Source organism: Romboutsia sp. 1001713B170207_170306_H8, assembly GCF_015550495.1.
GTDB lineage: Bacteria > Bacillota > Clostridia > Peptostreptococcales > Peptostreptococcaceae > Romboutsia_E.
Genome location: NZ_JADNAX010000002.1, coordinates 173,015 through 288,357, shown reverse-complemented (window position 1 = coordinate 288,357; position 115,343 = coordinate 173,015). Strand labels below are relative to the sequence as shown.

At 27.0% G+C, this 115,343-nt stretch carries 97 protein-coding genes, 2 pseudogenes and 3 riboswitches (2 of these 102 running past the window's edge); of the genes and pseudogenes, 92 read left to right on the top strand and 7 right to left on the bottom strand.

The window, feature by feature from the left end; all coding sequences use genetic code 11:
- The 9 genes from I2A66_RS05985 to I2A66_RS05945 form a co-directional block, all read left to right on the top strand.
- Positions 1-953: the 3' portion of a diol dehydratase reactivase subunit alpha gene (locus I2A66_RS05985; RefSeq protein WP_195251207.1), read on the top strand. 865 nt of this gene lie to the left of the window's left edge; only the last 953 of its 1,818 coding nucleotides appear in the window; its start codon lies off the left edge, out of view; the stop codon is at positions 951-953.
- Between the two features lie 10 nt (positions 954-963).
- Positions 964-1,326 carry a glycerol dehydratase reactivase beta/small subunit family protein gene (locus I2A66_RS05980; RefSeq protein ID WP_122639076.1) on the top strand — a complete coding sequence of 121 codons (363 nt, stop codon included), beginning with the start codon at positions 964-966 and terminating at the stop codon, positions 1,324-1,326.
- Between the two features lie 3 nt (positions 1,327-1,329).
- Positions 1,330-1,755, top strand: coding sequence for a GlcG/HbpS family heme-binding protein (locus tag I2A66_RS05975; RefSeq protein ID WP_122639077.1), 426 nt, complete (start codon positions 1,330-1,332; stop codon positions 1,753-1,755).
- A 41-nt stretch (positions 1,756-1,796) separates the two neighbouring features.
- Positions 1,797-2,957, top strand: a complete 1,161-nt coding sequence (locus I2A66_RS05970) for an iron-containing alcohol dehydrogenase (RefSeq protein ID WP_122639078.1) — start codon at positions 1,797-1,799, stop codon at positions 2,955-2,957.
- Positions 2,958-3,196: 239 nt separating this feature from the next.
- Entirely contained in the window at positions 3,197-4,606 is a 1,410-nt protein-coding gene (locus I2A66_RS05965) for a [FeFe] hydrogenase, group A (RefSeq protein WP_122639079.1), read from the top strand.
- A gap of 190 nt (positions 4,607-4,796) precedes the next feature.
- The gene (gene hydE / locus I2A66_RS05960; protein WP_330615450.1) at positions 4,797-5,843 is read left to right on the top strand and encodes a [FeFe] hydrogenase H-cluster radical SAM maturase HydE; all 1,047 of its coding nucleotides are present in this window, start codon (positions 4,797-4,799) and stop codon (positions 5,841-5,843) included.
- Between the two features lie 51 nt (positions 5,844-5,894).
- Positions 5,895-7,271: a [FeFe] hydrogenase H-cluster radical SAM maturase HydG gene (gene hydG / locus I2A66_RS05955; protein ID WP_147516206.1), complete on the top strand. Its 1,377-nt coding sequence runs from the start codon at positions 5,895-5,897 to the stop codon at positions 7,269-7,271.
- An 18-nt stretch (positions 7,272-7,289) separates the two neighbouring features.
- On the top strand, positions 7,290-8,477 hold the full coding sequence (hydF, locus tag I2A66_RS05950) for a [FeFe] hydrogenase H-cluster maturation GTPase HydF (protein WP_122639081.1): 1,188 nt from the start codon (positions 7,290-7,292) through the stop codon (positions 8,475-8,477).
- 125 nt (positions 8,478-8,602) lie between these two features.
- Positions 8,603-9,307, top strand: a complete 705-nt coding sequence (locus I2A66_RS05945; RefSeq protein WP_122639082.1) for a hypothetical protein — start codon at positions 8,603-8,605, stop codon at positions 9,305-9,307.
- 527 nt (positions 9,308-9,834) lie between these two features.
- Here the strand turns inward: I2A66_RS05945 and I2A66_RS05940 are convergent.
- Complete coding sequence (locus tag I2A66_RS05940; RefSeq protein WP_122639083.1) at positions 9,835-10,233, bottom strand: DUF2871 domain-containing protein; 399 nt, start codon at positions 10,231-10,233, stop codon at positions 9,835-9,837.
- Positions 10,234-10,368: 135 nt separating this feature from the next.
- Positions 10,369-10,453: riboswitch (cyclic di-GMP riboswitch) on the top strand.
- 180 nt (positions 10,454-10,633) lie between these two features.
- Between I2A66_RS05940 and I2A66_RS05935 the strand changes: the two genes are divergently transcribed.
- The 25 genes and pseudogenes from I2A66_RS05935 (at position 10,634) to I2A66_RS05825 (ending at position 49,224) form a co-directional block, all read left to right on the top strand.
- Positions 10,634-17,032 carry an NPCBM/NEW2 domain-containing protein gene (locus I2A66_RS05935; protein WP_195251205.1) on the top strand — a complete coding sequence of 2,133 codons (6,399 nt, stop codon included), beginning with the start codon at positions 10,634-10,636 and terminating at the stop codon, positions 17,030-17,032.
- 350 nt (positions 17,033-17,382) lie between these two features.
- Positions 17,383-18,552 carry a PucR family transcriptional regulator gene (locus I2A66_RS05930; protein ID WP_147516208.1) on the top strand — a complete coding sequence of 390 codons (1,170 nt, stop codon included), beginning with the start codon at positions 17,383-17,385 and terminating at the stop codon, positions 18,550-18,552.
- 143 nt (positions 18,553-18,695) lie between these two features.
- Positions 18,696-19,970, top strand: a complete 1,275-nt coding sequence (locus I2A66_RS05925; RefSeq protein ID WP_122639086.1) for a conjugated bile salt MFS transporter — start codon at positions 18,696-18,698, stop codon at positions 19,968-19,970.
- 404 nt (positions 19,971-20,374) lie between these two features.
- On the top strand, positions 20,375-24,193 hold the full coding sequence (locus I2A66_RS05920; RefSeq protein ID WP_195251203.1) for a polysaccharide lyase family 8 super-sandwich domain-containing protein: 3,819 nt from the start codon (positions 20,375-20,377) through the stop codon (positions 24,191-24,193).
- Positions 24,194-24,466: 273 nt separating this feature from the next.
- Positions 24,467-25,297 (top strand): 5-dehydro-4-deoxy-D-glucuronate isomerase, encoded by an 831-nt coding sequence (gene kduI / locus I2A66_RS05915; protein WP_122639088.1) that lies wholly within the window; start codon positions 24,467-24,469, stop codon positions 25,295-25,297.
- Between the two features lie 18 nt (positions 25,298-25,315).
- Positions 25,316-26,539 carry a glycoside hydrolase family 88 protein gene (locus I2A66_RS05910; protein ID WP_147516210.1) on the top strand — a complete coding sequence of 408 codons (1,224 nt, stop codon included), beginning with the start codon at positions 25,316-25,318 and terminating at the stop codon, positions 26,537-26,539.
- A 23-nt stretch (positions 26,540-26,562) separates the two neighbouring features.
- A complete protein-coding gene (locus tag I2A66_RS05905) occupies positions 26,563-27,054 on the top strand; it encodes a PTS sugar transporter subunit IIB (RefSeq protein ID WP_122639090.1) in 492 nt (163 codons plus the stop codon).
- Between the two features lie 26 nt (positions 27,055-27,080).
- Complete coding sequence (locus tag I2A66_RS05900) at positions 27,081-27,869, top strand: PTS mannose/fructose/sorbose/N-acetylgalactosamine transporter subunit IIC (RefSeq protein ID WP_122639091.1); 789 nt, start codon at positions 27,081-27,083, stop codon at positions 27,867-27,869.
- Positions 27,859-28,695: a PTS system mannose/fructose/sorbose family transporter subunit IID gene (locus I2A66_RS05895; RefSeq protein ID WP_243113326.1), complete on the top strand. Its 837-nt coding sequence runs from the start codon at positions 27,859-27,861 to the stop codon at positions 28,693-28,695. Before I2A66_RS05900 ends, I2A66_RS05895 begins: the two co-directional genes overlap by 11 nt.
- Positions 28,696-28,787: 92 nt before the next feature.
- Positions 28,788-29,210 carry a PTS sugar transporter subunit IIA gene (locus tag I2A66_RS05890; RefSeq protein WP_122639092.1) on the top strand — a complete coding sequence of 141 codons (423 nt, stop codon included), beginning with the start codon at positions 28,788-28,790 and terminating at the stop codon, positions 29,208-29,210.
- A 22-nt stretch (positions 29,211-29,232) separates the two neighbouring features.
- Positions 29,233-30,006 carry a 2-dehydro-3-deoxy-D-gluconate 5-dehydrogenase KduD gene (gene kduD, locus I2A66_RS05885; protein ID WP_147516211.1) on the top strand — a complete coding sequence of 258 codons (774 nt, stop codon included), beginning with the start codon at positions 29,233-29,235 and terminating at the stop codon, positions 30,004-30,006.
- Positions 29,991-30,638: a bifunctional 2-keto-4-hydroxyglutarate aldolase/2-keto-3-deoxy-6-phosphogluconate aldolase gene (locus I2A66_RS05880; RefSeq protein WP_207734736.1), complete on the top strand. Its 648-nt coding sequence runs from the start codon at positions 29,991-29,993 to the stop codon at positions 30,636-30,638. The genes kduD and I2A66_RS05880 overlap by 16 nt, the downstream gene beginning before the upstream one ends.
- A 21-nt stretch (positions 30,639-30,659) precedes the next feature.
- Positions 30,660-31,673, top strand: a complete 1,014-nt coding sequence (locus I2A66_RS05875) for a sugar kinase (RefSeq protein ID WP_147516212.1) — start codon at positions 30,660-30,662, stop codon at positions 31,671-31,673.
- 67 nt (positions 31,674-31,740) lie between these two features.
- A complete protein-coding gene (locus I2A66_RS05870) occupies positions 31,741-33,714 on the top strand; it encodes an alginate lyase family protein (RefSeq protein ID WP_195251202.1) in 1,974 nt (657 codons plus the stop codon).
- An 88-nt stretch (positions 33,715-33,802) separates the two neighbouring features.
- Positions 33,803-34,816, top strand: coding sequence for a LacI family DNA-binding transcriptional regulator (locus I2A66_RS05865; protein ID WP_122639097.1), 1,014 nt, complete (start codon positions 33,803-33,805; stop codon positions 34,814-34,816).
- A 191-nt stretch (positions 34,817-35,007) separates the two neighbouring features.
- The gene (locus I2A66_RS05860) at positions 35,008-35,208 is read left to right on the top strand and encodes a helix-turn-helix domain-containing protein (protein ID WP_122639098.1); all 201 of its coding nucleotides are present in this window, start codon (positions 35,008-35,010) and stop codon (positions 35,206-35,208) included.
- 20 nt (positions 35,209-35,228) lie between these two features.
- On the top strand, positions 35,229-35,450 hold the full coding sequence (locus tag I2A66_RS05855; RefSeq protein ID WP_122639099.1) for a hypothetical protein: 222 nt from the start codon (positions 35,229-35,231) through the stop codon (positions 35,448-35,450).
- A 358-nt stretch (positions 35,451-35,808) separates the two neighbouring features.
- Positions 35,809-36,012 carry a hypothetical protein gene (locus I2A66_RS05850; RefSeq protein WP_147516214.1) on the top strand — a complete coding sequence of 68 codons (204 nt, stop codon included), beginning with the start codon at positions 35,809-35,811 and terminating at the stop codon, positions 36,010-36,012.
- Complete coding sequence (locus I2A66_RS05845) at positions 36,012-36,680, top strand: VapE domain-containing protein (protein WP_195251314.1); 669 nt, start codon at positions 36,012-36,014, stop codon at positions 36,678-36,680. Before I2A66_RS05850 ends, I2A66_RS05845 begins: the two co-directional genes overlap by 1 nt.
- 359 nt (positions 36,681-37,039) lie before the next feature.
- Positions 37,040-37,125: riboswitch (cyclic di-GMP riboswitch) on the top strand.
- 129 nt (positions 37,126-37,254) lie between these two features.
- Positions 37,255-41,679 (top strand): NPCBM/NEW2 domain-containing protein, encoded by a 4,425-nt coding sequence (locus I2A66_RS05840; RefSeq protein WP_195251200.1) that lies wholly within the window; start codon positions 37,255-37,257, stop codon positions 41,677-41,679.
- Between the two features lie 93 nt (positions 41,680-41,772).
- A riboswitch (cyclic di-GMP riboswitch) is annotated at positions 41,773-41,857 on the top strand.
- A 130-nt stretch (positions 41,858-41,987) separates the two neighbouring features.
- Complete coding sequence (locus I2A66_RS17140; protein ID WP_243238669.1) at positions 41,988-42,860, top strand: discoidin domain-containing protein; 873 nt, start codon at positions 41,988-41,990, stop codon at positions 42,858-42,860.
- Positions 42,861-42,953: 93 nt separating this feature from the next.
- Positions 42,954-46,304: pseudogene (locus I2A66_RS17135) on the top strand (discoidin domain-containing protein); the annotation flags it as partial.
- A gap of 317 nt (positions 46,305-46,621) precedes the next feature.
- Positions 46,622-48,466: an NPCBM/NEW2 domain-containing protein gene (locus I2A66_RS17835; protein ID WP_442970877.1), complete on the top strand. Its 1,845-nt coding sequence runs from the start codon at positions 46,622-46,624 to the stop codon at positions 48,464-48,466.
- Between the two features lie 231 nt (positions 48,467-48,697).
- Positions 48,698-48,877, top strand: coding sequence for a hypothetical protein (locus I2A66_RS05830; protein ID WP_147516220.1), 180 nt, complete (start codon positions 48,698-48,700; stop codon positions 48,875-48,877).
- Positions 48,820-49,224: a DUF4300 family protein gene (locus I2A66_RS05825; RefSeq protein ID WP_147516221.1), complete on the top strand. Its 405-nt coding sequence runs from the start codon at positions 48,820-48,822 to the stop codon at positions 49,222-49,224. The genes I2A66_RS05830 and I2A66_RS05825 overlap by 58 nt, the downstream gene beginning before the upstream one ends.
- 55 nt (positions 49,225-49,279) lie before the next feature.
- Here I2A66_RS05825 and I2A66_RS05820 read toward each other — a convergent pair whose 3' ends face one another.
- The gene (locus I2A66_RS05820) at positions 49,280-49,909 is read right to left on the bottom strand and encodes a GNAT family N-acetyltransferase (RefSeq protein WP_147516222.1); all 630 of its coding nucleotides are present in this window, start codon (positions 49,907-49,909) and stop codon (positions 49,280-49,282) included.
- A 123-nt stretch (positions 49,910-50,032) separates the two neighbouring features.
- Between I2A66_RS05820 and I2A66_RS05815 the strand changes: the two genes are divergently transcribed.
- From I2A66_RS05815 to I2A66_RS05690, 25 genes and pseudogenes are all read left to right on the top strand, one after another.
- The gene (locus I2A66_RS05815; RefSeq protein ID WP_147516223.1) at positions 50,033-50,857 is read left to right on the top strand and encodes a MerR family transcriptional regulator; all 825 of its coding nucleotides are present in this window, start codon (positions 50,033-50,035) and stop codon (positions 50,855-50,857) included.
- Between the two features lie 195 nt (positions 50,858-51,052).
- Complete coding sequence (locus I2A66_RS05810; protein WP_195251198.1) at positions 51,053-51,517, top strand: gamma-glutamylcyclotransferase family protein; 465 nt, start codon at positions 51,053-51,055, stop codon at positions 51,515-51,517.
- 21 nt (positions 51,518-51,538) lie between these two features.
- Positions 51,539-51,967, top strand: a complete 429-nt coding sequence (locus I2A66_RS05805) for a gamma-glutamylcyclotransferase family protein (RefSeq protein WP_147516225.1) — start codon at positions 51,539-51,541, stop codon at positions 51,965-51,967.
- Between the two features lie 260 nt (positions 51,968-52,227).
- On the top strand, positions 52,228-52,638 hold the full coding sequence (locus tag I2A66_RS05800; protein ID WP_147516226.1) for a hypothetical protein: 411 nt from the start codon (positions 52,228-52,230) through the stop codon (positions 52,636-52,638).
- Between the two features lie 202 nt (positions 52,639-52,840).
- On the top strand, positions 52,841-53,083 hold the full coding sequence (locus I2A66_RS05795; protein ID WP_147516227.1) for a hypothetical protein: 243 nt from the start codon (positions 52,841-52,843) through the stop codon (positions 53,081-53,083).
- Positions 53,084-53,327: 244 nt separating this feature from the next.
- Positions 53,328-54,167 (top strand): annotated as a pseudogene (locus tag I2A66_RS05790) (sensor histidine kinase).
- A gap of 432 nt (positions 54,168-54,599) precedes the next feature.
- Positions 54,600-56,843, top strand: coding sequence for a BspA family leucine-rich repeat surface protein (locus I2A66_RS05780; RefSeq protein WP_147516228.1), 2,244 nt, complete (start codon positions 54,600-54,602; stop codon positions 56,841-56,843).
- A gap of 264 nt (positions 56,844-57,107) precedes the next feature.
- Positions 57,108-57,407, top strand: a complete 300-nt coding sequence (locus tag I2A66_RS05775) for a hypothetical protein (RefSeq protein WP_122639115.1) — start codon at positions 57,108-57,110, stop codon at positions 57,405-57,407.
- Complete coding sequence (locus I2A66_RS17765; RefSeq protein ID WP_195251312.1) at positions 57,401-57,568, top strand: winged helix-turn-helix transcriptional regulator; 168 nt, start codon at positions 57,401-57,403, stop codon at positions 57,566-57,568. Before I2A66_RS05775 ends, I2A66_RS17765 begins: the two co-directional genes overlap by 7 nt.
- 113 nt (positions 57,569-57,681) lie before the next feature.
- The gene (locus I2A66_RS05765; RefSeq protein ID WP_122639116.1) at positions 57,682-58,725 is read left to right on the top strand and encodes a PTS sugar transporter subunit IIC; all 1,044 of its coding nucleotides are present in this window, start codon (positions 57,682-57,684) and stop codon (positions 58,723-58,725) included.
- A 264-nt stretch (positions 58,726-58,989) separates the two neighbouring features.
- Positions 58,990-59,616, top strand: coding sequence for a hypothetical protein (locus I2A66_RS05760; protein WP_195251196.1), 627 nt, complete (start codon positions 58,990-58,992; stop codon positions 59,614-59,616).
- Positions 59,609-60,373, top strand: coding sequence for an ABC transporter permease (locus tag I2A66_RS05755; protein WP_147516230.1), 765 nt, complete (start codon positions 59,609-59,611; stop codon positions 60,371-60,373). Before I2A66_RS05760 ends, I2A66_RS05755 begins: the two co-directional genes overlap by 8 nt.
- Positions 60,360-61,073: an ABC transporter ATP-binding protein gene (locus I2A66_RS05750; RefSeq protein WP_147516231.1), complete on the top strand. Its 714-nt coding sequence runs from the start codon at positions 60,360-60,362 to the stop codon at positions 61,071-61,073. Before I2A66_RS05755 ends, I2A66_RS05750 begins: the two co-directional genes overlap by 14 nt.
- Positions 61,074-61,105: 32 nt before the next feature.
- Complete coding sequence (locus I2A66_RS05745) at positions 61,106-62,074, top strand: ABC transporter substrate-binding protein (protein ID WP_122639120.1); 969 nt, start codon at positions 61,106-61,108, stop codon at positions 62,072-62,074.
- Positions 62,075-62,087: 13 nt separating this feature from the next.
- Positions 62,088-62,630, top strand: coding sequence for a hypothetical protein (locus I2A66_RS05740; RefSeq protein ID WP_147516232.1), 543 nt, complete (start codon positions 62,088-62,090; stop codon positions 62,628-62,630).
- Between the two features lie 334 nt (positions 62,631-62,964).
- A complete protein-coding gene (locus I2A66_RS05735; RefSeq protein ID WP_195251194.1) occupies positions 62,965-64,083 on the top strand; it encodes a sensor histidine kinase in 1,119 nt (372 codons plus the stop codon).
- A gap of 146 nt (positions 64,084-64,229) precedes the next feature.
- The gene (locus I2A66_RS05730; protein WP_164489045.1) at positions 64,230-64,946 is read left to right on the top strand and encodes a LytR/AlgR family response regulator transcription factor; all 717 of its coding nucleotides are present in this window, start codon (positions 64,230-64,232) and stop codon (positions 64,944-64,946) included.
- A gap of 218 nt (positions 64,947-65,164) precedes the next feature.
- Entirely contained in the window at positions 65,165-65,542 is a 378-nt protein-coding gene (locus tag I2A66_RS05725) for a hypothetical protein (protein WP_195251192.1), read from the top strand.
- A complete protein-coding gene (locus tag I2A66_RS05720) occupies positions 65,526-66,407 on the top strand; it encodes an EAL domain-containing protein (protein WP_195251190.1) in 882 nt (293 codons plus the stop codon). Before I2A66_RS05725 ends, I2A66_RS05720 begins: the two co-directional genes overlap by 17 nt.
- A gap of 180 nt (positions 66,408-66,587) precedes the next feature.
- Complete coding sequence (locus I2A66_RS05715; protein ID WP_195251189.1) at positions 66,588-67,295, top strand: LytR/AlgR family response regulator transcription factor; 708 nt, start codon at positions 66,588-66,590, stop codon at positions 67,293-67,295.
- Positions 67,296-67,858: 563 nt separating this feature from the next.
- Positions 67,859-68,632, top strand: coding sequence for a sensor histidine kinase (locus I2A66_RS05710; RefSeq protein WP_195251188.1), 774 nt, complete (start codon positions 67,859-67,861; stop codon positions 68,630-68,632).
- Between the two features lie 272 nt (positions 68,633-68,904).
- Positions 68,905-70,188 (top strand): sensor histidine kinase, encoded by a 1,284-nt coding sequence (locus tag I2A66_RS05705; protein WP_195251187.1) that lies wholly within the window; start codon positions 68,905-68,907, stop codon positions 70,186-70,188.
- 240 nt (positions 70,189-70,428) lie between these two features.
- A complete protein-coding gene (locus I2A66_RS05700) occupies positions 70,429-73,692 on the top strand; it encodes a sensor histidine kinase (RefSeq protein WP_195251186.1) in 3,264 nt (1,087 codons plus the stop codon).
- 158 nt (positions 73,693-73,850) lie between these two features.
- Complete coding sequence (locus tag I2A66_RS05695; protein ID WP_164489043.1) at positions 73,851-73,991, top strand: hypothetical protein; 141 nt, start codon at positions 73,851-73,853, stop codon at positions 73,989-73,991.
- Between the two features lie 293 nt (positions 73,992-74,284).
- Positions 74,285-75,457, top strand: coding sequence for an amidohydrolase (locus I2A66_RS05690; protein ID WP_122640172.1), 1,173 nt, complete (start codon positions 74,285-74,287; stop codon positions 75,455-75,457).
- 595 nt (positions 75,458-76,052) lie between these two features.
- Here I2A66_RS05690 and I2A66_RS05685 read toward each other — a convergent pair.
- A complete protein-coding gene (locus I2A66_RS05685; protein WP_195251185.1) occupies positions 76,053-76,250 on the bottom strand; it encodes a hypothetical protein in 198 nt (65 codons plus the stop codon).
- A gap of 184 nt (positions 76,251-76,434) precedes the next feature.
- Between I2A66_RS05685 and I2A66_RS05680 the strand changes: the two genes are divergently transcribed.
- Positions 76,435-78,843 (top strand): PAS domain-containing sensor histidine kinase, encoded by a 2,409-nt coding sequence (locus tag I2A66_RS05680; RefSeq protein ID WP_195251184.1) that lies wholly within the window; start codon positions 76,435-76,437, stop codon positions 78,841-78,843.
- A gap of 47 nt (positions 78,844-78,890) precedes the next feature.
- Here the strand turns inward: I2A66_RS05680 and I2A66_RS05675 are convergent, their stop codons facing one another.
- Positions 78,891-79,340: a staygreen family protein gene (locus tag I2A66_RS05675; RefSeq protein ID WP_147516241.1), complete on the bottom strand. Its 450-nt coding sequence runs from the start codon at positions 79,338-79,340 to the stop codon at positions 78,891-78,893.
- A 232-nt stretch (positions 79,341-79,572) separates the two neighbouring features.
- Between I2A66_RS05675 and I2A66_RS05670 the strand changes: the two genes are divergently transcribed.
- The 13 genes from I2A66_RS05670 to I2A66_RS05610 all read left to right on the top strand — a co-directional run bounded on the left by I2A66_RS05670 (position 79,573) and on the right by I2A66_RS05610 (position 92,926).
- Entirely contained in the window at positions 79,573-81,006 is a 1,434-nt protein-coding gene (locus I2A66_RS05670; RefSeq protein ID WP_195251183.1) for a purple acid phosphatase family protein, read from the top strand.
- Between the two features lie 206 nt (positions 81,007-81,212).
- Positions 81,213-81,593, top strand: coding sequence for a hypothetical protein (locus I2A66_RS05665; RefSeq protein WP_122640165.1), 381 nt, complete (start codon positions 81,213-81,215; stop codon positions 81,591-81,593).
- A gap of 157 nt (positions 81,594-81,750) precedes the next feature.
- Positions 81,751-82,737: an asparaginase gene (locus I2A66_RS05660; protein WP_195251182.1), complete on the top strand. Its 987-nt coding sequence runs from the start codon at positions 81,751-81,753 to the stop codon at positions 82,735-82,737.
- 134 nt (positions 82,738-82,871) lie between these two features.
- A complete protein-coding gene (locus I2A66_RS05655) occupies positions 82,872-83,072 on the top strand; it encodes a cold-shock protein (RefSeq protein ID WP_122640164.1) in 201 nt (66 codons plus the stop codon).
- A 78-nt stretch (positions 83,073-83,150) separates the two neighbouring features.
- The gene (locus I2A66_RS05650) at positions 83,151-83,648 is read left to right on the top strand and encodes a CarD family transcriptional regulator (protein WP_122640163.1); all 498 of its coding nucleotides are present in this window, start codon (positions 83,151-83,153) and stop codon (positions 83,646-83,648) included.
- Between the two features lie 122 nt (positions 83,649-83,770).
- Positions 83,771-84,526: a type I 3-dehydroquinate dehydratase gene (aroD, locus tag I2A66_RS05645; protein ID WP_147516244.1), complete on the top strand. Its 756-nt coding sequence runs from the start codon at positions 83,771-83,773 to the stop codon at positions 84,524-84,526.
- A 117-nt stretch (positions 84,527-84,643) separates the two neighbouring features.
- Complete coding sequence (locus I2A66_RS05640; protein WP_195251180.1) at positions 84,644-86,626, top strand: sensor histidine kinase; 1,983 nt, start codon at positions 84,644-84,646, stop codon at positions 86,624-86,626.
- Between the two features lie 241 nt (positions 86,627-86,867).
- Complete coding sequence (locus I2A66_RS05635; RefSeq protein ID WP_195251178.1) at positions 86,868-87,824, top strand: M14 family metallopeptidase; 957 nt, start codon at positions 86,868-86,870, stop codon at positions 87,822-87,824.
- Positions 87,825-87,841: 17 nt separating this feature from the next.
- Complete coding sequence (gene nikB / locus I2A66_RS17585) at positions 87,842-88,780, top strand: nickel ABC transporter permease (RefSeq protein ID WP_330615449.1); 939 nt, start codon at positions 87,842-87,844, stop codon at positions 88,778-88,780.
- Between the two features lie 6 nt (positions 88,781-88,786).
- Positions 88,787-89,644: a nickel transporter permease gene (nikC, locus tag I2A66_RS05625; protein WP_122640159.1), complete on the top strand. Its 858-nt coding sequence runs from the start codon at positions 88,787-88,789 to the stop codon at positions 89,642-89,644.
- Positions 89,645-89,695: 51 nt separating this feature from the next.
- Entirely contained in the window at positions 89,696-91,195 is a 1,500-nt protein-coding gene (locus I2A66_RS05620) for an ABC transporter substrate-binding protein (RefSeq protein WP_122640158.1), read from the top strand.
- A gap of 8 nt (positions 91,196-91,203) precedes the next feature.
- Positions 91,204-92,172 carry an ABC transporter ATP-binding protein gene (locus I2A66_RS05615; protein ID WP_147516249.1) on the top strand — a complete coding sequence of 323 codons (969 nt, stop codon included), beginning with the start codon at positions 91,204-91,206 and terminating at the stop codon, positions 92,170-92,172.
- Positions 92,165-92,926, top strand: a complete 762-nt coding sequence (locus I2A66_RS05610) for an ABC transporter ATP-binding protein (RefSeq protein ID WP_195251177.1) — start codon at positions 92,165-92,167, stop codon at positions 92,924-92,926. Before I2A66_RS05615 ends, I2A66_RS05610 begins: the two co-directional genes overlap by 8 nt.
- 54 nt (positions 92,927-92,980) lie before the next feature.
- Here the strand turns inward: I2A66_RS05610 and I2A66_RS05605 are convergent, their stop codons facing one another.
- Both I2A66_RS05605 and hdhA read right to left on the bottom strand, forming a co-directional pair.
- Positions 92,981-93,364 (bottom strand): Fur family transcriptional regulator, encoded by a 384-nt coding sequence (locus I2A66_RS05605; RefSeq protein WP_122640155.1) that lies wholly within the window; start codon positions 93,362-93,364, stop codon positions 92,981-92,983.
- Between the two features lie 108 nt (positions 93,365-93,472).
- Positions 93,473-94,279 (bottom strand): 7alpha-hydroxysteroid dehydrogenase, encoded by an 807-nt coding sequence (gene hdhA / locus I2A66_RS05600; protein ID WP_122640154.1) that lies wholly within the window; start codon positions 94,277-94,279, stop codon positions 93,473-93,475.
- 258 nt (positions 94,280-94,537) lie between these two features.
- Here hdhA and trxB point away from each other — a divergent pair, with 258 nt between their 5' ends.
- The 13 genes from trxB to I2A66_RS05535 all read left to right on the top strand — a co-directional run bounded on the left by trxB (position 94,538) and on the right by I2A66_RS05535 (position 108,728).
- Positions 94,538-96,217, top strand: coding sequence for a thioredoxin-disulfide reductase (gene trxB / locus I2A66_RS05595; RefSeq protein WP_195251176.1), 1,680 nt, complete (start codon positions 94,538-94,540; stop codon positions 96,215-96,217).
- Between the two features lie 133 nt (positions 96,218-96,350).
- Entirely contained in the window at positions 96,351-96,914 is a 564-nt protein-coding gene (gene ahpC / locus I2A66_RS05590) for an alkyl hydroperoxide reductase subunit C (RefSeq protein ID WP_122640152.1), read from the top strand.
- A gap of 225 nt (positions 96,915-97,139) precedes the next feature.
- The gene (locus tag I2A66_RS05585) at positions 97,140-97,928 is read left to right on the top strand and encodes an EcsC family protein (RefSeq protein WP_195251175.1); all 789 of its coding nucleotides are present in this window, start codon (positions 97,140-97,142) and stop codon (positions 97,926-97,928) included.
- Between the two features lie 46 nt (positions 97,929-97,974).
- Positions 97,975-99,018, top strand: a complete 1,044-nt coding sequence (locus I2A66_RS05580) for a lysylphosphatidylglycerol synthase transmembrane domain-containing protein (protein ID WP_122640150.1) — start codon at positions 97,975-97,977, stop codon at positions 99,016-99,018.
- Between the two features lie 244 nt (positions 99,019-99,262).
- Positions 99,263-100,078, top strand: a complete 816-nt coding sequence (locus tag I2A66_RS05575) for a hypothetical protein (protein WP_122640149.1) — start codon at positions 99,263-99,265, stop codon at positions 100,076-100,078.
- A 13-nt stretch (positions 100,079-100,091) separates the two neighbouring features.
- The gene (locus tag I2A66_RS05570) at positions 100,092-101,195 is read left to right on the top strand and encodes an ATP-binding protein (protein ID WP_195251174.1); all 1,104 of its coding nucleotides are present in this window, start codon (positions 100,092-100,094) and stop codon (positions 101,193-101,195) included.
- A gap of 7 nt (positions 101,196-101,202) precedes the next feature.
- The gene (locus I2A66_RS05565; RefSeq protein WP_122640147.1) at positions 101,203-102,612 is read left to right on the top strand and encodes a vWA domain-containing protein; all 1,410 of its coding nucleotides are present in this window, start codon (positions 101,203-101,205) and stop codon (positions 102,610-102,612) included.
- A 241-nt stretch (positions 102,613-102,853) separates the two neighbouring features.
- The gene (locus I2A66_RS05560) at positions 102,854-103,909 is read left to right on the top strand and encodes a sulfurtransferase (protein ID WP_122640146.1); all 1,056 of its coding nucleotides are present in this window, start codon (positions 102,854-102,856) and stop codon (positions 103,907-103,909) included.
- Between the two features lie 2 nt (positions 103,910-103,911).
- Positions 103,912-104,358 carry a hypothetical protein gene (locus I2A66_RS05555; RefSeq protein WP_122640145.1) on the top strand — a complete coding sequence of 149 codons (447 nt, stop codon included), beginning with the start codon at positions 103,912-103,914 and terminating at the stop codon, positions 104,356-104,358.
- Between the two features lie 174 nt (positions 104,359-104,532).
- Positions 104,533-106,113, top strand: a complete 1,581-nt coding sequence (locus tag I2A66_RS05550) for an alpha-glucoside-specific PTS transporter subunit IIBC (RefSeq protein WP_122640144.1) — start codon at positions 104,533-104,535, stop codon at positions 106,111-106,113.
- A 28-nt stretch (positions 106,114-106,141) separates the two neighbouring features.
- Positions 106,142-106,648, top strand: a complete 507-nt coding sequence (locus tag I2A66_RS05545; RefSeq protein ID WP_122640143.1) for a hypothetical protein — start codon at positions 106,142-106,144, stop codon at positions 106,646-106,648.
- A 216-nt stretch (positions 106,649-106,864) separates the two neighbouring features.
- Positions 106,865-108,241 carry a 6-phospho-alpha-glucosidase gene (locus I2A66_RS05540; protein ID WP_122640142.1) on the top strand — a complete coding sequence of 459 codons (1,377 nt, stop codon included), beginning with the start codon at positions 106,865-106,867 and terminating at the stop codon, positions 108,239-108,241.
- A complete protein-coding gene (locus tag I2A66_RS05535; protein WP_195251173.1) occupies positions 108,234-108,728 on the top strand; it encodes a PTS sugar transporter subunit IIA in 495 nt (164 codons plus the stop codon). The genes I2A66_RS05540 and I2A66_RS05535 overlap by 8 nt, the downstream gene beginning before the upstream one ends.
- Positions 108,729-108,778: 50 nt before the next feature.
- On the opposite strand, the gene I2A66_RS05530 is transcribed toward I2A66_RS05535, so the two are convergent.
- Positions 108,779-110,086: a conjugated bile salt MFS transporter gene (locus tag I2A66_RS05530; protein ID WP_147516254.1), complete on the bottom strand. Its 1,308-nt coding sequence runs from the start codon at positions 110,084-110,086 to the stop codon at positions 108,779-108,781.
- Between the two features lie 253 nt (positions 110,087-110,339).
- Between I2A66_RS05530 and I2A66_RS05525 the strand changes: the two genes are divergently transcribed.
- The 6 genes from I2A66_RS05525 to I2A66_RS05500 all read left to right on the top strand — a co-directional run.
- Positions 110,340-111,119 (top strand): MurR/RpiR family transcriptional regulator, encoded by a 780-nt coding sequence (locus I2A66_RS05525; protein ID WP_243113383.1) that lies wholly within the window; start codon positions 110,340-110,342, stop codon positions 111,117-111,119.
- 3 nt (positions 111,120-111,122) lie between these two features.
- Positions 111,123-111,884: a MurR/RpiR family transcriptional regulator gene (locus tag I2A66_RS05520; protein ID WP_207734735.1), complete on the top strand. Its 762-nt coding sequence runs from the start codon at positions 111,123-111,125 to the stop codon at positions 111,882-111,884.
- Between the two features lie 163 nt (positions 111,885-112,047).
- On the top strand, positions 112,048-112,479 hold the full coding sequence (locus I2A66_RS05515; protein ID WP_122640139.1) for a MarR family winged helix-turn-helix transcriptional regulator: 432 nt from the start codon (positions 112,048-112,050) through the stop codon (positions 112,477-112,479).
- Positions 112,480-112,576: 97 nt separating this feature from the next.
- A complete protein-coding gene (locus tag I2A66_RS05510) occupies positions 112,577-113,056 on the top strand; it encodes a glutathione peroxidase (RefSeq protein ID WP_122640138.1) in 480 nt (159 codons plus the stop codon).
- 365 nt (positions 113,057-113,421) lie between these two features.
- Entirely contained in the window at positions 113,422-114,261 is an 840-nt protein-coding gene (gene licT / locus I2A66_RS05505; RefSeq protein WP_195251172.1) for a BglG family transcription antiterminator LicT, read from the top strand.
- Positions 114,262-114,356: 95 nt separating this feature from the next.
- On the top strand, positions 114,357-115,343 hold the 5' portion of the coding sequence (locus tag I2A66_RS05500; protein WP_195251171.1) for a beta-glucoside-specific PTS transporter subunit IIABC. 930 nt of this gene lie beyond the right edge of the window; the window shows 987 of its 1,917 coding nt (coding positions 1-987); its start codon is at positions 114,357-114,359; its stop codon lies off the right edge, out of view.

Below are 115,343 nucleotides of genomic sequence, written 5' to 3'. Positions count from 1 at the left end.
CCATAAACTTAAGCCTACCGATTACAGATATAAAGGGCGAATCGGGGACTAATGTAGGTGGAATGATTGAAAGGGTAAGGCAAGTAATGAGTGGACTTACTAATCAAAAAATATCAGACATAAAAATTCAGGACTTATTAGCAGTTGACACTTTTACTCCACAAAAAGTAAAGGGTGGATTAGCAAAAGAATTTTCTATGGAAAATGCTGTTGGAATAGCTGTAATGGTCAAAGCAGATAAGCTTCAAATGCAAATGATAGCGGAAGAATTAGAAAACATATTAGGTATAAAAGTAGAAGTTGGAGGAGTAGAAGCTGATGTTGCAATAAAAGGAGCATTAACAACTCCAGGAACCAGTGCTCCACTTGCAATACTTGATATGGGAGCAGGATCTACAGATGCGTCTATAATAAATAAGCAAGGTGAAGTTAAATCTATACACCTAGCTGGTGCAGGAAATATGGTGACTATGCTTATAAAATCTGAGCTTGGAATTGAAGATTTTTATCTTGCAGAAGATATAAAAAAATATTCTATTGCTAAGGTAGAATCATTGTTTAACATAAGATATGAAGATGGCACTGTAGAATTTTTTGAAAAGCCCCTAGACCCATCTATATTTGCAAAAGTTGTAATTATAAAAAATGGTGAATTAATACCTATAGATGGACAAAACTCAGTAGAAAAAATAAAGAGTGTAAGAAGAAAAGCAAAAGAAAAAGTATTTGTTACTAACTGTTTAAGAGCCTTAAGTATAGTTTCCCCTACAGGTAACATAAGGGATATAGAGTTTGTTGTTTTAGTTGGTGGATCATCTTTAGATTTTGAAATTCCACAATTTATAACAGATTCGCTATCTCATTATGGAATTGTTGCTGGTAAAGGGAACATAAGAGGTACAGAAGGACCTAGAAATGCAGTAGCAACAGGACTTATATTAGCTTCTAAATAAGGAGTTTACTATGATTATAAAAAGTTATGATTTAGATACACCAAGTATTTATGTAATTCATTGTAACGATATAGGACTAGAAAATTTTAAGGAAATTTTATGGGGAATAGAAGAAGAATGCATTCCATATAAAGTGGAAAATAGTGAAATTGAAATATCTGAATGTCTAAGTCATGAGGCATCTTTAAAGTCTAAATTAGGAATAGGCATAGGAATAAGTAGTGAAAAAATAACTTTAACGACTAGTAAATTAGATGAGAATAGTCCATTAATAACTATAGATATTAATGATGATTATGATGAGTTAAGATGTTTAGGTTCTAATGGTGCTAGATTGGTGAAGGGTATAGAACTAAAAAATTTAGGGGGATAAAAAATGAAAAAACTAAATGAATTTAAAGAATTAAGTTTAGATGTAGTTAAAGTAATGGCTAAAGCTGCTGAAGAAAAAGCATTAGAAATAAATGTTCCTGTAGTAATTGCAGCCGTTGATAAAGGTGCAAATCTTATGCTAATGCATAGAATGGAAGATGCATTCGTGACAAGTATAGATATAGCAATAAACAAAGCATTTACATCAGCTTGTTTGAGGCAAGGTTCACATGAGATAACAGATGCTATTCAACCGGGAGCATCTTTATATGGACTTCAACTTACAAATAACGCAAGAATCGTTCCATTTGGTGGAGGTTTACCAGTAGTAGTAGATGGTGTAGTTGTTGGTGCGATAGGCGTAAGTGGAGGAACAGTAAATGAAGATATGTTAATAGCTCAAGCTGCTGTTGATGCTTTTTATAAATAAAAAATATAAAACAATAATATAACAATTTGGAGGAGTATAAAATGAGTAGAATGTATGATTATTTAGTACCTAGTGTAAACTTTATGGGGCCAGGATGTTTAAAAGTTATTGGTGAAAGGGCTAAGATGTTAGGTGGAAAGAAGGTTTTAATAGTTACAGATAAATTCTTAAGAAACCAAGAAGGTGGAGCTGTTGAACAAACAATAAAATATTTAACAGAAGCAGGAATTGAAGTAGCTATATATGATGGAACAGAACCAAATCCAAAAGATACTAATGTAGCTGATGGTTTAAAAATATTCAAAGAAGAAAAATGCGATATGATAATTACAGTAGGTGGAGGTTCTCCGCATGATTGTGGTAAGGGGATAGGTATAGCTGCAACTCACAAAGGAGATTTATATGACTACGCAGGTATAGAAACTCTAACAAATGCATTACCACCAATAATAGCAGTAAACACGACAGCAGGAACTGCAAGTGAAGTAACTAGACACTGTGTTATAACTAATACAAAAACAAAAGTTAAATATGTTATAGTTAGTTGGAGAAACTTACCATTAGTATCTTTTAATGACCCAGAGCTAATGGTTGGAAAACCGGCAGGACTTACTGCAGCTACAGGAATGGATGCATTAACTCATGCAGTAGAAGCTTACGTTTCTAAAGATGCAAACCCTGTAACAGATGCATCTGCAATACAATCTATAAAATTAATAGCTAACAATTTAAGACAAGCTGTTGCTATGGGAGATAATATAGAAGCTAGAACAAATATGGCATATGCTTCATTATTAGCTGGTATGGCATTTAATAATGGTAACTTAGGTTATGTTCATGCTATGGCTCACCAATTAGGTGGATTATACGATATGCCACATGGTGTTGCGAATGCAATGTTATTACCTCATGTTTGTAAATACAATGTAATATCTAACCCACAAAAATTTGCTGATATAGCTGAGTTTATGGGCGAAAATATAGATGGATTATCAGTTCATGAGGCAGCAGAAAAGGCTATAGATGCAATGTTTAGATTATCTAATGATATAGGTATACCAACATCATTAAAAGAAATGGGTATAAAAGAAGAAGATTTTGAATATATGGCTGAAATGGCACTTAAGGATGGAAATGCTTTCAGTAATCCAAGAAAAGGTAATGAAGAAGATATAATAAATATCTTTAAAGCAGCATATTAATATACTCATTAAGAAATGACAGGGGAATTTTATGTAAAATTACAAATATAAAGATTATAGAAGCAAAGTAAAAAATGAACTCCTATGGAGTTCATTTTTATTTGGAAAAATTAAGTGAATATAAAATACGTTTTTGTATTTCAAAAGTATAATTTATGACAATATGTTTGAAAAACTTTCATTTTGGTATGACTATATTGTAAAAATTTTATAATATAATTTATAAGGAGTACTAAAAGATGAAACATTTATTTACAGAAAAAGTTGTACCTATAGAGTCTGACAACAAAGCTATAAAAATAGACTACGATAAGTGTATAAAATGTGGTCTATGTAAGCGCGTATGTGAAAGAGAAATAGGTGTTGCCAATTTCTTTGATTTAGAGAAAACTAATGATATAGCAATATGTATAAACTGTGCACAATGTGCTCAAGCTTGTCCAGTTGGAGCTATAACTCAAGTTGAAGATATACATAGAGTTAAAGAGGCAGTAGAAGATAAAGATAAGATAGTAATATTTAACACAGCACCAGCAGTTCGTGTTGCATTAGGTGAAGAATTTAAGATGGAAGCTGGAAGTTATGTTGAAGACAAGATGGTTCAAGCCCTTAGAGAACTAGGTGGAGACTATGTATTTGACGTTACATTTGGAGCTGACATGACTATTATGGAAGAAGCAAACGAGCTTGTAAAAAGAATAGTTGAAAAAAATGAAAATATACCACAATTCACAAGTTGCTGTCCAGGATGGGTTACATTTGTAGAAACTTTCTATCCTGAGTTATTAGACAACTTATCTACTGCTAAGAGCCCAATTTCTATGCAGGGAGCAACTATAAAAACATATTTTGCTAAAAAAGCAAACATTAATCCAAGTAAAATTGTAAATGTTACAATTACGCCATGTACAGCTAAAAAGTTTGAAATAGATAGACCAGAGATGAATGACTCAGCTAAATTTAACAATATAGAAGGTCTAAGAGACAATGATATTATAATAACTACTAAAGAACTAGCTAAATGGATTAAAGAAGAAGGAATTGACTTTGAAAATCTAGAAGGATCTAAGTTTGATAGTATGTTAGGTTTAGGTAGTGGTGCTGGAGTTATATTTGGTAATAGTGGTGGTGTTACAGAAGCTGCTGTTAGAACTGCATATCATTCAATAACAGGTGAAGATCCTACTGGGGAACTTTTAAGCTTTGAGCCAGTAAGGGGGCTAGATGGAGTAAAAGAAGCATCGATAACTATAAAGGATGTTAACTTAAAATTAGCTGTAGTACAAGGAACTGCTCATGCAAGAAAATTAATTGAAAAGATAAAAAATAAAGACGTTGATTATGATTTTGTTGAGGTAATGGCCTGTAAAGGTGGTTGTATAGGTGGCGGTGGTCAACCTAAAACTACAAAAGTGATAAATGATAAAATAAGACTTAGCCGTATAGATGGATTATACGAAAAAGATGAAGAGTTAAATATAAAGTGTAGTTATCAAAATCCAGATATAATAGCAGTATACAATGAATTTTATCAAGAGCCATTATCACACCTAGCACATGAGCTTTTACATACATCATATGAATCAAAACAACATATGCTAGGCCTTGATAATTATGAAGAGATACCTTCAACAGATGAAATTATATAATTTGTAAATGCTAAGATTTTTTAGTAGGCTGTCTTAAATACATATATTTTTAGGACAGCTTATTTATATTAAATTATAAAAAAATAAAAAATGTTAAAAATTTTATGAATTCTAAATATTATAAATTACAAAAAGTTATGAGATATACACTTAAGTAAAGAAAATATTATTATTAAATAGAGGTGACAAAGTGGATATTAAAGCTATAATACAAAAGTTATATGATACTAATGATGCATCAAGAGAAGAATTACTGTATTTATTAGATAATATAGATGATGATAGTAAGAAATTTCTTATAGATAAAGCTTACAAAACAAGATATAAATATTTTAAAAATACAGTATTTATTAGAGGTCTAATAGAAATTAGTAGCTATTGTAAAAAAGACTGTTTATACTGTGGGCTTAGAAGAAGTAATAAGAATGCTGAAAGATATAGATTAGATACTGAGGATATAATAGAGTGTGCAAAAAGAGGAGATAAGCTGGGATATAAGACTATAGTTTTACAAGGTGGAGAAGATGCTTTTTACACTGATGAAAAAATGATAGAAATTATAAAAGTTATTAAAAAAGAACTTCCAACTAGTGCACTAACTTTATCTATTGGGGAAAGAAGTTATGATTCTTATAAAAAGTTATATGAAGCTGGAGCAGATAGATTTTTACTTAGACATGAAAGTGCAACTAAGAGCTTATATGAATCTATTCATAATAATGAATCATTTGAAGAAAGAAGAAGATGTTTAAGAGATTTAAAGGAAATAGGATTCCAAGCAGGTGCAGGATTTATGGTAGGATTACCTAATCAAACTAATGAAGATTTAGTAAATGACTTAAGATTTGTAAAAGAATTAGAGCCCGCTATGTGTGGTATAGGTCCATTTATTCCTCATAAATATACACCTCTTAGAGATTGTAGTGCAGGTACTACAGAAAAGACTGTAATATTACTTGCAATAACAAGATTATTACTACCAAAGGTGCTTTTACCTGCAACTACAGCACTTGCAAGTATTGATAGTAATGGAAGAAATGAAGGTTTAAGAGCTGGAGCAAATGTTATAATGCCAAATTTATCCCCAATGAGCGTTAGAAAAAAGTATTCTTTATATAATAACAAAGCATTTATATTAGATGAAGATGCGGAGTATAGAAATAGTATAGAAGAAAAACTAAAGGAAGCGGGATTTGAACTTGTTGTTTCAAGAGGGGATAATCCAGATTTTGTATAGTTTTGTAGCTTTGATAAATGAAGTTAATTTTAATATAAAAGGAGAAGAGTAATGTTCATAGATAATAATTTTATATACAAAATATTAGAAGAAACAAAAAGTCCAAGTAATAAAGAAATTAAAGAAGTTTTAGAAAAAGCTAAAAAAAGACATGGATTATCATATAAAGATATAGCTATATTACTTCAAGCTGAAGATGAAAATGATTTAAAGGAAATATATAAATTAGCTGGAGAAATAAAAAGAGATATATATGGAAAAAGAATAGTGGTATTTGCGCCACTTTATGTGAGCGATTATTGCGTAAATAACTGTGTATACTGTGGTTATAGAAGAGATAATAAGTTTACAAGAAGAAAGTTAACTATGGAAGAAGTTGCAGAAGAAGTTAGAATTCTAGAGCAAATGGGGCATAAAAGATTAGCATTAGAACTTGGTGAAGATCCAGTAAATACACCTATAGATTATGCTTTAGAATGTTTAGATACAATATATAAAACTCAAAATGCAAATGGAGAAATAAGAAGAGTTAATGTAAATATAGCGGCTACTACTATTGAAAACTATAAAAAACTGAATGAAAAAGGAATTGGTACATATATACTATTCCAAGAAACATATCATGAAGATTCTTATAATAAGATGCATCCCAAATCTCTAAAAGGAAATTATGAATATCATTTAACTGCCTTTGATAGAGCTATGGAAGCTGGAATAGATGATGTTGGAGCGGGTGTACTGTTTGGACTAGCTGATCCTAGATTTGAAGTATTAGGACTTATGATGCACAATGCTCACTTAGAAGAAAAGTATGGAGTAGGATTCCATACTATATCAGTGCCAAGACTACAACCTGCTAAGGGAGTTACACTTGAAAACTACCCATATTTATTGGATGATAAAATGTTTAAAAAAGTAGTAGCAATACTAAGAATTGCAGTTCCGTTTACAGGTCTTATACTTTCAACAAGAGAAACACCAGAGATGAGAAGAGAATTACTTAAGTATGGAGTAAGTCAAATATCTGCAGGATCATCTACAGGTGTTGGTGGATATAAGCAAAGAGAAAATGGAGAAGAAGTAAAACAATTTAAAACTAACGATGAAAGAAGTCCAATAGAAATATTAAAGGAATTATTAGATGATGGATATATACCAAGTTACTGTACCGCATGTTATAGAAAAGGAAGGACTGGAGATAGATTTATGTCTCTTGCGAAATCAGGGAATATAAAATATGTTTGTGAGCCTAATGCAATCATGACCCTTCTTGAGTTTACTTTAGACTATGGAGATAAAGAACTATATGATAAAGCTCAAAAACTTATAGATACTGAGGTAGAAAATATACAAAGAGAAGATATCAAGAATTTGACTAAAGTAAGTTTAGAAAAAATGAAAAATGGTGAAAGAGACTTCTATTTATAGGAGTTATAGGAGGTAAGTATGAATATTACTCCAAATTCAAATAGAAAACATATTGGAATATATGGAAATACAAATAGTGGAAAATCATCTCTTATGAATAATATTTTAGGACAAGATATATCTCTTGTATCCAGTGTAGAGGGAACTACTACTGATCCTGTACAAAAGGCTATGGAACTTATACCATATGGTCCTGTTTTATTTATTGATACAGCAGGTCTTGAAGATAAAACTGAACTTGGAGCTATAAGAGTTAAAAAAAGTTATGAGTTTTTAAAAAGACTAGATTTTGCTTTATATATATTTGATGCAGCAAATCCTGACCTAGATACTTATAAAACTTGGAAAAGAGAAGCAGCTAGATACAATGTAGATCATTCTATAGTTATAAATAAAATAGATACTATAAGCAAAGAAGAAATAGATAACTTAGTTAAAAACTTTAATGAATATATTCTTGTTTCAGCTAAGGATAAATGTGGAATTGATAATCTAAAAAGTAAAATAATAAAGCACTTACAAGATGGAGAAGAAGAAAAAACTATTGTTGGTGACTTATTAGAATATGGTTCGAAGGTAGTTCTAGTAGTTCCAATCGATAGTGAAGCACCAAAGGGAAGGATAATTCTCCCACAGGTACAAGTTATAAGGGATTGTTTAGACCATGGTATAAAGACTTATATTGTAAGAGATACTGAACTTGAAGAAGCATTAAGTGAATTAAAAGATATAGATTTAGTTATAACTGATTCTCAAGTATTTAAGGAAGTTGATAGTATAATACCTAAAAATATAAAGCTTACAAGTTTTTCAATATTATTTGCTAGACAAAAGGGTGATTTTAATGAGTTTTTAGAAGGAACAAAGAAACTTGATACTTTAAAACCAAATGATAAGATATTAATCTGTGAAAGTTGCACACACAATGTGTCACATGAAGATATAGGTAGAGTAAAGATACCTAATATGTTAAGAAAGATAGTAGGTGGAGACTTAAATATTGATTATACGATTGGATATGATTTTAAAGAAGACATTGAAGATTATGATTTAGTAATTCATTGTGGTGCATGTATGGTAAATAGAAAAAGTGTACTAAATAAAATAAGTAAATGCAAAGAACGAAATGTGCCTATAACTAATTACGGAATGGTAATAGCATATTTTACAGGAATATTAGATAGATCGGTGGAGATATTTAAATAATTTAAAATTATTAAAATATAAAGTCTTAACTAAAAGGAGCTACTTAAAAATAGAGAGTAGCTTCTTTTTTTTAGAGGATAATAATAAGTATTATAGAAACTAATATATAATTAGGGGTGGGGATATTGATATATAAGTCGGGAAAGAATGGATATTACAAATCTTATGAGTATGCAAAGACTATATTAAGTAAAATGAAAAAGATAACAGCTTTTAAGGCTTTTAGTAATGAAGAACATGACTATTATGATGTAATAGATAATAATAAAAATTATTATAATTTGATTTTGTTTGATGAGGCTTCTAATGAATATTGGTTTGATAATAATTGTGGGTGTAAAGGAATGGGAAGTGTTTATAGTGAGAAGATTCTAAGATTAGTAGGAATTAGAGAAAATTATAACTTAGATTCAGAAAAAGAAATATATAAATTTAACTTATGTCCCAATAACCAGTTAAACCTTTTAGTTGTTGAGATTGATTTACTAAATAGGATTAATAAGTACTTTATAAATTCTTTAATAAGCATAGATTTTGAAACTGCTTATATAAGATATAAGGCTTTAGATAATTTACAAAAATTTGGTACTATAAGGTCTATTGATAATGCTGTAGGCGAAGATTTATATGTAAAGTATTTCAATAATTATAATTGTATGGAAAATGTTTGCGAAAATGACGGTATTAATAATATATTATTTTTAGACAGATATTTAAATAAAGATGTTAAGTCAAATATAGGAAGTAATATAAAAAAATTATTAGAATTAGAAAGAAAAATATATATAAAAGAAATTAAAAAAACAGAATATGAGATATATAGTTATTAATTTTAATTACATATTTAATTGTGGATGTTATTATCGTAATTAGTTCCTACTATTGATATAAAAGTTATACTTACAACTGAGACTTTAAAATTATCTATGAAAGGTTGCATAGGAAACTAATGAAATGTGGATAAATATGAGTGAAAATAAAAAAGATATGAATCAGAAGAAAATATAAATAAGATGAATAAAACAAGTAAAAATATATTTTTATATAAAAATATGATTTTAATATATACAATGTGAAATTAATATGTTAAATTGTATAAGTATTCAGCGAGAAATGACAAAGTTCGATTAAATTCAATAGGAAATGACTTAATAAAACGACATTTAAGATTTGACATATAAATTTAAACCTCCAAAAAAGACTGTATCGGTACAGTCTTTTTTTATTTGTAAACAATTATCTATCTAATAAATGGTGATTATTTAAATTAGTAAGTTGTAAAAATAATTTTAATTACTAGTAATTGAGATGAGGATGCATAACTTTATTTTCATATTAAATTTTAAATGCTTATACATTAATGTTTAAGAGCCTTATTAACTATTACAGAAAACCAACATAAAGATACACCTAAAATAGTATGACCAAGTCCTGAAATATGATTAAACATAGCAAAATCACTATTGTTAACTTGTAATATACCTCGAAATACTAATGTAGCAATAAAATAAATAAAACCGATATTATATGTTATAAGCCATGATTTAAAACTTTTTATACTTGATATATTAAAGTTTTTTTCTAATAACAATACAATTATAAAGAATATAAATCCAAGCATTAAAACATGAGTATGTGTCGTGCTTAGGGTAGTTATTCCGGTGAAGTTATTTATTTTTGTATATTCTCTATAAAATACTCCTAAAGCTAATCCTAATATTAAATAAAATGTTGATATTTTAAAATATTTTTGCATGTCATACCTCCAAATATTGAATAATAATATTTATACCTAAAAAATTTTAACTTAAACTAATCATATATTTATAGATATAAAAAATAAAAAAGGAAAGAATTGACATAAAATGTCTGATATGATAAAATTCTTTTTAAATTTAATAGGCAAACTTATGGAAACGTAGGGACGCAAAGCTATAGGGACTAAGGTTTTTAAACTATGTCAGCCAGTTGCCAAAGAGTACATTATACTTTTTGTTTTAAGATTTAATAGTTAATATTACAGCATGTGTTTGCATGAAAAATATTAAATTATAATAAGTCTGTATTAAGTTGCTCTTTTTGAGCAACTTTTTTTATTACAATTTAAAATATGTAAATTTAATGTACTTCTGAGGGCGATTAATCAGGAGGGAGAAATGAAAAAGAAATTAGCATCAATATTAGCTATATCTATAATAGCTACAAATACTACGCCTACAATTAATGTTTTTGCAGATGAGATTGTAAGAAACAAGGCAACAAGTATAGAAAAAGAAGTAAACAAAAATATGACGGTGGAGACTTTCAAAATAAAGAATTATGAAAACTTCGCTAGATATAATGATTCTTACAAGGTAAATATAAAATCTATAACGAACAATGGGGGTAAGTACAATCAAAGTATTATAACTAATGCTATAGATGGTAAACTAGAAACTCACTGGGAAACAGGAAGAGAAAATAAAGCTGACTTTAAAAATGAGGTAGAATTTGAATTTGAAAACATTGAAAAAATAAACCGATTAGCTTATGCTACTAGACAAGATGGAGCAAGACCTAAGGGATATCCGAAGGTTGCACAAATATTAGTTACAGATTCTGATGAATCAGAATATACGTTAGTAGGTGAAGTTGCAAGTAATAGGGTAACCGGAGACATGGTTGAATTTAAATTTGATACAGTAGAAGCTAAGAAAGTTAAATTTATATTCTCTGATGCTCATGATGGTTGGGCAAGTGCTTCTGAGTTTTGGTTTTATAAAGAAGATAAAATTTTAGATAAAATGGAAAACATTTTTACAAATGACGATATGAATGAAGTTAATCCAGAGTTTACTAATTTAGAATCTCTTAAATCTTTAGAGAAAGAAGCTAAAAATCATCCATTCTATACAAACTTCAAGGAAGATATATATAATGCTATAACCATATTAGAAGGTGAAAAATTAGAAAGTACTTTAGCTAAAGTATCTAAATTAACTGCATATGGTACAGAATATCAAGATGATTATAATGAAAAATTTATGATACCAACAAGTAAAATAACAAAAGTAGAAGCTAATGGGGGAATATATCCAGGAACTAAATATGAATATATGTTTGATGGAGATCCTAATACACATTGGGAAACTAACAAAAGCAATAGCATGGATTTTACAAATGAAATAACACTAACTTTAGATGAAGCGCAAATTATAGATAGATTAGCTTATAAAGCAAGAAGTTCAAATAATAAGGGGTTCCCTACAAAATTTGAAATACAAGTTTCAGAAACATCTAAAGGAGAAACATTCCAGACAATAGCAACTGGAGAAGCTAAGGTAACAAGTGATATGGTTGAATTTAAGTTTGCTCCTACTAAAGCTAAAAGGGTTAAATTAGTATTTAATGAATGTAACACTGGTAGAGCCTTTGCTTCAGAAATTAGATTATACAAGAAAGATGAATTAAGTGAAAAGTACTCTACATTATTTACAAATGACAAGAAAAATGAAATTAGTAGTGAGTTTAATTCTATAGATAAACTAGAAAATTTTGCTAAGGAATTAGAACAACATCCTTTATATAATTTATATAAAGAAGGTATAAATGATGCTAGATTAATACTTGAAAATAAGAAGGTTACATATGTAGATGCAAGAGTATCAAAATTTAAAGCCTTTGGTTCACCAGAGTTAGCAGAGTATGACAAAGCTTATAAAATAGATAATAGTCGTATAGTAAATATAACTACTAACGGAGGTCACTATTCTAATGAAGTAATAGCAAGAGCAATAGATGGTAATATTGAAACTTCTTGGCATTCAAGTAAAACAAATAATGAAAACCACATTAATGAAGTTACAATGACATTAGATCAACTAGAAACTATAGATAAGATAGTTTACACTTCACCTAGAGCTAGAGGATTTGCAGAAGAATTTGACATATATGTATCTAAAACTTTAGAAGGTGAAACTTTCGAGAAGGTTACAAGTGGTAGATCAAGTAGAACAAATGATTCAGTTTCTATAAAGTTTAATCCAACAGAAGCTAGAAGAGTTAAATTTTTATATACTAAAGCTTATGAAAATTTTGCACTAGCTTATGAGTTCGGTTTATACAAACAAGATCCAATTATAGATAAAATGGATAACTTATTTATAGATGAAACTATGAGCAAAGTAAGTGAAGAATTTGCTAATATAGAAGCTTTAAATAGATTAGAAGATGAAGTTAAAGTACATCCATTCTACGAAGACTTTAGAGAAGATATAGAAAATGCTAAAGCCTTAGTTGAACAAGGTGAAATTGAAGCAACTGTAAGTAAAACTAAAAAGTTCAACCATTATAACAACAAAGAGTATATGGAACAGTACGCTATAAAGAGAGAAAACATAAAGAAAATATCTAACAACGGTGGACAATGGTCTACTATGAAAATAGATAATGCAATAGATGGTGATTTAGATACATATTGGGAAACTAATACGTCTAATAAAGAAGATTGGAAAAATGAAGTTACTGTAGAGTTTATAAATCCAATAACTATAGATAAATTAGTTTATGGTGCGAGAAAATCTGACAGAAAAGGTTTTTTAGAGGAATTTGAAATTTATGCTTCTACTACAACTAAAGGAGATAACTTTAAATTAGTATCTACTGCAAAATCAGATAAAACTACTGGTTTAGTTGAAGCAAAATTTGAGCCTACTAAATTCCAAAGATTAAGAATAAAAGTAACTAAAGGAGATCAAAACTGGGCTACTTTAAATGAATTAATTTTCTTAAAAGAAGATTCCATAGCAGATAAAGTTTATAACATGTTTATAAATGATTTAATGAATGAATTAGTTGATGACTATGACACAATAGAAGAAATAGAAAGTTTAGAGAGAGAAGTTAGTACACATTCATTAAAAGAAGAATTGATGGAATATATAAAAAGAGCTAAAGAGATAGTTAAAAATCCTGAACAAGCTAAAGAATATGTGTACGAATTAGAATCTAGAGGGGACTCTATAAAAGAATCTCAAAAAAGACAAATGTGGAATTTCCAAGACTGGCAACCAACAGGTTTAGCTGTTAAATCAGGTCAACAAATAACTGTTTATGTAGATTCAGAACCAGGAACACCTACTCCAAGATTAGTGTTTAAGCAAATGGATTCTCAACATAATGGTAATGTTAATTTAAACTTATCTCCTGGTAAGAATGTTATAACAATACCGGAACTTGATTCTAATGAGTTAAGACCAAATGTAGCCAAAGCCGGTGTATTATACACTGTTAATCCTTATACAAAAGATCAACAAATAAGGAATCCTAAGATAAAAATAGAAGGTGCTTTCGAATATCCTGCTTTTGTATTAGGACAAGATGATGATGAAGTTATAATGAAAGAACTAGAAAAATATACTGATAAGTTAAAAGAAGATCCTACATTGCCAGATGTATTTGAAGTATTTAGTAAAAAGAACTTAGTAAATACTAGAGCTACATATGCCCTAGATTGGTATAAAAAGAATAATTTACTTCCTAGTTATACTGCAAATAAAGTAGATGAAATATTAGCGGAATCAATGAAATTCTGGGGATTTGATGGTTCTAATGAAGTAAACTCTGACTATAATTATAGATATGTATCTATGTTAAAGTGGTTAGATAACGGTGGATTTATGAATGCAGGAAATGGTATAACAGGTTACAACCAAAATGAACAAGGAGCAGTTTTAGGATATAACACTGGTTGGGGATTAATGCACGAATTAGGACATAACATGGATACTGCAAAAATGAGTGTAGTAGAAGTTACTAACAATATGCTACCGTTACACTTTGAAGTATTAGAAGGGAAGGTAAGTAGATTTACACAACAAAATAAATACAAAAATAACATATTCCCTAAAGTAACCAAGGCAGATTATTCAGAGAATATTTGGTATCCAGAAAATGATTATACTAATTTACAGCATATAGCTCCATTATGGCAATTACAGTTATATGATGAAACATTCTGGCCTAGATTACAACAGGAGTTTAGAGAGAATCCTTCATTAGGTGGAGGCAACTGGGATAATAAACATCAAGCTTGGGCAGTTGCTGCATCTAATGTAATGCAAATGGATTTAACTGAACATTTCGCTAGACATGGTTTTAGTGTAACTAAAGAAACAGAAGAACATATGAAGCAATATCCAAAGCTAGCTGGAAAAATATGGTATATGAATGATAACAAATACTTAAAAGATGGTGAAACATTTAATGAAGACTTTGACTTAAAATTACATACAAAAATAAATAAAGAAAATATAACTTTAACTATGGAGCTAGATAAAGAAAATAATAAAAGTCTTTTAGGGTATGAAATATATAGAGATGGAAAATTAATAGGATTTACTAATACAGAAACTTATGTAGATAAAGAAGCTAATATAGGAACTAATCATAATTATGAAGTTGTTGCTTTTAGTAATGACTTAAATGTTGCAGAAGGTGTAACTGTTAAATCACATCAACCTAAGTTAGATGTTCAAAAGGATATAGTTATAGAACTTAATAAAGATTTTAATGCTCTAGATTATGTAGAAGCCTTTGATTACGAAGGTAACAAACTTAATAATATAACGGTAGAGCATAATGTGGATACATCTAGAAAAGGTGAATATGAAGTAACTTATAAAATAACTCAAGATGGTGCTACTTTAACTGACACTACTACAGTAACAGTAGTAAGTGATTTTACTTACTTAACTGATTTAAAACACGAAGATGTTAAGGTTGGTTGGGGATCTCCTAAATTCAATAAGGATATATATGGTAGAGTAAATGGAATATCTAAAAAATTCCAAAAAGGTATAGGACTTCATGCAAATGGTTATGTAGTATATAACTTAGGTGAACATAATTATGATACTTTAGATATTAAACTGGGTACAGACTCTAGTAAAGCAGACAGTAGAACAACTTTAGACTTTAAGATAATAGGTGATGGAAAAGTTTTAGCAAAAACGGACATAAAGAGATATACTGATGATTTAGAGCATATTAAATTAAATATATCAGATGTTAAGGAACTTAGAATAGAAGTGAGTATAGCAGGCGATAGTGATGCTAATGATCATGGCATAATAGTTGAACCTAAGTTAATAGGAAATAACTCTAAACCAGTGATAAATATAGATGAATCTCAATCAATAAAAGTAGGAGATACTTTAGAGAATGTAATAGGCAATATTGAAGCCACGGATAAAGAAGACGGAAACTTAACTAAAAACGTTAAGATAAGTGGACAAGATAAAGTTAACACGAATAGAGTAGGTATATATCCTATAACATATACAGTAGAAGATTCAGATGGAAATATTACAGTAGCTACTAGAAATATAAAAGTAGTTAATATGGATGATTTCACTTATCTAAGTGATTATAATTGGAAAAGTCAATCTAATAACTATACACAAGCTAAAAAAGATGTAGCTATAAGTGGTAGAAAGTTAACACTTACAGGTGAAAATAACGAAGCAGTTGAGTATGAGAAAGGTCTAGGAATGCATTCAACAAGTACAGTTATATATGACTTAACTGATAAAAATGCAGACATATTTAGTACTTATATAGGTGTAGATAGAGCAATGTATAATTCCGTAGGACAAGTACAGTTTGAAATATATGTTGATGGTAAGTTAGCTTATGATAGTGGCATAATCAGAGCTAAAGATAAGCAAAAATATATAGAAGTAAATTTAGCAGATGCTAAAGAATTAAAGTTAGTAGTTAAAGATGGCGGTAATGGAAATGGTTCAGACCATGCAACTTTTGGTGACGCTAAATTACACTTTGTAAATACATCAAGAGTAGATAAAACTGAATTAACTAATTTAGTAAATGATGCTAAAAATTTAAATGAAGATAATTATTTAGAAGAATCTTTTAATGCAATGCAAATAGTTTTAGTTAAAGCAGAGCGAGTTTTAGAAGATAATAGTGCAAGTCAAGAGGATGTAGATAATGTATCATCAGAACTAAAAGAATCTATTAAAGAATTAACAGAAATAAACTTAGATGAGGTTGTAAATATACCAGATAAGTATTTAGCTAAATTTTTATCTAATGCTTTAGGTAAGTCTGAAGGATTTACTGTTGGTGATATGAGAAGCTTGACGGAATTAAGTTTAAGTGGTGTTACTAACTTAGAAGGTTTACAATATGCTAATAATTTAGTAAGTATAGAATCAGAGTATAATGAGATTAAAGATCTTAGACCATTAGCAAAGTTAAAGAATTTAGAAAAAGCTAATTTTAAAAATCAATTTGTGTCAGTTGGTGAATTAAGTGTAGTTGATGGAAGTGTTACAGTTAATACAGAAGCTTACAACAGAGCAGGAAAGAATGTAGCTACAAAAGTTGTATTAGTAGACCGTAATGGTAATGTGTTAAAAGAAGAAGCTGTCAATAATGCTGCAGAAATTAGCTTAGATGTTTCTAGTTTAGAAAGAGGAATATATGGAGTTCATGTTTCATATGAAGATGATGAAATAAGTGGTATATTAATGAATATAGCTACAATTAAATAAATTTTTATATAAGAGAGAGTGCTTTAAGAAATGAGGCATCCTCTCTTTTTATATTTACGTATACTTATTTTATAAATATGTAGTTAAAATAATAAGGCTAATTTTAAGTAGGTAGTATTTTTATTTTAATTACTAGTACAACTGATGATAATTTAATTCATCAAATGCATATAATAAGCGTAAATAAACTGTATCATACAAAGAGGTAGTTAAAAATACTTAATTACAAAAATAATATATTCCTTGGATATACTTGAATTTTAGATAAAGACATACACATTTAAAAAAAAGCTGTATAATGATTTGTGATTACTAATACACAATTTGAACTATCATAAAGGAGCTAGGTTATGTCAATTTCAATAGAATATTTATATAAAGATATTAAAAAACATGACGTGAAGTTAATAGCAGGGGAAAGGGGCCTAAATAATAAGGTAAGATGGACACATATAGTCGAAAGTGAGGAAATAGCAAGTTTTCTTCAGGGAGAAGAGATTGTATTTACGACAGGAGTAAGTATAAATAATGATACAACATTATTAAATATAATAAAAATAACAAAAAATCAAAATGCTAGTGGAATAGTTGTAAATACAGGTAAATATATTAAGGAAATAAGTAAAGAAGTTATTGATTATTGTAATGAAAATAACTATCCTTTATTTGTTATGCCTTGGAATATAAGAATTCCTGACGTTATGAGGGATTTGACTATAACAATACTAGAATCAGAAAGGACTTATGCAGAAATTTCAAATGCAATTAAAGATGCTATATTTCTACCAACTCATGAGGAGTTATATATACAAACTTTGGAAAAAGTTGGATTTAAATGTGACTGGGATTATATTGTATCAATAATAGAGTTAGAAGCTAATGATGATACTATAAAGAATATTCCCAATCATGCAGAAAGAGTAAAGTCATATATAGAAGATAAATTAAGCTATATAAGAAATAACTATTTTACTGTTAATGTTGGGAAATCTGTAATTATAGTATTTTACAATAAGACTGATTTAGAAGTAGATAAGATATTAAAAAAACTGTATGTATTGATGGATAAAGATTATAAAATGTTAAAGTTTTATGTTGGAATAGGAAAGCATACGAATAATTTAAAAAATTTATATAGAGGATATGAAGAAGCTAAGAATGTAGCTAAAATAAATAGGTTAATTAGAAATAATAATGTACATATACGATATAGTGAAGTTGCAATTTATAGACTTTTATTAGGTATGGATAATAAAGACATAATAAAAGAATTTCATGATGAAACGATAGGAGATTTAGAAGTATATGATAAAGTCAATAATACTGACTATGTAGAATTGTTAATAAGTTATTTTGAAAATAATTGTAAGATAAATGAAACAGCTAAAAGCTTATATTTACATAGAAATACTGTAAATTATAAAATAAATAAAATAGAAGAAATTTTAGATTTAAATTTAGATGATATAGGTGATAAAAGTAAAATATATTTATCTTTAATGATACGATACTTATTATAGTTATAAAATATTAAACTTATATTAAATTGAAAAAAATTACAATTGTTTAAGTGCATAAACTTTACTGTGTAAAGTAACATTGAAGACAATCTTAAATAGTGGCATTATAAATGATGTTAAAAAAATATACAAGGAGGTTCTTCATGAGCAGTCAAGCACTTATAAATAATAAAAATATAAGTAATAAAAAGAAATTTTTCATGGTATTCATATGTATGTTTATGCAAGCTATTCCATTTGGTATAGCACAAAATATTCAACCATTATTTATACCTTATGTAATTAAACAATTTGGATTCTCTTTAGCAGGGTTTTCACTTATATTTACTTTTGGAGCTATAGCTTCAGCAGCATTTTCTCCATTTTTAGGGAAACTATTTGGAAAAGTAAATATAAAAATTCTATTTTTAGTAGGATCGACATTATCAGCAGTTGGATTTATAGGATTTGGTTTTTCTAATAATCTAGCTCAATTTTATGCATTCTCAGCTATACAACAAGTTGGATGTGTATTATTCTCAGGTCTTGGGGTTCCATATGTAATAAATAATTGGTTCCCTAAAGAAGGTAGAGGTAAAGCTTTAGGGATAGCATTTTCTGGTGGATCTATAGGTAATGTATTTTTACAACAAATAACTTCTCAAATGTTATCATCAAAAGGGGCAACTTATAGTTATATCTTCTTTGGTATAGTAGCATTAGCATGTAGTTTACCAATAGTACTTTTATTTATAAGATTACCTAAAGTAGGTGAGGTAGAAGTTGTAGATAATAATGTTATAGAAGAAAATGAAACTAAAGGGTTTGAAGGTCTTGGAGCTAAAGCAGCTAGACAAAATAAATATTTCTGGTTATTCTCTGTTGGATATGCAATAATAGCAATTTCTATATCAGCATTAAGTACACAATATGCAACATATTTTACAGGAGAATTAGGATTAAGTGCAACACTGGTTGGTACTTTAGGTTCAGTATTTGCTTTATTCTGTTTAATAGGAAATGTTGTAGGTGGAGCTTTATTTGATAAAATAGGTACATTAAAAACAATGACCATATCTATGATACTTGAATCTGTTGCTGTAATTGCATTATTAGTTTCAGCCAAAATACATGGGTTAGCATTTTTCTTTTCAATAGCATACGGACTTAATGTTTATTCATACATGTCTGCTCCAGCATTTATGGCTACAGATGTATTTGGTAAAAAAGAGTCTAGTGTAATTCTAGGAACTATAAGTTTATTATTTGCACTTGGATTTGCATTTGGATCTACATTATTTGGTATGGTAGTTGATAATTTTGGATTTAATACTGCATGGATATTAATGCTTGCATGTATATTTGTTGGATATGCTTTATTACTTACTTCAATAAAGAAAGTAAAAGATCAAAATGCACAAATAGAAGCTAATATGTAATTATATAAATATTAAATAGTATATAAAAAACTGTCTCATATTTTATTTGAGGCAGTTTTTTTATATATTATTTAGTATTTTTAATATATCATTCTATTAAATTAAATAGTATAGCTATTGTAAATTTTATATAGTTTATGAATCAGTATACATATAAGCCTTATATATACAGTATATAGATGAATTTAAGGAAGTTTTAGGAATATAAAAATTATTGACAATATTAGGATAACGTTTTACAATTTAGATGAATGATAAGTAAAACGGTTTAATAGTTAAAATAAAACCTACTTAAATGGTATTTTATATTATATATCAGTGTTTATAAAATTAATTATTAAGCTGTAAAATTATAAAAATTCTATATTCAATGAAAGTATTTTGAAAAAGAGGGGGACATACGAATGAATAAAAAAGGGTCAGATAGGGGATTATATAAAAGTTTAGCTACTATATTAGTAGCAAATAGCTTTACAGTATTATCACCAGTCATATCGCATGCAAATCAATTAATAGCAAATAAAGTAGTAAGTCTAGAGAATACTTCAGTTATAAGTAAAGACTATGCATCAATACTAAATAACAATTTAATAGATTTTAATGGAAGTTTTGAGGATAAAATAGGAACAGGAAATGATATATCACTATGGAAAGATAAGGTTAAACCTAAATATTGGGAGGTTTCATCATATGGCAATGGTAATGCACCAAAGGGTGAAATTGTAAATGATGTTAAAGATGGTAAAAATGCAGTTAAATTGGTACTAAATAATTCGATTGGTTTTTTTAAAACTGTAACTGGTTCATCTCCTAAGATAGAAAGTGGGAGAGATTATAAATTAAGTACATGGATAAAAACAGAAAACTTAGTATCTGAAAGTAATATGGCACCTATTTTAATAAAAGTAGAACAATTAGATAGTAAAAATAACGTACTAGAACGTAATAATATAGACACAATAAGTGATGCAAATGAGTGGACTAACTTAAGTGGAACTATTACAGCTAATGAAAAGGCAGAAAGATTAAGAATTGTAGTTCAAATTGATGAAGGATTAAAAAATGTTGTATCTGGAAATGTATATTTAGATGATTTTACCTTAGAAGAACTAGAAAAAGAGCCGATTAGTATAAGTTTAAATGAAAGTAGTATAGAAATAACTCCAGGAAATAGTAAAAAATTAGATTATACTATAGAGCCACTACAAGCAAATAAACAAAATGTTGTGTGGACAAGTAGCGATCAAAGTGTTGCAAAGGTAGATGAAAATGGACTGATAAAGGCTAATAAAGCAGGAAGTGCAAAAATAACAGCTACAATAGAAAAATATCCACAATTTAAAGCAGAATGTAAAATAGAAGTTAAAGGAACTATTGAAATAGAAAAAATAGAGTTTGAAAGTGATAAAATAGAAATAGAAAATAATAAACATTATGTAGTTAAAGCAAAAACATATCCACAATATTCAAATGAAGAATATTCATTGGTAGTAGAAAATGAGAATATAGCTACTATAGAAAATGGTATAGTTAGGGGCATAGGTATAGGTACTACAACGGTTAAAGCTATAAATTCATCAGGAGGAGAATTAGGATCATTTGAATTAAATGTAAAAGAAAATGAAGAAGATAAATATGATTTAGTTTTAAATAAAATATATGATTCACATATACCAAATGATTTAATATCTCCAGAAAATAATAAAGTAGACCAAGATGTTATTAATGATATAGTTGATGCTGCTAAAGCATATTGGAATAAAATGTATAAAGATAAGTCTAAAAAATATATATGGGATGATTTAAGTGGAAATACTTCAAATGCATCTACAAACTCAAATCATATTACAAAAAGTTTTGAAAGATTGAGAGAAATGTCAAAAGCATATTTACTAGAAGGATCCGAATTAAAAGGAAATAGTGATTTACTAAAAGATATAGTGTATGGCTTAGATTGGTTAATAGAAAATAAATATAATGCAAGCGGAGATAAAGTTCCATTTGGAAATTGGTGGGATTGGCAAATCGGTGCACCACAAAAACTTACAGATACATTAATAATATTAAAAGATTATCTTACAGAAGAACAATTTAAAAATTATGCTGAAAAGATATCTTATTATGCTCCTAATGCAAGGGATATGAATAGTCCCACACCTACAATAAGCTCAGGAGCAAATAGAGTAGATATGTGTCAAGTAGTATTATATACAGGATTACTAATTAAGAATGATAATAAGGTAAAAGAATCTAGTAATGATTTATTACCAGAACTTAAATATGTAACTAATTCTAAAACAAATGGTATATATAAAGATGGGTCATTAATACAACATGATGCTATACCATACACAGGAACTTATGGAGCGATTTTCTTAGAAGGGGTAGGTAAGTTAAATTACTTATTAGATAAAACTGAGTGGTCTATTCCACAGGAAAATGTTAATATGCTTTATGATGTAATAAAAGACTCTTTTGAACCGTTAATGTATAAAGGGGTAGTAATGGATATGGTTAATGGTAGATCAATCTCTAGATCAAATTGGCAGGATATACAAAATGGAGAGAAAGTTGTAAAAAGTATAGTGAAGTATTTTATACCATCCGCAACAAGTAAGGAGTCAAGTAGATTAAAGGGTGTAGTAAAATATTGGGTTGAGTCTAATAAAGATACAAATATAGTAAATAATACTAAGGATTTAGAATATAGAGCAATGCTTATAGATATTTTAAATGATGATAGTGTAGAATCTAGCGGGCCATTACAAGGACATTATAATTTTGCAATGATGGATAGAGTTGTACATAGAAATTCAGAGTATTCCTTTGGAATAAGTGCATATTCAGACAGAACATATATGTATGAAGCCATGAATCAAGAAAATCTAAAGGGATATCATACATCGGATGGTATGACTTATTTATATAATGGTGATACAACACAGTATTCTAGGGGATTTTGGGCTACAGTAAATTCAAATAGATTACCGGGTACAACTGTAGATACGCTTAAACTTTATGATGGAGCAAATGGTAGCAAAGTAAGTAGTAACCAGAGTTGGGTAGGTGGAAGTGTTATTGAAGGTAAGTATGGAGTATCTGGTATGTATTTAGATAAGAATACTGAAAAAGAAAAAAATGAAGCTTATAAAATGGATTTAACGGCTAAAAAATCTTGGTTTATGTTTGATGATGAGATTGTTGCATTAGGCTCAGATATAGATAGTACAAAAGATAGAACTATTGAAACTATAATTGAGAACAGAGTATTATCAAATGAAGGAACAGAAACATTTACAGTAGATGGAGATATATCAATAAAAGAACTAGGGAATTTAGAGAAAAAAGAAGGTGCAAGTTGGGCACATATAAAAGGAGAAAAAGAAAACACTGATATAGGATATTACTTCCCTAACAAAGCTAACATAAATATATTAAGAGAAAATCGAACTGGAAATTGGAGAGATATAAATGGGACTGAATCTGATAAAATAGTCAAAAATAATTATTTAACTATGTGGATTAATCATGGTGTAAATCCAAATAATGAAAAGTATTCTTATGTTTTATTACCAAATAAATCATTAGATGAAGTAAAAGAATATAATGAAAAGCCAAATATAGAGATATTATCTAATACTGAAAGTGTCCATGCAGTAAAAGAGAAAGAATTAAATATTACAGCAGCTAATTTCTGGGATGATAATCAAAGTGTAGATTTTATATACTCAGATAAACAGTCATCAGTTATAGTAAGAGAAGATAGCGGTGTGATTAAGATTGGAGTATCAGATCCTACTATGAAAAATGAAGGAAAAATAAGAATTGAACTGGATAAAAAAGTAGGAGATTTAATAAGCAAAGATGATAGGATAGAAGTAATAGATTTATCAGATAAGCTTATATTAGAAGTTAATGTTAATGGTGCAAATGGATCTACAATAAATGCAGAATTTAGCATAAAAGAAACTAATTCATTAAATGCGCCTGAAAATGTACGTATTACAAAGAAATCTTCAAAAAGTGTGAGTTTAGCTTGGGATAATCCTAATGATAAAAAAGATGCAAAATATTATGAAGTTTACTTAGATGGGGAATTAGTTGACAAAGTAAAGAATGAAAAAATAAAGTTAAAAATATCAAATCAAAAGCATATATTTAATGTACGAGCTGTAGATAAGTATGGGAATAAATCTGATATAAGCGAAGATGTAGAATTATAATAAATATTAAAGTCATATTAATACTAAAAAATATCTTATAGAGTAGATTTTTGTTAAAATATTTGGACTATAGGGTATTTTTTTACTTAAATAATAACAGGTAGAACATTGAAGTTACTCTAGATTTTTAATTGATATTAAAATATATTATAAAAATTGTTAAAAAATTATTGACAATATTAGGATAACGTTTTACAATTAAATTAAACAAATAGGTAAAACGGTTTAGTAAAACGGTTTTATAAATTAGAAATGTATAATAAGGGGGAAATTATGAATAATCGATATGCAAATCATCCAAATGATTCAAAAAAATATGATACAAACCAATTAAGAGAACATTACATGGTAGAAGAAATTTTTATTGATGATAAAATGGAGCTTACTTATAGCCATGTAGATAGAATAATATTTGGAGGAATAAAACCAGTTAGTGAAAGTTTAAAATTAGAAGCAGGCAAGTCTATGGGTGTTGACTACTTCTTAGAAAGAAGAGAAATGGGCGTTATAAATGTTGGAGGAGAAGGTATAGTTTTAATAGATGGGGAAGAATTTAAACTAAATAATAAAGATGGTTTATATATAGGAAAAGGAAACAAGGATATTATATTTAAATCATCAAATAAAGAAAATCCAGCGAAGTTTTATATAAATTCAGTACCTGCACATAAAGAATATAAAACAGTTAAAATAGAAATAGAAAAAGCAAATCCAGTTAAACTAGGGGATAATTCAACATTAAATAAAAGAACAATATATCAATATGTACATCCAAATGTTTGCGAAAGTTGTCAATTATTAATGGGACTTACTATATTAGAACCAGGAAGTGCATGGAATACGATGCCATGTCATACTCATGAAAGAAGAATGGAAGTTTATTTTTACTTCGATATGGAAGAGGATACAAGAGTAATCCACTTAATGGGAGAACCTACAGAGACAAGACACTTAATAGTTAAAAATGAACAAGCTATAATTTCTCCAAGCTGGTCAATACATTCAGGAGTAGGAACAAGCAACTATACATTTATATGGGGAATGTGTGGGGAAAATCAAACTTTTGATGATATGGACCATATATCTATGGATACATTAAGATAAATAAAATAGGGGGAAAATATGATAGTTGAGGCAAGTTTATGTAAATCAAAAGAAATAAAGAAAATTGAAGTTGAGAACATCAATAAGTCTTTAGAATTTTTAGAGAGTAAACTTCTGACTAAATCTGAAGTTAAAAAGGCAATAGAAGCTGCAATAAGTCAAATAGATGCTAATATGGAATATTTTAAAGAAAAATTTCCATCATCAGCTACTAAAGAAAATAAATATGAGATAATAGAAAATATAGAGTGGACAGATGGTTTCTGGACAGGGCTTTTATGGCTAGCTTATGAATATACAAATGATAATAAATATAAAGAATTAGCTGAGAAAAATGTAGCATCATTTAAGAACAGAGTAGAAAAAAACATTGAAATAGATCATCATGATTTAGGATTTCTTTATTCATTATCTTGTATAAGTGGATATAAGGTAACAGGTTCATTGGATGCGAAAGTAGCAGCAATAAAAGCAGCCGATAAATTGATATCTAGATATCAAGAGGTTGGTGGATTTATTCAAGCTTGGGGAGAATTAGGTCATAAAGACAACTATAGATTTATAATTGACTGTTTGCTTAATATACCACTTTTATATTGGGCTAGTGAAACTACAGGAGATAATAAATATAGGAAAATCGCTAACACTCACTTTGTAACATCTTGTAACAATGTAATAAGAGACGATGCATCAGCATATCACACTTTCTATATGAATAATGAAAATGGAATGCCACTAAAAGGTGTGACTAGACAAGGGTATAATGATGATTCATCATGGGCTAGAGGTCAAGCATGGGGAGTATATGGAATACCTTTAAATTATAAGTATACTAAGAATGAAAGTTGTTTTAATCTTTATAAGGGAATGACTAATTACTTCTTAAATAGATTGCCTGAAGATAATGTATGTTATTGGGATTTAATATTTAAGGATGGAGATGGTCATTCAAAAGACTCATCTGCAGCAGCTATAGCAGTTTGCGGAATGCATGAGATGAATAAGTATTTACCAGAGGTAGATGAAGATAAAGAGGTATACAAGTACGCAATGCATAATATACTTAGATCTTTAATTAAAAATTATACAAGTGAAGAAGTTGCACAAGGTAAACCGATTTTATATCACGGTGTTTACTCTTGGCATTCAGGAAAAGGTGTAGATGAAGGAAATATATGGGGAGATTATTTCTACCTAGAAGCGTTAATAAGATTTTATAAAGATTGGGAACTATATTGGTAAATTAGATTAAGGGGAGTGTAAAAATGAGTAATGTAAATATTGAAATGATGAGAATTGATGAGAGATTAATACATGGTCAAGGGCAAATGTGGTTAAATGCTTTAGGCGTTAATACTGTAATAGTAGCTAATGATGAAGCAAGTAATGATCCAATACAACAAACATTAATGAAGACAGTTGTGCCAAAATCAATAGCTATGAGATTTTTCTCAATAGAAAAAACTTGTGAATTAATACATAAAGCATCACCTAAACAAAAAATATTCTTAGTAGTAAAGACACCAGAAGATGCATTAAAACTTATAGATGGTGGAGTTCCAGTAAATGAAATAAATATAGGAAATATACATAATGCACCAGGTAAAGAACCAGTTACACGCTCTATATTCTTAGGTGAAGATGATAAAGCTGCTTTAAGAGAATTATATAAAAAACATAATATGAAATTTAATACTAAAGCTACTCCTTCAGGAAATCATGGCGCACTTGAAGTTGATATAACTAAATATCTATAATTTAAAATTAAATAGGGGTGAAATAAATGGAAATTACTTTAACTCAAGGTATTCTTATCGGACTATGGACGGGATTCTGCTTAGCAGGGATGTTATTAGGAATATATTCAGCACGCTGTTTAGTTCTATCTCTAGGAGTAGGTATTATACTTGGTGATATACCAACTGCTTTAACTATGGGAGCTATAGGTGAATTAGCATTTATGGGATTCGGTGTTGGTGCAGGAGGAACTGTTCCTCCTAATCCAATGGGCCCTGGTATCATAGGGACATTAATGGCAATTACAATGAAAGGTCAAGGAGTAGATCCTGCCTCAGCATTAGCATTATCATTCCCATTTGCAGTTGCATTTCAATTTTTGATTACAGCTACATATACAGCCACAGCAGGCCTTAGCCAATATGCAATTAATGGTATAAAAGAAAGAAATTACACTAAATTTAAAATAGGTGCTAATGCTACATTTTGGGTATTTGTATTAGTTGGATTTATTATAGGATTTGTTGGTGCTATGAGTACTAGTGGATTAGAAACTGCTATATCATATATACCACAATGGCTTATAAATGGATTTAGTGTTGCAGGTGTAATGTTACCAGCAATAGGATTTGCAATGATACTATCTGTTATGGCAAAGATAGAATTATTACCATTTGTTTTAATCGGATATATATGTATAGGATATTTACAATTACCAGTAATGGGGGTTGCATTTGTAGGAACAGCATTAGCTTTATTGGTATATTTCATAAAAGGTAACAATAATGATTCAAACGATAATGATGGGGAGGTAGTGTTTGAAGATGGTATCTAATACAATGTCTAGAACGGATTCTAAAACAGCTTTAACTAAGAAGGATTATATAAAAACTTCATTAAGAGCATATTTCCTTCAAAATGGATTTAACTATGGAAATTATCAAGGATTAGGATATGCAAATATATTATACCCTGCATTAAAAAAGATATATAAAGATGATGAAGAAGGATTCCAAGAAGCTTTAAGTTCAAATGTTGAGTTTTTTAATTCAAATATGCATTTCTTACCATTTATAACAAGTATGCATTTAGTAATGCTGGATAATGGTAATAAGCCAGAAGATGCTAGATCTATTAAATTAGCATTGATGGGACCATTAGCAGGGATTGGAGATTCATTAGCACAATTTTGTTTAGCACCGCTTTTAGCAACAATAGGAGCAAGTTTAGCACAAGATGGGCTAGTAGCTGGACCACTATTATTCTTCTTAGGGATGAACATAATATTATTAGCTATAAAATTAGCTACAGGTTTATATGGATATAAATTAGGAACAAGCATAATAGATACATTAAGTGAAAAAATGGCTCAGATATCATCTATAGCTAGTATGATAGGTGTTACAGTTATATCAGGATTAGCAGTATCATTTGTTAAGTTAAATGTAGGAATTCAATATGTAGCATCTATGCCTGATGGTGGAGAAAAGATAGTATCTGTACAAGAAATGCTTGATAAGATAGCACCAGCATTATTACCAGGTCTTTTTACAATCTTTGTTTTCTATTTAATAAAAAAGAAAAAATGGACTACATATAAGTTAATAGGATTAACATTAGTATTAGGTATACTAGGGTCAGTATTAGGAATACTTGTATAGTTTAATAAATTAAAAGATAAATAGATAAAGACAATGATTTAAGTACTTTTAAATCATTGTCTTTATACTTAGTACAGTATGAGGTGGAGAATATGAAAATATTAATAGTTGGACATGGGGAATACGCAACAGGGATGAAATCATCAATAAAGTTATTAACTGGTGTAAGCAATAATATAGAGGCAATAAATTTAAATGAAGAATTAACACATAATGAGTACACAATGATGGTTCAAGAGTATGTAGCAAACAATAAAGATTTAATTATTTTTGCAGATATGACTGGTGGAGCACCATTTCAAATTGCATCAAGAGAAATATTGTTAAATGAAGAGTCAGAAAACCAATTTGTAATAGGTGGAGTTTCAGTAGGATGTATTCTTGAAGTAGTTATGAATACGTTAGTATTAAATTCAGAAGATAAACTTGAAAATATAATAAATACAGCTGTAAACAATATTCAAGAGATGACTTCAATAATATCTAGAAAAGATTTAGTAACACAAGAGATATAAAAATAAGAGGAGGGGATAGAAAATGGAAAATAAATTTTCTTTAGATTTTTTTAATTTAGATGGTAAAGTGGCAATAGTTACTGGAGGAAACACTGGTTTAGGAATGGCTTATGCAGAAGCTCTAGCAAAAGCAGGTGCAGATTTATTAGTAACAACATTTGATGATAATATAAAAGAAGTGAAGGAAATAGTTGAAGGAATAGGAAGAAAAATAGTTTTTGTAAAAGGTGATTTAACTAAGTCAGAATGTAGAGAAGAAGTAATATCAACATGTTTAAAGGAATATTCGAAAATAGATATATTAGTTAATAATGCCGGGACAATAAGAAGAGCTCCCTTATTAGAATATAAGGAATCAGATTGGCAAGCTGTTATGGATATAAACTTAAATGCAGTTTACCATTTATCACAAAAAGTAGCAAAATTAATGGTTGAGCAAAAGAGCGGTAAAATAATAAATATAGCTTCAATGCTATCTTTCCAAGGTGGAAAGTTTGTACCACCATATACTGCTAGTAAACATGGAGTTGCAGGATTAACTAAAGCTTTTGCAAATGAATTAGCAGTACACAATGTTCAAATAAATGCTATAGCTCCTGGATACATAGAAACTGCAAACACAGCACCAATTAGAGCAGATGAAAATAGAAATAAAGAAATACTTTCAAGAATACCATGTGAAAGATGGGGTAAAGTAGACGATTTAATGGGAACAGTTGTATTCCTTGCAAGTAAAGCATCTGATTATATAAATGGACATATATTAGCTGTTGATGGTGGATGGTTAGTAAGATAATGGATAAAATAAATACTTTATTAAATATAGAAAAAGAAGCATTTGTATTAGTATTAAGAAGCGATACAGAAGAAGAAGGTATTGAAGTTGCTAAAGCAGCTATAAATGGAGGATGCAATATAATAGAAGTAACATTTACAATAGATGGTGCAGATAATGTTATTTCAATATTAAGTAAAGAAAAAATGGATAATGTAATTATAGGTGCAGGGACTGTACTTGATGCCCAAACTGCAAGAATAGCAATTTTATCTGGAGCAAAGTTTATTGTAAGTCCAAGTTTTAATAGAGAAACAGCAATACTTTGTAATAGATATGGAGTTCCTTATATACCAGGATGCTTTACCATAAAAGAAATAGTAGAAGCTAGAGAATATGGAGCTGATATGATAAAGCTATTTCCAGGTTCAGCATTTAAGTATTCAATAATCAAAGATATAAAAGCCCCTATAAGAGGTATTGGAGTAATGGTATCTGGAGGGGTAAGTTTTGATAATATGGACAAATGGTTTGAAAATGGATGCAATGTAGTTAGTATAGGAAGTGCATTGACGAAATTAGAAAACTCTAAAGCTATAGAGGTTGAAACTAGAAAATATATAGAAAAAGTAAAAGATATAAAAAGTAGATAATAATGAACAAAAGAGGTATATATGAAAAAAGTTTTGGCAATTGGGGAAATCTTGTTAAGGCTAACACCTCCATCAAATTTAAAAATTTGCAATGCAAGCAGTTTTGATTTTTGTTTTGGAGGTGCAGAAGCAAACGTAGCAGTTGGGCTTAGCAATCTAGGTTTAGATACAATTATGATGACGTGTTTACCAGACAATGATTTAGGAAAATTAGTGCAGACGTTTTTAAGAGGTAATGATGTTGATTGCAAATATATAATATCAAAAGGTGATAGACTAGGACTTTATTACTATGAAGAAGGTATATCTGCAAGGAAAGCTAAAGTTATATATGATAGAAAGCATTCTTCAATAAATGAATTAAGATATGAAGATATAAATATAGGTGAATTACTAGATGAAGTGGAACTTATTCATATATCAGGAATAAGTCTTGCTCTTAGCAAAGAACTGAATAATACATTAACTAAAATTATAGATGAAGCTAAAAAAAGAAATATAAAAATTAGCGTAGATTTAAATTATAGAAGTAGCCTTTGGCGTAGTTATGAAGATTTTGTAAAAACTATAAAACCAATAGTTAAAGATAGTTATATATGCTTTGGATGGTTAAATAAAGATACTAGTAATTTTAAGGTATTTGATGCAGCAACAGATACAGTAAATAATGATAGTTTAATAGAACAATTTAAATATATGACTGAAGAATTAAATGTTAAAAATGTAGTAACTACTTTACGAAGTGGTAACGCATATAATTATCATACTTTATCTGGAGTACTATTTGATGGTAAGAAAATATACAAGGCATCTAAGTATGAATTTAGTATGGTCTCAAGAATTGGTGGAGGAGATGCTTTTGCAGCAGGAGTTATAAAAGGGTTTATAAAAAATGAGACTCCTGAAAAAATAATTGAATTTGCAACTGCAACAGCAGTCCTAAAACAAACACAAATTGGGGATGTGAGTATGTCTACTGAAAAAGATGTACTGGATTTAATAGAAAATAAAAACCTAGGGAGTGTAAATCGATAGATAAAAGAGTTGCTTAACATGTAAGCAACTCTTTTATGTAAGTAAAAAAATTAATGGGAGTGACAATATGAACATAAACTTATACTTAGATGCTAGAGAGGTAGAAGATATTTGTAATTATTGTATAGAAAACTTTTCAGAGGAAGTTGTAGAAACCATAAGAATAGCTAATGACGTTAGTAATAATACATTTAAATTTGAATGGAAGTGGGATATGGAAAGAACCTTTGTACCATACACTTTCACTAAAGATATTATTTGGGATAAAACACCAAATAATGATGAAGAATGGGTATTCATGCTAAATAGACATAGATATTGGATAACACTAGGCCAAGCTTATGTATTAACTAAAGATGAAAAATACACTAAAACCTTTATAAGGCAGCTTACACATTGGATAAAAAATGTTAGGCAAGTAGGAGAAGCAGAAAAAACCACATGGAGAACTATAGAAGCTGGCATAAGAGGTGAAAACTGGGTTAAAGCATATTCATATTTTTCCAATAGTGAGTATATAAATGAAGAAACAACAAGAATTTTTGTAGAATCTTTAAAGGAACATGGAGAATATTTATATAATAATTATTGTGATGCTAGGAAATTAAGTAACTGGGGAGTTCTAGAAAGTCATGGATTATTAGTCATAGGATTATTTTTAAATGATAAAGAACTTAGTGAAAAATATGTACAGGAATCATTAAGAAGATTAGAAGAACAAATAGATTTACAAGTTATGGAAGATGGAATGCATTGGGAACAATCTCCTATGTATTTAAATGAAGTTCTTCACTGTTATTTAGATACGATAAATCTATGTAAAAGAAACAATATAGAAATACCAAATATTATTTTAGAAAAAACTAAAAAGCTAGCATATGCAAATTTATATATGAAAAAGCCTAATCACAGGCAAATATGTCAAAGTGATAGTGATGATACAGACTTAAGAGATATGTTAAGCAAAGCTGCTTATTTATTTGAAGATGGGATATTAAAATTTGGGGCATATGAAGAAATAGATTTTGAAAGTATTTGGAGTTTGGGATATGATTCTATAAAAAAATATAAAGATATAAATGTTAAATGTCCAGAACATGTATCTTATGGATTTGAAGATAGTGGGAATTATTATATGAGATCTGGTTGGTCAGAAAATGATAACTATATGTACTTTCACTGTGGAACTTTAGGTAGTGGGCATGGTCATGCAGACTTACTTCATATAAGTTTATTTGCTAATGGAGAAGATTACTTAATAGATCCAGGTAGATATACTTACATAGAAGGAAATGAAGAAAGAGAATATTTAAAAAGTTGTAAAGCTCATAACACTACTATTGTTGATGATGATGAGTTTACAAAAATAAATGGATCTTGGGGATATAGTTCAGTAGCGACACCTATAAAGCACCCATTTATAAGTAAAGATTCATATGATTACCTAGAAGGATCTCATTTAGGATATATAAGTAAAGGTATTTTTACTAATAGATCATTAATATATATAAAACCTGACATATGGGTTTTAGTAGATAGATTTTATGGAGAAGGTACTCATAAATATAATCAAATTTTCCAGTTTGCTAAAAATGTAGAGTTAAAAAATGAAAAAACTATATGTAAAGGAAATAATGGAGCATTAACATTACATCATATAAATAAACTGGATAAATATATTGAGAAAAAAATAGTATCATATCACTATAATCAAATGGAGCTACAGGATAAATTGATTACTACATTAAAAGGAGATGGATTCACATCAATTCTTACGGTTATTAATAGTTCAAAGAAAGAAAGTAATATAAGTATTGAAAAAATACCTATTAAAAATTGTAACGGTAGAATATTGGAGGATAATGAAGCTGAAGCTATAAAAATAATAAATAAAGAAAATACTTATATAATTGCAATATGCCATAATGAAATATTTAAAGGTAAGAAATTATTGATTGTAGATGGATACCATATTTATGGTAAGGTAGTCCTTATAACTAAGAATAATGAAGGTATAAAAAAAGAAATAATAAAATACTGATTAAACTATATACCTATCCTTTATTCTACTCAATATATAAAATATGATATAATAGTAAGAAGAAGCTAATTAAAAGGAGGAGACATAGATGAGTGAACGGAAAAAATTAACAATAAAAGATATAGCATTAAAAGCTAATACATCAAAAACAACTGTATCCTTCTATTTAAATGGGCGATTTGAGAAAATGTCTGATGATACCAGAAAAAGGATTGAGCAAGTAATTGAAGAAACCAATTATAGTCCTAACATAATGGCACAGAGCCTAAAATCAAAAAAGTCACGTTTAATAGGGGTTATTATTGCAGATATAACAAATCCATTTAGTAATAATATAGTAAAAGGAATAGATGATATAGCACGAAAAGAAGGTTATCAAATTATAGTTGGAAATAGTAATTTTGAATATATAAATGAAAAAAAATATGTTGCAAGAATGCTAGATATGGGGGTTGATGGATTTATAGTACAGCCTACAGCTGAATTTGATAAACTTGTTACATATATTGAGAGAATGGGGAAAAAAATAGTTTGTGTAGATCGTGTCAGTCCTAATTTTAAAGGTAAGTGCGTAAAAACTAATAATTATGATATTACTTTTAAAGCTATAAATCAACTTTACAATAAAGGATATGAAGAGTTTATATTTATATCTGAAGATTTAGATACAGCTATTACTAGAATAGAGAGAAAAAACGGGTTTGTGGATGCTATAGAGTCAATAGGTGTTAATAGCCATATAGTTAAGGTGGAAAGTCAATTATCTTATACAGATTTAAGTAAAGAGTTAATGAAGTATATAAATATAAGTAAAAAAGTAGCAATATTTGCTGCACATGGTAAAGTACTACAAAAAGTATTTAGAGCTGCAAAACATATAGGATGGGATGTACCAAATCAAGTTGGTATAATTGGATTTGATAACTGGAATTGGACAATTTATGCATCACCTTCAGTAACAACCATTGATCAGCCAACTTATCAAGAAGGGAAACATGCTACAAAATTACTTATAGATATGATAGAAAATAGAGAAAGTGTTTTAGATTCTGTAATATTTGACTGTAGCATAAGTTGGAAAGAGTCAACAGATTTACCTTAAATCCCAGTATTTTTATTCAAGATAAATATAGAAAAATATTAGATTAACTTATTAAGATGCCTATAATGCTACTTCAGCATGATAGGCATTTTTTATTACATAAATTCCTAACATAGATTATAAGTATATGCAAAAAATCTTTGATACTATATACTCATAAAGCAAAATCAAACAAAACAGGAGGAAATAAAATGAATTATAAAATCAACACCAAACTAATACAAACAAAAATGCTACAAAAAGGATATTCATTAACAAAACTAGCATCAATATCAAAAATCTCAACATCGACATTATCAAGAATAATAAATAGCCAAGGAACACCAAGACAAGAAACTATCTATAAAATAGCTAAGGCATTAGAACTAGAAATATCAGAAATTATACTATAAAAATAACCACAGGGGGAAACATGTATAACGAATATATTGAAAGTATAAACAACCTAAAAAACTTAGAAACAATAATAAACTTTATACAAAAAGTAGAAAGCATTCCATTTAGACAAGTTCTAAAAAAAGCATATGAAATATTAGGAATACCAATAAATTTACCAAATCTAAATAAAAAATCTAATCATAAAGTAAATAAAAATAATGCAGTTCAGTTTTATAATAATCAAGCAAAGCCATAAAAGAATGTGACATAGAGAAAGACTTTGAACTAACTTGTAAAAGTGATGAAGAAGAAAATAAAAGTTACTTTATCAACTACCCATATATAGATGAAAAAAACGTACCACTAAAAATAAGGGAAAATATGAATGAAATTTTAAAAGCAAATAATATAACAGCATCCTATAATGACATTACAAAAGATGTAGAAATAGAAGGACTAGACTAACTAATTTAGATAATCAACTAGTAGATATCCATTCGATATGTATTAAATATGGATTTAAGCTACCATTTGCTACTATTGATAAATTTGTAAATCGTATAGGAGAAGCAAGTCCTAAAAATCCTGTAATAGATTATCTAAGAGAGTGTTATATGGAGTTTGATGGTAATTATAAATATATACAAAAATTATGTGATCCTATTATAACACCAGAAGATTTTAATCCTAAGTTAAAGAAAATACTTATCACCAAATGGTTGTTAAATACAGCTATGATACCTTTTAATGAAGGAAATTTAAATATAGAAGGAATACTTATACTGCAAGGCAGACAAGGCCTTGGAAAACCAGATTAATAAAAAAGCTTATACCAATATATGCAAAAACAGGTCTGGAATTATACCATAGTGATAAAGATAAGGTTTATCAATGTATCAAATATTGGGTATCTGAATTAGGTGAGCTAGATGCAACATTGAAACGCGATTTATCAAAACTTAAAGCATTTACTACAGAGCAAAATGATGAATTTAGAAGACCTTATGCTATTAAAACTGTAATCTATCCAAGGAAAACTTCTTTTTATGCAACTGTTAATAATGATGATTTTCTAAAGGATGAAACAGGAAATAGAAGGTACTTGATAATTCCTGTTAAAGAAATAGATTTTAACATAATTGATAATTTAGATATAGAAAGTCTATGGGGAGAGGTAATGCATATTAAGGAAGAAAATAAAGTTAAACATTATTTAGAATCAGAGGAACTAGAGTTACTCAACAATAGTAACGAAGAATTTAAAATATATAACTCGGTTGAAATTTCTATAGATAGGGAATTTAATTGGGAGATTGATAAATCTCATTGGAAGTTTAAACCTAGTATGGAAATAGCAAGTATATTAAATGTAAATTCTACAAAAGGAATAAAAACTTGTTTGTTAAGTAAAGGTGCCAAATATACAAAAAGGGGAACTAAAAGAGGATATGTAACACCACCGTATAAGGTACCTATTAATTTTTAATGTACTATTTTATGTTTTAGTGTTCTATAAATTGGATAGAGTTAGAAACTTTATGAACATTAAGACCTTAAAATTAAAAAGGACAGTTTAAACTTAGTAAGTGTTCTATTGTAGAAGCTAGTGAAATCAAGATATTTAGTAGTTAAGTACATCAAGCTCACTACTGTAAATTAAAAAAATTAAAGGTATAAAATATTAAAGAATACTAAGTTAAAAAAATCTAGTGTATAACTGTCTTATGTCAAAAATTCAATAAATTGCTTACGATAAAATAATTAGGATATATACATTTATAATCTTAGCATAAATAATACGACAGTAATTGACATTGCATAGAAAATAATGGTAAAATACTGAATGAATTTAATAGGTAAACCTAAGGAAACTTAGGGACACAAAGCTATAGGGACTAAGGTTTTCTTAACTATGTCAGCCAGTTGCCAAAGAGTACATTATACTTTTTGTTTTAAGCTTAGTATGAAATTATTAGGTCTATTTTAAGTTACTCTTTCTGAGTAACTTTTTTATTCTAACGTAATGTACTTCTGAGGGAAAATTATTCAGGAGGAGAAATATGCACAAAAGAAAAATAGCAGCATTAACTATGGCAGCAATCATTTCAAACTTTTCAGTAAGAACTGTAGGTGTTTTAGCACATGAATTGGGGGATAATAAGTTAGTCCCAAATATATCAGATCAAAATAATCAAGATATACAATCAAATCAAGCTAAAGTAAGTAAGTTTAACTTACTTAATAGTAGTTATTTAGAAGAATATAATAAATTTTTTAAATTAGACAACTCTAAGATAAATTCAATAACTAATAATGGTGGAAACTATGAATCATCAGTAATATCTAAAGCTATAGATGGAGATTTTAGTACCCACTGGGAGACCGGTAATTCTAATAGTTCAAGTTTTGAAAATGAGGTAATACTTACACTAGATGAAGTTACAAGTTTAAATAGAATAGTATATGGAGCAAGACAGGATTCAGCTAAGGGGAAAGGCTTTGCTCAAGAGTTTGAAATATATTCTTCACTTACAGATGATGGTGATGATTTCACTTTAGTAAGTCATGGAAAGTATTCAGGATCTACTTCAGATATAGTTGAAATAAAATTTAATGAGGAGAAATTTAAAAGAATAAAATTTAAATTCAAAAAAGCTAACCAAGAATGGGCATCTGCTTCGGAATTTATGTTTTATAGAGAAGACTCATTATCAGATGTTATAAGTAACATGTTTACAGATGGTACAATGTCTGAATTAAAAGATGAATATAACAATATAGATGTAATAAATAATTTAGAAAAAGAGGTTAATAATCATCCTCTAAAAGATGAATTAATACATGATATAGATTTAGCAAAAGAAGTTTTACAAGGTGATAAAGACTATTCAGATAGAATTTTTACACTTACACAATATGGTGATACACATGCAAAAGCAAAAAATAATTTACAAATGTCTACTTTCGGTACAGACTTACAATCAACTGGTATAATAGCAAAACCAGGAGAAGAGTTTACAATATATGTTGAAGCAGAAGAAGGAGCACCATTACCATCAATTGCATTTACTCAACATGAAGGTTTCTACTCAAACTGGATAAGACAGTATCAATTAAAGCAAGGTAAAAATGTTATAATAGTACCAGAAATTTATAGTGATTCATGGAGCAATAAAACTGTAAAAGGTGGAGCAGTATACTTAGTGAATAAGTACACAAAAGAACAACAAGCAAAAGCTCCAGTGGTTCGTATTGAAGGTGGCGAAACTTTCCCATTATATAACTTAGGAGATGACAAAGAAGCATTCATAAAAGAATTAAAAGAATATAATGAAAAATTAGAAAAATATCCTGAAAATACAGTAGATGTATTTGAATTTAACAGTACCAGATTGCTATACACAGGAACTGCATCAGCTGCATATAAGGTATATGTAGAAGAAGGTGTAGATATTGGTGAAAGTGTGGATAATCTAAATGGTCAAATTCAAGATGCATTTGAATTTTCTGGGTTAAAAGATGATGAAACAGATCCAACTAACGACTCTACAAATGTTAGAACAACCATAAGATTGATGCAACCTTATGGTTTAGCATATGCTTATGTTGACCATATTGGTATACAGAGAGGTTATGAACAATCGATGTTAAGAACTGATAGAGACAGTTTAAATTCTGTTTTATGGGCTACAGTACATGAAGCTGGTCACCAAATGGATATTAATGCTAGGGAATGGCCTGAGGTTACAAATAACATGTGGGCAAATAGTGCTCATATAAAAAATGGAATGGGAGATAGGGTTTCTTACAGTGATTTATATAAATATCTAGCCCCAGAAGACTCATTAAAAGGATTTGATGATTTTAACTATTTCCAAAAATTAGGTATGTTTTGGCAATTACAATTAAAGAAAGATACTTATTGGGCAGAGTTAGAAACTTTATATAGAGAAAGAAAACCTAGACCAAGAAATGAACAAGAAAAGAAGGACATACTTGCAACTTATTCTTCAGAAGTTCTAGGTATTAACCTAACTTACTACTTTGAAAAATATGGATTTACGTTATCTGATAAGTGTAAGGAAAGTTTAAAACAACTACCAGAGTCAAAGGATAAAATATGGTACTTAAATAGTACTGTTATGGATTATGAAGGAAGTGGATTTGATGGTATTGGTACAGGTTTAGATGTATCATTATTAAAATCAACTTCTGGAACAAAACTAAGCATGAGTATAAATGAAAATACGAAAGATGATTTACTTGGTTATGAAATACTAAGAAATGGAAAGGTAATCGCATTTACTACAAGAAGTACTTACATAGATAAAGATTCAACAGATGACAATAGCGAATATGAAGTAGTTCCTTATGCAAAAGATTTAACAATAGGAAACAAAGTTCAAATAAATTCATTAAAGCCAAGCATAAGTATTCAACAAGAGAAAGTAACTTTAAAAAGAGGAGAGAAATTTAACCCAAAAGATTATGTTAAAGGTTTTACCTATTTAGGTGAGGACATAACATCAAAATTAAAAGTTGAAAGCAATGTAAATACTGATAAAAACGGAGCTTATCAAGTTAAATACACATTAACCAATGAAGAAATAACTGTGGAGAAAAGTTTAAAAGTAGAAGTAGTAAGTGACTATGATTACTTATCAGATTTTAAGTGGACATCTGTAAATACTGAGTGGGGAACTCCAAGAAGAAACAGTAACATACAAGGAATGGTACATGGTGAGGTAACAACATTTAAAAATGGTATCGGAATACATGCAAATGGAAAGATAACTTATGATTTATCTGATAAGGAATATGACAACTTTGAAGCATTAATTGGTGTAGACACAGCTATAGGAGAAAATAATAATTCAAGTGTAACTTTCAAAGTTGTAGCAGATGGAAAAACTGTAGCAACAACAAATATTATGAGTTACTATGATAACTTAGCTTATATAAATATTCCAGTTTCTGGAGTGAAAGAATTAGTAATAGAAGTACATGATGGTGGTAATGGAAATACGAGTGATCACTGTATAATAGTTAATCCTAAACTAACAACAAGCAATGGTAAGCCAAAATTCAAAGGTGACGAGAGTGTAGCATTTAATATAAATGAAGAAATTGATTTAATTAAAGGAATAAGTGTTACAGATGGTGAAGATGGTGATTTAACTTCTAAAATAGAAGTAGAATCAGATTATATTAAAGGAAATACAGGTATATTTAACGTAACTTGTTCTGTAAAAGATAGTGATGGAAACAAAGCCCAATTTACAAGAACAGTAGTAGTTACAGATAAAGAAACTTATTTATCTGATTTAAATTGGAAATCTGCAACAATAGGTTCAGGTTACATAGGAAAAGATAAATCAGTAAGACAAGAACCTATAAAACTTTTAAATGAAGATGGATACGTTGAAGTTTTTAAAAAGGGTATAGGAACTCACGCTTACTCAGAAATAGTTTACGATTCAACAGGTTACGATATATTCGATGCTTGGGTTGGACTTGATCAATTTGTAGCAGGTCAACAAGCATCAAGTGTTATATTTAAGGTGTACGTAGATGGGGTTTTAAAGGCAGAAACACCTATTATGAAATCAAATACACCAAAACAGCACTTAATTGTTGATGTTAGAAATTCTAGCGAAATCAAACTAGTAGTAGATGTAGCTGATAGCGGAGACACTTGGGATCATGCCGACTGGGCAGATGCTAAATTTAGAAATTTTTCTGAATTTGATTTAAGCAAATTAGAAGAAGTTTTAGAAGAAGCTAGGGCCTTGGATTTAGGGAATTACACTGAAGAATCTGCAAAAACTATAAAAAATGCTATAGAAAATGGTGAAAAAACTTTAAGTTCTAACAATCAAACTAAAATAGATACAGCAGTAGAGGAGATAAGAAAAGCAATCAATTCTGCGGTAGAAATAGACTTAAGTCAAATAATACAAATAAAAGATAAAAATCTTAAATTAAGTATACAACAAGAACTTGGTCTACAAGGTGAAGTAAGATTAGGTGATATGAGGGAGCTTGTTTCACTAACAGTTAAAAATGTTCAAAGTTTAGAAGGTTTACAATACGCTGTGAATCTAGAATCACTAAACATAGAAAATAACAAAATAAAAGATTTATCACCATTAAAAGACCTTAAAAATTTGACAAACCTAAAGGCACACCCGCAAATAATAACAGAGGATTGGGTTTTGGCAAAAGATAAAAAAGTCACTGTAGACTACGACGTTTTAAACAGAAATGGTGAAAAATTAACTCTAACGTCTATAATCATAAAAGATAATAGAACATGGGACTTAACAACTTTAAACGTAGAAGAATGCGTAGATGAAAATGGAAAAATATCATTTGACACAACAGATTTTTATTCGGGGATACATACTGTTTATATGACATACGAAGATAAAGTCGATAATTATATAACACAGATTACATTTGTTCTTGATACTAGGGAAAGATAGCTGTTATAAAATGAATTGAATTATTTATAATTTTAGTGTAAATAATATAACAGTAATTGACATAATATAAAAAATAATGGTAAAATACTGAATAAATTTAATAGGTAAACCTAAGGAAACTTAGGGACACAAAGCTATAGGGACTAAGGTTTTTTTACTATGTCAGCCAGTTGCCAAATAGTACATTATACTTTTTGTTTTAAGCTTAGTATGAAATTATTAGGTCTATTTCAAGTTACTCTTTATGAGTAACTTTTTTTATGCCTAAATAATGTACTTCTGAGGGAGAATTATTCAGGAGGATAAATATGCACAAAAGAAAAATAGCAGCGTTAACTATGGCAGCAATCATTACAAACTTTTCAGCAAGCACTATAGGTGTTTTAGCACATGAATTGGGGGACAATAACGTAGTCCAAAATATATCAGATAAAAATAATCAAGATATACAATCAAATCAAGCTAAAGTAAGTAAATTTAATTTACTTAATAGCAGCTATTTAGAAGAATATAATAAATCTTTTAAATTAGATAACTCAAAAATAATTTCAATAACTAATAACGGAGGAAATTACCCATCATCAGTAATAACTAAAGCTATAGATGAAGACTTCAGTACCCACTGGGAGACTAATAAGGTTAATAGTTCAAGTTTTGAAAATGAGGTAATAATTACACTAGATGAAATTACAAGTTTAAACAGAATAGTATATGGAGCAAGACAAGATTCAGCTAAGGGAAAAGGATTTGCTCAAGAATTTGAAATATATTCTTCACTTACAGATGATGGTGATGATTTTACTGTAGTAAGTCATGGAAAGTATTCAGGATCTACTTCAGATATAGTTGAAATAAAGTTTGATAAAGCAGAGTTTAAAAGAATAAAGTTTAAGTTTAAAAAAGCTAATCAAAATTGGGCATCAGCTTCAGAATTTATGCTATATAAAGAAGATGAGTTAGCTGATAAGATAAATAGATTATTTGCAGATAGCACTATGAGTGTTGTAAGTGATGAGTTTAATACTATTGAAAAAATAGAAGCTTTAGAAAATGAAATAAAAAATCATGTTCTTTATAATGAATTTAAAGAAGATATAGAAAATGCAAAGATATTACTTAAAGAAGAAAATAATATAGAAAGTCAAAATGCTCAAATTCAAAAATTTGAAAAAGTTAATTGAAAATATGAGGAAATCTATAACAAAGCATTTAAAGTAGATAATTCAGAAATAGAAAAAATAAGCAGTAATGATGGGTCTAGCAGTGAAGCTTTAATGAAAGCTTTTGATAATGATACTAAAACATACTGGGCATCTAGAAAAAATAATAGTGATGATTTTAAAAATGAAATAGTAGTACAGTTAAAAGAAGCTACAGTTTTAGATAGGTTAATATATGGTGGAACTCCATCGTGGCAAAAAGGTTATGCAGAAGAATTTGAGATATATGCATCAAACACTACTAAAGGTGATACCTTTAAATTAGTAGCTACAGGAGAGCAAGCAGCAAGCCATGATATAAAAGAAATAACTTTTGAACCAACTGAATTTAAAAGAATAAAGTTTGTATTTAAAAAAGGAAATTTAAATCAAGCAGCCTGCTCTGTATTTTGGTTATATAAAGAAGACTCATTACCAAGTATTATAAATAATATATTTACAGATGGTACAATGGTTAAGTTAAAAGATGAATATAACAATATAGATGTAATAAATGATTTAGAAAAAGAAGTTAATAATCATCCTTTAAAAGATCAACTAATATATGCTATAGACTTAGCTAAGGAAATTCTACAAGGTGATAAAGATTATTCAGATAGTACTTTTACAGTAATGCAAAATGGTGATACACACTTAAAAGCTACAAATAATTTACTTATGTCAAGTTTTGGAAATGACTTTCAATCAACTGGGATAGTTGCAAAACCAGGAGAAGTATTTAATATATTTGTTGAAGCAGAAGATGGCAAACCACTACCATCAATAGTATTTTCACAACAGGAAGGTCACTATGGCAATTGGAGAAGAAACTATCAATTAAAGAAAGGTATGAACACAATAGTAGTACCAGAAATTTATAGTGATAGTTGGTCTCAAAAAAGTGCTAAAGGTGGAGCTGTATACTTAGTAAATAAATATACAGAAGAACAACAAGGAAAGGCACCAGTAGTTCGTATAGATGGAGGAGAAAAATTCCCACTATTTAATACTGGTGATAACCAAGAAGAATTTTTAAAAGAGTTAAAAGAATATAAGAAAAAATTAGATGAAAATCCAGATACAACTGTAGATATATTTGAGTTTAATACAAAAAGATTGATGCTTACAGGAACTGCAAAAGCAGCGTACCAAGTATATGTAAATGAAGGAATTGATATTGAAGAAAGTATTGCTACTTGGGATAGTCAATTAGAAGAAGCCATTACATTTGCAGGATTAAAAGATGACGAAAGTGACCTTACAAATGATTCTACTAATATTAGAGGAACAATAAGATTAATGCAACCTTATGGAGCAGCTTATGCAGCAGGGGATCATGTAGGTATTCAAAGACATATACAAGAAATAATACTAAGGCCAGATAAAAGTAGTATGAATAGTATTATATGGGGAACTATTCATGAGTTTGGCCATCAAATGGATATAAAGCCTAGAACTTGGGGAGAAGTAACTAATAATATGTGGGCAAACTATGCATCAATAAATAATGGTAAGGGAGATAGAGTTCCTTATAACAATATATATAGTATGCTAGCACCGAAAGAATCTACAAAAGGATTTGAAGACTTTAATCTTGATCAAAAACTAGGAATGTTTTGGCAGTTACAAATAAAGAAAGATACTTATTGGCAAGAATTAGAAGCTATGTATAGAGAAAGAAGACCTAATCCAAAGGATTATCAAGAAAAGAAAGATATACTTGCAACTTATTCATCAGAGGTTATAGGTATGAATTTAACACACTACTTTGAAAAGTATGGATTTACTTTATCAGAAGAATGTAAAAATAATTTAAAAAGATTCCCTAAATCAAATGAGAAAATATGGTATCTAAACACTAATGCAATGAAATATACAGGTAATGGATTTGTAATTAGTGACACTGATTTAGAAGTTTCATTATCTAAATTAGATTCTGGTATAAAACTAAGTATGAATATAAATGAAAACATGAAAGACGATTTACTTGGTTATGAAATCCTAAGAAATGGAGAAGTAATAGGGTTTACCTCAAGTAATAGTTACATAGATACTAATGCAACTCATGAAGAGAATATTAAGTATGAAATAATTCCTTATGCACTTAATTTAACAACTGGAGATAAGGTTGAAGTAAACTCATTTACACCAAGCATAAGCATACAACAAGATGAATTCACTATAGGACTTAGAGAAGAATTTGAACCAATGGATTATGTTAAAGCACTTAATCATAATGGAGAAAATATAACATCTAAAGTTAAGGTTGAGCATAATGTAGATACTAATCAACAAGATATTTATGAAGTTAAGTACATAATAACTGATGAAGGAATAACTACAGAAAAAGTAGTAAAGGTTGAAGTAGTAAGTAAATACGATTACTTATCAGATAGTGAATGGAAAGCTGTTGAAACTCAATATGGTAGCCCAAGAAGAAATAAAGATATAAAAGGTAGAATAAATGGAGATATTAAAACATTTGAAAAAGGTTTTGGAATACATGCAAATGGTAAGATAACTTATGATTTATCAGGTAAAGATTATGATAATTTTGAAGCTTTACTTGGAGTTGATATGAACATATCTGCTCAAGATAAATCAAGTATAACGTTTAAAGTTATTGGAGATGGAAAACTCTAGCAACTACAAGTGTTTTAAAGCATGCTAATAATATGGTAAGTATAAATGTCCCAGTTAAAGGTGTAGAAGAATTAGTTATAGAAGTTCATGATGGTGGAAATAGAAATACATCTGATCACGCTGTAATAGCTAATCCTAAATTAACTACAAATAATACAAAACCGAATATAGATGTTAAGGATAAGACTTATCTTTTAGGTGAAAATGTAGATATAATGGAAGGTATAACTGCAGAAGATACAGAAGATGGAGACTTAACTTCTAAAATAGAGGTAGTTTCTAACACTTATGAAGACGGAAAAACGGGTAGATTTGAAGTTTTATATAGAGTTACAGATAGTGATAATAACGTAACTGAAAGAAAAGCATTTATAACTATATATGAAAACTTTACAGTTAATAAAACTAAATATGGTTCTTTTGATAATCTATCTGAATACAACAAAGAGTTTAAATTACCTATAGTATCTGCAAAAAATAATGCAGGTAACTATGGCTCAAGTGTAATAGGTTACGCAATAGATGAAAATATTAATACTCACTGGGAAACTAATAGTCCGAACAGTAGCTCATTTGAAAATGAAGTTATATTTGATTTAGGTGAAAATGTAGATATAGACAAGATGACCTATGCTTCTAGAAGAGGTGGTAAAGGATTTGCACGTAATTTTGAAATATATGTTTCAAGCAAATCAGAGGGAGATGACTTTATACTAGCAGGTAAAGGGGCATATGATGGAAGTGTAAATGATGTTATAGAGTTCAAATTATCTAAATTTGATGTGAGAAGAGTTAAGTTTAAATTTATAAATGCTCACCAAAATTGGGCTTCAATAGGTGAAGTAGCATTTTATAAAGAAGATGTTTTACCTGATAAAATAAATAATGATTTATTTATAGATGCTAATAAAACTGAAGTAAATGAAGAATACAATACTTTAGAAAAATTAGAAGTTTTAAGAGAAGATATTAAAAATCATCCAGCATTTAGCTTATTTGAAGATGATTTAAATAAAGCAAAAGAAATAATAATAGCAAAATTCCCGACTTTAAATGTTGAAGAAAATACTTTTGTTAAATTAAATAGTGAATTTGATTTGATGAGTAATGTAGTTGCTAATGACCAAGAAGATGGAAATATAACTTCAAATGTTAAGATTAATACTAATGAATTTACTACAAGTAAAGCTGGAGAATACGCTTTAACTTATACTGTTACTGATAGTGACGGAAACTCTACATCAAAAGAGAGAAAAGTTGTAGTTTATAGTGAGAATAAATATTTATCTGATATGGATTGGGAAGTAGCAACATCTGGATGGAGAAGTGTAAACAAAGATAGTGCGGTAGCTTCAACTAATAAAATAAAGCTTAATATAGATGGTACTATAAATGAATTTGATAAAGGTATAGGTGCTGCTACAAATGCAGAAATAGTTTATAATCTAGATGGGAATTACAGTTACTTTACAACTTATTTAGGAACAGATAAAAACTATAATGATAATAGAACAAGTATAATATTTAGGATATTTGCAGATGGTGAAGAAATTTATACTTCTGATGTAATAAGAAAAGATTCTAAAGCTGAATTTGTAAGTTTAGATATAACTGGGGTGAAAGAACTTAAGTTAGTAGCAGATGATGCTGGAGATGGAGGTCTTGGAGACTTTACTTCATGGGCAGATACTAAAGTTTACACTACAAACTCTAAACCACAGTTAACTATACCAAAATCAATATCTACTAAATTAGGAGAAGTAGTAGACTTAAATGAAAGTTATAGCGCAATTGACACAGAAGATGGAGACATAACTTCTAATATTGAGGTAAGAGGTAAAGTAAACTTTAATAAACCAGGTAAATACCCTATAATATACACTGTTACTGATAGTGATGGTAATAAAGTAAGTAAGACTAGAACTATAGCAGTAGTTAATATGGATGATAATAAATACTTAACTGATTATGAGTGGAATTCTACTCAAAATAGCTATAAATCTCCTAATAAAGATAAATCTATAAGTGGAAATACAATAAAGCTTACAGATGAAAATAATCAAGAAGTAGTTTATGAGAGAGGTATAGGTGCTCATTCAACTTCAACGATAATATATGATTTAAGTGATAAAGACTATGCATACTTTACATCATATGTAGGTGTGGATAGGGCTATGTTTGGAACTGTTGGTTGTGTAAGTTTTGAAGTTTATGTTGATGGTGAGAAGAAATTCGATAGTGGAGTCATGAATTCAAGAGAACCACAAAAGTATGTTGAAGTAGATATAAATGATGCTAAAGAGTTAAAGCTAGTAGTGACAGATGGAGGTAATGGACAAGGGTCAGACCATGCATCTTGGGCAGATGCTAAACTGCATTTTGCGAACGCTGAATCAAGCGTAGATTTAAGTGAAGTAGTAAGTATAGAAGATAAATATCTTAAATCAAGTATAAAGAAAGTACTTAATTTATCTAGTGATAATATAACAGTTGGTGATATGCAAAAAATTACTAGTTTAAATGTTCAAGGAGCTGAAAGCTTAAATGGACTACAGTATGCGAAAAACTTAGAATCATTAAATATAGAATATAATGAAATAAGTGATTTATCACCGATTAAAGATCTTAAAAAATTAACAGATTTAAGAGCTAATCCTCAAATAATAACATTAGGATCAATAGATAAAAAGGATAATAGAGTGACAATAGACTATGATGTTTTAAATAGAAAAGGTGAAAAGTTATCACCAATAAGTTTGACGATAAGAAACAATCAAACATTAGAAGATATTACATTAGATTTATCACAGTGTGTAGATGAAAATGGCGTAATATCTTTTGATACTACATACTTTGATTCTGTTATATATAGTGTGTATTTAGGATATGAAGATATTAATGATAACTATTTATCACAAGTATTATTTATGTTTAGTAATAAATGATTAACCTTTGCAATATCAAGTAAATGCTATATATATATGAAATATGAAAACAAAAATTGTATTCAAATTTAATTTGGATACAATTTTTTTGTTTTTGTGTCATTTACCTATAAAAGTATGTCGTTTACGAAGTATTTATAATTTTATAAAAAAGATATATTATCATTAAGATAAGAGGAGTACGATCAAAAATATTTATAAAAATAAATATTTTATTAAGGAGAGATAGTAATGATTAAAATAAAAGACAGCGATTTAATGATTATGAAGAGGATACTAGGAGATTTATATCTAGAAAATGGAAATACTGAAGAAGTGATTTTATTAAGTAAAGCTATTGATAAAATAATCCCATTAGTGAATTTAGCCAAAAAGATAGAGACAAATTTATTAAATTATATGCAGGTATAAAAGTAGAAAATACGCAAGATGTAAATAAGCTTTCAGAAGCTATAAATAAAGAATGGGAAAAAAGAAAAATATCATTTTTAGATAATGAAAATATATCAATGATAAATGTATTTTTACATTCACCAGAAGATAGTGAAGTATTTGTAGGGCATGCAGGTATCTTACTACAAATAAAAAATGAATTATTATTTATTGAAAAATATGCACCAACTTTACCATTCCAAGTTTCTAAATTTAAAAATAGATTAGAATTAAAAGGATATTTAATGGATAGACTTGATAATGATACATCTGGAAATGGTTCATCAAAGCCAATAATAATGGAGAATAATAATTTAATTAATTAGATTAAATAGCTACTAAGCAATAAGCTTAGTAGTTATTTTTTATATAATGATTTTATTAAAATTCATATCCATACAAAAATACATTTAATTTAGTATTCAGATAATCTAATGATACTTCCTTTTCATTTATTCTACTGAAGTTTTGGCTGTCATAAAATCCATAATTACATCTACTATCTGTAAATAGGTAGAAAGATTTTACATTCATACTTTTCATATAATCAGACAAATACTTAACTAAAGCTTTACCAATACCAAGTCCCCTAGATTCTTTTGATACTATAAATAGTTGAATACAACCTTGAAATTGACATTCTTTGTCTTTTAGAATTTCCTTATATGTATTTTGAATTTTTAAGAATTCTTTAATTAAAGTATGATTTGTTTTGTTATTCATTATTGATTTAATAGAACTAATGTCAAAATTAAAATTATTAACAGAATTAATTACACGGGTCTTATCATTCAGAGCACTACCTAAAATAAAACCAATTACTTTACCATTTTTTTGAGCGACCTTACAAAAAGAAGTATCTAAAATACATTCTTGAAGATACCCACTTAATACAATATTTAATAACGCTTCATCTTTAATAAAATCATAAAATCCAAAAGCTTCTCCAATTAATTCTTTGATAGTCTCGTAATCAGATTCTAATAAATCTCTGTATATTACTTTGTTCATATAAGTAAAAAGATCCTTTCATTTAATTTATATTTATACAACAATTATTGTATAATGATGATAATAATATCTACCCTTAGGGTAGAGTCAATAAAATTTAAAATTTAAGAGGAAATAATAAAAATGAAAAAAATATTTTCTATTGGAGAAGTTTCTAAAATTAAAGGCATAACAATAAAAGCTTTAAGATATTATCATAAAATGGGAATTTTAATTCCAAAGTACATTGATGAATATTCGGGATATAGACATTATTCTATAGATCAATTTGTATATATAGATATTATAAAAGGATGCAGATTATTGGGAATAAGTATAAAAGAACTTCAAGAAATTTTTCAACGATGTGATACAGATGAATTACTTGAATTTTTAGAAATAAAAAAACATGAAGCTAAAGAAAATATAAATAAGATGAACAAAGTAATTGAAAATATAGATACTCTAAAGACAAGTATAAAACTATCTAAAGAAATAGTATATAAAAATGAAATAGCAATTAAATATTTTGAAACACGTTATATAATAGTTCTACCCTGTAAGGAGGTAGGTAGTTTGAATGAATTACTTTATTATTCTGATTTAGATAAGTTAATTTTAGAAAAAAATATAAATGTATCTGTGCAAAGAGGGATTATATATAAAATAAATGATAATATAAGTCCAGAGTCTAAATATGTATTCAATATAATTGAAGAATATAAAGACATAAAAAATGATGAAAGCATAAAAATATTGCCAAAAGGAAGATACTTAACAATGGTTTATGATACAGAAAATAAGGAACAATGTATAAAAAAAATATCAGATTATATAAAGGAAAATAATATAAGAATTGATGATATTATAGAGTTTGATCTATATAATGATATTTTTAATACTAAAAATTATAATAGTCAAATTCAGATTTTTTTAGGCAACTGTGAAGTAAATTACGAGGGATTATAGTAAGAGATAGAAATACATTTCTTATATATCAGGTAGTAATATTGACATATCAGGTATAATTTGTTATTTTATGAAATATATTATAGTAAAGCTATATTTAACTTAATATTTAGAAAAACAAAAATATATATATAGATCCTAAATATTTAAGGTAGCTGAACTTATACAGATAAAAATAAATTTGGAGGAATGATAATGAAAAAGATTTTATTAGGAACTTTATTATCAGCACTTATACTAACTTTAACTGGATGTAGTACTTCTAAAGATGAAACTGAAAATATTGATAAGGTATTTGTTTATGGCAGCTTAAGAAGTGACATGTTTAATTATGATGTTTATTTAGACGGCAAAGTTAAAGAAAATAAAAAAGCTACAGTTAAAGGGGAATTATTCCATTTAGATAATAAAGGATATCCAGCAGTAGTTCCAGGTGATAGAGAAGTAATAGGAGAGTTAATGTCATTTGAAGATTTTGAATCTACATTAAAGGAGTTAGATGAACTAGAAGCATATGTAGAAGGTGAAGAAAATGAAAATGAATATAATAGAAAAGTTATAGATGTAACACTTGAAGATGGAAGCATAGAAAAAGCATATTATTACGAGTATAATCCATCAGCAGATTATAATAAAGATGACAAATTAATAGAAGTTTAAGATGGTGACTGGAAATCATATATGGAAAATATAAAAGTTGAAAGAGTATTTGTATATGGAAGTTTAAGAAGTGATATGTTCAACTATAAAACTTATTTAGATGGTAAAGTTAAAGAAAGTATAAAAGGAACAATAAGTGGAGATTTATTCTATATAGAAAATAAAGGATATCCAGCAGTAGTTCCAGGTGATGGAGAAGTTGTTGGAGAATTAATGACATTTGAAGATTTTGAATCTGTATTAGATGAACTTGATGAGTTAGAAGCTTATGAAGAAGGTAAGGAAAGTGAAAATGAATATAACAGAAAAGTTGTAAATGTAAAGATTGCAGAAGGAACTGTTATAAAAGCGTATTACTATGAATATAATCCATTAGCAGATTATAATAAAGATGATAAATTAGTTCCGGTTAAAGATGGTGACTGGAAACAATATATAGAAAATAAATAAAAATAAAAGCTGTTACAGATATGATATTTGTAACAGCTTTTTATATATTAAATTATACTAATATTTTGTTGGATAGATATCAGATAAAATCAAGTAATTTATGTATAAGGAAATAGATATAAAACTTTTCAAAAATCGATAAATGCTGAAAGATGTCATACGAAAATGTAAATCTTACTTATAAGATACTATAATATATCAAAAAAATTGATAAAACTATAAATTGGGGTACATATTGATAGGGAATTAAGGAGACAGATATGCATACATATATAAATCGAATTTATACTTTTATAACTATCTTATTTTTAATATTTATTAATGTAGAGAAAGCTTATTTATTAGAAAAAGATGATATATTATTTATTAGTTCATATAATCCAAATTTTATTAGTTTTAATGACCAAGTAAATGGAATTACTGATAGCATAGGGGAAGATATAAATCTTAAGATTGAATACATGGATTCTAAGATAGTAGGAAATGAAAATAATGAAAGAGATTTTTATAACTTACTAAAGTATAATATAAGCAATTATGAAAAATTTCAATCTATTATTGTAGGAGACGATGAAGCATTGGAATTTGCGATTAGATACAGAGATGATATATTTAAAGGTATACCTATAGTATTTTTAGTAATAGAGAATATAAAGCTTATAGAAGAATAACTTAAATATGACTTAGTATCTGGTGTAAGAGAATCTGAATCTTTAGGTGCAAATATAGAACTAATTACTAAACTTCATAAAGATGTGAAAAATATATATTATAACAGAGGATTTAAGTGTTTTAGACAGGGCAACTATTCTAGAAGATGAGGAATATTATAGAAACATAGAATTAAGTATTAATACAATTGAAACTAATGATATGAGTATTGATGAATTTAAAGAAATATTATCTACTTTAAATAGTGAAGATGGAATTATAACTATTTATCCAAATAATTTTGAAAATGATTATTGGATAGGACATAAAGAAGTAACTAAACTAATTAAAGGATATACTAGCAATGTACCCATATATAGCACTCTAGGATATAATATCGGTAGTGGTAGTATAGGGGGAAAAGTCATTAATCATTATAAACAAGGTAAAAAGCTGGAGAAATAACAAAAGCAATATTAGAAGGCAAAAATACAAATGAATTATATATATATAATGATAATGCAAATGAGTATATATTTGATTATAAGACAATGAAAGAGTTTAAAATAAAAAAGAAGGACTACCTAAAGGTTCAATAATTATAAATGATCCGATAGAATATATACTTAAAAATAAAGACGTACGTATCCCTATTTTGGTATTCACAACTGGATTAATTAGTATAATTATTACTTTGATATTTTACATTATGTATAAAATAAAATATGAAAAAGAGCTTTTAAGTGTTATAAATGAATCTAAAGAGGTTAATAGATTAAAATCATATTTTATATCCAATATAACTCATGAGCTAAGAACACCAATTACAGTTATAACATCTGTAATGCAACTTACAAAATCTAATAAATATAAAGATAACTTTATATTAAAAGAGGATAGTGCAAAGCTTATAGATGATAATTGTAATAGACTATTAAGATTGGTAAATAACATAATCGATATAGATAAATGTAAATCTGGAAACATAACTTTAAATCTAGATAAAGTAAATATAGTTGAACTTTCAGAAAGTGTTGTAACATTAATACTTCCATATATAAAAGCGAGAAATTTAGAAGTTATATTTGATACTACAGATGAAGAAATTATGATGAATATTGATTGTAATAAGATAGAAAGAGTATTACTTAATTTATTATCTAATGCAATTAAATTTTCAAAGAATGAAGGTATTATAAGCGTTAATTTGATAAAGATGAATGATATATTAAGGATTGTAGTAGAAGATAATGGTATAGGTATTGAAAATTGTAATTCACAGAAAATATTTGATAAATTTGTTCGACTGGATAATACTATGACTAGATAAAATGAAGGAAGTGGAATAGGTTTATCTATAGTTAAATCATTTGTAGACTTACATGATGGAAAGGTAAGTGTAGAGTCTAAATTAAATGAAGGTACTAAATTTATAGTGGATTTACCTATTAATATAGATAATAGAGAATATAAAGAATATAATTCACATGAAATAGTTAATAAATCCTTTCTGATATATATATTTAATATATTAAATTTTAGAAACTAAAGTTATAATTTTAGAGATAGTTGTAAAATTTATTATAGTGAATATGTAATTAAATCAATAGAAATATATACATAGTTAAGGTAGGTATAGCAGAAAATGCTAAACCTACCTTATTTTATTTAAAAAGATAAGTATAAAGTAGGATTATAATTTAAATTTGCAAAATTATAGAATTATAAAATTTATAATAAATTAAAATACAATTTAATTAATTCAAATAATTATAATTAATACAAAATTTTACTAATTACAACAAAAATATTACCATTAACATGCAATATAAGGAAAAAAAGTAAGAATATGATAGGATTTACAAAATAAAATATTTTAATACTAAGCTATTTTAACAATAGAAAATAAAACACAAATTATAGCTGGTATAAAGTAAAAATGTAAAATATAGAAGTTTATTATTTTTGGAGGAAAACTTATATGAGAAACGTAAATGGTAAGAAAACACATCAATTAAAAAATGTTGGAACTGCTACTGCATTAACAATTACTCTAGTTACATCTAATGTATCTACTTTAGCTTACGCAATTGAATTAGACTCAGATATCAATGAAGAAGTAGTTAAAGAATATATAGAAGAAGTCATTGAAGTAGAAGATAATGAGGAAATAAGTGATAAAGAAGAAGTGATTAGCAAAGATAAATTAGGCACTGAGGAAATATCTGTTGAAAATGAAGATATTCAAGAGCAAATATTTACTAAAGAAATGAGTAAATCAATAACTTTGGAAGAATTAGAAAAAGATTGGGAAATCAAAATATATTCTAGTGACCCAAGTATTGTATTCTTAGAACAATATATTGGTACAAATAAAGATATTGTCATACCAGCCGAAGTTGGAGGTAAAAAGGTTAAGTTAAGAGGTGAAAAATGTTTTTCAGATCCAAATAAAAAATCTATAATAACTAGTATAACATTTGAAGAATCAGATAATGGTGAGAAGGTACAAACACCTGTTTCATTAAAAGGTATATTTAAAGATTGTATAGCGCTTACAAGTATAGACCTAAGTGGGCTAGAGACAAATAATGTAACCAGTATGGAAATGATGTTTAGTGGATGTACTTCATTAAAAAGTGTGAACTTAGGAGTCTTAGATACTTCCAATGTAAATAATATGTCAAATATATTTAGTGGATGTAATAATTTAGAAAGTATAGACTTAAGCGGAGCAGATCTTTCAAGTGTAGAAAATATATCAAACACATTCAGTGAATGTAATAATTTAGAAAGTGTAGATTTAAGTGGAGCAGATCTTTCAAGTGTAGGAAATATATCAAATACATTCAGCGGATGTAATACTTTAAAAAGTGTAGATTTAAGTGGATTAAAAATTTCATCTAAAGTAACAAGCATATCGAGTATGTTTAGTGGATTAAATAATTTAGAAAGTGTAAAATTAAATGGACTACAGATACCAAATGTAACTAATATGTATAATATGTTCAAGGACTGTACTTCATTAAAAAGTGTAGATTTAAGTGGAGTAGACACATCAAAAGTAACTAATATGACAGGTTTATTTATAGGATGTAGTGAATTAACAGATATAAAGTTTGGTGGTGAGTTTACAACAAAATCAGTAAGTCTTATGAATAATATGTTCAAAGATTGCGCTTCTTTAGAAAATATAGATTTAAGTAGTTTTGATACTTCAAATGTCGAAAATATGTCATATATGTTTAGCGACAGTTTATTAAAGAAAGTAGATTTAAGCAGTTTTGATACTTCAAATGTAAAAAATATGAAGGGAATGTTCCGTAATACAGAATATTTAAAAGAGATAGTACTTGGTAGTACATTTAAAACACTATCAGTAACAGATATGTCATTTATGTTTTGTAATAGTGGAGTAAATAATTTATATTTAAATGAATTTGACACATCCAAAGTAACAGACATGACAGCTATGTTTGCGAGTTTAGATAATATTACTATTTTAGATTTATCTAGTTTTAATTTAAATAATAATGTTAAAACAAATCATATGTTTGCAAAGCATATTAGTGTTGCTAGTAATAGTAATGATATTATTGAACATAATTTATCTGATTTTGAAAAAGAGTTATTAGTTATTACTAAAGATAGGAGATTAAGAGAATACGATTATACAGCAGATGCTTGTTTACCAGTAGGTCCAACATTAAATGCGAATGGTGGAGTATTTGAAAATGGTGAAAAAACTTGTTCACTTTTTAATACAAATGTATTAGGAAGTATCAATGAAGCTGATATAGACAAAGAAATAGAAAATAGTTTACTAATAGTAAAAAATCCTACAAGATATGGGTACAAATTTGTATCTTGGGAAGTTGAACAAACAATAACAAGAGATAAAGCTTCTATTTTAGATAAATTAAATACAACTTATTATGCTAAATGGGAAGCTATACCAGTTACATTACCAGATGATGTACCAGTTGATACTACAGATACACCAGTTACATTACCAGATGATGTACCAGTTGACGATAAATACCAAGAAAGTAATAATGATAATAATGCAACTGAGAAACCAGAGAGTGGAAACAGTTTAAATGGATCAAATTCTGTAAGTAATGATAATCCACAAACAGGAGATGCAGGTGTCTTAGGGGGAATTGGATTAGGATTAACATCTATATTAGGTATATTTATAAACAATAGGAAGAAAAATAAATAAAGTTGTATATAAATTTTAAATCATGAATAGAATTTTATAAATTTAGATGTATTATCAAAATAAAAACTCATATCTATAATTAGATATGAGTTTTCTACTTTATAAATAATTCATATTAGGCACAAATAGGTTATTAAATTAATATTTACATATAATATAAATTTAATAACTCATAAACTAGTTACAAAAAAGTACCTAATTGAGGCTTTAACTTAATCTTGTTATAGTAAATACATAATTAAAAATAAGGTAGGTATACATAATATGAATAATAAATTAACTTATAAAATAAAAGAAGTGCTTACTAAGAATGAGTATACGGATATAATAATAAAACATAAATTAGAAGATACTGAATTAAAACTAAGCGATTCTAAGGTAAGATTTAGATATGAGCCAAAAGAAGATAAGGCTTATTTAAGTTTTGGAAATGAAAATCAATATACAGTATGTGAAGTAGAAGATGGAAATATAAATGAAATAATTATAAATGATGAATTGTTAGTTATAGAAGCTGACGAAAAATATTATCATTGCTATCTTAATAAAGATAAAATATATTAGGTAAAAAATGGGTAGCTATAATAATATGGGAAATTAAAAATAATAAAATTAGATTCGGAGAATTACAAAGAGCTATAAATGGATGTACAAAAAAGATGTTAACTCAGCAATTAGACTTATTAATTATGAATAATATCATAATAAATGATAAAAAAAGTTAAAATAAAAAATATAAAATTTATTAAACAAATTTTAAAAAGTGGACCTTATATGTCTTTTTTTGTCGTTATTATAGAGGAGTATTAATATTACTTACTATTTAGGAGGATTTTTTATGAAAGACATTTTAACGGGAACAGGATTACTGTTACTAGTATTAGCTTTATTTACTTTATTTAGTTATAAAGCACCAAAAGGTATGAAGGCAATGGGTGGTCTTGCAAACGCTGCCTGTGCAAGTTTCCTAGTTGAGGCTATTAACTACTCATTCTTTGGAGACATATTAAACTTAGATTTATTTTATAATACAGGTGCAGCCAACGGTTCTTTAGGTGGAGTTGCTGCGGGAATATTAGTACCGATATCAATGGGAGTTTCACCAGTGTATGCTGTATTAATAGGTTTAACATGCTTAAACTTCAAAATACTTCCAGGATTTATAGCTGGTTATTTAGTAGCATTTGTAGTTAAGTACTTAGAAGAAAAGGTACCAGCAGGTTTAGACTTAATAGTTATAATAGTTGTTGCAGCACCATTAGCATACTTAATAGGGGATGTAACAAGTCCTTTAGTTGATGGTACATTAGGAACTATAGGTTCAGTTTTAACATCTGCATCTAGTTCATCACCAATAATAATGGGAATTGTATTAGGTGGATTAATAACAGTTGTTGCTACAGCTCCTCTTTCTTCTATGGCTTTAACAGCTATGATAGGATTAAGTGGTGTGCCAATGGCAATAGGTGCATTATCAGTATTTGGATCTACTTTCATGAACTATGTATTCTTCTCAAAAATGAAGTTTGGTTCAAGAGAAGACAATATAGCAGTTGCTATAGAACCTTTAACACAAGCAGATATAATATCTGCAAACCCAATACCAATATATGTTACTAACTTTATAGGTGGAGCTGCATGTGGAGTTGTAGTTGCATTAATGGGATTAGTAAATAATTCACCAGGAACAGCTACTGCAATAGCAGGTCTTGCGGTATCATTTGCTTACAATCCACCAGTAAAGGTTGTAATAGCTGCTGTAGTATGTGCTGTATTATCAGCAATAGCAGGATTCATAGGATATAAAATATTTAAGAACTATAAAATAGTTACAGCTGCAGAAATAAGAGGAAATAAAGCTGTAGAAGAAAATGTAGCTTAGAATAATATTTTATATGAAAACGTATATTTAGACTATTTAATTATATATGAAATATGCTCTATATCTGCTTTTATGTATAAATTATAATAAGAGCGATATAGGGCATATTTATATATAAAAATGATATTGATTATCTATATCAAATACTATATAATATATTTTGAAATTCAAATTATAAGATTATCAATAGTATATAAGCTATTGATAATCTTATAATCAGTATCTATAAATAGAAATATAGACGATGAGAGAAGGGAGGCAGCTATGAAATATATTTTTATAAACCCAGTTGTAGACAATATGTATATAAAAGAAGAGCTAGATGAGTTATTACTTAACAATGGTTACTTAAGGATAGAAGTTGAAAATGATTGGCATAAGATTGTAAAAGAAAAGTATAATGAAGCTCTTAAATCAACAGAAAAGACACTTCTAGATAAAAGATGTCCTTTGGCTATAGATACTATTGATGAATATATAAATGAGAGTGATGTTTTTATTCCTCATATTGATCCAATTCTAATACATTGTGGTATAGAAATCGCAAATAGAAGCGACTTAAAAGGAAAGAAGAAAGTAATTACTACGCCATGTGAAAGTTTAGCTTTATATGGAAACAAAAAGAATTTAGAAGATACAGTATTCGTAAGTTGGAAAGAATTTATAAAGAATTTAAATTTACATGAAATGATTAAAGTAAAACTACTTGATAAAAGTCCTATTCCTCCAGGTTACTTTAAGTCCTTAGAAGTAAAAGTAGGAAGTATTTCAGGAAAAGAAAATATAAAAGATTACTTTAAAAATAAGTTACATAAGGAAGATGACTTAGTTGAAATGCTTTATTGTACAAATGGATGCAATAATGGAGATGGAGTGTTAATAAATGAATAGCAGTAAAATTAAAAAAACATCAATTTCTGCCATAATCCTAATTGTAATATGGGCTATAGTTACTAAGATGGAATTTGTTAGTTCTTATATTTTACCTTCACCAGAAAAGGTATTAGATAGCCTAATTAAAATGATATTGTCTGGAGAAATTTTTGAAGATATTTATATAAGTTATATAAGAGTTTTAAAAGGATTTTTCATAGCAACTTTATTTGCATTTATATTAGCAATGGTGAGAGTTATTTTTCCAAAATACAATGATTACTATGAGAATATAGTTCAATTTTTAAAAAATGTACCACCATTAAGCTTGATATCCCTTTTAATCTTATGGTTTGGTATAGGTGAAACAACTAAGATAGGAATAATAGTTTTAACTTCATTTTTCCCAATATATTTAAATACAGTAAAGGGATTTATAAGTTGTGATAAAAAATTATTAGAAGTTGGTAAGGTTTACGGATATTCAAAGTCAAGAAGCTTTTTTAAGATAAGACTTCCATATGCTATGTCAGATATATTAGTTGGAATGAGGATAGGATTAGGATATAGTTGGAGGGCTATAATAAGTGCAGAAATGATTGCAGCATCATCAGGGCTTGGTCATATGATTTTATTTGCTCAGCAAATGTCTAGAACAGATAAGGTTATAGTCGGTATTTTAGTAATAGGTGTAGTTGGTTATATAACTGATAGATTATTTGCACTTATAATCGATAAAGCTTTGAAAGGATCAGATAAAAATGGATGGAATTAAATTAGTAAATGTAAGTAAAATTTATACTGTTGAAAAAGAAAGTATAAAGGTTTTAAATGAAATAAATTTAAATATACCAGCAAATAAGATAACAGTAATTCTAGGTCGAAGTGGATGTGGAAAGACTACATTACTTAGACTTGTATCAGGGCTTGAAGAATTTGACCAAGGAGAAATTCTAGGGTATAACTCAAAAAAGACAGCATATGTTTTTCAAGAAGATAGATTGATGCCATGGCTAGATGTAAAATCTAATGTAACATTTGGCATACATAATAAGAAAGTAGACCACAGTAGAGTTGATGAAATTATTGAAACTGTGGGACTTAAGAAATTCTATAGTGCATATCCCAGTCAATTATCAGGTGGAATGAAACAAAGGGTATCTATTGCAAGAGCATTTGCATATGACCCAGACCTTATAATGATGGACGAGCCTTTCTCAGCATTAGACTACTTTACAAGAGAACAAATGCAAAAGGAATTATTAAAAATTCATAACAGATTAAAATGTTCAATTTTATTTGTAACTCATAGTATCGATGAAGCTCTTATTCTTGGTGACAAAATTGTAGTATTAGAAAAAGGAATTATTAAATCTCAATATAAAATTGATGAAAAAAGTAGTACAAGAGATTTATTAGATGATAAATTTGTCAATTTAAAAAAGCAAATAATTGATGACTTAAAAGTTATTTAATTAAAGAAACATAAACAGTGGAGGAGAAATTTATGAAATTAAGTAAATCAATAAAAAGGAAATTAACAGCAATATTTTCTGCAGGAATGATGATGACATCAATTGCTGGATGTTCAGCAACAAAAGAGTCTAGTTTAGATAAGCTAGTAATAACACATGTTACTTCACCGCTGAATGTACCGAGTATAATACAAAAGAATAAAAATATATTTGCAGATGAGTTTAGTGCAAATGGTAAAGATATAGCTATTGAGTATGCCGAAATAACATCAGGCTCAGACCAAACTCAAGCATTAGCTTCAGGAGATGTTGATATATTATATGCAGTTGGAGGAACTTCAGTAGTTTTAGCAGCAGCAAACGATGCTGATATAAAAATATTAAATATGTACAGTAGATCACCAGAAGCATTTTGTATGTATTCACTTGATGAAAGTATAAAATCAGCAGAAGATTTAAAAGGTAAAACGATAGCAGGACCAGTTGGAACTAACTTACATCAATTATTAATAGCATACCTTGAAGAAGCTGGAATGAGTATAGATGATGTTAATTATGTAAATATGGCTATACCTGATGCAAAGGCAGCCTTAGATGGAAAAAGTATTGATGTAGCATTACTTGCAGGACCTACTGCATATAAAGCAAAAGAACAGGGTTACAACTTAGTTACTAACGGAAAAGGATTAACAGATGCAGTAATAGCAGTGGCAGTTAGAGAAGATTTCTATAATGAACATAAAGAAGAAGTTGAACTATTCGTTAAAGGTCAAGAAAATATTATTAAATATATAAATGAAAACTACGATGAGACTATGGAAATAGTTGCTAATGAACTTGATTTAGATAAATCTGCAGTTGAAGAAATGTACAAGCAATATGATTTTAGTATAGAAATTACAGATGAAGACCGTAAGGCATTTCAAAATGTAGCTGACTTTATGTTTAAAACTGGAATGATAGAAGAAGAAGTTAATACAGATGAACTTTTTATAAAATAGTAGGTGAATACAAATGACACAAGAAAAGGTTATAGTAAAAGATAAAAATGATATTATAGAGATAACTTATGATGATATTTTAAAATATCATGGTAGAGAAATGATAGGTGGAGCAGCTTTAGCATTTAAAATAATGTTGATGACTTTTCCAAGACTTTGTAATGAAATACCACAAAGAGGCAGATTTAGTTTTTATAGCGGAATAGGAAAAAATGGAAGAGGTATAATAGATGCAACAGAAATGGTTATGCGTGTAAAAACACATAATAATTTAAGATTAGATCTTGCATATTCTGATGATAAGTTAGGTCAAGTTGCACCTGGTGGCGGTAGATATTATTTTGAGATAGGATATGATGATAAATTAGTTAAATTATATTTAAAAGAAGGAATAATACCAGAAGAATTTATAGCATATTCAAAGTTGTCACATAAATGTAAAGCAGAAAATATTTCTATGAAAGTAGAAGATCAAGAAAAACTTTTGTTATTAAGACAAGAATTGGCTAGCAGTATAATAAAATCTAAACCAGAAGACCTATTTGTAATAATTTAAAATTAGAATAGATAGAAAGGTTGTAGTTGAAATTATCAATTACAACCTTTTTTTGTCTAACTTAGATTATAAAAATAAAACTAATACAATATTATTAGAGTATATTACAAATAATTCAATTATCATTTTAATACAACAAAAGGAGATTTAAATGAGTAATTTCAGTAGTTATGAATTTTTTACGTATTTCATCGGTATTATTGAAATGATATATTTTTTTAATAAATTAATGTTATCAAAAGGTAATAAAACAAGATATACATTTATCTATTTTATTATATTGATTATGTTATACCCAATTATACCCAAATTTTACTTAAACGTTATATTTAGTATGAAATATAATAGTAGTGTATTTTTACTAACATTAACTAATAATATTATGATACTTTCATATCCAGTGATTTTTAGACGAGGAGCTTTATCAGAAAAATTATACTTAGGATCATTATATCTTTATATTACAACATTATTAACAATAGTTGCTACAATATTTTATTCTATCATGTCAGATGATACATTTATAAATATAATGATGAATAGAGACTATAATCTAGCTATACTAAATCAATCGCTACGATTTATAGTTATAATAATAATTTCAAAATATGGTAAGTTTACAAAAGATATAGATAATAAATCATTATATACAAGAAGTATTATACTATTTTCAGAGCATATAATACTATATACTACAGTAAGATATACAATTGCATATTCAATTGATGCAATAGAAGGTTTGAGTATTATTACATTGTTTTTATTTTTAATACAAGTAATATCTATGTATGGGATGGATATACTCTCTAAGCATATGAGAAATAAACGTATAATAGTAGAAGAATTAAATTATAAAAAATACGAAGATTATATAATAAATATGCACAAAGAGATGAGCGCTTGGAGGCATGACCTCCGCAATCATATAAATGTAGTATTAGGATTATTAGAATTAGATGAAAAAAATAAGGCGATTGAGTATATAAGAGATATTGAAAAAAGGACTAGTAAGTTTGAATCATGTATTTATACTAATAATATAGTTATAGATTCTTTGTTATCTAATAAAATAAATATTGCAAAAGAAATGAATATAAGTGTGAATTTTAAGATAAAGATGAATACAGTGATAAAAATACCTAACCTAGATATATGTACAATTATTGGTAATTTAATGGATAATTCTATTGAAAGTTGTGAAAAATTTAAAGGAAATAAATTTATAGATTTAATAATAATATCAGAGGGTAGTAAATTAATTCTTAGAGTTAAAAATAGTTGTGATGGAAAATTAATTAAGATAAGAGGTAAATTTAAAACTACTAAACAAGAAGATGGACATGGATTTGGTTTAATTCAAATTGATAATATAGTAAAGAAATTTAATGGATACATCAATAGAAGTTATGATGATAATGTATTTTCTACTTATATAAAAATAGAGTATAAATAAAATAATCGAAATTAATACAGTATCTAAATTATTTTTATATCTAAGAATATAATAAATTATATATTTAATTAATGTATAACTTATATTATGATATGTATAGAATTTATTAATATTAAATGATACATATTTGGATAGGAGATTTTCTTATGAACATAGCAATATGTGAGGACAACAATGAAGAATTCAATATAATAAATAAATACATTGAAAATTGGTCTAAGGAAAAGAATATAGAGGTAAAAGTTGATAAATATCGAAGTGCAGAATCCTTTTTATTTGAATGGATAGATTATGATAAATATGATTTGATTTTTTTGGATATAAAAATGAAGTATATATCGGGAATAGAACTTTCTAATTTAATTAGAGAAAAAAATAAAATAGTTGATATTGTATTTACGACAGGAATATTTGAACATGCTTTACACGGATATAGTGTTAATGCAATGCAATATTTGTTAAAACCAATAGGTCAAAATGATATACATTTATGTTTAGATAAAGTTTTAGAAAAATTAAACTATACAAATAAATTATCAAAATTCATAATTATAAAGACTTCTAAAAATTGTATAAGATTAAACTATGATGAAATATATTATTTTGAAATGTTTTCTCCTAATATAACTATATATACAATAAAAGAAGAGATAGTCATAAGAAAAACAATAAGTGAAGTAGAAGATGACTTAAGAGATAACTTATTTATAAGATGTCATAGATCATATATAGTAAATTTAAGATATGTAAAGTCAATATCAAAAAATACTATTATATTAGAAAATGGAGTAAGTATACCTGTAAGTAGAAACAAGTATAAAGAGGTTAATGATAGCTATATAAATTATTTATGTGAAATATAATAAAATATTAATTTAACTAAAATATGAAAACATACGATAATAACCATAGTAATCGTATGTTTTTTTATTTGTAAAACTATACATTTAGATTAAAAAATTAAACCTTTAGATACAAATTTTAAAAAATAACAGTTACTTAATATAAATTATTAAAAAATGAAGATATAAATAGTCTTACTAAGTTTAATTAATACATTATATATGAATAGGAGAAACATATGAGCAGAAAAGAGTTTAATTTATATTCAGAAGTATTGTTAAATATATTTGATAACAATTTCAATGATATTGATAATTTAATAGAAGAGATAAAAAAGATATTGCCATTTATAAGAATATATATATGTGAAAGAAATAAAAAAGATGAAAATGAAAATAAAGAGTTTTCAATGGAATATATAGACATTATTAATGATTTACTATTTAACTTAGAAAAGGATAAAAAGATAAGTTTATATTATGATGAAATTTATATACAAGAAAATTATAATTATCATTATAATTTAATAATATCTCAAGGTATAGAAAATTTTATAATATATCCATTTGATATTTTAAATGAATCCTATGGATATATATATGGACTTCGATTGTAAAATACATACAGTTAAGTACATCATTGAGCTTATAGCTAACTTATTGATTAAAAATATAGAAAGGATATATAGCAAAGAATCTAATGCTACAGATGTAATTGATTTATATAAAAAAGTAAAAAAAGGTATTCGATTAAATGAATTTAAATTTGTATATCAGCCTAAATTTAATATACAAAGCAATCAAATTATAGGCGCAGAAGTTTTAATACGATGGCATAAAGGTGATGGTAGTATTATATACCCAGATAAGTTTATAGAAATATTAGAAGATATAAATCTCGTTTATCTAATAGATTATCATACAATTAAAGAAGTTTTAAAAAAATTATATTATTGGAATAATTTATATGGAAATAACATAGTACCTATGTCAATAAACCTATCAAAGAGTACATTAATGAGACCAGATTTTATAGAGATTTTAAAAGCCATGATAAAAAAATATAATATAGATTTAAATTACATAGAATTTGAAATAACAGAAAGAGAGTATGTGGATTATAGCATAAAAGAAATAAATGAGAAAATTGATATAATACGAGGATTAGGTATAAAAGTATCTTTAGATGACTTTGGATCTGGACATTCAAATATATCATTTTCTATGAATATAGATTTAGATATTATAAAAATTGATAAAAGTATTATTAGTAAAATTGGGGAAAATAAAAAAATTGATTCTATTTTATTATTTATATGGGACTTAGCAAATAAAAGTAATATAGAGTTAGTTGCGGAAGGAATAGAAACTAAAGAGCAACTTGAATTTTTAGTGAATAATGGATATAAGTTTGGGCAAGGATATTATTTATCAAAGCCTATTAATGATGAAATATTTGAACATGAATACTTAATTATATAAAATAAATAATTTAGAGAAATCATATTGTTTAAAATCAATATGATTTTTTTATTTAAATTAAAAATAATAATGTATTATAAAATAAATTTTACATTTAATAAATTTAGTTTTATTATTATATAGGAAATTAATATTTAATGAGATGAAAAATGGAATAATAAGTAGAGGTGGATTATATTTATGAAGATAGCGATATGTGAAGACCAAGCGGTACAAATGGACTTACTTAATAGTAAAATTACAAATTTGGCCAATGAAAAAGGTATTAATATATTAATTGACAACTTTTCAAGTGCAGAATCGTTTTTATTTCAATGGTCAGATTATAACAAATATGACATTATATTTTTGGATATAAAGTTGAGCAAAATGTCTGGAATTGAGTTATCTAATATAATTAGAGAAAAAAATAAAACCATGGATATTGTATTTGTAACTGGATTTTTTAAATATGCACTACATGGATATAAAGTTGGAGCATTACAATACCTAATGAAACCAGTAAAGAAATTAGATTTACAATTCTGTTTAGATAAAACATTAAATAGGATAAGTGATAAGTGTGAAACATCTATGATTATTTTAGATACATCAAAACATATCATAAAATTAGATTATAATGAAATACATTATTGCATAATGTTTTCTCCGTATATAGATATTCACACAAATTCAGAAAAAATAACGTTAAGAAAGAAAATAAGTGAAATGGAAGAAATCTTACCAAATGAATACTTTGTTAGATGCCATAGGTCATATATAGTAAATTTAAAATATATTAAGTCGATAACGAAAAGTAATGTAGTATTAGAAAGTGGATTTAAAATACCTATAAGTAGAGGTAAATATAAAGAAATAAATGATGCATTTATAACTTATATCACTTAAAAAAGGATTTATATAAAATTATGAATAACTTTTATGAGATGGATTTACTATTTAATTTTATAAATATAGTTATGATGATTTATTTTTTTAATAAAATAATGCCATCTAAAAATAAAAAATATACTAGATTGTATACTATACTTATAATTATATTTTATTTTTTTATACCATCAACTAAACAGAATAGCATATTATATAAACTTAAAGATGGTAAAATAGTCTTATTTGTTTTGGGGTATTATAGTTTAGTGTTACTATACCCACTTCTATTTAGAGAAGGAAGGTTGTCAGAAAAGTTTTTTTTATCTTCATTTTATATTAGTATAAACCTAGTGTGTTCTTTCACAATATTTATTTTAACATCAAATATTTTGAATTTGCCATTAATTCATACTATAATTTATTTTAGTTATAATAAATGTTTTAGTATTTTATTTAATAAATCTATTCAGTTTATACTTGTTTATATATTTTTAAATAATATTAACTTTATAAATTTTATTAAATATATAAAAGATAAAATATTATATGTAGGTGGGATAGTATTAATATTAAGTCAGTTATTGATTCTTGTATTAGAGATAAATTCAATAAAAAAAATATATATAGCTAATAGAGAGATGGTATTCATTGTATCTATATTATGCATAATACAAATATTATCTGTATATGTACTAAATATATTATCTAAAGAAATAGAAGAGAAATTCATATTAAAAATAAACTTAGACCGCAAAGTACATGATGAAGAGGTTATAGATATGTATAAGCAAATGATGGGATGGAAGCATGATTTAAAAAACCATATAAGTATGATTACAGGTTTATTAGAAATAGGAACAAAAGAAGAAGCTCTTTCATATATAAATGAAATAAATTCTAATATTAGTAAATTAGATAAAAATATATATACAAATAATATAGCTATAAATTCTATAATAGCTAGTAAAATGAAAATTATAGAAGAAAAAAATATAAATATAAATTTAGAGCTAAGTATAAATGCAGAAATAAAAATTTCTAATATCGATATATGTATTATTTTAGGAAACTTATTAGATAACTCAATTGAAGCAGGGAGCACTATTTCGGAATATAGATTTATTAATTTAAAAATCGTTTCGGAACATAGTAGATTAGTGATAAAAATAAGCAATAATACGAATGGTATTGTAAATGAAGTAAATGGAAGGTTTTTAACTACAAAAAATAATGATATAAGCGGTGTAGGTTTAATACAGATTGATAATATAGTAAAAAAATATGATGGATATATCAATAGAAAACATGAAAATAATATATTTACAACATATATGATGATACAATATAAAGATTAATTTATATATTTAATATTTAGCAAATTATTAATAAATTACAGAGATATAAATTATTTAAACTATAAGGAGCAATAAACTACAGTTTTAATGTAACTGTAGATTTTTTTTATTTGGTTTGATATAGTATAAAGTGATGCTATTGTAAAAAATTACCATAAAGTTTTTATATTTGACTTTAATTCAGAAATATAAATAAGTTAAAAGTACAAGTAGTGTTTTAAAGATTAGATTAAAAAAATAAGGATTAAGATAGATTTATGACTGATTTATACTTGATTGAAAAATTAGGAGATTTTATAGGTGCAAATATATTAATATATTTCTTTAATAAAAATTTGCAGCCTAAAAATGAAAAATATAGTAGATTTAACACAGTAATTATGATTATATTTTATACATTAATATCTTCATTAAATATAAATAATCTTATTTTTAATATGGATAGTTATAAAATAATTTTATTTATTTCTACTTACTCCATATTAATATTAATTTATCCTTTACTATTTAGAAGAGGTAGATTGCCAGAAAAAATTTTTTTATTTTCATTTTATATTAGTACCATATTAATGAATTCTTTTATAGGGTATATGATATTTTCAAAATTATTTAATGTAACATTAATTGAGCTAATGATAAACTTAAGTTATAAGAGAAGTATAGCAATGATTACTAATAGGTTTTTTCAGTTTTTATTCACATTTAAATTAATAGACAATATGAATCTTATAGGATATATAAAAGATAAAATATTGCTTACAGGGGGGCTAATTTTATTTTTAAACCATATATTAATATTTATAGTTCAGATTGATTTAATTAAATATTTAAGAAAAACGAATCTAAATGTGGCTATTATTATAATTAGCTTATATATTATTCAGTTACTATCGATATATATTTTAAATATATTATCAAAAGAGATGGAAGAAAAATTTATATTAAAAATGGAATTAGATCGTGAAATACACAACAAAGAAATAGAATCTATGTATTCAGAAGTAATAGGATGGAGGCATGATATTAAAAATCATATAAATATGATTTTAGGCCTATTAGAAATTAGCTCTAAAAAAGAAGTTGTTTCATATATAAGGGAAATCGATACTAGAATTGATAGATTAGATCCCCAAATATATACAGAAAATGTAGCCATAAATTCAATATTAATAAGTAAAGTAAAATTGGCAAAAGAAAAGGAAATAAAAATAGATTTAGATATAAAAATAAATTCAAATATAAGTATTACTAATCTAGATATGTGTACTATACTAGGAAATCTTTTGGATAATTCTATAGAGGCTTGTGATATTATTGAAGGAGATAAATTTATAGATTTAAAAATAGTTTCAGAAGATAAAGGATTAATAATTAAGATAAGTAATAGTACTAATGGTTATGTAAATGAGGTAAATGGAAAATTTGTTACTATAAAAGATAAAAGAATTAATGGTATTGGTATAATTCAAATAGATAGAACAGTAAAAAAGTACAATGGATATATAAATAGAAAACATGAAGGTAGCATATTTACTACATATATTATGATACAATAAAAATAATTATAAAATTAAAACTATATAATGATAATAGTGGGATACTCAGCATGCAGGGTATCTTTTTTATATAATTAATATAAACTTTAACAACATAACAAAGTAGAAGAAGTACAATTTAGATACTAAAAAAGTCATTTAACGACAATTTTAAATTAAATTAAGACAAATAAAGTAGAATCTTATAAGAGAGAATGTTTTGAATATATAGTAAGTTTAATAATGTGGGGTTAAAAAAGTATGAGATTAAAAGTTTTTATATTAATTATTTTACTTAATATTCTATTACCTATAAAATCATATGCAGAAATATTAAGTAATGCAAAATTTGAGAATATATCCATTGATGATGGTCTATCAAACGAAGATATAACATCAATTTTTCAAGATAGTAAAGGATATATGTGGATAGGAACAAAAGATGGACTTAATAGATATGATGGTGAAAATATAAAAATATATAATTGTATTTCTGGGGATGAAAATACTTTAAGTTCAACATATATAACTGACATAGAAGAAGATTGTAATGGGAATATATGGATAGCTACAGATCATGGATTAGATTTGTTAGATACAGATACAGATACAGATACTATTATAAGGATGAAGGATAGAGATGATAAATACAAACTAGGTGAATTAAAAATAACCTCATTACTAAAAAGTAGTTATGAGGAATATATCATGTGGGTTGGTACAGAAAATGGTTTGATGAAAATTGATATTGAAAATGAAACTATTGAAGCTTTTTATCATGATCCGGATAATCCAAATTCATTAATTAGTTCATCAATAACTTGTTTAGAAGAAGGGGAAGATAATTATTTATGGGTTGGAACTAAACAAGGAATTAACACAATAAGCGAAGATTTAAAAATATATAAAAATGAAGATAAAAGATATAAAGATAGATTATTTGTTTCTTACATATCAAAAGATAATTTAGGTAATATGTGGATAGCAACTAAGGAAGGTATTTACATGTACAACATAAGAGAAGATAAAAAAGATAAATTATATATGATTAATAGCTCAGGTGTAAAAGAATATAATATAAAAGAAAATATTATAAATGATATTTATATTTTTAAAGATAATGAAATAAGATTTTATAATAATATTATATTTACTGATAGTGAGAATAATACATGGTTATCTAGTAGTAATGGTGCAATCAAGTATTCAAAAAGTAAGGGTATTTTTGAATTATACAAAAAAGATATTAATATTAAAAATTCAATTTCAAGTAATGTTATAAATTGCTTTTATGAGGATTTTAACGGTACAATATGGATTGGTACAGATAAAGGTGTAAATATATTAAATGACGATATTATGTTTAATTATATTAATAAAGTAGAAGATAAAAATATAGTATCTATTTTAGAACATAATGGTGATATATGGGTAGCTAGTAAGTTTAAAGGAATATATATATATGATTCAAAAAATGGAAATTGTAAAAAGATAATGTATGAAGAAGAAGATTTTAATTTAAGTGATAGATATATAAAAAATTTATTTAAAATAGATAATAGATATATCCTTATAGTAACCAATAAAGAACTAATAGCTTTTAATACAAAAAAAAATTCATATAAAGAAATACTAATTAAGGATGATTACTCTTCGGAATTAAGCTATATATATAATGATGGAGAAGATATATGGGTAGCAACTACAACTGATTTCTATTCTTATAACATAAATACTAAAGAAAAAACATATTATAGTGAAAGTATGAATAATATTGGAGTTAACTCAGGTTGTGTAAAGTACATACTAGAGGATAAGGAAGATAAAAATATTATTTGGTTAGGTGGAATTGATACAGGATTAATTAAATACCATAAAGAAAAAGGAATTATAAAGATATATAGCAATAATTCATCCACAGAAGATTCTTTAATTAATGATTATATAAACTGTATGACTTTTGATAATTCAGGGGATTTATGGATAGGAACAAATACAGGTATTAGTAAACTTGATATAAAAACAGATAAATTTACTTCTTATACAACTGCACATGGATTAACTAATAACTTTATAAATTCAATTATAATTGATGATTATAGTGATATTTGGATAAGTACAAATAAAGGTTTAAATAAATTTGATATAGAAAAAGGTACTTTTAGAAAATTTACAAAAATGGATGGGTTATATGGATATCAATTTAATTTAAATACAAGTATAAAGCTAGAAAATGGAATTATTATATTTGGTAGTACAGAAGGATGTACATATTTTAACCCTGATGAGTTAGATAATTATAAGATGAATAAAAATGAAGTAGTAGTTGGTGACATTTTTATAGGGAAAAACAAAATTGTATATGATGGAAATGAAATAACATTAGAATATAATTATAAAGATTTATATATTAATTACTTTTTACCTAATTATGAAAATTTAAATACTACAACATACGAATATATGCTTGAAGGGATGGACTCAGATTGGGTATATGTTGATTCTAGAAGCAGTTTAAATTTGAAATCCTTAGAACCTGGTAAATATACTTTGAAATTAAGAGCAAGAGATGGACATGGTAATCTAACAAGTGAAACAAATATAAATATAAAAGTAAAAAATCCTATTTGGAAGACACCTATAGCTCATATAATATATATATCTATAGCAGCTGTAATAATTATTTATATTTTTAATTATGTTAAAATATTACATCGCTTAGTCGATCAAAAGACAATGAAATTAAATAATCAATTAAAAGAAAATGAAAAGCTAAGTAAAGAAGTAATAGAGCAAGAAAAATTCAAAAATAATTATTTTGTGAATTTATCTCATGAGCTTAGAACTCCTATAAATGTTATAGCCTCAACGGTGCAGTTAATAAATGTACTTAATCAAGGTAAAAATATAACACAAGAAAAACTTAATCAGTATATGGATATTATAAGTAAAAGTTGTGATAACTTATTAAAAATAATAAATGATATTATAGATAGTTCAAAAATAGAGACAGGTAAGTATAAAATTAATAAAAAAAATAATGATATAGTTTATATAGTTGAAGAAGCAGCTCTTAATATGAGTAAATTTATAGAAGATAAAGGATTATCTCTTACAGTAGACCCTGATATAGAAGAGAAAATTATATATTGTGATGAAATCGAAATTGAAAGATGTATAATAAATTTATTAGCTAATGCTGTTAAGTTTACTCAAGAAGGCGGAGAGATAAAGGTATATATAAAAGAAGTTAAAGATAACATTGAAATAACTATAGAGGATACAGGAATAGGCATATCAAAAGAAGATCAAGAATTTATATTCAAAAGATTTTCACAAGTAGATGGAACAGGAGCTATAAAATCAAGTAGTAGTGGAATAGGTCTTACACTTGTTAAATATATAGTAGAGCTTCATGGTGGATATATTAGACTTGAAAGTGAGCTTAATAAAGGCAGTAGATTTACTATAGGAATTCCAAATATAGTCGAGAATATAGAATGTAACAATGATAGTATAGTTTAAGTTTATAATAAATTATAAATTTATATATGATATATTTAATAAATTAGAGTTGTTGAGTTTTTAAAACTTAGCAATTCTAATTTTTTGTCTGAAGATATTTGATTTTAATATAAATCTAATATCTGGGCTTAAAAAATATAAGTGATGGAGTATTTATTATGAAAGTAGAATCTATTGAAAATGTAGATAATTATTTATCTAATGAACCATTTAAAATTTATGGTATTCAAGATTATAATGTTATAGAATTCTCACATAATTACTTCAATAATTCTCCTAATGATTGGTTTAATAAATAATTACTATTAAATAAATATTAGAAAATGCTAATTGAATTTGAATATAAACTAAAAGATTGTAAATAATATATTCGTAATCATATTTTGAGAAACCCAAATAACATTTTAATTCTATTAGCCTATATATAAAAGGTTATATTCTTTCCACGGAGCTATTTTTATATTTAAAATCATAAAAAATAGTATATATCACAGGTATATACTATTTTTTAAACTTTACTTACAAATTAAATAAGGATTATTTAATAATAAGTTAGATTACATAAGCTAATTTATAAAGGAGTATGAAAATAATGTTATTAATAAAAAACGGAAAAATAATGACAATGTGTGGTAAAACATATGATAACGGATCTATTTTAATAAAGGATGGAAAAATCATAGATATTGGCGAAAATATTGATATAACTGATGAAGATTATACAGTAATAGACGCAAAAAATTACTGGGTTATGCCTGGAATAATAGAGGCACATTGTCATATAGGTATAAAAGAAGAAAGAAAAGGATTTGAAGGTGATGATTGCAATGAGATAAATGAACCCATCACACCATATTTAAGAGCATTAGATGGAATTAATGTTATGGATTCTGCTTTTCACACTGCAATAACTTCTGGAATCACGGGGGTTATGGTCGGACCTGGAAGTTCAAATGTAGTAGGAGGACAATTTGCATTCATTAAAACTCATGGCAGAGTAATAGATAATATGACTATACTTGAACCAGCAGCAATTAAGGTTGCATTTGGAGAAAATATAAAAACAAACTATAATCAAAAAAATATGGTTCCATCAACTCGCATGTCTGTAGCAGCTCTTTTACGTGAAGAATTATTTAATGCTAAGCAATATAGTCAAAATAAACAAAATGCAATGAAAAATGGAGATAATTTTGATAAAGTGTTTAGAAAAGAATGCTGGCTACCTGTAATTAATAGAGATATTCCTATTAAAGCACATGTACATAGAGCAGACGATATTTTAACTGCAATTCGTATAGCAAAAGAGTTTAATATAAGATTAACCTTAGACCATTGTACAGAAGGTCACTTAATTGCAGATGAAATTAAAGATTCTGGATTTCCAGCAATAGTTGGTCCATCATTAGCTGTTAGAAATAAAATAGAAACTCAAAATTTAGATTTTAAAACAGCTGGAATATTACACAAAGCTGGTGTTAAAGTAGCAATAACAACAGATCATCCAGTCACAAGAATACAGGATTTGCCTATTTGTGCAGGATTTGCAGCAAGAGAAGGTTTAGGAGTAGAAGAAGGTCTTAAATCTATTACTATAAATGCGGCGGAGATATGTAATGTATCAGATAGAGTTGGAAGTATTGAAATAGGGAAAGATGCGGATATTGCAATTTTTAATGGAAATCCAATGGAAGTATTTACAAAGGCTATGTACACTATAATTGATGGTGAAGTGGTCTATGAAGCTAAAAGTATTAAAAATTAGCTAAAAAATTAAAAGCAATAGGTATTTATTAAATTTACCTATTGCTTTTAATTTTTTATAAATATATTTTATAAACTTACCAAATTTACATAGTGTTAAAAGGTATATTATATAAACAAAAGGTAAATACTACAGAGAAGAAAATTGAATAAAAAATTAATAGAATGGAAATAAGATGTTGTAATCATTTTGTATTAAAAGTGATAACAAAATCACCTTTTATTTTGTTATCACTTTTTAAATAAGAATTAATTCTTATTAGATTTTTAGGAAACGCACTATCTATTATTGTTATTGCAGTTGTTATTGTTGTTATTACTATTATTTCTAAAGTTGTTGTTATTATTGTTGTTATTGTTGTTATTTCTAAAATTATTGTTATTATTATTCATAATCGTTATTGCCTCCATTGTTTTCTTATTATAAGTAAAAAAATATAAAAATATACACAAATTTTTATATAATTTGAATTTTATATAATGAGTTGTTAGATATTAATCAAAACGTAACAATAAAATTAAACTCAATCTATTTTAGTATCACTTTCTGATTTAAATTAATATGTATTAATTCTAAGCAACTCCTATATAGAAAATTATCTATTATTGTTATTACAGTTGTTATTATTGTTATTGCTACTATTTCTAAAATTGTTGTTGTTATTGTTATTTCTAAGGTTGTTATTATTGTTACTGCAGTTATTATTGTTATTATTATTGTTGCTACTATTTCTAAAATTGTTGTTGTTATTATTGTTGTTGTTTCTACAGTTATTATTATTTGAATTTATCATTTTTATCACCTCCAATTCACTTTTATTATAGGTAAAAACTTATAAAAATATACTATATATTAAAAAAGTAATCATATGTGCATTTATGGTAATTTAATAAATACACATATATGATTAGTTTATGGTAAAATATGTAATAAAGTGGGATTGATTTATAGTTATGAAAAAGCAAGAGGGGAATAATATGTTATCTATATACAATAAAATTAGTGATTATATAATAATATTAAAACAGAATGGAGAAATAATTTTTTGTAATGAAAGCTTTTTAAAGAGGTTAAATTATAGTGAGTATGATATATTAAACTTGAATATAAATGAAATATTAATAGAAACAAAACAAGATATTATTAATATTGTAAAAAAATCTGACCCAAAAGATAAAATCTTAGAATTTTATTCTAAATCAAAAGATACTATCAAAATTAATTCAAAAATAAGTATAGAAAATTTTAATGATGAAAAAAATATTTTTATTATAGGTAAAGAAATAAATTCAAGGCCGTATACAATAGAAATATTAGAAGACCTTTTAGATAATATTAATATAGGAACATTTATTGTAAATCCGAAAGGGAAGTATTTATATGTAAATAAGGCTTTTAGTGATATGCTAAATAAAAAAAGAGATGATATTATAGGATCTTATAGTAATGATTACTGGAAATACAATATATGTAAAGAACTTGATAAAAATAATAAAGAAATATTTAAGAATAAAAGCCCTAAAATACTTAATGAAAAATTAGAGTTTGAGGATACTGAAAACTGGTATGAAAGTTATAAGTGTCCAATATACGATGAAAACGGATTTGAGAAGTATATTATAGCTACAACTCAAAATATTAATTTACCAAAAACTTTGTCAGAAGAGTTGTATAAAAACTATAATTCACTTACAAATAAACATAGTATTGATTATAGCAATGTAGATTATAATAATAATTTAAATAAAATATTAAGTGAAATTGGAGAACATATATTGAACTACACTATAGCGGATGGAATTTCTATATTATTATATAATGAAGAAAGAGAAGGGTTGATACCTATTATAAAGTTAAAAAAATCTAATATATATCTTAAAAATATAGACTTCATACCTTTTAGTAAATCTGAAGTGTATTCAGATAAGTATAGAAGTTATTTTAACAAAATAATTAAAAAAGAAAAAATAAATAATACATCTACTGTTAATTATAATAGATTGGATGATATAGATTATTCTGGAAACTATGCAATAGAATTATATGATGAATTCATAGGGATAATAGGATTAAGTTATAGTAAAGGAAATAAGCCTAAATTTAATAGCGATGAATATATGAAGCATATATGTAATAAAATAGCCATGATAATTCAAAATATTAGACTTTCATATGAAGTATCAATTGAAAATAAAAAGCGAAGATATACAGAAAGAGAGCTAGAAAAATATTTAAATGTATCCGTTGATTTAGTAGCTATAGTAGGAAGAGATGAATATTTGAAAAGAATTAGTCCTAATTGGTGCAATGTTTTAGGATGGACAGAAAAAGAATTATTATCCATGCCAATTACAAATATTATTCATGAAGAAGAGTTGCAAAAGTTTGCAGGTAAGAATAAATTAGAAAATATCGATAAAGGTATTACGAGAAATATTATAAGATTTAGACATAAAAATGGCAATTATATTTATCTTGAATGGAGTAGTGAGTATATATATGAAGATGATGTATATATAACAACCGCAAGAGATATTACTAAAAAGTTAGAAATAGAAAAAGAAAAAAAAGTATTAGAGGAAACTGTTAAGTTAGAAATTATAAAAAATGAATTTTTTTCAAATATATCTCATGAATTTAGAACTCCAATAAATATTATACTAGGTACTATGCAAGTAATTAATAAAAATATAGAAAAAGGTAGTATAAGTATAGATAGCTTAAAAAAACATACAAATTATATAAGGCAAAATTCGTATAGATTATTAAGACTAGTAAACAATTTAATAGACATAAGCAAAATGGATATAGGAATGTATGAACTTAGATGTTGTAATCAAAATATTATAAGTATTATTGAAGATATAACTCTATCTGTAGCTGGATATACGAAAAATAACAAAATAAATCTTGTATTTGATACAGACATTGAAGAAGTAATTACATATTGTGATCCAGATAAAATAGAAAGGATAATGTTAAATATTTTATCTAATGCAATAAAGTATACACCAGAATATGGAGATATAGAAGTTAAAATTAATTATAATGAGGATGAAATATTAGTTTCTATAAAAGACAGTGGAGTGGGTATACCAAAAGATAAATTAGATATTATATTTGATAGATTCGGACAAGTAAATGGATCTTTTAATAGGAAATATGAAGGTAGTGGTATTGGATTATCACTAGTTAAAAATTTAGTAGAGATGCACGGTGGTAAGGTAAGTGTAAATAGTAAAGTAAATAAAGGATCAGAGTTTACATTTAGCATTCCTATTAGGGTAGAAAAAAGCACATGTAGTGATTATGATGCTGATAGAAAGTATAATCATGTAGAAAGATGTGAGATAGAGTTTTCTGATATATATAGTATGTCAATGTAAGATATATAAGGGAATAGGTGAATTATATTATATGCTGTAGTAAAAAACTACAGCATATAATCATGTATAAAACCATAATATTCATAGTTATTGAACATAGGAAAAGTAGAATCAAATTTTATATAGATAGGAGTATTTTTAAGCTCTTTATATTGATTTAATAAATATCTATCACCATAAAAAATATACTCAAGAGCTGAAGGAATATGATATTTAAAAATATCATATTTTTTTGAAGCGGATTGAAAATCTAAATTTCCAATAAAAGCATAAAAAAATAACATATAAGAATTATTGTTTAATAAGCACCATTTACCTAATAATTCATCTCGAAGTTCTTGATTTATAGCTGAATAATTATAATCAATTCCAACATCTAAAAACCTCATTGCTGTAGTATCCGAATGTGTAAGCGTATACATTCTACCATTTATTGGAGTATATAGTGTGGCAGGAGGCATAAAATTAACTTCAAGTTTACTAGTATCAAGATCCATATCATCACCAACCTTGGTTATTATATCTCACTAATTAAAATATAACTTTTAAGTATAAATGTTACTAATAATTTTGAAATTCATTGAATTAGATAGTATAAAATATAATTTTTAATAATGAATAAATAATGAATAGGCTTATATAAAGTTTGTTAAAAATAAGCTTAAATAAACGAATGCTAATATATCTATGAAGATTCATGCATAGCAGTGGAAAATGGAGGTTTTTAGCATGTTTTTAAGAAAAAAGAACTTTATAACTATATTTATGATAGCCTTAGCTGTAGTATTAACAAATTTATACGTATTCGCATCAGATGATGTTAACTGGACTGAAGCTGATAAGACAAATGATAGATGGCAACAATGGTGTGAACAATGGGAAACAATAAAATATGATTGGACTCAATTATCACTTACACCAGGTAAGAATGAATCAGAATTAAACTTTGCATGGTATTCATTAGAAAAAGAATCATCACCTAAAGTAAGAATAAGTAAGAGTTCTGATATGAGTAATGCAAAAGAGTTTAGAGGAAGTCAATCAAGAGCAGTCACAGGATATAAATCTAATAAAGTAACAATTACTAATTTAGAGAAGAATTCTACATACTATTATAGTTATGGTACAGATAGGAAATGGAGTGATCCTATAATTTATAAAACACAATCAGTAGATAAGTTTAGATTTATATTGGTAGGAGATCCACAAATTGGGGCTTCATTAAAAAATATTGCTTCAGGTGAATTTGAAGAACAGGGTCAAGATAAAGCAACTAGAAATGATACATTTAACTGGAATAATACTTTAAATAAAGCTTTACAAAAATCACCCAATGCTAGTTTTATACTTTCAGTTGGTGATCAAATACAAAGTAGGAATAAAAAGGTTGATAGAGAAGCATCTTTAAATTATACAGGAAATGAAATAGAATATTCAGGGTTTTTAAGTCCCACTATATTAAAGTCATTACCGATTGCTACATCTTTAGGAAATCATGATGCAATAAGTGGCAATTATTCTTATCATTTTAATAATCCAAACACAAGTAGTTTAGGTTCAACAGCTGGTGGAGGAGACTATTATTTTAGATATGGTAATTCTATATTTTTAATGTTAAATACTAATAATACAAATGTAGAAGAGCATGAACAATTTTTAGAAGAAGTATTAAATGATAATAAAGATGCAAAGTGGAGAATAGTAGTTGTACATCAAGATATATATGGTTCGGGAATACATTCTAATGAGCCGAGTATAGTAAATTTAAGAGACGAATTAGTGCCTATACTTGAATGTCATAAGATAGATGTTGTATTTACAGGGCATGATCATGCTTACTCAAGATCTAAAATATTAAAAGATGGAGAATTGAAAAGTAATACATATATAAGTGATGATAAGTTTAAGTACTATTTAGAGCAAGAAGTAAATCCAAATGGAATATTATATATGACTTCTAATTCAGCATCAGGTAGTAAGTATTATCCAAATGTATCGAGAAAACAATCATATATAGCATATAGATGGCAAGAAAATGTTCCAACATTTTCTACTGTGAGTATAGATGATGAAAGCTTATCTATAAGCACATATAGAACTGATACTATGGAAAAAATAGACCAGACGTATACTATAATAAAATCAAGTGATAAATCTAATTAAGTAAGATGAATAATAAAATCAAGTAATAATGATTATATTAAGAAATTTATTTTAGAAAATTAATTCTATTAGTATAATATTTTAAAAATAATATATAACTTAAGGTTAAATTAAGGATAATGAATTATAATAGTATTTGTGAAATAATGAAAGAAGTCTTACAGATTTCGTTAGTAAAAATTAATTAAGAGGGAGTAATATTAATTATGAAAAAAAGTAACAAAAAAGGTAATAGTTCAGTAGTTTTAATTTTATATGTAATATCTGTTCTTTTAGGTATTTACACAATATTTACACTTTATAACTCATACACATACATATCAAGTCTTGTATCTCAAGGACTTGTAATAAGTGATGAATTAGCAAGTGTAATAAGTTATGTAGTAGGTGGTTCTGTACCGTATATGTTCTATTCAATAGCTATATGGGCGATAGGATATACTATAAAAAAATTAAACTATATAGCAAGTGAAGTAAAAATAAGTAATAAAGAAATACAAGAAGAAATAATATCTGTAGACAATAATAATATAACAGAAGAAATCGTATTTACAGATTCTGACGATGATACACAATCAGAATTATAATAAAAGGTACTATTAATAAGTATAATATTTACATAAAATAGGGCTTAATCTATTTAACTTTTTAGATTAAGCTCTATTTTTGTAAATAAAATATGTTTAATAATAAATTAATGCCACAAAATAATATAAAACAAATTAATATGTTGTGGAGGCAGATATGAATAAAAAACAGATTTATATTTTAGCTACAGGAGGAACTATATCAGCACAAGGTGATGAAGGAAAAACTTTAGGATATACAAATGGGGTATTTAAGGTAAAGAGTCTTATTAAAAGTATAAAAGGAATAGAGGATGTTACTAAAGTTAATGGAGAGCAGATATTTAATATAGCAAGTGAGGATATGTCTATAGATAAATTATTAATTTTAGCAAAGCGAATAAATGAGTTATCTAAATTAGATAATATAGATGGATTTGTTATAACACAAGGTACGGACATATTAGAAGAAAGTGCATTTTTTTTAAATTTAGTAGTAAAAACAAGTAAACCTGTAGTTATTACGGGAGCAATGAGACCTGCAACATCAAATAGTGCAGATGGCCCTAACAATTTATATGATGCAATATTAGTAGCATCTGATGAGGCTTCAATAGGAAAAGGTGTTTTAGTAGTTTTTGCAGATTATATTATAAGAGCTAGAGATGTACAAAAGATTGATACATTTAGGCCACAAGCATTTGCTGGAAAAGAATTTGGATGCTGTGGATACATACATGATAACATTATAAACTTTATAAATAAATCATTAAAACCTCATACGATAAATAGTGAATTTAATATTGCTAATATTAATTCATTACCTAAAGTAGGTATAGTGTATTTTGATGTTAATTTAGATTCTGATATTTTTGATTATTATATAAATCACGATTATAAAGGAATTGTTATAGCTGGATCAGGTAGTGGTATGATAAGCAAAAGGTGGAAAAGTAAGATCAAAGAAATGACTAAAAACTCTATAGCAGTTGTAAGGTCATCTATTGCTACAAGTGGTAGTGTAGATAGGGATAGCATAGATAGAGAATATAGAACTATACCATCTTATACACTGACACCATTAAAAGCTCGAATATTACTTTCATTAGCATTAGAAAAAAGTAATTCATATGAATATTTAAAAGGTGTTTTTGAGAAGTATTAAAATTTTGCTATAACAAGCAAATAAAGTATATAAATTAATAAATGTATCTATTTATATTAATGTGTGTTACAATATATATTGTAGTACCATAAAAAAAGAAAAACCTTAAGATAGGTTTTGATAGGAGAAGTTATATGAATAACGGTGTAGTAAAATGGTTTAATAGTGAAAAAGGTTTTGGATTTATATCAGTAGATGGTGGAGAAGATGTTTTTGCACATTTCTCAGCTATACAATGTGATGGATACAAAACATTAGAAGAAGGTCAAAAAGTAAGCTTTAATATAGTTAAAGGTGCTAGAGGTCCTCAAGCAGAAAACATAACTATATTATAATGATATATATTGTTTCGGAAAGATCCTTAATTGGATCTTTTTTTATATTTATAATAAAATTAAAAGGAGATATTAAGTATGTATAAAATTGGAGAACTTGTTGTTTATAGCAATGAAGGAGTATGTAAAATAGAAGAAATAAGCGAACTTAATATTCCGGGGGTTAATAAAAGTAAAAAATACTATATATTAGCTCCGATGCATGGAAATGGAAAGGTATTTGTACCTATTGATACAAAAGCATTTATGAGGGCTATCATAACATACGAAGAAATTCAAAATTCGATTAGTAAAGTATCTTTAATAGATAACTTTGAACATGATATGAAAAATGCTAGAGCATTAGAAGATCATTACAAAAAATTATTAAAATCTTATGAATGTATAGATCTATTAAATATAATGGCAAGTATTGATAATAAAAAGAATAACTTAATGAAAAATGGAAAAAAACTTAATCAAATAGATGAAAAGTTTATGAAAATAGCTAAGAATTTACTTGATGAAGAGTTCTCTATGGTGTTAGGAATACCAAAAGAAGAAGTGGAGAGATATATTCAAAATAAAATAAACTAGCAAGAAAGTACTATCAATTAAGTTTGATAGTGCTTTTTTATTTAAAATTATTATAATTTAAAATTATAAATAGAATAAACTACTATATAATATAAATTATAAAATTATTAGGAGTAAGATATATGAGAAAAATAGTAAAAGTAAGAAATTTGGAAATAGGACAAGGAATACCTAAAATATGTGTACCTTTAGTTAGTAAAACTGATGAAGAAATAATACAAGATGCAAATAATTTAAAAAACTTTAAATTAGATTTAGTAGAGTGGCGAGTTGACTATTATGAAAATGTAGAAAATTTAAATAAGGTTAAAAATATATTAAAAGTACTTAGAAGTATATTAGATGATCTGCCAATATTATTTACATTTAGAAGTAAAAGAGAAGGTGGGGAAAAAGAAATATCTTTAGAATATTATAAAAAACTTAATAAAGAAATAATTGAAACAAAAATGGTAGATTTAATAGATGTAGAATTATTAGTAGGGGATGAAGTTGTAAAAGATATATCTAAGTTTGCACATATCAATAACGTAAAAACAGTAATATCAAATCATGAATTTTATAATACACCAGAAAAAAATGAAATAATTAGTAGACTTTGCAAAATGCAAGATTTAGGTGCTGATTTACCAAAGATAGCAGTTATGCCACAAAATTCAAAAGATGTAATAACTTTATTAACAGCAACAGAAGAGATGGTAAGAGAATATTCAAAAACACCTATTATAACAATGGCCATGGGGAAATTAGGTCTAGTGAGTCGCTTAACAGGAGAAATATTTGGATCTTCACTTACATTTGGATCTATAAAAGTAGCATCAGCTCCTGGTCAAATAAGAGTAGAAGAATTACAAAAAATACTTAATATAATACATTAAAGTAAATAAAATAAATTTTAAGCGCAAAAATTAAGAAATTAATTTTACGTAGTAACAAATTTTGACAAAAAAGTAATATTCATATATGGTAAAATGGCTAAAATAGGGGGAATTACTATGAATATAATAGAAAAAGACTACTCGGATAAAAGACAAAATAAAAAAAATATATATATAGCACTTACCCTAATTATTTTGTCTATAGTTGTTGCTATAAATACATTTATTAGTTTTAAAATAGATGTGGGATATTTAGAGGCGACATTAGGATTTATAAAGTTATTTAGTTTTATAATTTCTATATTAGGCTTCATAAGTTGCTTAATTAGTTACAATAGAGTTAAAAAAGATAGCATATTTATTATTTCATTAATGTATTTAGGATTATCAATAGATATATTATTAGAACAAATTGATTATCTTACTTTTTATAATAATGAATTGACTATCCCTATATACATAACTGTATCTACATCTATACTTAGAGTTTTAATTCTTTGTATAGCTTTATCTAAAAATAATAAATTAAAAAGTATGATTGTTGGAAATAAAATAAAGTCTATAGTATTTGTTATGGCATATACTTATGTACTTGGTATTATTGAAATGAAATCGAATATATTCAATTTTAATAAGAATGCTTCACTTTATTTTATATTATATAACACATTTTTAGCTACTGTTTATGTTATGTCTTCTCTTAGATTATTTATTAGAGGTATGAAAGAAAAAGAGTATATATATTCAGTTTTAAGTTCAAGCATATTTATATTATCTATAAAAGCAATATTTGCAATATTTGCATTAAATAGAGTAACGTTTATTTATAAGTTGGTTTCAGTAATGTTAACATATATTACATATTTAATAGTTATTATGGGAGCGTTAATTGAGTTATATATTCGTATAAATAAAACTAACATATTAAATGAAAAGCTAAGTGCTTTTTACAATTTAGTTAATAATAATAAATATAGTGGCATGTTAATATATAGTGAAGAATTTGATTTATTATATGCGAATAAAAGAGTAATGGACTACTACTTAATGAAGCACAATACTTCAGATTTAAATAAAATTGAGGAGATTTCAAAAAATGAGTTTAACTTAGGTAATAAATCAGAAGAAATAATTAATAAGTTATATGAAAATGGTGTATGGAGAGGAATTATAAATAGTTCATCAACTAATAAAGTTGTTGATTGCTGGATTCAATTAATGCATCCAAGTGAAGATAAAACTGAAATTTCAGTGACATATATTGATATATCTGAAGAAATTAAGATGGAGATAGAGGTAGAAAAACGGAGAGTTTATGACAAAGAAAGAAGTAATTTTATTGCTAACATATCTCATGAATTAAAAACTCCATTAAACTTATTTTATTCTACAACTCAATTATTAGATAGATTTGTAGATAAAAAAGAAGAAGACTTTAGAAGAATTTACAATAAATATAATAAGACATTAAGTACAAATTGTAATAGGATGATGAGACTAATAGATAATATTATGGATTTATCAAGTGGTGATGTAGGAACTCTGAATTATAAATTTAAAAACTATAATATAGTATCTATTATAGAAAATGTTACATTATCTGTTATAGATTATGCTTTATTAAAATATATAAATATAGAATTTGATACAAATGAAGAAGATGTTATTGTAAAATGTGATGCTTCAATGATTGAAAGAATGATACTTAACTTATTATCAAATGCAATAAAATTTTCTAGTGAAAATACAAGAATATTTGTTAATGTATTTGTAAATGATGACTGGGTTGAAATTTATATTAAAGATGAGGGGATAGGAATTTCTAAGAAAGACCAAGAAATTATATTTAATAGATTTGTTCAAATTGATAAATCATTTACTAGAATTAATGAAGGAATTGGAGTTGGTCTAAGCGTTGTAAGATCTATCGTTGATACTCACAATGGGAATCTATATATAGATAGTGATATTAATAAGGGAAGCGAGTTTAAGATAGTATTACCTAATCAAAGATTAGAGGATTTAGGATTAGAAAATTATGATGTAAATACAAATAAAGTAGAACAAGAATTATCTGATATATATGAATTGTTAGGATAAATTTAAATAAAGTAAAAGGACTCTAATTTATAATAGAGTTCTTTTTTATTACTTTTTATCATTAATATGAATATATATATTGTTTAAAAGTTTATAAATTAGATATATAACATAAAGAAGAAATAAGGTAAAAAGAGTAATAAACCTATAATTTATTGACAAGATATGATAAATGAAATAAAATGATAATGATTATCAATAAAAATTATAAATAAAATATTTTAGAAAAGAAGGTAAAACAATGAATCAAGAATTAGTAATAAGTGAATTAAGAGCAAAAGCAGGGGAAAAAAAGCAAGGGCTTATAAATATACTAGATACAAAAACACAAATGCCAATAACAATAATAAATGGTAAAAATGATGGAAATACAGTACTTATAACAGCTGGAGTACATGGATGTGAATATCCATGTATAAAAACTGCAATAGAGCTAGCAAAAGAAATTGATCCACAAAAAGTAAGTGGTAGCATAATAATAGTACATCCTGTAAATACTCAAGGATTTATAGGTAGAAATGCAGCAATTGTTCCAGAAGATAATAAAAATATACTTAGAGTATTTCCTGGAGATAAAAATGGAACTATATCAGAGAAAATAGCTTACTTCATAACTAATGAGTTAATATCAAAAGCAGATTTTTACTTTGATATACATGGAGGAGATCTGCATGAAGATTTAGTACCACACATATATTATCCAGGAATGGCAGATTCAAAAGTAATGGAAAAATCAATAAAGTTAGCAAAGCACTTCAATGTTGAATATTTTGTAAAATCAAACACTACAAATGGATCATACACTAGTGCGGCTATAAATAAAAATATACCGAGTTTATTAATTGAGCGCGGTTCATGTGGACTATGTAAAGATGACGATGTAAAAGCATATAAAAAAGATATGTTAAATATATTATCAGTACTAGATATTTTAAATTATAACAAAACTGACAATGATTGTACTCCTAAAGAAATAAAAGAAGCTAAATATTTGGATTCTCTAAGTGAAGGATGTTGGACATGTTTTGTAAAAGCTGGAGAAAGTGTTAAAAAAGGTGAAAAGTTAGGAGAGATAACAGATTATTTTGGAAATGTATTAGATACTTATTATGCAGATTTTGATGGAGTTGTTTTATACAATACAGTTGCATTTTCGGTTACAAAAGGAAGCTCTTTAGTAGCATATGGGAGAATTTAAATTAGACAAAGAAACAGGTGAGAAACATAGCTAAATATATATTAAAAAGAATTTTAGGAACGATACCCCTTTTAATAATTGTATCATTTATATCATTTTCTCTAATGAATTTATCATCCTCAGATCCAGCTGAAATTATGCTATCTTCACAAGGCACAGTGGTAACTCCAGAGCTTTTAGAAAGTGTAAGAAGTGATATGGGACTTGATAAACCATTTTTAACTCAATATATAAATTGGCTTAAAAGTGTATCTCATGGTGACTTAGGAACATCATATTCATCTGGAAGAAGTGTTATAACAGAACTTAGAGAACATCTGCCTTACACTATAGTATTGGCAGCTAGTTCGATGATACTAACTTTAATAGTATCTATACCTTTAGGTATAATATCAGCAGTAAAAAAGGATAAATTTATAGACCATCTTATAAGAGGACTTACTTTCATAGGAAACTCCATCCCAGGTTTTTTATTAGCCCTTATATTGTTACTTATATTTTCACTTAGGTTTAAACTATTACCAATATTAAGTGAAAGTGGGTTTAAAAGTATAATTTTACCTACAATAACTTTATCAGTGGCAATGACAAGTAAGTATATACGTCAAATAAGGGCAGTAGTTATAGAAGAATTAGAAAAAGGATATGTAAAAGGTTCAAGGTCAAGAGGTATAAAAGAAGGTGTTATACTTTATAAGAATGTATTAAAAAATATAATGATAACAGTTATAACTCTAACGGGTTTATCAATGGGGTCTCTAATGGGAGGAACAGCTATAGTAGAGTCTATATTTGTTTGGCCAGGTATTGGAAATTTAGCTTTAAGCGCAATAGCAAATCGTGACTATCCTATTATTCAAGGATATGTTCTTTGGATGGCTGTAATATTTATTGTTATAAACTTAATAACAGACTTGCTATATAAAATAGTTGACCCTAGAGTTAGAGAGGTGTAAACATAGATGTTATTAGAAAAAACAATAATTAATAAAAAAACAAGTTTTAAAAGACTAAATAAAAGTAAAGTAAAGTTTTATACGATAATAATGATTTTATTAAGTATATGTATAATAAGTTTACTGGCACCATATATAGCACCAAATGATCCATATTTTATAGACTTAAGTAATACATTAAAAAGTCCGTGTAAAGAATACTTACTAGGAACAGATTCACTAGGAAGATGTGTATTTTCAAGGGTATTATATGGAGCAAATAGAACAATATTATCTGCTTTAATAGTAGTTGTAATAACATTTTTATTTGGAACAATGATTGGTTTATTTAGTGGATATATTGGTGGGAGATTAGATAGTATTATAATGAGAATAGTAGATGTTTTTTTAGCATTTCCAGGATTAGTGTTAGCTATAGCAGTAGCTGGATTACTTGGAGGAGGTATGCTAAATGCAATGATAGCAATTGGAGCTATAGGATGGACGAAGTATGCAAGAATTGCTAGAAGTAAGGTTTTAGAAATAAAGGAAGAGACTTTTATACAAGCAAGTAGAATAAGTGGACATAACTCTTACTATATTATGTTTAAACATATTCTTCCTAATATATTAGGATACCTTATAGTAACAGCATCACTAGATATAGGTACTGTTATAATGGAAATGTCATCGCTTTCATTTTTAGGATTAAGTTCACCACTACCAATACCAGAGTGGGGGGCTATGATAAGTGAAGGCAAAAGTGTAATTCAGTTTGCACCATGGACTATGTTAGCCCCAGGAGCAGCAATATTAATTGCAGTTATTTTATTTAACTTGCTGGGAGATATAGTTAGAGATTTGCTAGATTTAAATGAAAAATAAGCTTACAAGTAGGTGAAAGTCATAAAAAGTAAAAAAATAAGTTTAATATTCATGTTTTTATTAATCCTACAGTTAACAGGATGTAGTGTAATAGATAGTAGTATTGAGTGGGAAGAGAAAGATCAATTGGTATTTGGAACTACTTTAAGTACAAAAAGCTTAGACCCTGCTAATGGTTATTGTGGTTGGTTTACGGTTAGATATGGTGTAGGTGAGACTTTATTTAAACTTGATGATAATATGCAAGTAGAACCTTGGATAGCTGAAAACTATGAGATGATTGATGGTAAAACATGGAAAATAGAATTAAAGAATAATATAAGTTTCCAAAATGGAAAGAACCTAACACCACTATCAGTTAAGAATTCAATAGATAGAACTCTTAAGTTAAATGCTAGAGCAGAGGAAACTTTAAAAATAGATAATATAAAAGTAGAAGATAATAGCATAATAATAACTACTACTGAAGAAAACCCAACATTAATAAATGATTTATGTGATCCTTTTGTAGCTATTATTGATGTAGAAGAAGAAAATATAGATACTAATCCTATTGGAACAGGACCGTTTAAAGTTAGCAATTTTAATCCTACTGGTTCAAGTTATTTTGAAAAAAATGAATCTTACTGGGATGAAGAAGTTAAACTTTCAAGTATAAAAGTTATACCAATAGCTGATGCAGATACACTAGCAATGGCACTTCAATCTGGAGAAATAGATGTAGCTCAAGGTCTATCATATTCAATGATAAGTTTATTTGAAAAGGATAGTAACTATAAGATAAGTAGTACTGATACATCAAGAGCTATTGTTATGTACTTTAATGGAAAAAATGAAGATTTAAAAAATTCAAATGTAAGAAAAGCTATTAATATGCTTATAAATAAAGATGATTATTGTAATTCTATTTTAAAATCACAAGCAACTCCAAGTGTAGGAGCATTTCCAAGTAATACTAGTTATAGCTTAGATAAATTAGATATAGAATACGATAAAGATAAGTCTATAGAATTATTGAATAGAGAAGGATACACAGATTCAAATAATGATGGAATTTTAGACAAAGATGGAAAAACATTAAGTTTTAAGTTAGTAACATATTCAGCAAGAGCAGAACTTCCAAGCATAGCTCAAGCTATTCAAAATGATTTAAAAAATGTGGGCATAGATGTAAACATAGAGATAACTGATAATATTAATGATATATTATCATCTGGAAACTTTGAATTAGCTATATATTCAAATATAACATCAGCAACCGGGGATACATTAGCCTATTTAAATAATGCAATGAAAACTAATGGAGCATCTAATTATGGAGGTTATAGCAATAGGGAAGTTGATGAATTAATAGATAAACTAAAAATTGAGTTTAATAAAGAAGAACGTGATAAACTTGCTACAGAAATTCAAAAATTAGCTTTAGATGAAAATGCATATAATTTTATAGCAAATATGAAGATGAGTTTTGTAATGAAAAATAATGTTACAGGAATAGATCCACATCCTACAGATTACTATCAATTTAATGCAAATACGGATATAGAGTAGGTGGAAAAATGAATACTATATTAAAAGTTGAAAATCTATATGTAAACAACGCTGAAGTAGAAATATTAAGGGATATTTCATTAAGCATAAAAAAAGGTGAGATATTAGGTATAGTAGGAGAAAGTGGAAGTGGGAAAAGTACGTTAATTAGAGCTCTAATTCAAATGATGGAAAACAGTGAATATATAACAAATGGAGATATTTATTTTAAAGATAAAAGCCTTTTAAATATGTCTTCAAGAGAACTTAGAAGCTTAAAAGGAAATGAAATAGGAGTAATTTTTCAAAATCCAGGCTCAACTTTAAATCCTATAAGAAAAATTGGCAAGCAGTTTGTAGAAGTACTTAAAAGTCATAGTAAGATAAGCAAAAAAGAAGCGCTAAATAAAGCTAAAATAATGCTAGAAAAAGTTAATTTAAAGGATGCAGAGTGTATATTACATAGTTATCCTTTTGAGTTAAGTGGTGGTATGAAACAAAGAGTAGCTATGGCACTTGCTATGATAATGGAACCAGAGCTTTTAGTAGCAGATGAACCTACTAGTGCTCTAGATGTTACAGTTCAAGCTCAAGTAGTAAAAGAGATGATGAAGTTAAGAGATGGTTTTAATACAAGTATAATAATTGTAACCCATAGTATGGGGGTAGTATCTCATATGGTTGATAAGGTTGCAGTTATGTATGCTGGTAGTATTATAGAATATGGAGATAAAGAATATATATTAAAAAATCCAAAGCATCCTTATACTAAGGCCTTAATAAACGCAATTCCTAAATTAGATGGACGTGTTCCTGTTGGTATAGAGGGAAATCCTCCATCATTTAAGGAAAGTTTAGATGGATGTAGATTTGCACCTCGTTGTAAAAAAGCTAGTATAGGATGCAGATTTAAAGAACAAAAGTTAAAACATATTGGTAGTGAAAGATTTATAGCATGTACTTATGTAGAAGAAATGGAGCATAAACAAAATGAGTAAAGTCATATTGGAATGTAAAAATATAAATAAAAAATACAAGAAAAAGGACCATGATCATATTGCAGCAGATAATATAAGCTTTCAACTTAAAGAAGGGGAATGTTTAGGTGTTGTTGGAGAAAGTGGATGTGGAAAAAGTACATTAGCTAAGATTATTATGAACTTAGAAAAATCAGATTCTGGAGAAGTTATTTTAAATGACAAGTGTATTTCTAATATAAAAGGAAAACAGTTAAGAGATATATATAAAGATATACAAATGGTGTTTCAAGATGCAATAGGATCCTTCAATCCAAAGATAACTATTGGTAAATCTATTGAAGAATATGTTTGTAGCCTTTGCTCTTTAACTAAAGAAGATAAGGAAGCCACAGTTGATAATTTGTTGAGAATGGTAGGATTGCCTATTGAAATGAAAAATAGATATCATCATGAGTTAAGTGGAGGCCAGTGCCAAAGAGCAGCTATAGCTAGAGCTTTATCATCTCACCCTAAGGTACTAATATGTGATGAGGTAACAAGTGCTCTAGATGTATCGGTTCAAGCTCAAGTTATAGAACTTTTAATACATATGAAAAATGAATTTAACATTTCATATGTATTTATAACTCATGACTTAGCACTTGTAAGCAGTTTTTGTGATAGAGTAATTGTTATGAAGGATGGAAAAATAGTTGAAGAGGGAAGCTCAACTAAAATTATTAATAGGCCTAAGCATGAGTATACAAAACTTCTTCTAAATTCCATATTTTAATAATTTATAATAAAAGTGATGTAGTAAATAATAAACTACATCACTTTTATTATATTAACTATCTTTTTCTTTGCAATGACTGCAGACACCATTTAAAACTAAATTATAGTTTGAAATAGTTATGTCTTTTTCATAAGACAAATCATTAATGAATTTGTATATATTATCTGACTCAACATCAAAAATATTATTGCACTTTTCACAAATTAAATGTGCATGAGGTTTTATATTTTTATCAAATCTATCAGATTGACCAGTAATACTCAACTTAGAGATAATTCCCTTTTTTGTTAACTGAGATAAATTTCTATATACTGTGCCTAAACTTAATTCAGGGTTATCTTTTTTTAAACTAGTATAAATATTATCAGCAGTAGGATGAAGATGACTATTCATTACTTCGTTAAGTATAATTTCTCTTTGTTTTGAAAATTTCATTTTATACCTCCGCTTATACAATATTATTATACAATATTATTATATAATAATAATTAGTATTATTACCCTAAAATATTAATAGATAACCCATGATACTATAAATAGTTCCTATTTGTCTTCTACAACATTACGACCAACGAAGTCTGCATATTGAGGAGTTCCCAAGTGATATCCACCAGAAACTTCAAGAATAGAACCAGTTATGTAAGAAGATTCATCAGAAGCAAAGAAAGCAACTGCGTTAGCTATATCTTCAGGTGTACCCATCCTATTTAAAGGAACATGAGATAAGAATGATTTTTGGAATTCTTTGCTCATAGCATTTTTTACTGCATCAGTTTCCGTCATTCCAGGAAGTACTGCATTACATCTAATGTTATTTTTAGCATATTGCATAGCTATTTGTTGAGTTATATTATTAACTCCAGACTTAGCAACACCATAACCGATTCTTGATATATCAGGAACAGTCCCTCCGATAGAAGATATATTTACTATACTTCCACCCTTATTATCTAACATATGTGGTATTACTAACTTTGAAATTCTAAAGACACTACCAATATTTAATTCTAATAATCTAAAGAAAGATTTTTCATCAGTATTTAATAAATCAAAATCTTCATTAGGGCTTCCAGTACCATAATTATTTACAAGTATATCTATTTTACCTGCATCATTTATAACTTCATCTACCATAGTTTTATAGCTATCTACTTCAAATGCATTAAAATATACTGGCTTCATAACTAAACCTTCTTTTGCATATTTATCACATATTTCTTGTGTAACTTCTAATCTTCTAACCCCCATATAAACTGTAGCTCCATTTTTAGCTAGTTTTAAAGCTGTAGCAAGTCCGATACCTCTAGTAGCAGAAGTTACTAGAGCAACTTTATTATCTAAATTCTTCATGTCAATTCTCCTATTAGTTTATATTTAGTAATGATTACTATTATCGAATACTTTATATTTTTTAATTTAGTTTGTCAATCAAATTTTATTTTCATTGATAAAAATATATAGATATATTTATAATACCCTATAATAAAAATTTTAAATTAAAAATGTTTAAGTGAGATTATATAGGGCATATAAATATTAAGAATGAAAGTAGTAATCATTACTACTTTATAAAATTTAAATTAAAATTTTATAATAGGAGAAGAGTTAATGATATATGATTTAATAATAGTTGGTGGAGGACCAGCGGGAGTATCTGCTGGAATCTATGCAGGAAGAGCAAAGCTTAAGACATTAATTATAGAAAAAGAAAATGTAGGTGGACAGATAAAAACTACACATGAAATGGTAAACTACCCAGGAATTTTACAAACTACAGGGTCAAGTTATATGGAAACTTTAAGAAAACAAGCTTTAGATTTTAATGTTAAGTTTAAAGAAGATGAAGTTATAGACTTATATTTAGATGAAGAAGTAAAAATAATTAAAACTAAAAATGAAGAAATACAAGCAAGAGCAGTGATATTTGCAACAGGTGCATCTCCAAAGAAATTAGGATTTAAAGGAGAAGAAGCATTTACAGGAAGAGGAGTCGCATATTGTGCAACTTGTGATGGTGAATTCTTCAAAGACTTAGATGTCTTTGTAATAGGTGGAGGATATGCTGCAGCGGAAGAAGCAATATTTTTAACTAAGTTTGCTAAAAAAGTAAGAGTAGTAGTAAGAAAAAGTGAATTTAGTTGTGCAAAAACTATAGCAGATAAAGTTAAATCTCATCCAAAGATAGAAGTATTATTCAATACTGAAGTAGAAGAGGTCGGAGGAGAGGGAGTCCTACAATTTGCTAAGTTTAAAAATAATCAAACGGGTGAAAGGCTTGATTATAAAGTAAGTGAAGAAGATGGAACTTTTGGTGTATTTGTGTTTATTGGATATAAACCACAAACAGAGCTTATCAAAGGGAAAGTTAAATTAGATGAACAAGGATATGTAATAACTAACGAAAATATGGAAACTAATATATCTGGTGTATATGCAGCAGGAGATTTACGCCCAAAGTTACTAAGACAGGTAGTAACAGCAGTAGCTGACGGGGCAATAGCAGCAACTAATGCTGAAAAGTATGTAGATAATCAAAAATATAAATTAGGAATAGAAGATGAAGAAGAGATAATTCAACAACAACATACTAATGAGGAAATTATTAAAAAAGAAGTAAAAACTGATTTTATAGACATAAATGATAAAAATAGAAAAAGTAATCTTTTAAATGACGGTCTTAGAAATCAAATTAAATCAATACTATCAATGATGGAAAAAGAGGTTACCTTAGTATCAATAGTAGATGAAAGTATTGATAAATCAATTGAATTTATGGATTTGATTTTAGATATGGCATCTTTAGGAGAAAAATTAAATATAGAAATTTATAAAAAGAATGAAAATCTAAAAATGGAAGAAATGATAAATGCAGATAAGCTACCAGTTGTAGCTTTATTAGATAAAGATAAAAAATATAGTGGAGTTAAGTTCCATGGTATTCCTGGAGGACATGAATTAAATTCATTTATATTAGCTATATATAATTTAGCAGGTCCAGGTCAAGCAATAGATGACAATTTATTAAAAGAGATAAGGTCATTTGATAAAAAGACTAATATAAAAGTAGTAGTTTCTCTGTCTTGTACATTATGTCCGGATGTAGTTGTAGCATCACAAAGACTTGCTATGGAAAATAAAAATATAGAAGCTGAAATGATAGAGTTATCATTATTTGAAGATATTAAGAAGAAATATAGAATAATGAGTGTGCCAGCAATAATTGTAAATGACGATAAAGTTCATTTTGGTGTTAAAAAAGCAAAGGAAATATTAGATTTAATAAATTAATAAAAAATTTTAAAAATATGTTTAAAGACTAAAAAGTAGGGAATATATAAGATTAAGATAATGAAAATCATAATCATTACTGATTTTAAAAACACAAATAAAATAATAATTTAAATATAAAGGAGAAAAAATTATGTCATTAATAAACAAAAAAGTATCTGAGTTTAAAGTTCAAGCATATCAAAATGGGGAATTTAGAGAAGTAACACTTGAAGATGTAAAAGGTCATTGGTCAGTATTTGTATTCTATCCAGCAGACTTTACATTTGTTTGCCCAACTGAATTAGGAGATTTAGCTGATAACTATGAAAAATTCAAAGAAATAGGATGCGAAGTTTATTCAGTATCAACAGATAGCCACTTTGTACATAAAGCATGGGCAGATGCATCTGAAACAATAGGAAAAATACAATATCCAATGTTAGCGGATCCAACTGGAAAGTTAACTAGAGATTTCGATGTTATGATAGAAGAAGATGGAATGGCTTTAAGAGGAACATTCATAATAAATCCAGAAGGAGAAATAAAAGCTTACGAAGTTCATGACTTAGGGATAGGAAGAAATGCAGAAGAATTATTAAGAAAAGTTCAAGCTGCACAATTCGTGGCAGAACATGGAGATCAAGTTTGCCCAGCTAAATGGATTCCAGGAGCTGAAACATTAGTACCAAGCTTAGACTTAGTAGGAAAATTATAATAATCCATTTAATCAATAAAATAATAAAAGACATAGTATGATGTTTTCATTGTAAATATAATTACATTGAGACATCATGTTATGTCTTTTTTATTTAATAAATTATATTAATTCATTAAATTTATATATAAAGTAGTTTATAATATAAAAATTAATATACGTGAGATGTTATAATAGCATATATATATATAATTGAAATAGTATTAAATATAAATAGGTGATAAAATGGAAACGTATGATTATATAAAATTAAAAGAATTAGAAAAATGGAAAAAGAAAATAAGAAAAAAAACATCTATAATAGATAAGGCATCAAAAGGAACTCAAAATAAATTAAACTCAATGCTTCCTAAAAAATATCATGAAATAGTAACTATTGCTATAAAAAATATGACAAAGGTAGTTTTACTTGGTTCTAAGTATATAACTAAAAAACCTATAAAAAATATATTATTAGAAGAAAGAGATAATTTAGTTTATGAAAAAATAAAGTTTTATAAAAATGCTGCTATGATAGAGGGAGCAGGAACAGGAGCAGGAGGGATACTTGTAGGTTTTTGTGATTTTCCACTACTTTTAAGTATAAAGATAAAACTTCTTTATGAAATTGCCAGCATATATGGATTTGATACTAATGATTATAGAGAGAGGTTATATATACTTAATATATTCCAACTTGCTTTTTCTAGTAAATCTCATGTAAATTTTATATTTAATAATATGGAGTGCTTTGATGATTTTAAAGATGATTTATCTAGTGATATTAATGAGTTTGATTGGAGAAGCTTTCAACAAGAATATAGAGATTATATTGATATAGCAAAGTTACTTCAATTAGTACCAGGGATTGGCGCTTTTGTTGGGGCTTATGTAAATAACAAATTAGTTGATAAATTAGGTGAGTATGCAATTTATGCATATCATATGAGATTATTAAAGAGTGAATATTATATGCATAAAAAAGATAATTTTATATATAGAAAGTACAAGAGAATTATAAATAAGTTTAAATAGTGTAAGATTTTATATGTTGTATATAAAATTATTTGGAGAATAAAATATGAAAAATAACAAAAATTTATTTTATAAAATATTAAAAAATGGAGGATTATTTTTAATATTAATAGCTATTACATTTTATTTTATTTTTAAAAGCCTAGATATAAATAAAGTAATTAAGACGATTTCACAGATAAATATTTTTTATATAATTCCAGCAATAGTATGTATGTGTGTATATATTTTTTGTGAAGCAAGTAATACAAAAAGAAATCTTATAGCTTTAGGATATAATCCAAGTATATTTAGATGTATAAATTACTCAGTAAATGGATTCTTTTTTAGCTCGATTACACCATCAGCATCTGGTGGACAGCCAATGCAAGCTTATCAAATGTGTAAAGATGATATAAAAATCTCACATGCAACGTTAGTACTTTTAATTGAGCTAATATTTTTTCAGGTAGTTACTATAATGTTTTCATTAATTGGATTTTTTACACAACAGTCTTTATTATTAAGAAGTATTGGCTCAATTAAGTACCTTCTTGTTTTAGGATTAATATTAAATATTATAGCACTGCTGTTTTTATTATCAGCAATATTTTCATATTCTGCGATAAGAAAGGTTTTTGATTTCGTAATTAAATTAATTGAATCACTAGGATATAATAAGGTAAAGAAAATAAGGGATAAGGTATATTCTATAATTAACGAATATGAAGAATGTTCTTTATATATTACTAGAAATAAAACGATTATTTTAAAAACATTTTTGACTACATGTATACAAATCTTTGCAATTCACAGTATTCCATACTGGGTATATAGATCTTTTGGTTTTAGTGGATATTCAATATTTACCTTTGTAGGAGTTCAAGCTGTTTTATTTATAGCTGTATGTGCACTTCCCCTTCCTGGAGCAGTAGGAGTAAGTGAAAGTGGATTTTTAATGTTATTTAAATTACTCTTCCCAATAAGAGTATTAAGTGAAGCTATGTTAATTAGTCGTGGAATTAGTTTTTACTTATTTTTATTTTTAAGTGGAATATTATTAATAATATTAAAAATACAAAATATAAAGGTAAAGTTAACAAATGAATAAATCATATCACTATAATTACTAAGATAAAAAAGTATATAGTCTGGATTTATAAGAAAATAGTATAAAGCTAAAAACGATGAAATAATTTTTCATCGTTTTTTTATTAGAATTAAGTATAAAGTTAAATTATATAAATTTATAATTTTGGAATAATTATTCTGTTTAAAATCATTAAAAAAGTATATTAATATAATATTAATAATTATAAACTTTAATATAGAATAATAGATAGGGGAGGTATATTATGGACGAATCAAGAGCTATTGAAATGATAAAGAGGAATCCTTCTATTATAAAAAATATAAATAATCCAAGCGAAGAAATGAAATTATTAGCCATAAAATTAGATGGTCTACTATTAAGATATATACAAAATCCAAGTGAGGAAATGAAGGTTATAGCAATAGAAAATAATGCAAGAGCAATTAAATTTATAGATAATCCAAGTGAAGAAATGATGATAAAAGCTATAAATGATGGATGGAGTATATTAGAATATATAAAAAAACCAACAGATAAAGTGATTAAATTAGCAATTGATAAAGCTGGTTGGGCAATTCAGTATGCAAAAAATCCAAGTGAGGAACTACAGTTGCTAGCAGTAAGAAAAAATTATGATTCAATAAAGCATATACAAAATCCTTATGAAAGTGTTCAGGAAGAAGCTGTAAAAATAAGCTATGATGCATTAAGATATATAAAATCACCAAGTCTTAAGGCGCAAATTGTAGCTATAAAAAGTAATGAGGCAGCAATTAGTTTTATGGTTGATTTAGATAAGGAAAAGATATTAAAATTTTTAAGAGTAAATATATTAATAATTAAATATATTGAAAATAGGATACCAAGTGAGATATCAAAAGAAGATATAGAAAAAATATTGATAGAAATACTATCAAAAGAAGATGTAGAAGAAAAGTATGTTAGAGATTTCTTAAAATGTAGTACTATAGATAGAAATAGTGATAAAATCCAAATGGACAAAATAATGTTTATTTATAAGTACGGAAGTAAGAAAGCAAAAAAAATAGCTGTAGATGAAAAACTAAAGATGATATAGGAGAAAAGATAAAATGAATTTTATAGACACATTAAGAAGCGTTGACTTAGTATTATCTACTGGAGAAGTACCTTTAGTAGTTGGAGAAAGTGGAATCGGAAAAACAGCTCTAGCAAAAAGACTCTCTAAAGAAAATAATTGGAGCTTAGTTGTAGTTGATGGAAACTTACTTAAAGAAGGTGAAATAGGGGGGCTACCAACTGTAGAAAGTTATGGAGACAATAAAAAAACTACTATATATGCAGTTCATCATAAGTTAAGAGAGATAGATAAAGAGATATTAAAGGGTAAAAGTGTACTTTTATTTATAGATGAAATAAATCGTTGTGAGCATACTGTACAACAAGAACTTATGAATCTAATTTTAAACAGAGAAATAAATGGATACAAGTTACATGATGATGTAAAAATACTAACTGCAATGAATCCATCAAGTAAATATGGTTCAGATTTTGATTATCAAGTAGTTGATATGGATGCGGCACAAGAAAATAGATTTGTATGGCTTAACATGGAACCAGATCATTCACAATGGCTAAGCTGGGCAATAGATGCAGGAATAGAACAAAAAGTTATAGAGTTTATTTCTACATTCCCAGAGTATCTTCATAAAATAAATGAAGATGATGTACGAGCTACACCAAGAAGTTATGAAAGAGTTTCTAAAACTTACAAAATGTACAAAGAAAATAAAGAAATAATATCTAGAGCAGTATTTTTAAATGTTATAAAGGGAAATGTAGGTAAGATTATAGCAGAAGAATTTATAAGTTTTATAGAATCAGACTGTTTACCACTTATATCTTATGAAGATGTATTTTCTGGAGAAATTCTTGAAGAATCTATAATAGAAAAAATAAAATTAGAAAGTCATACAAGACTTTATTTAACTGCGGTAAATATATTAAAAATATTAGAATCAAATATAGAAAATGAAAACTATAGTAATAATGATATAAATAGATTTGTAGAATTTATAAAAATATATCCAGTTGATTTAATGGTAGGTATAATGAAAGATTTAAAAAATAGTTATGAAAAAATTTATAAAATAGTTATAGAAAATGAAGAATTTGTAGACTTGTATTTTAATGCTTACAGCTTAATAAGAGGTTAATATTATCATGGAAAGTTATTTTGAAAAACAAACAAGAAGTCTTTATGATAAAGCTATTGAAATAGTTAATAAAGCAACTGAATTAAAGTTAAACTCAGGAAATGTAAATTTTGAAATAGACATACCTAAAGATTTTAAAGAGGAATTCTTTACTATTGTAGATAAAGTGAGTTTAAGTCTTATGGAAGATAAAGATAACTTTTATGGCTACTTCTTATTTCAAATGGGTAGAGATATAAAGTTCGATATAAGTAGTCCAAGTGCAGTTAACTTCAAGGGAGCTAAATATGTAATATACTTTAATCCGTTAATATTTCTGAATCTTAACATGAGACAGATGGAAAGTACTATTAAACATGAAATTCTTCATGTACTATCATTACATTTAATAAGAGCAAAAGAACTAAAAGGTAGATGCTCAACATTGGCAATCAATATGGCGATGGATATAATAGTAAATAAATATTTAGACTATTTGCCGCCATATGCTACTACATTAGAGTGGGTAAATACACATTATTCTATGAACTTAGAGCCATATGAAACTTTTGAGTATTATGTAGAAAAGATTCAAATTGAGTTAGATTTACAAGAATCTGATAAAGATGGAGAAGAAAATGATGCCGATTTAAATGATAATGTAGAGAGTGAATTTAGACCGGAGAACACTCACGATATATGGGAAGAATCTGATGAAATAGATTCTAAAACTGTTAGGGAATTTACAGAAAAATTTATAGATAATTCTTTAAAAAGTACGGTTCCATCATATATTAGTGATATGATATCATCATTAAAAAGCAGTAAAGGAGAGCTTCCTTGGAATTTATACTTAAAAAAATTAATGGGAACTGTTGAAAGTAATAAGAAGAAAACTATAACAAGAAGGAATAGAAGGCAACCAAGTAGATTAGATTTAAGAGGCCAGCTTAGAAGTCATAAAGCCGAAGTTGCAGTAGCAATTGATACTAGCGGAAGTATTAGCGATGAAGAATTTAAGCAAGCTATAAAAGAAGTACTTAATATAGTAAAAAACTACAATCATGAGATAACTATTATAGAATGTGATAATGAAATAAGGCGGACTTATAAGGTTAAGAATATTAAAGACATAAAAGATAGACCTAGTATAAGAGGTGGAACTAAATTTAGTCCAGTTTTTGATTATGCTAATAGGAATAAGATTAATTTATTAGTATATTTCACTGATGGAAAAGGAGAAACTAGATTAGAAGTTATACCAAGAGGATACAAGATATTATGGGTTATTTCAGGCAGAGGAGATAAACTTTCTTTAGCTCAGCCTTATGGGATAGTTAAGAAATTAAGTAAGGTTGAAGTAAAAGATGATATATTTGATATGAATGATGTTAGAAGTGATGGATATTCAATGAATAACCAAGCTCCAATTTTATAAATATTGCTTAGAGAAAAGACGTGCTAATTGGAACTTAGCATGTCTTTTATTTTATATTATATTTAGAATGTTAGCTTGTATGTATTAAAAGTCAGAAAGTATGAGAAAATATAGCAAATCAGATATAATTGTTATATATAGATAAGTCAAATAAGCAAGGTTTATATTATAGATAAAAACTATTTGAATGTAGATAAAAAGTGTAGTAAAATACTAATTTAGAAAAATAAGAGGTGAAATTATGAAAAAGAAATTATTGAGTTTAGTACTTTGTACTACAATGCTATCGACAGTATTAGTAGGATGCAGTGCTAATAAAACAGAGTCATCGAAAAAAGAATCAAACGTTCAATCAGAACAAGTAGATAAAGAAAAAGTATTTGTAACTCCAGAATGGGTACAAAGTGTAATTGATGGAAACCAGCCGGAGTCAGATAACTATGTCATCTTAGAAGCTTCATGGGGGACATACAAAGATAGCACAGATTATACAAAAGGACATATACCTGGAGCAATTCATGTTGATATAGCGAGTGTGGAATGTGAGCCATATTGGAATTTATCTGATGCTAAAGTAGTTGAACAAGGAATGTTAGATTTAGGAATAACAAAAGATAAGACAGTTATACTATATGGAGCTGATGTTTCGGGAACAGCAAGGGTTGCTTATGCATATCTTTGGGCAGGTGTTGAAAATGTAAAGGTTCTTAATGGAGGGCTAAATGCATGGACAGAAGCTGGTTATGAAACAGATACGACTATAGAAAAAGCAGTAGCTGCAACCGATTTTGGGACAACTGTTCCTGCACATCCTGAATACTGGATGTCTATAGAAGATGCTCAAGATAAGTTAAATAATGACTCTAACTTCCGTTTAGTAAGTATAAGAAGTGAAGCAGAGTTTATAGGAGAAACAAGTGGATATAACTACATAGATAGAGCAGGAGAACCTAAAGGTGCTGTATGGGGACGTGGTGGAAGTACTGCATATACTATGGAGGATTATACTAATGAAGATGGCACATATATAACGTTCGATCAAATGAAGGAATTATGGTCAGATTGTGATTTTAATTTAGATAATGAACTTTCATTCTATTGTGGAACTGGATGGAGAGCTACAGTTCCTTGGTTAATATGTTATGATGCAGGATTAAGAGATATGACTGTTTACGATGGTGGATGGTATCAGTGGCAAATGAATGATGACCTTCCAGTACAAGTAGGAGATCCAAGTAGTGATAGTGTTGTTTATACAACAGTAGGTGAATTATCAACAGATAAGGCAGCAAAATAAAAATGAAAAAATCAAATAAGATATTTAATATAATAGCTACAGTTTTACAAATTTTGTTATTAGTAGGTGCTTACTTAGTGAATTATTTTACTCATAAAAAAATGGGGATGCTAAGATATATAGTATATAAAAATAATTTACTAGAAAATAAATATCCAATAATGAAATTACAATATATTACTATCGCTATATTTGCTATATTAGTAGTATTGATTTTAGCATTATATATTAAAAGAAAGTTACAAATGAGTAAATATGCATTAAGTATGAATATTTTTATGGTTATACTTTTCGCTATTTATGCAGGGTTTACACTAATAAATTCTACTGAAACATTAAGAGCTTATTATTATATAGGTTTCATGTTAGAAGTAACTGTATTTATTCAAATTATCAAAACTGGAATTGAAGTTTTAATATATAAAACAAATAAAAATACACTCATTTAAATGGGTGTATTTTTATTTGTGAAAAATCACAGAAAATGTTAAATTTCAAATAAGTTAATACGAATGCCCTTAGTTGGGAAAACGTATTGCTGATAGAAATCTTGTTTGATAATATTTTAATAGAAAAACAAATAAATTAAGTATAAAATATATACAGAAGGGAAGGGATAGCGTATGATGCAAAAAATTCAAAAATTTGGGGGAGCCATGTTTACTCCTGTATTATTATTTGCCTTTGCAGGTATAGTAATAGGGGTAGGTACTTTATTTACAACAGAAGCAATCATGGGATCATTAGCAGCTCCAACTAGTATGTGGTATCAATGCTGGAATGTAATACTTCAAGGGGGATGGACAGTATTCAATCAATTACCACTACTATTCGTTGTAGGTCTTCCAATAGGTATGGCAAAGAAACAAAATGCAAGATGTTGTATGGAAGCACTTGTACTTTATTTAACATTCCATTACTTCTTAAGCACTATACTTTCTCAATGGGGAAATGTGTTTGGTGTTGATTTTGCAGCAGAAGTAGGAGGAACTAGTGGGCTTACTATGATAGCTAATATCAAAACATTAGATATGGGTATGATAGGAGCATTAATTATATCTGGTATAGTTATTTATTTACATAACCGTTTCTTTGATACAGAATTACCTGAATGGTTAGGAACATTCAGTGGATCAACATTTGTTTTTATGATAGGTTTCTTCGTACTTATTCCAGTTGCTTTAATTGCAGCACTTGTATGGCCCAAAATACAAATGGGAATGCTAGCATTCCAAGGATTTGTTAAGGGAGCTGGAGCATTTGGTGTTTGGGTATTTGTCTTCTTAGAACGTGCACTAATACCATTTGGTTTACATCATATCTTATACTCACCATTTTTCTATGACAATGTATTAGTACCAGGAGGTCTTTATGCTTACTGGGCTACTAAATTGCCAGAACTTGCATCATCAACAGCTTCTTTAAAATCATTAGTTCCTGAAGCTGGATTTACTTCAACTGGTTTTTCAAAAATATTTGGATGTGCAGGTGCAGCATTAGCATTTTATGTAACTGCAAAACCTGAAAAGAAAAAGAAAACGCTTGGATTATTAGTACCGATAACTTTAACTGCTATATTCTGCGGAGTTACAGAGCCAATAGAATTTACATTCTTATTTATAGCACCATGGTTATTCATAGTTCATGCTTTCCTTGCGGCAACTCTTTCAACAGTTATGTATCTTGCTGGAATCGTAGGTATACACTCTGGAGGAGTAATAGAAATGGCATCTTTAAACTGGATACCATTAATGAGTGCACACTGGAAGCAATACTTATTAATGCTAGGTATAGGTTTAGTATTTACAGGAATATGGTTTGTAGTATTTAAATTCTTAATAGAAAAATTTGATGTTAAAACACCAGGTAGAGAAGATGATGAAGAAGTTACATTCCATACTAAAGCTGAATATAGAGAAAGACAAAATGGTGGTGTAGTTGATGAAAAGTTAGCTCTTGTAAAAGGCATATTAGAAGGTTTAGGGGGAGCAGAAAATATTGTTGATGTAACAAACTGTGCTACTCGCCTAAGAGTTAATGTAAAAGATGAAAAATTATGTAAGGATGATGTATATTTTAAATCAATAGGAACTCATGGATGTTCGGCAAATGGTAAGTCTTATCAAGTTATAGTAGGACTTAAGGTAGCAAAAGTGAGAGATGATTTTGAGAATTTATTAGCAAACAATAAAGTTACAAACTAATAGGTTAATTTAGAAAGTAGGAGATACAATGAGTCAAGTTAATGCAATAACTAGTAAAAATAATAAAATAAATTCATTGAGTAAGTATTATAACATAGCAAAGATATTACTTACACTAACACCATTTATGGCATTAATGTATTTATCTATGGAATCTGCGAGAATGGGAGTTGCTATGCAACAAGCGATACAACAAAATCCTAAGCTTACAATACTATTTTTAGTATCTATGATAAATCCATTTATAGCATACTTATTAATATTTATACAAAAGAAGATTGAGTCAAGTGATACATCGTATGCAATTACAAATATAGTTATGTTTATAGTTGCAGAGATATTATTACAGAATGTGTTATATGTAATTTTATTTGGAGTTATTTTATATAAAACCCTTAAAACATACAATGTGACTATTAAGGAGAGCTTTAAAGAAAAGTTAAAAGATAAATTTCTAATGACTATTTCAGGTAGCTTAGTTGTTATTGGATTAGCTTGTATATGTTTATTTGCTACGATAAGAATTAATATGTAAATATAAAAATCGAAAGAGCATGGTAATATATTTATTGCCATGTTTTTTTTATTACTTTGTTATAAACAAACCTGTGAAAAGTCACAGAAAATGTTATAAAAAACAATTAAATTAACAATATCCCTAATAAAGGAAAACGTATTGATATAAGTTTTTTTTAAGTGTACTATGTACTCATAAGATAAATAAAATAATAAAAATTTGGGAGGAATAGAGATGGAAAATAAAAAATATTCAGTTGTAGTAGCAGGTGGGGGAAGTACTTTTACACCAGGTATAGTATTAATGTTATTAGAAAATATGGATAGATTTCCAATTAGATCAATAAAGTTTTATGACAATGATGCAGATAGACAAGAAACAGTAGCGAAGGCTTGTGAAATATATTTAAAAGAAAATGCACCAGAAGTGGAATTCTCATATACAACAAAACCAGAGGAAGCATTTACTGATATAGACTTTGTATTAGCACATATAAGAGTTGGAAAATATGCAATGCGTGAAAAGGATGAAAAGATACCACTAAAATATGGCGTTGTAGGTCAAGAAACTTGTGGACCAGGAGGAATAGCTTATGGAATGCGTTCAATAGGAGGAGTTATAGAAATACTTGACTACATGGAACAATATTCTCCAAATGCATGGATGTTAAACTACTCAAATCCAGCAGCAATAGTAGCAGAAGCAACAAGAAGATTAAGACCAAATTCAAAAATATTAAATATATGTGATATGCCAATAGATTTAGAAGAAAAAATGGCTAATATGTGTGGGTTAAAATCAAGAAAAGAAATGCAAGTATCTTACTATGGATTAAATCATTTTGGATGGTGGTCAAAAATATATGACAAAAATGGAAATGACTTAATGCCACAAATAAAGAAACACGTAGCAGAAAATGGATTTGCAGATGCACTATCAGATACTAACCAACATGTTGATGATAGCTGGAGAGAAACTTTTACAAAAGTAAAAGATGTTTATGCAGTAGATCCAACCACAATACCAAATACTTATTTAAAATATTACTTATATCCAGATTATGTTGTTGAACATTCTAATCCAGAATATACAAGAGCAAATGAAGTAATGGATGGAAGAGAAAAACATGTATTTGGAATATGTAATGAAATAATCGAAAAAGGAACAAGTAAAGGTGTTGAAGGATTTGAAGCCGATGCACATGCAACTTATATAGTAGACTTAGCTTGTGCCCTTGCAGAAAATACAAATGAAAGATTCCTTCTTATAGTTCCTAATGAAGGAGCAATAGAAAACTTTGATAGAACAGCAATGGTAGAAATACCTTGTATAGTTGGTAGAAATGGATATGAAAAAATATGCCAAGGGGCTATTCCACAGTTCCAAAAAGGATTAATGGAACAACAAGTAAGTGTAGAAAAACTTACAGTTGAAGCTTGGATAGAAGGTGATTATAACAAGTTATGGCAAGCTATAACACTATCAAAAACAGTTCCAAGTGCAAGAGTGGCTAAGCTTATATTAGATGATTTAATAGAAGCAAATAAAGAATATTGGCCAGAATTAAAAAAGCCAAATGAATTAAAAAAAGAGTGTGAAGTATATGCTTAAACTATTTAGCAAAAATAAGAATAAGAATGTAAAAACAAAAGGTTTTTACTCTATAATGGATGGTAAAAGCATAGATTTATCTCAAGTAAATGATGAAATGTTTTCTAATAAATTATTAGGAGATGGTATTGCAATAGAGCCTACATCAAATACAGTTGTATCTCCTTGTGATGGTGAAGTTACATTAGTTTCAGATACAAAACATGCAGTTGGGATAAAGAATGAAGATGGAGTAGAAATATTAATTCACATAGGACTTGATACTGTAAGCTTAAAAGGTGAAGGATTTGAAACTTTTTGCAAGGTAGGAGATAAAGTAAAAGTAGGGGACACTTTAGTAAAAGTAGATAGAAAGTTATTAAAAGAAAAAAATATTCCAGATGTTACAATGATGGTTATTGTTGAGCCAAATGGACATACAATATCTGAACGTAATATAAATCAATCTGTAGAATGTGGAACAAGTTTATTAGTAAAATATGAATAAAATATATAAAGAGCTAGCTTCTAACTATAAATGAAGCTAGCTCTGTTAATTTAAGATATTTTTTTAGTTTCAAATACATTGTTTTCTTTGTTCATTTTTATTATTGAACTTGTAGAATATAGTAATCCTGAATATGCTATTATTGCATATATTACTGTTGATATCCAAGCGCTTGTAAATCCAGACTTATCAACTATTAACCCAAATAATGTAGAACCAGTTCCAAATCCAGCTGCAAAGAATATTTGTACAATACCTAATATAGTACCAAATTCTTTATTACCAAATAAAGCACCAGTCATATAAGAAGGTCCTATTATATATGAGAACATAGATATTCCTAAACAAACTGAAAATACAAATCCAAGTGCATTTATTTGTCCCACAAATATTAAACATAGACCACAACATATAACCAATAATCCTGCTAATACAAGAGATTTAATTATTCCAAGTTTATCAAATAAGAAACCTCCACATAAATTACCGAATATTGAGAATAGTCCGAATAAAGAAGCAACTAAAGCTGATCCAAGTGTAAATATTTGTTTTTGTTCTAATGATTGCAAATATGGTATGAATTGTAGAGCCATTCCACCAACATATAAACCAACAAATATAAACGATGTTGCGAATATCCAGAAATATTTAATCTTACTAACTTCTGCAAAAGTATATCCCCAGTTAGAATTTTGCTTTGAATTTGAATCATTTTTAGATTTCTTTGACTTATTCATTTCTAACTCAGCTTTTGATTTTGGGAATCTCATTATAAATAATGCTACAGGTAATGCTACTATTATAGCTAATAAACCAAATCTTAAATAAGCACCTTTGTAACCAATTTTCGGGTTAGATAACCATTTACCTGCAAATTGCTGAAGAACCATATTACCTAGTCCACCACCAGAGAATGCAAGACCCATTGCGATACCTTTATTTTCTGTAAACCAACTATTTATAAGTGTTGGAACACCTATAGCAGATATTATAGCAGATCCGATTTGAACGAATATAGATAATGCATAGTAAGCAAATATGTTACCTCCAGCCAAAGACATAGCTGAAAATGCTCCACCTACTAAAATTACTCCTAAAGCATATAATAGTTTTATATTAATTTTAGGATTAGAATACAATTTTCCTATGAAAGGAGAACATAGTGCTGAAACTACAGTTCCAATTGTGAATATTAGTGAAAATTGAGTATAGGTAAAACCTTCTCCTGAAGTTACATAATTTGTAAAAGCAGGTTGAATATTAGCTGCCAATGAATATGGTACTGCTTGAATCAGTATACAACCAACGACTATTAACCAGCCATAGAAAAATGAATTTTTCTTTTTTGTGTTTTCCATAATGAATACCTTCTTTACCTTAATATTTTTATAAAATTTATATGAAAATTAATAAGAAGATTGTATAAAATAACTTCTTAGATGCAAATAATAACATAATTCGACAAAAAAAACAATAAAAATACAGTTGAATCAAATTGAATTAAAATGATTCAAAATAAAAGTTTTAATGTAGTACATTTTATTTATCTAGAAAAACGTTAATAGGTAATATATAATTTTACTTATAGGGTAAATTTATTAGGGAAAATATATGAAAGAAGAGATTAAATGTATGAAATTACAAGAGTTAATCAATAAGTATTATCATCGATTAAATGAAAATGATTTTTATATTTGGGATTATATATCTAATCATAAAAAAGAATGTGAAAAGCTTGCTATTGATCAATTAGCATATAAATGTAATGTATCAAGAACAACTATTCTTAGATTTGCTCAAAAAATATCTTTAAAAGGGTATAGTGAATTAAAATTATACTTAAAATTGGAAAATCAAGATACAAAGGAAAATACAAATACAACTGAAATGGTATGTAATACTTACTATGATGTAATTAAAAGTATAAAAGAAAAGGATTGTACTGAGTTTTTTAAAAAATTTGACGCAGCTAGAAATATTTATGTATATGGAGTTGGAATGGTTCAATCATCAATTAAAAAAGAGCTTAAGCGAATATTTATGACAAGTGGAAAAATACTTTACGATCTAAGTGGGTATAGAGAATCAGAAATATCTTTAAATATTGCAAATAGTGAAGATTTATTTATTATTATATCTGTATCAGGTGAAAATAAATTTATCATTGATTTTGCATCAAAGTTAAATATTAGAAATATTCCAATACTTTCGATTACAAAGTTAAAAGAAAATACATTATCTCAGATGAGCGATTATAATCTGTACATATCATCTGTTACATTACCAGGAACAATAAATGAATTAAGCTATGACTCGGTAACATCCTATTTTATACTAATTGAAATCTTATTTTTAAAATATATTGAATATAAAAATGAAAAAGGGGCATAAATTATGGACATAAGATTAGAGACTCTAATTTATGATAACTATAAGAAATTAAATGAAAATGATAAACATATATGGAATTATATATTAAATAATAAAAGCAAATGTGAAAGTATGTCTATACAAGAGTTAGCATCTAACTGTAATGTTTCTCATACTACTATTTTAAGATTTGCTCAAAAGATAGGATTAAATGGATATAGCGAACTAAAATTTTATTTGAAATTAGAAAATAATAAAAAATGCACATTTGATAAAGGTGAAATTATAAGTATATCTGATGATATAAATAAAACTATTGATCTATTAATACAAAGAGATTTCTCAGACATATGTTACTTACTAGATAGTTGTAAAAATATTTATGCATATGGAACAGGCGAGATACAAAGTAATGCAGTAAGAGAGTTAAAAAGAAATCTTTTGTCTATTGGTAAGTTAGTTAATATTGTAGAGGGTAATGATGAAGTAGAGACAATAACTAACTATATTACAGAAGATGATATGATATTTTTAATATCTCTATCAGGTGAAAATAATACTGTAAATAAGTTTGCAAAAGATTTAAATAATAAGGGGGTGAAAATTATTTCTATCACTGAGAGTGGTAATAATACATTATCAAAGATAAGTGATATTAATATACAATTTTACACTCATGAAGTTATAAGACTAGAAGATAATTTACAAATATTTTCTGCCTCACAATTTTTTATAATAAATGAATTTTTATTAGTAAAATATTTAGAATATAAGTATTCTAAATAGATATGATAGTGAAAATTCGCTCATAAAATGTATATGATTAATTATTATCGTATTTATTTTATGAGTGAATTATATATTAGAGTTGACAGTTATATTAATACTATATATAATAAATTTAATTTAATTAAATTAAATTTTAAAAAATGATATTGGAGATGTATATATGGATAAATATGATAAAATAAAGTTGGAAAATCAATTATGCTTCTCACTATATGCTTTATCAAGAGAAGTAATAAAGCTATACAAACCTTTATTAGATAAATATAATCTAACATATACACAATATATAGCAATGCTAGTAATGTGGGAAGAAGAAAAGATTATTTTTAAAGAATTAGGAAAAAGGCTGCATCTTGATTCCGGTACACTTACTCCAGTAGTAAAAAAACTAGAAGCTATGGAACTAGTAACTAAATATAGAAATAAAGAAGATGATAGAGTAGTTACAGTAGAGCTAACGGAAAAAGGAAAATTATTAAAAGAAGATATAATTGAAGTTCCAGAAAAGATGTACTCTATGTGTAAAAGAGATGGAGTAGATTTATTATATTTAAAATCACAATTAGATAATTTATTAAAAATATTTAATTAAAAATATAAAAGTTAAGTTCTATAAGGAGGTTAACTTTAATGTTTTTAATATTATTAATTGAATAAAATTAAATTTATATAAATTAAGGAGTATAAGTATGAAATTTTATAATTTTAAAGCAAAAAAGATGAATGGTCAGGAAATAAGTATGGAATACTTTAAGAATAAGGTTGTATTAGTAGTAAATACAGCAAGTAAATGTGGATTAACACCACAGTTTAAATCGTTACAAGAATTATATATAGAATATAAAGATAAAAATTTTGAAATATTAGGTTTTCCTTGTAACCAATTTGCAAAGCAAGATTCTGGTACAAATGAAGAGATACATGAATTTTGTCAGCTAAATTATGGAGTAAGTTTTAATATGTTTGAAAAAATAGAGGTAAATGGAGAGAATGCACATCCCTTATATAAATATTTGAAAGATGAAGCCAAAGGTTTCTTAAGTAAAGAGATAAAGTGGAATTTCACTAAATTTTTAATAGATAGAGATGGTAATGTAGTAAAAAGATATGCACCTACAGTATCACCAATTAAGATCAAGAATGATATTGAAAAATTATTAATTAGATAGAAGAAATATATCAATATATGAGTAGCTTAAGAAGGTAATATAGAAATCTTTTCATCGGTGAAATACTTAGAAAAATAAAATCATAAATGTGCAATGATACTAAGAAGTTAATAATTACATTTATACAAATAGAAAATATTAAAAATAATTAAGAAAACGTTGACATACACATGCGGAATTGTTACTATATAAATAACTTAGAAAATTAAATGTAACCGGATAGTGATTGTTTAAATACAAGCTAAACCTATTTATTACTTAGGCTAATACAAGTCTATTTAACGTGTAATAAATAGGTTTTTTTATGTTATAAACCAAGTAAAATCAAAGTTAATCGTAGAAAAAGAGATAAGGGGGGAATCAGAATGATTATTGAAAAAATACTTAATAATAATGTTGTTATTACAAATGACGAAAATAATAAAGAAATAGTCGTTATGGGAAGAGGTATAGCTTTTAAAAAGCGTACAGGAGATTATATTCAAAAAGATATGATAGATAAAGTATTTAAACTTTCTGATCCAAATATGTCTAATAAATTTAAAGAGTTAATATCAGATATTCCATTTAAATATATGGAGTTATCAGATGAAATAATTTTAAATTCAAAAAAGAAGTTAGGGAAAAAATTAAATGATAGTATCTATATTTCTTTAACAGATCATATGCATACAGCAATAAAAAGAGCTCGTGAAGGTATAAATGTAAAAAATGCTCTTCTTTGGGATATAAAAAGATTTTATAAAGAAGAATTTATAATAGGACTAGAGTCTTTAGATTACATAGAGAATAAATTCAAAGTTAGATTACCAGAGGACGAGGCAGGTTTTATAGCACTACATATAGTAAACGCACAAATGGATCAAAATATAGAGATTGTTTATAAAGTGACACAAATAATGCAGGAAATAACAAATTTAGTTAAATATCATTTTGGAATAACATTTGATGAAGAGTCTGTATATTATTATAGATTTATTACTCATTTAAAATACTTTGCAGAAAGATTACTAAAAGATACATCATATGAAGACAATGAAGATGATTTATTAGATGTAATAAAATTGAAATATAAAAATGCATATAGTTGTATAGAAAAAGTAGATGAATTTATGGATAAAAAATATAATTACAAATTAACAGATGAAGAAAAACTATACTTAACTATTCATGTTGAAAGAGTAGTGAGTAAAAGTATTAGGTAGGATATAAATCCTAGAAATTAGGCTTATATATATTGGATGGTGACATTAAGTTGGCCAAACCTTCATATTTCAAAAAAGAAAGTGGAGGAGTAAAAATGAAAAAGTATGAACAATTAGCAAAAGACATTATATTTAATGTCGGTGGAAAGGAAAACATTAGCAGTTTATCACATTGTATAACAAGACTACGTTTTAAACTAAAAGATGAGTCAATTGCAAATGATAATGTACTAAAAAACATGGATGGTGTAGTAACTGTAATGAAGAGTGGTGGACAGTACCAAGTAGTAATTGGTAACCACGTTCCAGATGTTTATTCAGTTGTATGTGATTTAGCAGGACTTGGAGGGGATACTTCAGACAATTCAGAATCAGATTCACCAAAAGGGATATTCAATAAATTTATAGACATTATATCAGGAGTTTTTCAACCAATACTAGGAGTTATGTGTGCTGCTGGTATGATAAAAGGATTCAATGCAATATTTTTGGCACTAGGTTTATATGCACAAACTAGTGGTGAATATATTATGTTAAATTCAATTGGAGATGCTATATTCCAGTATATGCCTATAATTTTAGGTTTTATAGCAGCTAAAAAGTTTAAACTTAAACCATTTGTCGGAATGCTTATAGGAGCTGCTTTATGTTATCCAGGAATTCAGCTAGCTACATTATCAGCTAGTTCTGAACCTTTATACACATTATTTGCAGGGACAATGATCGAGTCTCCAGTATATATAACATTTTTAGGATTACCAGTAATAGCAATGGACTATACATCTACAGTAGTTCCAGTAATATTAATTGTATATTTAGCATCTAAATTAGAAAAAATGTTTGATAAGATAATACCTGATGTAGTAAAGAACTTCTTTGTACCAATGGCAGTTTTATTAGTTTCGCTACCAATAGGATTTATGTTAGTTGGGCCTATTGCAACATTTGGTGCTAATATGGTTGGAAATGGATTCTTATCATTATATAACTTCTCACCAATCTTATGTTGTGTATTAGTTGGTTTATTCTGGCAAGCACTTGTAATTTTCGGATTACATTGGGGATTAATACCAATAGCTATA

Coding starts and splice junctions, on each gene's coding strand:
- I2A66_RS05515 (WP_122640139.1), top strand. CDS start 112,048: ATGGATAAATATGATAAAATAAAGTTGGAAAATCAATTATGCTTCTCA.
- I2A66_RS05715 (WP_195251189.1), top strand. CDS start 66,588: ATGAAGATAGCGATATGTGAAGACCAAGCGGTACAAATGGACTTACTT.
- I2A66_RS05830 (WP_147516220.1), top strand. CDS start 48,698: ATGATTAAAATAAAAGACAGCGATTTAATGATTATGAAGAGGATACTA.
- I2A66_RS05920 (WP_195251203.1), top strand. CDS start 20,375: ATGAATAAAAAAGGGTCAGATAGGGGATTATATAAAAGTTTAGCTACT.
- I2A66_RS05855 (WP_122639099.1), top strand. CDS start 35,229: ATGTATAACGAATATATTGAAAGTATAAACAACCTAAAAAACTTAGAA.
- I2A66_RS05550 (WP_122640144.1), top strand. CDS start 104,533: ATGATGCAAAAAATTCAAAAATTTGGGGGAGCCATGTTTACTCCTGTA.
- I2A66_RS05900 (WP_122639091.1), top strand. CDS start 27,081: ATGGAAATTACTTTAACTCAAGGTATTCTTATCGGACTATGGACGGGA.
- nikC (WP_122640159.1), top strand. CDS start 88,787: ATGTTATTAGAAAAAACAATAATTAATAAAAAAACAAGTTTTAAAAGA.
- trxB (WP_195251176.1), top strand. CDS start 94,538: ATGATATATGATTTAATAATAGTTGGTGGAGGACCAGCGGGAGTATCT.
- I2A66_RS05940 (WP_122639083.1), bottom strand. CDS start 10,233: ATGCAAAAATATTTTAAAATATCAACATTTTATTTAATATTAGGATTA.
- I2A66_RS05775 (WP_122639115.1), top strand. CDS start 57,108: ATGAATAATAAATTAACTTATAAAATAAAAGAAGTGCTTACTAAGAAT.
- I2A66_RS05580 (WP_122640150.1), top strand. CDS start 97,975: ATGAAAAATAACAAAAATTTATTTTATAAAATATTAAAAAATGGAGGA.
- aroD (WP_147516244.1), top strand. CDS start 83,771: ATGAGAAAAATAGTAAAAGTAAGAAATTTGGAAATAGGACAAGGAATA.
- I2A66_RS17835 (WP_442970877.1), top strand. CDS start 46,622: ATGAGTAATGTAGTTGCTAATGACCAAGAAGATGGAAATATAACTTCA.
- I2A66_RS05510 (WP_122640138.1), top strand. CDS start 112,577: ATGAAATTTTATAATTTTAAAGCAAAAAAGATGAATGGTCAGGAAATA.
- I2A66_RS05765 (WP_122639116.1), top strand. CDS start 57,682: ATGAAAGACATTTTAACGGGAACAGGATTACTGTTACTAGTATTAGCT.
- I2A66_RS05680 (WP_195251184.1), top strand. CDS start 76,435: ATGTTATCTATATACAATAAAATTAGTGATTATATAATAATATTAAAA.
- I2A66_RS05740 (WP_147516232.1), top strand. CDS start 62,088: ATGACACAAGAAAAGGTTATAGTAAAAGATAAAAATGATATTATAGAG.
- I2A66_RS05750 (WP_147516231.1), top strand. CDS start 60,360: ATGGATGGAATTAAATTAGTAAATGTAAGTAAAATTTATACTGTTGAA.
- I2A66_RS05840 (WP_195251200.1), top strand. CDS start 37,255: ATGCACAAAAGAAAAATAGCAGCATTAACTATGGCAGCAATCATTTCA.
- I2A66_RS05875 (WP_147516212.1), top strand. CDS start 30,660: ATGAAAAAAGTTTTGGCAATTGGGGAAATCTTGTTAAGGCTAACACCT.
- I2A66_RS05905 (WP_122639090.1), top strand. CDS start 26,563: ATGAGTAATGTAAATATTGAAATGATGAGAATTGATGAGAGATTAATA.
- I2A66_RS05970 (WP_122639078.1), top strand. CDS start 1,797: ATGAGTAGAATGTATGATTATTTAGTACCTAGTGTAAACTTTATGGGG.
- I2A66_RS05570 (WP_195251174.1), top strand. CDS start 100,092: ATGAATTTTATAGACACATTAAGAAGCGTTGACTTAGTATTATCTACT.
- I2A66_RS05540 (WP_122640142.1), top strand. CDS start 106,865: ATGGAAAATAAAAAATATTCAGTTGTAGTAGCAGGTGGGGGAAGTACT.
- I2A66_RS05685 (WP_195251185.1), bottom strand. CDS start 76,250: ATGATAAATTCAAATAATAATAACTGTAGAAACAACAACAATAATAAC.
- I2A66_RS05720 (WP_195251190.1), top strand. CDS start 65,526: ATGGACTTCGATTGTAAAATACATACAGTTAAGTACATCATTGAGCTT.
- I2A66_RS05975 (WP_122639077.1), top strand. CDS start 1,330: ATGAAAAAACTAAATGAATTTAAAGAATTAAGTTTAGATGTAGTTAAA.
- I2A66_RS05535 (WP_195251173.1), top strand. CDS start 108,234: ATGCTTAAACTATTTAGCAAAAATAAGAATAAGAATGTAAAAACAAAA.
- I2A66_RS05695 (WP_164489043.1), top strand. CDS start 73,851: ATGAAAGTAGAATCTATTGAAAATGTAGATAATTATTTATCTAATGAA.
- I2A66_RS05520 (WP_207734735.1), top strand. CDS start 111,123: ATGGACATAAGATTAGAGACTCTAATTTATGATAACTATAAGAAATTA.
- I2A66_RS05640 (WP_195251180.1), top strand. CDS start 84,644: ATGAATATAATAGAAAAAGACTACTCGGATAAAAGACAAAATAAAAAA.
- I2A66_RS05585 (WP_195251175.1), top strand. CDS start 97,140: ATGGAAACGTATGATTATATAAAATTAAAAGAATTAGAAAAATGGAAA.
- I2A66_RS05935 (WP_195251205.1), top strand. CDS start 10,634: ATGAAAAAGAAATTAGCATCAATATTAGCTATATCTATAATAGCTACA.
- I2A66_RS05850 (WP_147516214.1), top strand. CDS start 35,809: ATGGAGTTTGATGGTAATTATAAATATATACAAAAATTATGTGATCCT.
- I2A66_RS05755 (WP_147516230.1), top strand. CDS start 59,609: ATGAATAGCAGTAAAATTAAAAAAACATCAATTTCTGCCATAATCCTA.
- I2A66_RS05980 (WP_122639076.1), top strand. CDS start 964: ATGATTATAAAAAGTTATGATTTAGATACACCAAGTATTTATGTAATT.
- I2A66_RS05560 (WP_122640146.1), top strand. CDS start 102,854: ATGAAAAAGAAATTATTGAGTTTAGTACTTTGTACTACAATGCTATCG.
- I2A66_RS05665 (WP_122640165.1), top strand. CDS start 81,213: ATGAAAAAAAGTAACAAAAAAGGTAATAGTTCAGTAGTTTTAATTTTA.
- I2A66_RS05810 (WP_195251198.1), top strand. CDS start 51,053: ATGAAAAAGATTTTATTAGGAACTTTATTATCAGCACTTATACTAACT.
- I2A66_RS05795 (WP_147516227.1), top strand. CDS start 52,841: ATGAGTATTGATGAATTTAAAGAAATATTATCTACTTTAAATAGTGAA.
- I2A66_RS05555 (WP_122640145.1), top strand. CDS start 103,912: ATGAAAAAATCAAATAAGATATTTAATATAATAGCTACAGTTTTACAA.
- I2A66_RS05930 (WP_147516208.1), top strand. CDS start 17,383: ATGTCAATTTCAATAGAATATTTATATAAAGATATTAAAAAACATGAC.
- I2A66_RS05725 (WP_195251192.1), top strand. CDS start 65,165: ATGAGCAGAAAAGAGTTTAATTTATATTCAGAAGTATTGTTAAATATA.
- I2A66_RS05860 (WP_122639098.1), top strand. CDS start 35,008: ATGAATTATAAAATCAACACCAAACTAATACAAACAAAAATGCTACAA.
- licT (WP_195251172.1), top strand. CDS start 113,422: ATGATTATTGAAAAAATACTTAATAATAATGTTGTTATTACAAATGAC.
- I2A66_RS05675 (WP_147516241.1), bottom strand. CDS start 79,340: ATGGATCTTGATACTAGTAAACTTGAAGTTAATTTTATGCCTCCTGCC.
- kduD (WP_147516211.1), top strand. CDS start 29,233: ATGGAAAATAAATTTTCTTTAGATTTTTTTAATTTAGATGGTAAAGTG.
- I2A66_RS05730 (WP_164489045.1), top strand. CDS start 64,230: ATGAACATAGCAATATGTGAGGACAACAATGAAGAATTCAATATAATA.
- I2A66_RS05700 (WP_195251186.1), top strand. CDS start 70,429: ATGAGATTAAAAGTTTTTATATTAATTATTTTACTTAATATTCTATTA.
- I2A66_RS05800 (WP_147516226.1), top strand. CDS start 52,228: ATGCATACATATATAAATCGAATTTATACTTTTATAACTATCTTATTT.
- I2A66_RS05820 (WP_147516222.1), bottom strand. CDS start 49,909: ATGAACAAAGTAATATACAGAGATTTATTAGAATCTGATTACGAGACT.
- I2A66_RS05890 (WP_122639092.1), top strand. CDS start 28,788: ATGAAAATATTAATAGTTGGACATGGGGAATACGCAACAGGGATGAAA.
- hydG (WP_147516206.1), top strand. CDS start 5,895: ATGTTCATAGATAATAATTTTATATACAAAATATTAGAAGAAACAAAA.
- I2A66_RS05635 (WP_195251178.1), top strand. CDS start 86,868: ATGAATCAAGAATTAGTAATAAGTGAATTAAGAGCAAAAGCAGGGGAA.
- I2A66_RS05925 (WP_122639086.1), top strand. CDS start 18,696: ATGAGCAGTCAAGCACTTATAAATAATAAAAATATAAGTAATAAAAAG.
- kduI (WP_122639088.1), top strand. CDS start 24,467: ATGAATAATCGATATGCAAATCATCCAAATGATTCAAAAAAATATGAT.
- I2A66_RS05880 (WP_207734736.1), top strand. CDS start 29,991: ATGGTTAGTAAGATAATGGATAAAATAAATACTTTATTAAATATAGAA.
- I2A66_RS05525 (WP_243113383.1), top strand. CDS start 110,340: ATGAAAGAAGAGATTAAATGTATGAAATTACAAGAGTTAATCAATAAG.
- I2A66_RS05545 (WP_122640143.1), top strand. CDS start 106,142: ATGAGTCAAGTTAATGCAATAACTAGTAAAAATAATAAAATAAATTCA.
- I2A66_RS05780 (WP_147516228.1), top strand. CDS start 54,600: ATGAGAAACGTAAATGGTAAGAAAACACATCAATTAAAAAATGTTGGA.
- I2A66_RS05620 (WP_122640158.1), top strand. CDS start 89,696: ATGTTTTTATTAATCCTACAGTTAACAGGATGTAGTGTAATAGATAGT.
- hdhA (WP_122640154.1), bottom strand. CDS start 94,279: ATGAAGAATTTAGATAATAAAGTTGCTCTAGTAACTTCTGCTACTAGA.
- I2A66_RS05655 (WP_122640164.1), top strand. CDS start 82,872: ATGAATAACGGTGTAGTAAAATGGTTTAATAGTGAAAAAGGTTTTGGA.
- I2A66_RS05565 (WP_122640147.1), top strand. CDS start 101,203: ATGGAAAGTTATTTTGAAAAACAAACAAGAAGTCTTTATGATAAAGCT.
- I2A66_RS17140 (WP_243238669.1), top strand. CDS start 41,988: ATGCACAAAAGAAAAATAGCAGCGTTAACTATGGCAGCAATCATTACA.
- I2A66_RS05805 (WP_147516225.1), top strand. CDS start 51,539: ATGGAAAATATAAAAGTTGAAAGAGTATTTGTATATGGAAGTTTAAGA.
- I2A66_RS05870 (WP_195251202.1), top strand. CDS start 31,741: ATGAACATAAACTTATACTTAGATGCTAGAGAGGTAGAAGATATTTGT.
- I2A66_RS05760 (WP_195251196.1), top strand. CDS start 58,990: ATGAAATATATTTTTATAAACCCAGTTGTAGACAATATGTATATAAAA.
- I2A66_RS05575 (WP_122640149.1), top strand. CDS start 99,263: ATGGACGAATCAAGAGCTATTGAAATGATAAAGAGGAATCCTTCTATT.
- I2A66_RS05610 (WP_195251177.1), top strand. CDS start 92,165: ATGAGTAAAGTCATATTGGAATGTAAAAATATAAATAAAAAATACAAG.
- I2A66_RS05895 (WP_243113326.1), top strand. CDS start 27,859: ATGGTATCTAATACAATGTCTAGAACGGATTCTAAAACAGCTTTAACT.
- I2A66_RS05660 (WP_195251182.1), top strand. CDS start 81,751: ATGAATAAAAAACAGATTTATATTTTAGCTACAGGAGGAACTATATCA.
- I2A66_RS05735 (WP_195251194.1), top strand. CDS start 62,965: ATGAAATATAATAGTAGTGTATTTTTACTAACATTAACTAATAATATT.
- I2A66_RS05530 (WP_147516254.1), bottom strand. CDS start 110,086: ATGGAAAACACAAAAAAGAAAAATTCATTTTTCTATGGCTGGTTAATA.
- I2A66_RS05650 (WP_122640163.1), top strand. CDS start 83,151: ATGTATAAAATTGGAGAACTTGTTGTTTATAGCAATGAAGGAGTATGT.
- I2A66_RS05965 (WP_122639079.1), top strand. CDS start 3,197: ATGAAACATTTATTTACAGAAAAAGTTGTACCTATAGAGTCTGACAAC.
- I2A66_RS05865 (WP_122639097.1), top strand. CDS start 33,803: ATGAGTGAACGGAAAAAATTAACAATAAAAGATATAGCATTAAAAGCT.
- hydF (WP_122639081.1), top strand. CDS start 7,290: ATGAATATTACTCCAAATTCAAATAGAAAACATATTGGAATATATGGA.
- I2A66_RS05745 (WP_122639120.1), top strand. CDS start 61,106: ATGAAATTAAGTAAATCAATAAAAAGGAAATTAACAGCAATATTTTCT.
- I2A66_RS05605 (WP_122640155.1), bottom strand. CDS start 93,364: ATGAAATTTTCAAAACAAAGAGAAATTATACTTAACGAAGTAATGAAT.
- I2A66_RS05615 (WP_147516249.1), top strand. CDS start 91,204: ATGAATACTATATTAAAAGTTGAAAATCTATATGTAAACAACGCTGAA.
- ahpC (WP_122640152.1), top strand. CDS start 96,351: ATGTCATTAATAAACAAAAAAGTATCTGAGTTTAAAGTTCAAGCATAT.
- I2A66_RS05910 (WP_147516210.1), top strand. CDS start 25,316: ATGATAGTTGAGGCAAGTTTATGTAAATCAAAAGAAATAAAGAAAATT.
- I2A66_RS05690 (WP_122640172.1), top strand. CDS start 74,285: ATGTTATTAATAAAAAACGGAAAAATAATGACAATGTGTGGTAAAACA.
- I2A66_RS05670 (WP_195251183.1), top strand. CDS start 79,573: ATGTTTTTAAGAAAAAAGAACTTTATAACTATATTTATGATAGCCTTA.
- I2A66_RS05815 (WP_147516223.1), top strand. CDS start 50,033: ATGAAAAAAATATTTTCTATTGGAGAAGTTTCTAAAATTAAAGGCATA.